108 protein-coding genes (1 of these 108 cut by a window edge) are annotated in these 109,351 nt (G+C 67.5%); 42 read left to right on the forward strand and 66 right to left on the reverse strand.

The features are described 5' to 3' along the window. Positions 1–130: 130 nt before the first annotated feature. The 3 genes from ACN6PJ_RS09095 to ACN6PJ_RS09105 form a co-directional block, all read right to left on the reverse strand. The gene (locus ACN6PJ_RS09095; protein WP_427995798.1) at positions 131–568 is read right to left on the reverse strand and encodes an ATP synthase subunit I; all 438 of its coding nucleotides are present in this window, start codon (positions 566–568) and stop codon (positions 131–133) included. Between the two features lie 354 nt (positions 569–922). Further along, entirely contained in the window at positions 923–2,482 is a 1,560-nt protein-coding gene (locus ACN6PJ_RS09100; protein ID WP_427995546.1) for a DUF1254 domain-containing protein, read from the reverse strand. Between the two features lie 529 nt (positions 2,483–3,011). Continuing rightward, positions 3,012–3,788 carry an enoyl-CoA hydratase gene (locus ACN6PJ_RS09105; RefSeq protein ID WP_427995547.1) on the reverse strand — a complete coding sequence of 259 codons (777 nt, stop codon included), beginning with the start codon at positions 3,786–3,788 and terminating at the stop codon, positions 3,012–3,014. Positions 3,789–3,827: 39 nt separating this feature from the next. Here ACN6PJ_RS09105 and ACN6PJ_RS09110 point away from each other — a divergent pair, with 39 nt between their 5' ends. Further along, positions 3,828–5,600: a M61 family metallopeptidase gene (locus ACN6PJ_RS09110; RefSeq protein WP_427995548.1), complete on the forward strand. Its 1,773-nt coding sequence runs from the start codon at positions 3,828–3,830 to the stop codon at positions 5,598–5,600. A gap of 14 nt (positions 5,601–5,614) precedes the next feature. On the opposite strand, the gene ACN6PJ_RS09115 is transcribed toward ACN6PJ_RS09110, so the two are convergent. Continuing rightward, positions 5,615–6,502, reverse strand: coding sequence for a LysR substrate-binding domain-containing protein (locus tag ACN6PJ_RS09115; RefSeq protein WP_427995549.1), 888 nt, complete (start codon positions 6,500–6,502; stop codon positions 5,615–5,617). 119 nt (positions 6,503–6,621) lie between these two features. Between ACN6PJ_RS09115 and ACN6PJ_RS09120 the strand changes: the two genes are divergently transcribed. Then, positions 6,622–7,581, forward strand: coding sequence for a Bug family tripartite tricarboxylate transporter substrate binding protein (locus tag ACN6PJ_RS09120; protein WP_427995550.1), 960 nt, complete (start codon positions 6,622–6,624; stop codon positions 7,579–7,581). 83 nt (positions 7,582–7,664) lie between these two features. Further along, positions 7,665–8,426 (forward strand): maleate cis-trans isomerase family protein, encoded by a 762-nt coding sequence (locus tag ACN6PJ_RS09125; protein ID WP_427995551.1) that lies wholly within the window; start codon positions 7,665–7,667, stop codon positions 8,424–8,426. 20 nt (positions 8,427–8,446) lie between these two features. On the opposite strand, the gene ACN6PJ_RS09130 is transcribed toward ACN6PJ_RS09125, so the two are convergent. Next, entirely contained in the window at positions 8,447–9,361 is a 915-nt protein-coding gene (locus ACN6PJ_RS09130) for a LysR family transcriptional regulator (protein WP_427995552.1), read from the reverse strand. A gap of 103 nt (positions 9,362–9,464) precedes the next feature. Between ACN6PJ_RS09130 and pcaD the strand changes: the two genes are divergently transcribed. Next, entirely contained in the window at positions 9,465–10,262 is a 798-nt protein-coding gene (gene pcaD / locus ACN6PJ_RS09135) for a 3-oxoadipate enol-lactonase (protein WP_427995553.1), read from the forward strand. A 4-nt stretch (positions 10,263–10,266) separates the two neighbouring features. Here the strand turns inward: pcaD and ACN6PJ_RS09140 are convergent, their stop codons facing one another. The 5 genes from ACN6PJ_RS09140 to ACN6PJ_RS09160 all read right to left on the reverse strand — a co-directional run bounded on the left by ACN6PJ_RS09140 (position 10,267) and on the right by ACN6PJ_RS09160 (position 14,650). Beyond that, positions 10,267–11,229, reverse strand: a complete 963-nt coding sequence (locus tag ACN6PJ_RS09140) for a Bug family tripartite tricarboxylate transporter substrate binding protein (protein ID WP_427995554.1) — start codon at positions 11,227–11,229, stop codon at positions 10,267–10,269. 44 nt (positions 11,230–11,273) lie between these two features. Then, positions 11,274–11,972, reverse strand: coding sequence for a 3-oxoacid CoA-transferase subunit B (locus tag ACN6PJ_RS09145; RefSeq protein ID WP_427995555.1), 699 nt, complete (start codon positions 11,970–11,972; stop codon positions 11,274–11,276). A 1-nt stretch (position 11,973) separates the two neighbouring features. Further along, entirely contained in the window at positions 11,974–12,639 is a 666-nt protein-coding gene (locus ACN6PJ_RS09150) for a 3-oxoacid CoA-transferase subunit A (RefSeq protein ID WP_427995556.1), read from the reverse strand. Beyond that, positions 12,640–13,608 (reverse strand): Bug family tripartite tricarboxylate transporter substrate binding protein, encoded by a 969-nt coding sequence (locus ACN6PJ_RS09155; RefSeq protein ID WP_427995557.1) that lies wholly within the window; start codon positions 13,606–13,608, stop codon positions 12,640–12,642. A 139-nt stretch (positions 13,609–13,747) separates the two neighbouring features. After that, positions 13,748–14,650, reverse strand: coding sequence for an NAD(P)/FAD-dependent oxidoreductase (locus tag ACN6PJ_RS09160; RefSeq protein ID WP_427995558.1), 903 nt, complete (start codon positions 14,648–14,650; stop codon positions 13,748–13,750). Between the two features lie 124 nt (positions 14,651–14,774). Here ACN6PJ_RS09160 and folB point away from each other — a divergent pair, with 124 nt between their 5' ends. Together folB and ttcA are read left to right on the forward strand one after the other, a co-directional pair. Continuing rightward, positions 14,775–15,134, forward strand: coding sequence for a dihydroneopterin aldolase (gene folB / locus ACN6PJ_RS09165; RefSeq protein ID WP_043542083.1), 360 nt, complete (start codon positions 14,775–14,777; stop codon positions 15,132–15,134). A 2-nt stretch (positions 15,135–15,136) separates the two neighbouring features. Further along, complete coding sequence (gene ttcA / locus ACN6PJ_RS09170) at positions 15,137–16,114, forward strand: tRNA 2-thiocytidine(32) synthetase TtcA (RefSeq protein ID WP_427995559.1); 978 nt, start codon at positions 15,137–15,139, stop codon at positions 16,112–16,114. On the opposite strand, the gene ACN6PJ_RS09175 is transcribed toward ttcA, so the two are convergent. From ACN6PJ_RS09175 to apaG, 5 genes are all read right to left on the reverse strand, one after another. Further along, complete coding sequence (locus tag ACN6PJ_RS09175; RefSeq protein ID WP_427995560.1) at positions 16,115–17,071, reverse strand: D-2-hydroxyacid dehydrogenase family protein; 957 nt, start codon at positions 17,069–17,071, stop codon at positions 16,115–16,117. Positions 17,072–17,135: 64 nt separating this feature from the next. Further along, the gene (locus ACN6PJ_RS09180; RefSeq protein WP_427995561.1) at positions 17,136–17,933 is read right to left on the reverse strand and encodes a DsbC family protein; all 798 of its coding nucleotides are present in this window, start codon (positions 17,931–17,933) and stop codon (positions 17,136–17,138) included. A 165-nt stretch (positions 17,934–18,098) separates the two neighbouring features. Continuing rightward, positions 18,099–19,268, reverse strand: a complete 1,170-nt coding sequence (locus tag ACN6PJ_RS09185) for a UbiH/UbiF family hydroxylase (protein WP_427995562.1) — start codon at positions 19,266–19,268, stop codon at positions 18,099–18,101. Beyond that, entirely contained in the window at positions 19,265–20,563 is a 1,299-nt protein-coding gene (gene mltA, locus ACN6PJ_RS09190; RefSeq protein ID WP_427995563.1) for a murein transglycosylase A, read from the reverse strand. The genes ACN6PJ_RS09185 and mltA overlap by 4 nt, the downstream gene beginning before the upstream one ends. A 36-nt stretch (positions 20,564–20,599) precedes the next feature. After that, on the reverse strand, positions 20,600–20,974 hold the full coding sequence (gene apaG, locus ACN6PJ_RS09195; RefSeq protein ID WP_039882644.1) for a Co2+/Mg2+ efflux protein ApaG: 375 nt from the start codon (positions 20,972–20,974) through the stop codon (positions 20,600–20,602). Positions 20,975–21,101: 127 nt separating this feature from the next. Between apaG and rpe the strand changes: the two genes are divergently transcribed. The 7 genes from rpe (at position 21,102) to ACN6PJ_RS09230 (ending at position 27,754) form a co-directional block, all read left to right on the forward strand. After that, positions 21,102–21,830: a ribulose-phosphate 3-epimerase gene (rpe, locus tag ACN6PJ_RS09200; RefSeq protein ID WP_427995564.1), complete on the forward strand. Its 729-nt coding sequence runs from the start codon at positions 21,102–21,104 to the stop codon at positions 21,828–21,830. Between the two features lie 12 nt (positions 21,831–21,842). Next, positions 21,843–22,550: a phosphoglycolate phosphatase gene (locus tag ACN6PJ_RS09205; protein ID WP_427995565.1), complete on the forward strand. Its 708-nt coding sequence runs from the start codon at positions 21,843–21,845 to the stop codon at positions 22,548–22,550. Between the two features lie 270 nt (positions 22,551–22,820). Next, complete coding sequence (gene trpE / locus ACN6PJ_RS09210) at positions 22,821–24,341, forward strand: anthranilate synthase component I (protein WP_427995566.1); 1,521 nt, start codon at positions 22,821–22,823, stop codon at positions 24,339–24,341. A 60-nt stretch (positions 24,342–24,401) separates the two neighbouring features. Next, the gene (locus ACN6PJ_RS09215) at positions 24,402–24,968 is read left to right on the forward strand and encodes an aminodeoxychorismate/anthranilate synthase component II (protein WP_427995567.1); all 567 of its coding nucleotides are present in this window, start codon (positions 24,402–24,404) and stop codon (positions 24,966–24,968) included. A gap of 12 nt (positions 24,969–24,980) precedes the next feature. Then, positions 24,981–26,012: an anthranilate phosphoribosyltransferase gene (trpD, locus tag ACN6PJ_RS09220; protein WP_427995568.1), complete on the forward strand. Its 1,032-nt coding sequence runs from the start codon at positions 24,981–24,983 to the stop codon at positions 26,010–26,012. Then, entirely contained in the window at positions 26,009–26,797 is a 789-nt protein-coding gene (gene trpC / locus ACN6PJ_RS09225; RefSeq protein WP_427995569.1) for an indole-3-glycerol phosphate synthase TrpC, read from the forward strand. Before trpD ends, trpC begins: the two co-directional genes overlap by 4 nt. Positions 26,798–26,890: 93 nt before the next feature. Next, on the forward strand, positions 26,891–27,754 hold the full coding sequence (locus ACN6PJ_RS09230; RefSeq protein WP_427995570.1) for a LysR family transcriptional regulator: 864 nt from the start codon (positions 26,891–26,893) through the stop codon (positions 27,752–27,754). Positions 27,755–27,758: 4 nt separating this feature from the next. On the opposite strand, the gene ACN6PJ_RS09235 is transcribed toward ACN6PJ_RS09230, so the two are convergent. From ACN6PJ_RS09235 to ACN6PJ_RS09270, 8 genes are all read right to left on the reverse strand, one after another. Further along, positions 27,759–28,931, reverse strand: a complete 1,173-nt coding sequence (locus tag ACN6PJ_RS09235; RefSeq protein WP_427995571.1) for a thiolase — start codon at positions 28,929–28,931, stop codon at positions 27,759–27,761. Next, complete coding sequence (locus ACN6PJ_RS09240) at positions 28,928–29,317, reverse strand: Zn-ribbon domain-containing OB-fold protein (protein WP_427995572.1); 390 nt, start codon at positions 29,315–29,317, stop codon at positions 28,928–28,930. Before ACN6PJ_RS09240 ends, ACN6PJ_RS09235 begins: the two co-directional genes overlap by 4 nt. Beyond that, on the reverse strand, positions 29,314–30,561 hold the full coding sequence (locus ACN6PJ_RS09245; RefSeq protein ID WP_427995573.1) for a CaiB/BaiF CoA transferase family protein: 1,248 nt from the start codon (positions 30,559–30,561) through the stop codon (positions 29,314–29,316). Before ACN6PJ_RS09245 ends, ACN6PJ_RS09240 begins: the two co-directional genes overlap by 4 nt. Before the next feature lie 29 nt (positions 30,562–30,590). Continuing rightward, complete coding sequence (locus ACN6PJ_RS09250) at positions 30,591–32,669, reverse strand: 3-hydroxyacyl-CoA dehydrogenase NAD-binding domain-containing protein (RefSeq protein ID WP_427995574.1); 2,079 nt, start codon at positions 32,667–32,669, stop codon at positions 30,591–30,593. A 39-nt stretch (positions 32,670–32,708) separates the two neighbouring features. Further along, positions 32,709–33,686, reverse strand: coding sequence for a Bug family tripartite tricarboxylate transporter substrate binding protein (locus tag ACN6PJ_RS09255; RefSeq protein ID WP_427995575.1), 978 nt, complete (start codon positions 33,684–33,686; stop codon positions 32,709–32,711). A gap of 40 nt (positions 33,687–33,726) precedes the next feature. Beyond that, complete coding sequence (locus ACN6PJ_RS09260; protein ID WP_427995576.1) at positions 33,727–34,119, reverse strand: MaoC family dehydratase; 393 nt, start codon at positions 34,117–34,119, stop codon at positions 33,727–33,729. A 10-nt stretch (positions 34,120–34,129) separates the two neighbouring features. Continuing rightward, positions 34,130–34,567, reverse strand: a complete 438-nt coding sequence (locus ACN6PJ_RS09265) for a MaoC family dehydratase (RefSeq protein ID WP_427995577.1) — start codon at positions 34,565–34,567, stop codon at positions 34,130–34,132. A 166-nt stretch (positions 34,568–34,733) separates the two neighbouring features. Next, positions 34,734–36,596, reverse strand: a complete 1,863-nt coding sequence (locus ACN6PJ_RS09270) for a sigma-54-dependent Fis family transcriptional regulator (protein WP_427995578.1) — start codon at positions 36,594–36,596, stop codon at positions 34,734–34,736. A gap of 255 nt (positions 36,597–36,851) precedes the next feature. Between ACN6PJ_RS09270 and adh the strand changes: the two genes are divergently transcribed. Next, entirely contained in the window at positions 36,852–38,381 is a 1,530-nt protein-coding gene (gene adh, locus ACN6PJ_RS09275; RefSeq protein WP_427995579.1) for an aldehyde dehydrogenase, read from the forward strand. Positions 38,382–38,446: 65 nt separating this feature from the next. Then, positions 38,447–38,824 (forward strand): DUF779 domain-containing protein, encoded by a 378-nt coding sequence (locus tag ACN6PJ_RS09280; RefSeq protein WP_427995580.1) that lies wholly within the window; start codon positions 38,447–38,449, stop codon positions 38,822–38,824. Between the two features lie 34 nt (positions 38,825–38,858). Here ACN6PJ_RS09280 and ACN6PJ_RS09285 read toward each other — a convergent pair whose 3' ends face one another. Genes ACN6PJ_RS09285 through ACN6PJ_RS09295 form a run of 3 tightly spaced genes read right to left on the reverse strand, consistent with a single transcriptional unit; the run spans position 38,859 to position 40,009 of the window. Then, complete coding sequence (locus ACN6PJ_RS09285) at positions 38,859–39,017, reverse strand: hypothetical protein (protein ID WP_427995581.1); 159 nt, start codon at positions 39,015–39,017, stop codon at positions 38,859–38,861. 44 nt (positions 39,018–39,061) lie between these two features. Further along, on the reverse strand, positions 39,062–39,715 hold the full coding sequence (locus ACN6PJ_RS09290; RefSeq protein WP_427995582.1) for a 2-hydroxychromene-2-carboxylate isomerase: 654 nt from the start codon (positions 39,713–39,715) through the stop codon (positions 39,062–39,064). A 30-nt stretch (positions 39,716–39,745) separates the two neighbouring features. Then, a complete protein-coding gene (locus ACN6PJ_RS09295; RefSeq protein ID WP_427995583.1) occupies positions 39,746–40,009 on the reverse strand; it encodes a DUF2917 domain-containing protein in 264 nt (87 codons plus the stop codon). 143 nt (positions 40,010–40,152) lie between these two features. Here ACN6PJ_RS09295 and ACN6PJ_RS09300 point away from each other — a divergent pair, with 143 nt between their 5' ends. Continuing rightward, positions 40,153–41,070, forward strand: a complete 918-nt coding sequence (locus tag ACN6PJ_RS09300) for a LysR substrate-binding domain-containing protein (RefSeq protein WP_427995584.1) — start codon at positions 40,153–40,155, stop codon at positions 41,068–41,070. Between the two features lie 19 nt (positions 41,071–41,089). Here the strand turns inward: ACN6PJ_RS09300 and selD are convergent, their stop codons facing one another. Then, positions 41,090–42,151, reverse strand: a complete 1,062-nt coding sequence (selD, locus tag ACN6PJ_RS09305) for a selenide, water dikinase SelD (protein ID WP_427995585.1) — start codon at positions 42,149–42,151, stop codon at positions 41,090–41,092. Positions 42,152–42,426: 275 nt separating this feature from the next. On the opposite strand from selD, the gene ACN6PJ_RS09310 reads away from it, so the two are divergent. Both ACN6PJ_RS09310 and ACN6PJ_RS09315 read left to right on the forward strand, forming a co-directional pair. Beyond that, on the forward strand, positions 42,427–43,878 hold the full coding sequence (locus ACN6PJ_RS09310) for a DUF1254 domain-containing protein (RefSeq protein WP_427995586.1): 1,452 nt from the start codon (positions 42,427–42,429) through the stop codon (positions 43,876–43,878). 50 nt (positions 43,879–43,928) lie between these two features. Then, positions 43,929–44,438: an acyl-CoA thioesterase gene (locus ACN6PJ_RS09315; RefSeq protein WP_043542042.1), complete on the forward strand. Its 510-nt coding sequence runs from the start codon at positions 43,929–43,931 to the stop codon at positions 44,436–44,438. A gap of 19 nt (positions 44,439–44,457) precedes the next feature. Here ACN6PJ_RS09315 and ACN6PJ_RS09320 read toward each other — a convergent pair whose 3' ends face one another. Beyond that, positions 44,458–45,423: a GlxA family transcriptional regulator gene (locus tag ACN6PJ_RS09320; RefSeq protein WP_427995587.1), complete on the reverse strand. Its 966-nt coding sequence runs from the start codon at positions 45,421–45,423 to the stop codon at positions 44,458–44,460. Between the two features lie 106 nt (positions 45,424–45,529). Between ACN6PJ_RS09320 and ACN6PJ_RS09325 the strand changes: the two genes are divergently transcribed. Further along, a complete protein-coding gene (locus ACN6PJ_RS09325) occupies positions 45,530–46,171 on the forward strand; it encodes an HD domain-containing protein (protein ID WP_427995588.1) in 642 nt (213 codons plus the stop codon). A gap of 12 nt (positions 46,172–46,183) precedes the next feature. Here ACN6PJ_RS09325 and ACN6PJ_RS09330 read toward each other — a convergent pair whose 3' ends face one another. The 6 genes from ACN6PJ_RS09330 to ACN6PJ_RS09355 all read right to left on the reverse strand — a co-directional run bounded on the left by ACN6PJ_RS09330 (position 46,184) and on the right by ACN6PJ_RS09355 (position 52,054). Then, a complete protein-coding gene (locus ACN6PJ_RS09330; RefSeq protein WP_427995589.1) occupies positions 46,184–47,191 on the reverse strand; it encodes a sterol desaturase family protein in 1,008 nt (335 codons plus the stop codon). Positions 47,192–47,193: 2 nt separating this feature from the next. After that, the gene (locus tag ACN6PJ_RS09335; RefSeq protein ID WP_427995590.1) at positions 47,194–47,985 is read right to left on the reverse strand and encodes a polysaccharide deacetylase family protein; all 792 of its coding nucleotides are present in this window, start codon (positions 47,983–47,985) and stop codon (positions 47,194–47,196) included. Positions 47,986–48,277: 292 nt separating this feature from the next. Next, a complete protein-coding gene (locus tag ACN6PJ_RS09340; RefSeq protein WP_427995591.1) occupies positions 48,278–49,258 on the reverse strand; it encodes a YncE family protein in 981 nt (326 codons plus the stop codon). Positions 49,259–49,432: 174 nt separating this feature from the next. Beyond that, positions 49,433–50,299, reverse strand: a complete 867-nt coding sequence (locus tag ACN6PJ_RS09345) for a DUF2950 family protein (RefSeq protein ID WP_427995592.1) — start codon at positions 50,297–50,299, stop codon at positions 49,433–49,435. Between the two features lie 5 nt (positions 50,300–50,304). Further along, the gene (locus ACN6PJ_RS09350) at positions 50,305–51,711 is read right to left on the reverse strand and encodes a DUF3300 domain-containing protein (RefSeq protein WP_427995593.1); all 1,407 of its coding nucleotides are present in this window, start codon (positions 51,709–51,711) and stop codon (positions 50,305–50,307) included. A gap of 127 nt (positions 51,712–51,838) precedes the next feature. Continuing rightward, on the reverse strand, positions 51,839–52,054 hold the full coding sequence (locus ACN6PJ_RS09355; protein WP_427995594.1) for a TOBE domain-containing protein: 216 nt from the start codon (positions 52,052–52,054) through the stop codon (positions 51,839–51,841). Between the two features lie 222 nt (positions 52,055–52,276). Here ACN6PJ_RS09355 and ACN6PJ_RS09360 point away from each other — a divergent pair, with 222 nt between their 5' ends. Further along, on the forward strand, positions 52,277–52,714 hold the full coding sequence (locus ACN6PJ_RS09360; RefSeq protein ID WP_427995595.1) for a universal stress protein: 438 nt from the start codon (positions 52,277–52,279) through the stop codon (positions 52,712–52,714). A 25-nt stretch (positions 52,715–52,739) separates the two neighbouring features. Here the strand turns inward: ACN6PJ_RS09360 and ACN6PJ_RS09365 are convergent, their stop codons facing one another. From ACN6PJ_RS09365 to ACN6PJ_RS09380, 4 genes are all read right to left on the reverse strand, one after another. Further along, positions 52,740–53,747: a 2Fe-2S iron-sulfur cluster-binding protein gene (locus tag ACN6PJ_RS09365; protein WP_427995596.1), complete on the reverse strand. Its 1,008-nt coding sequence runs from the start codon at positions 53,745–53,747 to the stop codon at positions 52,740–52,742. Positions 53,748–53,759: 12 nt separating this feature from the next. Beyond that, positions 53,760–54,239, reverse strand: a complete 480-nt coding sequence (locus tag ACN6PJ_RS09370; RefSeq protein WP_427995597.1) for a GlcG/HbpS family heme-binding protein — start codon at positions 54,237–54,239, stop codon at positions 53,760–53,762. Between the two features lie 43 nt (positions 54,240–54,282). Then, complete coding sequence (locus ACN6PJ_RS09375; RefSeq protein WP_427995598.1) at positions 54,283–55,743, reverse strand: aldehyde dehydrogenase family protein; 1,461 nt, start codon at positions 55,741–55,743, stop codon at positions 54,283–54,285. A 184-nt stretch (positions 55,744–55,927) separates the two neighbouring features. Beyond that, a complete protein-coding gene (locus ACN6PJ_RS09380) occupies positions 55,928–57,460 on the reverse strand; it encodes a hypothetical protein (protein ID WP_427995599.1) in 1,533 nt (510 codons plus the stop codon). A 227-nt stretch (positions 57,461–57,687) separates the two neighbouring features. On the opposite strand from ACN6PJ_RS09380, the gene ACN6PJ_RS09385 reads away from it, so the two are divergent. Beyond that, positions 57,688–58,431, forward strand: a complete 744-nt coding sequence (locus ACN6PJ_RS09385) for a TSUP family transporter (protein WP_427995600.1) — start codon at positions 57,688–57,690, stop codon at positions 58,429–58,431. Positions 58,432–58,510: 79 nt separating this feature from the next. After that, positions 58,511–59,230, forward strand: a complete 720-nt coding sequence (locus ACN6PJ_RS09390; RefSeq protein ID WP_427995601.1) for a GntR family transcriptional regulator — start codon at positions 58,511–58,513, stop codon at positions 59,228–59,230. 27 nt (positions 59,231–59,257) lie between these two features. On the opposite strand, the gene ACN6PJ_RS09395 is transcribed toward ACN6PJ_RS09390, so the two are convergent. The 4 genes from ACN6PJ_RS09395 to ACN6PJ_RS09410 all read right to left on the reverse strand — a co-directional run bounded on the left by ACN6PJ_RS09395 (position 59,258) and on the right by ACN6PJ_RS09410 (position 61,050). Beyond that, positions 59,258–59,608, reverse strand: coding sequence for a 2Fe-2S iron-sulfur cluster-binding protein (locus ACN6PJ_RS09395; RefSeq protein ID WP_427995799.1), 351 nt, complete (start codon positions 59,606–59,608; stop codon positions 59,258–59,260). Next, positions 59,605–59,931, reverse strand: a complete 327-nt coding sequence (locus tag ACN6PJ_RS09400; RefSeq protein WP_427995602.1) for a ferredoxin — start codon at positions 59,929–59,931, stop codon at positions 59,605–59,607. The genes ACN6PJ_RS09395 and ACN6PJ_RS09400 overlap by 4 nt, the downstream gene beginning before the upstream one ends. Before the next feature lie 5 nt (positions 59,932–59,936). Further along, complete coding sequence (locus ACN6PJ_RS09405) at positions 59,937–60,236, reverse strand: 2Fe-2S iron-sulfur cluster-binding protein (RefSeq protein ID WP_427995603.1); 300 nt, start codon at positions 60,234–60,236, stop codon at positions 59,937–59,939. 82 nt (positions 60,237–60,318) lie between these two features. Next, the gene (locus tag ACN6PJ_RS09410; protein ID WP_043542017.1) at positions 60,319–61,050 is read right to left on the reverse strand and encodes a TenA family transcriptional regulator; all 732 of its coding nucleotides are present in this window, start codon (positions 61,048–61,050) and stop codon (positions 60,319–60,321) included. 227 nt (positions 61,051–61,277) lie between these two features. Between ACN6PJ_RS09410 and ACN6PJ_RS09415 the strand changes: the two genes are divergently transcribed. Continuing rightward, positions 61,278–61,496, forward strand: coding sequence for a hypothetical protein (locus tag ACN6PJ_RS09415; protein ID WP_427995604.1), 219 nt, complete (start codon positions 61,278–61,280; stop codon positions 61,494–61,496). A 30-nt stretch (positions 61,497–61,526) separates the two neighbouring features. On the opposite strand, the gene ACN6PJ_RS09420 is transcribed toward ACN6PJ_RS09415, so the two are convergent. Further along, on the reverse strand, positions 61,527–61,919 hold the full coding sequence (locus ACN6PJ_RS09420; RefSeq protein WP_427995605.1) for a DUF2809 domain-containing protein: 393 nt from the start codon (positions 61,917–61,919) through the stop codon (positions 61,527–61,529). A gap of 127 nt (positions 61,920–62,046) precedes the next feature. Between ACN6PJ_RS09420 and ACN6PJ_RS09425 the strand changes: the two genes are divergently transcribed. From ACN6PJ_RS09425 to ACN6PJ_RS09435, 3 genes are all read left to right on the forward strand, one after another. Further along, complete coding sequence (locus tag ACN6PJ_RS09425; RefSeq protein WP_427995606.1) at positions 62,047–63,282, forward strand: molybdopterin-dependent oxidoreductase; 1,236 nt, start codon at positions 62,047–62,049, stop codon at positions 63,280–63,282. A gap of 10 nt (positions 63,283–63,292) precedes the next feature. Further along, complete coding sequence (locus tag ACN6PJ_RS09430; RefSeq protein ID WP_427995607.1) at positions 63,293–63,637, forward strand: sulfite:cytochrome C oxidoreductase subunit B; 345 nt, start codon at positions 63,293–63,295, stop codon at positions 63,635–63,637. Between the two features lie 145 nt (positions 63,638–63,782). Continuing rightward, a complete protein-coding gene (locus ACN6PJ_RS09435) occupies positions 63,783–65,474 on the forward strand; it encodes an MFS transporter (RefSeq protein WP_427995608.1) in 1,692 nt (563 codons plus the stop codon). Between the two features lie 12 nt (positions 65,475–65,486). Here the strand turns inward: ACN6PJ_RS09435 and ACN6PJ_RS09440 are convergent, their stop codons facing one another. The 3 genes from ACN6PJ_RS09440 to ACN6PJ_RS09450 are packed head-to-tail and all read right to left on the reverse strand — an operon-like array spanning position 65,487 to position 68,450. After that, complete coding sequence (locus ACN6PJ_RS09440) at positions 65,487–66,221, reverse strand: phosphoribosyltransferase (RefSeq protein WP_427995609.1); 735 nt, start codon at positions 66,219–66,221, stop codon at positions 65,487–65,489. A 32-nt stretch (positions 66,222–66,253) separates the two neighbouring features. After that, positions 66,254–67,447 (reverse strand): M20 aminoacylase family protein, encoded by a 1,194-nt coding sequence (locus ACN6PJ_RS09445; protein ID WP_427995610.1) that lies wholly within the window; start codon positions 67,445–67,447, stop codon positions 66,254–66,256. Positions 67,448–67,466: 19 nt separating this feature from the next. Next, positions 67,467–68,450 carry a Bug family tripartite tricarboxylate transporter substrate binding protein gene (locus ACN6PJ_RS09450; RefSeq protein WP_427995800.1) on the reverse strand — a complete coding sequence of 328 codons (984 nt, stop codon included), beginning with the start codon at positions 68,448–68,450 and terminating at the stop codon, positions 67,467–67,469. A gap of 118 nt (positions 68,451–68,568) precedes the next feature. On the opposite strand from ACN6PJ_RS09450, the gene ACN6PJ_RS09455 reads away from it, so the two are divergent. Together ACN6PJ_RS09455 and ACN6PJ_RS09460 are read left to right on the forward strand one after the other, a co-directional pair. Then, a complete protein-coding gene (locus tag ACN6PJ_RS09455) occupies positions 68,569–69,510 on the forward strand; it encodes a LysR family transcriptional regulator (RefSeq protein ID WP_427995611.1) in 942 nt (313 codons plus the stop codon). Positions 69,511–69,606: 96 nt separating this feature from the next. Beyond that, positions 69,607–71,016 carry an MFS transporter gene (locus tag ACN6PJ_RS09460; RefSeq protein ID WP_427995612.1) on the forward strand — a complete coding sequence of 470 codons (1,410 nt, stop codon included), beginning with the start codon at positions 69,607–69,609 and terminating at the stop codon, positions 71,014–71,016. Between the two features lie 27 nt (positions 71,017–71,043). Here the strand turns inward: ACN6PJ_RS09460 and ACN6PJ_RS09465 are convergent, their stop codons facing one another. From ACN6PJ_RS09465 to hutC, 7 genes are all read right to left on the reverse strand, one after another. Beyond that, positions 71,044–71,808 carry a carbon-nitrogen hydrolase family protein gene (locus tag ACN6PJ_RS09465; RefSeq protein WP_427995613.1) on the reverse strand — a complete coding sequence of 255 codons (765 nt, stop codon included), beginning with the start codon at positions 71,806–71,808 and terminating at the stop codon, positions 71,044–71,046. Between the two features lie 136 nt (positions 71,809–71,944). Beyond that, positions 71,945–73,162, reverse strand: coding sequence for an imidazolonepropionase (gene hutI / locus ACN6PJ_RS09470; protein ID WP_427995614.1), 1,218 nt, complete (start codon positions 73,160–73,162; stop codon positions 71,945–71,947). A gap of 36 nt (positions 73,163–73,198) precedes the next feature. Further along, a complete protein-coding gene (hutH, locus tag ACN6PJ_RS09475) occupies positions 73,199–74,728 on the reverse strand; it encodes a histidine ammonia-lyase (protein WP_427995615.1) in 1,530 nt (509 codons plus the stop codon). Between the two features lie 44 nt (positions 74,729–74,772). Then, the gene (locus ACN6PJ_RS09480) at positions 74,773–76,185 is read right to left on the reverse strand and encodes a purine-cytosine permease family protein (RefSeq protein ID WP_427995616.1); all 1,413 of its coding nucleotides are present in this window, start codon (positions 76,183–76,185) and stop codon (positions 74,773–74,775) included. Between the two features lie 80 nt (positions 76,186–76,265). Then, positions 76,266–77,978, reverse strand: a complete 1,713-nt coding sequence (gene hutU, locus ACN6PJ_RS09485) for a urocanate hydratase (RefSeq protein ID WP_427995617.1) — start codon at positions 77,976–77,978, stop codon at positions 76,266–76,268. Positions 77,979–78,070: 92 nt separating this feature from the next. Further along, complete coding sequence (locus ACN6PJ_RS09490) at positions 78,071–78,673, reverse strand: HutD/Ves family protein (protein WP_427995618.1); 603 nt, start codon at positions 78,671–78,673, stop codon at positions 78,071–78,073. Continuing rightward, positions 78,670–79,413, reverse strand: a complete 744-nt coding sequence (gene hutC / locus ACN6PJ_RS09495; protein ID WP_427995619.1) for a histidine utilization repressor — start codon at positions 79,411–79,413, stop codon at positions 78,670–78,672. Before hutC ends, ACN6PJ_RS09490 begins: the two co-directional genes overlap by 4 nt. A gap of 187 nt (positions 79,414–79,600) precedes the next feature. Between hutC and ACN6PJ_RS09500 the strand changes: the two genes are divergently transcribed. From ACN6PJ_RS09500 to ACN6PJ_RS09510, 3 genes are all read left to right on the forward strand, one after another. Beyond that, positions 79,601–79,891, forward strand: a complete 291-nt coding sequence (locus ACN6PJ_RS09500) for a metal/formaldehyde-sensitive transcriptional repressor (RefSeq protein WP_043541998.1) — start codon at positions 79,601–79,603, stop codon at positions 79,889–79,891. Between the two features lie 28 nt (positions 79,892–79,919). Beyond that, positions 79,920–81,029 carry an S-(hydroxymethyl)glutathione dehydrogenase/class III alcohol dehydrogenase gene (locus ACN6PJ_RS09505; protein ID WP_427995620.1) on the forward strand — a complete coding sequence of 370 codons (1,110 nt, stop codon included), beginning with the start codon at positions 79,920–79,922 and terminating at the stop codon, positions 81,027–81,029. A gap of 178 nt (positions 81,030–81,207) precedes the next feature. Further along, entirely contained in the window at positions 81,208–83,151 is a 1,944-nt protein-coding gene (locus ACN6PJ_RS09510; protein WP_427995621.1) for a bifunctional metallophosphatase/5'-nucleotidase, read from the forward strand. 35 nt (positions 83,152–83,186) lie between these two features. Here the strand turns inward: ACN6PJ_RS09510 and ACN6PJ_RS09515 are convergent, their stop codons facing one another. Next, positions 83,187–84,332, reverse strand: a complete 1,146-nt coding sequence (locus ACN6PJ_RS09515) for a glycosyltransferase family 4 protein (RefSeq protein ID WP_427995622.1) — start codon at positions 84,330–84,332, stop codon at positions 83,187–83,189. Further along, entirely contained in the window at positions 84,329–85,333 is a 1,005-nt protein-coding gene (locus ACN6PJ_RS09520) for a hypothetical protein (protein ID WP_427995623.1), read from the reverse strand. The genes ACN6PJ_RS09515 and ACN6PJ_RS09520 overlap by 4 nt, the downstream gene beginning before the upstream one ends. 428 nt (positions 85,334–85,761) lie before the next feature. Here ACN6PJ_RS09520 and panB point away from each other — a divergent pair, with 428 nt between their 5' ends. The 3 genes from panB (at position 85,762) to ACN6PJ_RS09535 (ending at position 88,116) form a co-directional block, all read left to right on the forward strand. Next, positions 85,762–86,613: a 3-methyl-2-oxobutanoate hydroxymethyltransferase gene (gene panB / locus ACN6PJ_RS09525; protein WP_427995624.1), complete on the forward strand. Its 852-nt coding sequence runs from the start codon at positions 85,762–85,764 to the stop codon at positions 86,611–86,613. Between the two features lie 48 nt (positions 86,614–86,661). Continuing rightward, complete coding sequence (locus ACN6PJ_RS09530; protein ID WP_427995625.1) at positions 86,662–87,771, forward strand: GTPase; 1,110 nt, start codon at positions 86,662–86,664, stop codon at positions 87,769–87,771. Between the two features lie 132 nt (positions 87,772–87,903). After that, positions 87,904–88,116: a DUF1059 domain-containing protein gene (locus ACN6PJ_RS09535; RefSeq protein WP_427995626.1), complete on the forward strand. Its 213-nt coding sequence runs from the start codon at positions 87,904–87,906 to the stop codon at positions 88,114–88,116. Between the two features lie 26 nt (positions 88,117–88,142). Here the strand turns inward: ACN6PJ_RS09535 and ACN6PJ_RS09540 are convergent, their stop codons facing one another. After that, a complete protein-coding gene (locus ACN6PJ_RS09540; protein ID WP_427995627.1) occupies positions 88,143–90,008 on the reverse strand; it encodes a hypothetical protein in 1,866 nt (621 codons plus the stop codon). A 69-nt stretch (positions 90,009–90,077) separates the two neighbouring features. Then, a complete protein-coding gene (locus tag ACN6PJ_RS09545) occupies positions 90,078–91,127 on the reverse strand; it encodes an ornithine cyclodeaminase (protein WP_427995628.1) in 1,050 nt (349 codons plus the stop codon). A gap of 124 nt (positions 91,128–91,251) precedes the next feature. On the opposite strand from ACN6PJ_RS09545, the gene ACN6PJ_RS09550 reads away from it, so the two are divergent. The 3 genes from ACN6PJ_RS09550 (at position 91,252) to ACN6PJ_RS09560 (ending at position 94,426) form a co-directional block, all read left to right on the forward strand. Beyond that, positions 91,252–91,677, forward strand: a complete 426-nt coding sequence (locus ACN6PJ_RS09550; protein ID WP_427995629.1) for an Lrp/AsnC family transcriptional regulator — start codon at positions 91,252–91,254, stop codon at positions 91,675–91,677. A 266-nt stretch (positions 91,678–91,943) separates the two neighbouring features. Then, complete coding sequence (hydA, locus tag ACN6PJ_RS09555; protein ID WP_427995630.1) at positions 91,944–93,413, forward strand: dihydropyrimidinase; 1,470 nt, start codon at positions 91,944–91,946, stop codon at positions 93,411–93,413. A gap of 80 nt (positions 93,414–93,493) precedes the next feature. Continuing rightward, on the forward strand, positions 93,494–94,426 hold the full coding sequence (locus ACN6PJ_RS09560; RefSeq protein WP_427995801.1) for an N-carbamoyl-D-amino-acid hydrolase: 933 nt from the start codon (positions 93,494–93,496) through the stop codon (positions 94,424–94,426). Here the strand turns inward: ACN6PJ_RS09560 and ACN6PJ_RS09565 are convergent. Beyond that, a complete protein-coding gene (locus ACN6PJ_RS09565; protein WP_427995631.1) occupies positions 94,423–95,379 on the reverse strand; it encodes a LysR family transcriptional regulator in 957 nt (318 codons plus the stop codon). The two genes, ACN6PJ_RS09560 and ACN6PJ_RS09565, sit on opposite strands and share 4 nt — an antisense overlap. 77 nt (positions 95,380–95,456) lie before the next feature. Here ACN6PJ_RS09565 and ACN6PJ_RS09570 point away from each other — a divergent pair, with 77 nt between their 5' ends. Then, entirely contained in the window at positions 95,457–96,116 is a 660-nt protein-coding gene (locus tag ACN6PJ_RS09570; RefSeq protein WP_427995632.1) for an aspartate/glutamate racemase family protein, read from the forward strand. 28 nt (positions 96,117–96,144) lie between these two features. Here ACN6PJ_RS09570 and ACN6PJ_RS09575 read toward each other — a convergent pair whose 3' ends face one another. The 5 genes from ACN6PJ_RS09575 to ACN6PJ_RS09595 all read right to left on the reverse strand — a co-directional run bounded on the left by ACN6PJ_RS09575 (position 96,145) and on the right by ACN6PJ_RS09595 (position 102,910). Further along, positions 96,145–97,905, reverse strand: coding sequence for an ABC transporter ATP-binding protein (locus tag ACN6PJ_RS09575; protein WP_427995633.1), 1,761 nt, complete (start codon positions 97,903–97,905; stop codon positions 96,145–96,147). Between the two features lie 12 nt (positions 97,906–97,917). Next, on the reverse strand, positions 97,918–99,372 hold the full coding sequence (locus tag ACN6PJ_RS09580; RefSeq protein ID WP_427995634.1) for an amidohydrolase family protein: 1,455 nt from the start codon (positions 99,370–99,372) through the stop codon (positions 97,918–97,920). A 69-nt stretch (positions 99,373–99,441) separates the two neighbouring features. Further along, entirely contained in the window at positions 99,442–101,019 is a 1,578-nt protein-coding gene (locus ACN6PJ_RS09585; protein WP_427995635.1) for an ABC transporter substrate-binding protein, read from the reverse strand. Between the two features lie 50 nt (positions 101,020–101,069). Beyond that, complete coding sequence (locus tag ACN6PJ_RS09590) at positions 101,070–101,975, reverse strand: ABC transporter permease (RefSeq protein ID WP_427995636.1); 906 nt, start codon at positions 101,973–101,975, stop codon at positions 101,070–101,072. Further along, positions 101,972–102,910, reverse strand: a complete 939-nt coding sequence (locus tag ACN6PJ_RS09595; protein ID WP_427995637.1) for an ABC transporter permease — start codon at positions 102,908–102,910, stop codon at positions 101,972–101,974. The genes ACN6PJ_RS09590 and ACN6PJ_RS09595 overlap by 4 nt, the downstream gene beginning before the upstream one ends. A gap of 439 nt (positions 102,911–103,349) precedes the next feature. Here ACN6PJ_RS09595 and ACN6PJ_RS09600 point away from each other — a divergent pair, with 439 nt between their 5' ends. Next, positions 103,350–104,297, forward strand: coding sequence for an ornithine cyclodeaminase family protein (locus ACN6PJ_RS09600; RefSeq protein WP_427995638.1), 948 nt, complete (start codon positions 103,350–103,352; stop codon positions 104,295–104,297). A gap of 98 nt (positions 104,298–104,395) precedes the next feature. On the opposite strand, the gene ACN6PJ_RS09605 is transcribed toward ACN6PJ_RS09600, so the two are convergent. Together ACN6PJ_RS09605 and ACN6PJ_RS09610 are read right to left on the reverse strand one after the other, a co-directional pair. After that, positions 104,396–105,067 carry a hypothetical protein gene (locus tag ACN6PJ_RS09605; RefSeq protein WP_427995639.1) on the reverse strand — a complete coding sequence of 224 codons (672 nt, stop codon included), beginning with the start codon at positions 105,065–105,067 and terminating at the stop codon, positions 104,396–104,398. 14 nt (positions 105,068–105,081) lie between these two features. Further along, entirely contained in the window at positions 105,082–105,981 is a 900-nt protein-coding gene (locus tag ACN6PJ_RS09610) for a LysR substrate-binding domain-containing protein (protein WP_427995640.1), read from the reverse strand. A gap of 121 nt (positions 105,982–106,102) precedes the next feature. Here ACN6PJ_RS09610 and dkgB point away from each other — a divergent pair, with 121 nt between their 5' ends. Next, positions 106,103–106,906, forward strand: coding sequence for a 2,5-didehydrogluconate reductase DkgB (dkgB, locus tag ACN6PJ_RS09615; RefSeq protein ID WP_427995641.1), 804 nt, complete (start codon positions 106,103–106,105; stop codon positions 106,904–106,906). A gap of 31 nt (positions 106,907–106,937) precedes the next feature. Here dkgB and ACN6PJ_RS09620 read toward each other — a convergent pair whose 3' ends face one another. After that, positions 106,938–107,861 carry a LysR family transcriptional regulator gene (locus ACN6PJ_RS09620; RefSeq protein ID WP_427995642.1) on the reverse strand — a complete coding sequence of 308 codons (924 nt, stop codon included), beginning with the start codon at positions 107,859–107,861 and terminating at the stop codon, positions 106,938–106,940. A 122-nt stretch (positions 107,862–107,983) separates the two neighbouring features. On the opposite strand from ACN6PJ_RS09620, the gene ACN6PJ_RS09625 reads away from it, so the two are divergent. Both ACN6PJ_RS09625 and ACN6PJ_RS09630 read left to right on the forward strand, forming a co-directional pair. Next, the gene (locus ACN6PJ_RS09625) at positions 107,984–108,976 is read left to right on the forward strand and encodes a Bug family tripartite tricarboxylate transporter substrate binding protein (protein ID WP_427995643.1); all 993 of its coding nucleotides are present in this window, start codon (positions 107,984–107,986) and stop codon (positions 108,974–108,976) included. Next, positions 108,976–109,351: the 5' end (the start) of an amidase gene (locus ACN6PJ_RS09630; protein ID WP_427995644.1), read on the forward strand. The gene runs 833 nt beyond the window's last position; the window shows 376 of its 1,209 coding nt (coding positions 1–376); it begins with the start codon at positions 108,976–108,978; its stop codon lies beyond the right edge, outside the window. The genes ACN6PJ_RS09625 and ACN6PJ_RS09630 overlap by 1 nt, the downstream gene beginning before the upstream one ends.

Raw genomic sequence — 109,351 nt, forward strand, 5'->3', positions numbered from 1 at the left:
GCTGAATATACGCGGACTGAGGCGACACGTCGCTGGCAGCAGCCATTTGAATCCTACCCTATTTGCTGTATGCCCGACCCTTGCGAATCGGACGATTCCACGATTTCGTTTGCCGCAAACCTGCTCGGCGCTAAGACAACTTGCGGAACATCAGGAGCAGGAGATAACCCTTCAACGTGAGTATCAGCCCGAGCAGCGCGGCAGGCCATACAAGGCTGTCCTGCGCCACACGCGAAAGCAGCCACAACAGCAGTGCCGTTGCGAACAACTTGATCAACTCACCAGAGAGAAAGGTAAAAGGACTGGCTTTACCGGCCCGTACGCTGACAGCCAGGCGCAATGCGAACAACGCATTGGGTATGAAATACGCCCCCGCCCCCGCCAACGCCGACCAACCTGCCGCCGACCCTCCGACAACCCCCGCAATTACCGCTGCTGCGAGCCCCATGGCGCCTTGCGCAGCCAATGCCAACAGGAGCCCGCGGCTTGCTTGAGCGTTCAGCGCCGCGCGGTCCGCGTCGCTAAGTACCAGAACTTTATCCGCCGCGCCTTGGTCGAATCCTTCCATACCTCGGCTCCCAACCGGACCCTGCTGCCGCAAATCCTGCAAATTTTGCTGCACGGAGTTCTGTTGCATCAAACTTCCTCGCTTTGCTTCTTGCCCCTGTCAGAACCGGCGCATCCTGCGCACCACGTGTTCTTATCCCGCAAGCGTCAAACTCGCAGAGTATAGCTTGATTCTTTTTACCCGAGCAAATGAACTTTCGGGCGTTTGTAAGGTGTAAACAACGCCCGCCCGGCGGAAGAAAATTAGGGACGCGAACGGCGCCGGACAAGCCTCCGCGCCCTTCTGCCTGCCCTGCGCGCCAAAGCGCCAGGCCGCCCGGAAAGAGCGGCCCGGCGCCGGGCCATCGAGTGCCGTTCAGTCCTCCTTGACCGGCGGCGGCGCCCACTGGCCGTCCAGCGCCGTGTCTTGCGGCCAGTACAGCCGCATGCTGAGCAGGAACGGCGCATCGGCGGCCGGAGTGGCGAGCCAGTTCGAGCGCTTGCGCTCACCCGGATCGCGCTGCTGGATATAGATGTCCAGTGAGCCGTCCGCGTTGTACTTCAGGGCGTCCGTGCTGCGCAGCACGTAGCGGTTGGCCGGATTGTCGGCGAAACCGTACTGGGCGTTATAGACATGCAGCGACCAGAACGCGTTGGCCGGCGGCAGCTGCCCCTTGTCGAAATGCAGCACGTAATCCTCGTCGGAATTCAGCGTGCGGCCCTTGGAATCGGACACCGTCACCGGATACAGGACGTCTTCCGGCGTCGGGGCGCCCAGCCCGGCATAGGCGATCGCGGCGCGGCGCCCGTAGTCGGTGCCATAGGTCCCGATGCCGGACAGCACGGTATTCCAGCCGTTGAGCGGCGTGCCCAGGCGCGACACGCCGTCGGCGATGCGCCGGCCGGCCAGCGGCTGGGCGTCGGTCAATGCCTGCTGCACGGCCGGGCTCAGGCTGCCATATGAGAAGGGACGCTGGCTGTCCAGGCCGATGCGGCGCATGCGGTCGAGGATAGGCGTGTCGTTGGCGTGCGGCGGATTGTTGCGCAGCACGTCGAAAAACAGCGTGAAAAAGGAAGCGGCATCCATGGCCGCGGCCTGCTCCGCCGGCGTGCCGTCGGGCAGCGCGGGCGCGGGCGCCGGCGCCTGCAGCCCGCTGCCGATGGGGGCCGCCCCCACGCCGGGACCGGTCTGCGGATACGCGGTGCCAGCGTTGCGGTTGCGCGCCGGCCGCGAGGCCGGCGTGGCCGGCACGGCCAGCGGGCTGGCGGTCATGCCGGCCTGGATCTGGTTGACCGCGGCATAGTCCTGGGGCCCGCCCGTCTGCGTCCAGCCGATGAGCCAGCCGGTGGCCGTCGGGCTGTGGATCACGTCCATGCCGGCGGGCGTGCTGCCCTGCCAGCCAGGGCCGACGATGACGAAGGATTGCGCGCCCTTGCCATTGGTGCGCGCGCCGCGCGAGGCGAAGACGTCGCTCCACATGTCCAGCGCGGACAGCACGGAGTAGCGGTCGCCCGTGGCGGGCAGGTTCACGATCAGGGGCGCCCGGGATACGTCGAACCACAAACTGGAATACAGCGCGTCGGCGCTGGGCCACGGCGTGTCCGCGGCGCGGGGATCGGGGAAAGAGGCCTTGTGGCCGAACTGGTTCATCGGCGCCTTGCCGTCCAGCGGGCTCTGCACCGCCGTGGCCTTGCGGCGGGCCAGCTCCATCAGGACCATCGGATACGCGTAGACGTAGGCGTCGATTGCCGTGTCGCGCAATTCCTGCTCGCTCATCTGCGGCGCGGGCGCCGAGGAGGCGGGATACGGCGTTTCGGATACGAGGCGCAGGGATGGACGCGGGGACTGAGCCTGGACGGCGGTAACGAAGCAGGCGCTCAACGCGCCTGCGAGTACAGCGGCGGACCACCGGCGGGTAGCGATAGACGTACGCATGCAAGGCTCCTTTTTGATGTTGTTTGCAAGCGAGCCGCGGCGCGGGACTTGCCAGTTCGGGCAAGCCTCTCTGGCGCGGCACCTCAAGATGACGCCCATCCAGGATAGGACCGAACCCTGCAACAAGGTGCTGACCAAGCGTTTCAAGGCGCAACGAGAGGGAATAGAGGCCCCCACGCTGCGCACGCGTTGCGTGCTTGCTGCCCCCCGAGGGGGCTGGCCCGCCTTGGGGCGGCCCGGCGGCGGGCCGGCCATTCTGGCGAAGACTGCCAACGCTGCGCACGCGTTGCGTGCTTGCTGCCCCCCGAGGGGGCTGGCCCGCCTTGGGGCGGCCCGGCGGCGGGCCGGCCATTCTGGCGAAGACTGCCAACGCTGCGCACGCGTTGCGTGCTTGCTGCCCCCCGAGGGGGCTGGCCCGCCTTGGGGCGGCCCGGCGGCGGGGCCGGCCATTCTGGCGAAGACTGCCAACGCTGCGCACGCGTTGCGTGCTTGCTGCCCCCGAGGGGGAGCTGCGCCGCCGTAACCAACCTTAACGGTGTTTGAATTCCGGTTTGCGCTTTTCCGTGAAAGCGGCCATCCCTTCCTTCTGGTCTTCCGTCGCGAACAGCGAATGGAACACGCGGCGCTCGAACAGCAGGCCTTCGTTCAGCGAACCTTCGAAGGCCCGGTTGACGCACTCCTTGGCCATCATGACCGACGGCAGGGACATGGAGGCGATGACCGTGGCGGCGTCCATGGCTTCTTCCATGAGCTTGTCGGCGGCGACCACGCGCGACACCAACCCGGCGCGCTCCGCTTCCTCGGCGCCCATCATGCGGGCGGTCAGCGCCAGGTCCATGGCCTTGGCCTTGCCCACCGCGCGCGGCAGGCGCTGGGTGCCGCCCGCGCCGGGGATCACGCCCAGCTTGATTTCGGGCTGGCCGAACTTGGCGGTGTCGGCAGCGATGATGATGTCGCACATCATGGCCAGTTCGCAGCCGCCGCCCAGCGCGTAGCCGGCCACCGCCGCGATCACGGGCTTGCGGATGCGCTTGAGCGTTTCCCAGTTGCGGGTGATGTATTCGCCGCCGTACACGTCCATGTACGACCAGTCTTTCATCGCGCCGATATCGGCGCCCGCGGCAAACGCCTTTTCGCTGCCGGTGATGACCACCGCGCCGATGTCGGGATCGGCTTCGAAAGCCAGCAGCGCCGCGCCGAGCTCATCCATCAGTTGATCGTTCAGCGCGTTCAACGCCTTGGGGCGGTTGAGCGTCAGCAGGCCGACGCGGCCCCGGGTTTCGACCAGCACAAACGACTCGCTCATTGCATGTCTCCGAAGTGGTATGAAAGTAAGATTATGGCTATGGAAAAAGACCAAGCCCCGCCGCTACTTTACCGCCTCGCGCCCCATGACCCCGCCGGACACCGCTACCGGATAACCCTAACCATCCCGGCCCCTTCCCCTGGCGGCCAGCGGCTGTCCCTGCCGGCCTGGATTCCGGGCAGCTACCTGATACGCGATTTCTCGCGCCAGATCGAATCGCTGGCGGCCTATTCGGGCTCGCGCCGCGTGGCGGTCGACAAAACGGACAACCACACCTGGCAGGCCGCGCCCTGCGACGGCCCGCTGCGGGTCGAATACGTGGTCTACGCCTGGGACCTGTCGGTGCGCGGCGCGCACCTTGACGAAACCCACGGCTTTTTCAACGGCACCAGCGTCTTCCTGCGCGTACACGGCCAGGACCATCTGCCGTGCCTGGTCGACCTGGCCCCGCCGCGCGGCATCGACGGCTGGAAGGTCTACACCAGCCTGCCGGAAGCCCGCGGCCGCCAGGGCGCGGCCCGCCGCCACGGCTTTGGGTTGTACCGGGCTCCGGACTACGACGCGCTGATCGACCATCCGGTCGAAATGGGCACGCCGCAAGTGTCCAGCTTCACGGCGCACGGCGCCGAGCACGAACTGGTGTTCACCGGCGTCGCGCCCAATCTGGACCTGGCCCGCATCACCGAGGACGTGCGCAGGATCTGCGAAACGCAGATCGCCTTCTTCGAACCCCGGACCCGGCGCGCGCCCTTCCTGGACAGTTCGGACCGCTACGTCTTCATGACCATGGTCACGGGCGACGGCTACGGCGGCCTGGAGCATCGCGCGAGCACGGCGCTGATGACCGCGCGCAAGGACCTGCCCGTTCTGGGGCAGCAGGGCCAGGGCGAAGGCTATCGCGGCTTCCTGGGCCTGGTCAGCCACGAGTACTTCCACACCTGGAACGTCAAGCGGATCAAGCCGGAAGCGTTCGCGCCCTACGACCTGTCGCAGCCGGACCTGACCCGCCTGCTGTGGGTCTTCGAGGGCTTCACGTCCTACTACGACGATCTGCTGCTGCTGCGCTCGGGCGCCATCAGCCGGGCCGACTATCTGCGGCTGCTCGCCAAGACCATCTCCAGCGTGGCGCGCACGCCGGGCCGAGGCAAGCAATCCGTGGCCGAGAGTTCTTTCGACGCCTGGACGCGCTATTACAAGCAGGACGAAAACTCCCCCAACGCCCTGGTCAGCTACTACACCAAGGGCGCGCTCGTGGCGCTCGGGCTGGATCTGCTGATCCGCCGCGAAAGCGCGGGCGCGCGCTCACTGGACGACGTCATGCGCCTGTTGTGGGAACGCTATGGACGGGATTTCTACCGGGGCAAGCCCCAGGGCCTGCCCGAAGACGGCCTGCCCGCGCTCATCCAGGAAGCCACGGGCGTCGACACCCGCCGCTTCATCGCGCGGCATGCCTATGGCACGGCAGACGTTCCGCTGGCGGAACTGCTGGAGCCGCAGGGCGTCACGCTGCAATGGAAATCCGCGGCCAATATCCCGTCGCTGGACGTGCGTACCCGCAAGCAGGGCGAATCGCTGACGCTGGCCACGGTGCTGGAAGGCGGCGCCGGGCACAAGGGCGGCCTGTCGGCCGGCGACGTGCTGGTGGCGATCGACGGCCTGCGCGTGGATGCGCCGGCCGGGCTGGACCTGCTCCTGGCGCAATACCGGCCGGGCGACAGGGTGACGGTGCACGTGTTCCGCCGCGACGAGCTGCGCGCGTTCCGCGTGAAGCTGGGCGCGCCGGACACCTCGGAGTGCGTGTTGACGGCCTGAGGCCGCCGGCGGCCTCAGGCCTCGCCGTCCCCCATCTGCGCGGCGGTCTGTAGAAAGGTATCGAGCGCGCGCCGCCGGCCCTGGCGGCGCGTCACCGCATACACCGTCGCGCGCGAAATGGCGGCGGGCAGGCCGCAGACCGCAACGCGGTCGCCCAGATGGCGGCAGGTCGAGCGCGGCACCAGCGCCACGCCCAGCCCCGCCGCGACCAGCGCCAGTTGCGCCGGCACTTCGGCCACCGTCTGCGCCACGGACAGCGGCATCCCGGCGCGCGCGCAGATCTCGGCCAGATGGCGCGCAAATCCCGACGTATCCTGCCGCAGCATGACGAACGGGTCGCCGGCCAGGTCGCTCAGCTCCAGGCGCCTGCGGCCTGCCAGCGGGTGCTTCCGGGGCAAGGCCGCCACCACCGGATCGGGCCAGAGCGGCATGGCCTGCAGTTCTTCGTCGTCGACCGCGGTGCGCGAAATGCTCACGTCGATACGATGCCCCCGCAGCGCTTCCAGCTGCGCCGCCGGATTCATTTCATTGAGCAGCACCGACACCTGCGGATGCTCGGCCGTGTAGCGCGCGATCAGCGCCGGCACCGGGCCCAGGAAATGCGAGCCCGACAGCCCCACCTCGATCCTTCCCGCCAGCCCCTGGTCCACCGCCCGGGCGCGCACGGTGGCGTCCTTCAGGCTCGCCAGCAGGGCGCGCACGTCGTTCAGAAAGGCCTCGCCCGCCTCGGTCAGCGCCACGCGCCGGTTGTTGCGGTCGAACAGCCTCACATCCAGCTCGCGTTCCAGCTGGGCGATCTGCAGGCTGAGCGGCGGCTGCGAGATATGCAGGCGCGCCGCGGCCCGCGTGAAGTTCAGCTCTTCAGCCAGCACGGCGAAGTAGCGAAGTTGACGGATTTCCATGGCGGGCAGTTATTTGGGAAAGATATGAAACCAGACAAAAACTATATTGGAAACTATCGTTCGCGGCGAGCAGAATAAGCCCTGCCCATAGAGCACACGACAATAACCGGAGACCTGCCATGCAAAAACTGTTCGCCGCCGCCCTGCTGACCGGAGCGGCATTCGGCGCCCACGCCGCCGACGATTTCCCCAACCGCACCCTGTCCCTCGTGGTGCCCAACCCGCCCGGCGGGCTGGTGGACACGTCCGCCCGCATCGTGGCCGAACCGCTGGCCGCCGCGCTGGGCAAGCCGGTCGTGGTCGAGAACAAGGACGGCGGCAGCGGCAACATCGCTTACCAATACGTCGCGCGCGCCAAGCCCGACGGCTACACCTTGCTGGTGTCGTACTCGGCGTATCACGTGGGCAACCCCAACCTCACGGCCAAGCTGCCCTGGGCGCCCAAGGACTTCGTACCGGTGGGGCTGGTGACCGTGTCCAGCAACGTGATCGCGGTGCATCCCTCCATCAAGGCCTCCAACATCACGGAATTCGTGGCCGAGGTCAGGAATTCTCCCGGCCGCTTCAACTACGCCTCGCAAGGCGTGGGGTCGCTGTCCCACCTCGGCACCGAAGTCTTCAAACAGCAGACCGGCGCGGCGATGTTCCACGTGCCGTACCGCGGCTCGGGCGCCGCGATCCAGGACGTGCTGGCGGGCAACGTGCAGGTCTTCATCACCACGCCGCCCTCGGTGATGGGCCACGTGCAGACCGGCAAGCTGAAGGCCCTGGCCGTGACCAGCCCCAAGCGCCACCCCATGCTGCCCGATGTGCCGACCACCGCCGAGGCCGGCCTGCCCGAGTACCAGCTGGAATCCTGGGTGGCGCTGTTCGCGCCGGCGGGCACGCCGCAGCCCGTCGTCGACAAGCTGGCCGCCAGCGTCGAGGCCGCGCTCGCCCAATCCGCCACCGTGCAACGCGCCCAGGCTGCCGGCATCGAAGCCCGCTTCGAAGGTCCCGAAGCGCTGAACCAGCGCGTCTCCACGGAACTGGCCTATTGGCAGCGCACCGTCGCCGCCGCGGGCATCACCGCCGACTGATTCCCCCATACCGCATGCTTCCCGCTCCTCGCGCCGACGGCGCGAGGACGGGGCCTCTTTCGCCTTTTTTCAGGAGCGCCGCCATGACCTCATCTCCCCGCAGCCTGCGCATCGGCCAGATCGTGCCCAGTTCCAACACCACCATGGAGACGGAAATCCCGGCCATGCTGCGCCTGCGCGAAACCATCGCCGCCGAGCGCTTCACCTTCCATTCCAGCCGCATGCGCATGAAGCAGGTGACCGCCGCCGAACTCGCGTCGATGGACCGGGAGTCGGACCGCTGCGCGCAGGAACTCTCCGACGCGCGCGTGGACGTGCTGGGCTACGCCTGCCTGGTGGCCATCATGAGCCAGGGACTGGGCTACCACCGCGTTTCCCAGGAGCGGTTGCACCGGGCCACCGCGGACAACGGCGCGCCCGCGCCCGTCATTTCCAGCGCGGGCGCGCTGGTCGAGGGCCTGCATGCCATCGGCGCGCGCAAGGTCGCCATCCTGACCCCGTACATGAAACCGCTGACCCGCCTCGTCGTGGACTACATCGAGAACGAGGGCATCGAGGTGCACGACAGCCTGTCGCTGGAGATCGCCGACAACCTGAAGGTTGGCGCGCAGGATCCGCTGGCGCCCGCCAGCCACGTCGCGCGCCTGGACACCCGAGGCGTGGACGCCGTGGTGCTGTCTGCCTGCGTGCAGATGCCGTCGTTGGCGTCGATCCAGCCCGTGCAGGACCGGCTGGGCCTGCCGGTGGTGACCGCCGCCGCCGCGACGGTCTACCGGATGCTCAAGGTGCTGGACCTGGAAGCGCGCGTGCCCGACGCGGGCGAACTGCTTACCGGCAAGTATTGAGCGCGGGGCAGGCGCTTCCCCTAGCGCTTGCGCAGCGCCCGCCGCAAGGCGGGCGCCGCATCCTGCAAGTGGCGCCACAGGCGGTTCGACACCGGCCCTTGCGGCCGGTCCGTGCGCCGCGCCGCCACCAGCTCCTCGACGCTGCCCGGCATGTGCGGATTGGAGATCGAAAGCAGTCGGCCATCCCGCAGCTCGTCCTCGACGAGATAGCGCGGCAGATGGCCCCATCCCATACCCTGCAGGATGATCTCTTTCTTCATCAGCTGGTCCGCCACCGTGCACTGGCGCGCGCCCGCTACCGTGAAGTAATCCCGCGACGGGGTATGCCTCGCCGTGTCGCGCATGATGCATTGCGTGTACTCGCGCATCTGCTCGGGCCCGACCTTGCGCGGCAGCGGCTCGCGCAGCAGACCGGGCGCCACCACGGGCACGAAAGGCACCTTGGCGAGGTCGACCCATTCGATCCGGGCATCGCTCTTGTCCACCCGGTGCAGCACGAGATCCGCCTCGCCATCGTCCAGGCGTTCCTGCGGCCCCCCGACGGCCTCGAAAAGCAGGTCCAGGCGCGTGGCCGGACAGGCCGCGAAGAACCGGCTCAACAGCCCCAGCACGTATGGCCGCGGGCAGAAATCGCCGATCACCACGCGTAGCTCGGTCTCCTCGCCCATGGCCAGCTGGCCGGCGTGCGCGCGCAAGGCGGTCAGTTCGCGCAGCAGGGACTGCGCGCGCCCATGGAAAGACCGTCCGGCGCTGGTCGGGCGCACGCGATAGCCGCTGCGGTCCAGCAGCGCGAATCCGAGCTGCCGTTCCAGTTTGGCCACGGCGGCGAACACCGCCGGATGCGATCGGTGCAGCGAGGCGGCCGCGGCCTGGAATCCGCCGGCGCGCACCACGGCGTCGAAGCATTGCAGATCATGGAGGGTGAATTCGCTCATGTCTGTTTTTCCGACAATGACTGTGCAAACTTTGTAATTTCTTATTGAACACGGCGCAACTAATCTTTGCCTCGCACACTCACCACGACGAGGCAGACACCGCATGCAGAACATTCATTTCCTCACCGCCGGCGATGGCGCCCGCATCGCCTACCGCTTCGACGGAGACGCCAGCCTTCCGACGCTGGTGCTGTCGAACTCCATCGGCACAACGCTGCACATGTGGGACGCCCAGATCCCCGCGCTTGCGCGCCGCTTCCGCGTGCTGCGCTACGACACCCGGGGCCACGGCGCATCCAGCGTGCCGCAGGGCCCCTATTCGCTGGACCGCCTGGGCCGCGACGTGGTGGAGCTGCTGGACGGGCTGGACATCCCGCGCGCGCATTTCCTGGGGCTGTCGCTGGGCGGCATCGTCGGCCAATGGCTGGGCGTGCATGTTCCCGAGCGGCTTGATCGCCTCATCCTGAGCAACACGTCGGCCTACCTGGGCCCCGCGCCGCAATGGGACGAGCGGATCGCCGCCACGCTGCGGGCAAGCGACATGGAGGAGACGGCCGCGATGTTCCTGCAGAACTGGTTCCCGGCCCCCATGCTCCAGGCCGGCGGCCCCGAAGTGGAGAGATTCCGAGGCATGCTGCTGCGCACCGACAGGCACGGACTGGCGGGCGCGTTCGCGGCCGTGCGCGATGCCGACCTGCGCCGGACCATCGCGCTGATCCCCAATCCCACGCTGGTCATCGCCGGCCTGCACGACACGGTGACCGCGGCCAGCCATGGCGAACGGATCGCCGCCGGCATCCCGGGCGCCAGGCTGCTGACCCTGCCCGCGGTGCATCTGCCGAATATCGAATTGCCCGAAGCGTTCGAAGCCGCCGTGCTGGAATTCCTGCTGGCGGCCTGAAGCGTCAGTTCAGCCTGGCGCCCGACGTTTCGACCGCCTTCTTCCAGGTGACGAGTTCGCGCTCGATGTGGCTGGCGAACTCGGCGGGCGTGGAGCCCACGGTTTCATAGCCGTACCCCTCCACCTGCTGCTTCAGGGCCGGCCGCGCCAGCGCCTCGGCGATGCCGCGGCTCAGGGTATCGACGACTTCGGGCGGCGTGCCCGCCGGCGCCAGCACGCCGTACCAGCCATTCACCACGAAACCCGGCACGGTTTCAGCCACTGTCGGCACGTCGGGCAACAAGGGCGAGCGGCGTTCCCCCGTGACGGCGATGGCCTTCAGCTTGCCGGCCCGCACCTGGGGCAGCGATGTGGAGATGCTGTCGAACATCAGCGACACCTCTCCACCCAGCAGGGCCACCACGGCCGGACCGCTGCCCTTGTAGGGCACGTGCATCATGTCCGCGCCTGTCTGGTTCTTGAACATTTCCGCGGCCAGGTGGCTGGTGTTGCCATTCCCCGCGGACGCGAAACTGAGCTTGCCGGGATGGCTCTTGCCGTAGGCGATGAGCTCGGCGACGGTATCGGCGGGGGTCTTCAGGGGCGCCGCCACCAGCATCGGCAAGGTGGCGACCAACGATACCGGCGCGAAATCGCGGCGCGTATCGTAAGGCAGGGAGGGATACAGACTGGGATTGATCGCGTGGGCCGCCAGCACCATCAGCAAGGTGTAGCCGTCGGGCCTGGCGCGCGCCAGCTGCGCGGAGGCAATGGTGCCGCCCGCGCCCGGTTTGTATTCCAGCACCACGGGCTGGCCCCATTTCTTCTGCAGTTCCGCGCCCAGCGGCCGCGCCAGCATGTCCGCGCTGCCGCCGGGCGGATAGGGGATGAGCAAGGTGATCGGCTTGTCGGGATACGCGGGCCCGGCCTGCGCGGCGCCCATGCACAACATGCCCAGCGTTGCCGCGGCCAGTATGGAACGGATCATCAGGGTCTCCTTGGCCCGGGATCGGGCTAGACGCGCAAGGCGCTTCAGGCGTAGCGCGGCGTGCCGTCGGCCTCCAGCACGATGCGCAAGGGCGCCGCCGCGAAATGCAGCGGCGCCCCGGTTACCGAACGCAGGAATGCTTCCTCGACGCCGGGCGCCATCGCGTGGACGCGCAAGCCCTCCGGCGCCACGTCGATCACGGCCAGGTCGGTATAGATGCGCGTCACCACGCCCTTGCCCGTCAGCGGGTACGTGCAACGTTCCAGCAGTTTCGGCGCGCCGTCGCGGCCGCGGTGCTCCATGGTGACCAGCACCTGCCTGGCGCCCACGGCCAGATCCATCGCGCCGCCCACGGCGGGGATGGCATCGGCCGCGTCGGTCTTCCAGTTGGCCAGGTCGCCCCGCTCCGACACCTGGAAGGCGCCGAGCACGGCGTAGTCCAGGTGGCCGCCGCGCATCATGGCGAACGAAATGGTGTGCTCGGTGATCGATGCTCCCTGGCGCAGCGTGACCGGCTGGCGGCTGGCGTTGATCAGGTCGGCGTCCACGTTCTCGCCGCTGGCGGCCGGGCCCATGCCCAGGATGCCGTTTTCGCTATGCAAGAGGATGTCCTTGTCGGGCGGAAGGTAGTCGCCCACCAGCGTGGGCATGCCGATGCCCAGGTTGACGATGGAGCCATCCGGGATGTCGCCGGCCAGGAGCCGGGCGATCTGCTGCCGGGTCAAGCCCGTGATTTCTTGCATGTCAGGCCTCCATCCGCACGACGGACTTCACGAAGATGCCCTGCGTCATGATCTGCTCGGGCGCCAAGGCGCCCAGGGGCACCACTTCATCGACCTGCGCGATGGCGTGGCCTGCCGCCATGCACATCACGGGATTGAAATTGCGCGCGGCGTGGCGGTACATCAGGTTGCCCCAGCGGTCGCCCAGGTGCGCGCGGATCAAGGCGTAGTCCCCGCGCAGCGGCTGTTCCAGCACGTAGCCCACGCCATCGATCACTTCCTGGCGCCGCCCTTCGGCCAGTTCGGTGCCATAGCCGGTAGGCGTGTAGAACGGCCCCAGCCCGGCGCCGGCGGCGCGCAGGCGCTCGGCCAATGTGCCCTGCGGCACGCATTCCAGTTCGACCTCGCCGGCCCGGTAGGCCTGCGCGAAGACCTCTGAATTGGGCGGACGCGGATGGGAGCAAATGATTTTTCGCACTTGCTTGCGCAGCAGCAGCGCGGCAATGCCGCGCTCGAAGGTGCCCGCGTTGTTCGAGATGATCGTCAGGTCGCGCCGCCCCTGCTCCGCCAGGCAGTGCAACAGCTCGTAGGGCACGCCGGCCTCGCCGAAGCCGCCCACCAGCACCGACGCTCCATCGGGGATAACCGCGACCGCCTCGGCCATGGATGCTTGAATCTTGTCGATCACTTATTGCTCCTGCGCCAATCCGGCGGCATCCACGATCTGTTTCCAGCGCGCGCGTTCCTGGTCGATGAATGCCGAGAATTCCGCCGGCGTGTTGCCGCCCGCCTGCCCGCCCATGGCCTTGAAGCGCGCGCTGATCTCGGGGCTGCGCACGATATCGCGCGTGGCGGCGTAGAGCTTGTCGACGACGTCGTCCGGCGTGCCGGCGGGCGCCACCAGGCCGAACCAGGCGGTGACCACCATGTCCTGCACGCCGGCCTCGGCCATGGTCGGCACGTCCGGCAATTCCGCCAGGCGCTTATCGCTGGTGACGGCCAGCGCGCGCAGCTTGCCGGACTGGATGTACGGCATTGAACTGGGCAGGTTGTCGATCATGAAGGTGAACTGTTTGCCCAGCAGCGCGGCCACGGCCGGCCCCGCGCCCTTGTAGGGGATGTGCGTGCCGGGAATGCCCGCGCGCTGTTTGAAGAGTTCGGCCGAGAGATGCGGCGATTGGCCCGCGCCCGAACTGCCGAAGGACACATTGGAAGGGTTCCGCAGCGCCTCGGCCTTCAGCTCCGCCACCGTGCGCACGGGCGAAGCCTCGTTCACCACCAGCACGTTGGGCACCGAGATCACCAGCGTGACCGGCGCGAAATCGGCGGGTTTGTAGGGCAGCGTCTTGTATAGCGCGTAGTTGATGGCGTTGGGGCCGATGTTGCCCATCAGCAGCGTATAGCCGTCGGGCCTGGCCCGCGCCAGGGCCTGGGCGCCGATGATGCCGGCCGCGCCCGCGCGGTTTTCCACGATGACCTGCTGGCCCAGCTTGGCGCCCAGCTTGTCCGCGATCAGCCGCGCGGAGATATCGGTGGTGCCGCCAGGCGAGGCCGGGATGATGAGCGTGATCGGCCGTTCAGGCCAGGCGGCATGGGCCGGGCCGGCCAAGGCGGCGGCCATCGCGCCGGCGGCCAGCCAGCGGTACGCGTGCAACATGTCTGTCTCCCAATGCGATCATTGTTCGATCAACTTGTGGCACAGAGTGTGTGCGCCGCGCTGGCAAATGACCATTCTCCAATCTGGAGGAGAGGCTTCGTCTGGGCTTAACGCCGCCTGCGCGGCGCGCCCGATCGGATTACGATCCGGCGCGCTCCCAGCGCCGCTGGATGGCCTTGGCCGCCACGACGCCGTCGGCCATGGAGGTCACCACGCAGGGATGCATGCGGTTGGCCACTTCGCCCACGGCGTAGATGTCCGGCACGCTGGTTTCGGCGGTGGCGAAATCCGTGCGGATGTAGCCGCGCTCGTCGCGCGCCAACCGCAGGCTGTCGGCAAAGCCGGCCTGGGGCTCCCAGCCGTAGAAGACCAGGATCAGGTCGTACCGGCGGCCATCGACGGTGCGCGCGGCCGGGTCGACCTTGTACGGGCCGATGCTCACGCCGTCGCGGCCGGCGCGCGTCACCCATTGCTGCTGCGCGCGCACGCTGCGCGCATAGAGATGGACGGCGCGCGCGCCGCGGTTGCGCACGTAGACGTAGTTTTCGAACGCGTTGTCGCCCCCGCCCAGCACCGCCACGGACAGGCCGGAATAATCCTGCGCCACGATGGGCGAACCGGGTCCGATCAGCACGCCGGGCCAGGAGGCGCCCGGGGGATGGTCCGGCAGGCCCTTGGCCCGCACGCCGGACGCGATGACCAGGGTGCGCGCCCGCGCCAGGGTCTCGGCGCCACCCGGGCCGGCGAGCGTGGCCGCGATGCCGCCCTTGCAGGGACGCACCCCGGTAACGCGGGTCTCCAGCCGCAGCGGCACCCCGGCCGCGCGCACGCTCTCGGCGATATTGGCGGCCACCTGCTGCCCGGTGACGCCGGGCAGCACGGCGATCCAGTCGTCGGCGAACGGATTGTCGTTGCCCAGCCCCCCCAGCCGGTCGCTGGCCTCGACCAATAGCGGGGACAGGCCCAGCCTGGCCAGCCAAAGGGCGCAGGAGGCGCCGGCCGGGCCGCCGCCTACAATGACCGAATCGTGCATCTGTTGCATTTCACCCCTTATTGACTGCGCCGGCGCCTCGCGGGCGCCCGGACATGGCCGGATTGTAGCCAGCGGACCGCCCCCCTCCCCCGTCCGCCTTACAATTCCCGGCTACCCCATCCAGGTTTTCATCATGCCTACACGCCGCATCATTCTTTCCGGGCTCGCGCTCGACGCCCGCATCGGCATCCTCGAGCACGAGCGCCGCGCCACCCAGCCCCTGCACGTCGACGCCGACTTCGACGTGGACATCCAGCGCGAGGTCGACGACCACGACATCCACAGCGTGCTGGACTACCGCCGCCTGCGCGAGGCCATTGTGGAAGAATGCACGCATGCCCACGTGAACCTGATCGAAACCCTGTCCGAGCAGGTCGCCGCGCGCCTGCTCGCCGATTTCCAGGAAATCCGCGCGCTGCGCCTGCGCATCAGCAAGCCCATGGCCTTTTCCGACTGTGCGGCAGTGGGCGTGGAAATCCAGATCACGCGCTGACCATGAACGACATCGCATCCCCCGGCCTCCTCACCGGAGCCGAAGAGAAGAAAGCCCGCCACGAAGGCAACAAGCTGACCAAGCGGCTTGCCCGCGAGACCACCCGCGCCCTGTCCGACTACAACATGATCCAGGACGGCGACCGCGTGATGGTGTGCCTGTCGGGCGGCAAGGATTCCTATGCCCTGCTGGACATCCTGCTGCAGCTGCAAAAGCGCGCGCCGTTCAAGTTCGAACTGATAGCGGTCAACCTGGACCAGAAGCAGCCGGGCTTCCCGGCCGACATCCTGCCGCGCTACCTGACCGAACTGGGCGTGCCCTTCCACATCGAAACGCAGGACACGTATTCGATCGTCACGCGCGTGCTCGAGGAAGGCAAGACCATGTGCTCGCTCTGTTCGCGCCTGCGCCGGGGCATCCTGTACCGCGTGGCGTCCGAGCTGGGCGCCACCAAGATCGCCCTGGGCCACCACCGCGACGATATCCTGGGCACCTTCTTCCTGAACCTCTTCTATGGCGGCAAGGCCAAGGGCATGCCGCCCAAGCTGGTGTCCGATGACGGCCGCCACACCGTGATCCGCCCCCTGGCCTATGTGCCCGAAACCGACCTGATCGCCTATGCGGAGCTCAAGCAGTTCCCCATCATTCCGTGCAATCTCTGCGGCTCGCAGGAAAACCTGAAGCGCAAGGAAGTCGGCCGGATGATCAAGGAATGGGACAGGCAACACCCAGGCCGCTCCTGGAACGTGTTCAACGCGCTGTCGCGCGTAGTGCCCTCGCACCTGATGGACCGCGACCTGTTCGACTTCGTGGGCCTGAAGCCCACCGGCGTGCCGGACGCCAACGGCGACACGGCGTTCGACGCCGTGGATCCGGAAGAGGATGGCGCCGACGCCTGCGGCGACACGCCCCAGGCCCAGGAGCCGGGCGCCATCATCGAGAAGAAGGTGGTGTTCTCGCGCGGATCGCAGGAAGGGTGATCACGCGTTCAGCACGCGTATGGGCTTGCCCGCGTGCCATGCCTTCACGGCGTCGAGCGCGTTCTGGTAGAACGCCTCGAAATTCTCCCGGCTGACGTAGCCCAGGTGGGGCGTGAGGATCACGTTGTCGAGGTCCCGCACGGAATCCGTGGGCGAGAGCGGCTCTTCGGGGTAGACGTCGAGCCCTGCGCCCGCGATGCGGAATTTCACCAACGCATCCATCAGCGCCTCCTGGTCCACCAGGCCGGCCCGCGAGGTATTGACCAGATAGGCGGTCGGCTTCATTGCGGCCAGCGCCGCGGCGTCGACCACATGGCGGCTGCGCTCGGAAAGAATCAGGTGCAGGCTGACGACGTCGGACGTGGCGAAGAGCTCGTGCTTATCGACGCGCTTCACGCCCGCGGCCTCGGCGCGCTCGTCCGTGAGGTTGGGGCTCCAGGCCACCACATCCATGCCGAAGGCCAGGCCCACCCTGGCCACCGCGGTGCCCAGCTTGCCCAGACCGAGCACGCCCAGGCGCTTGCCCGCCAGCGGCTCCGGCATGGCCGTCTGCCACATGCCGCGGCGCATGGCGGCGTCTTCGGCGGGCAGGTGCTTGAACAGGCCCAGGATATGCGCCCAGGCGAGTTCGGCGGTGGCGGTGTTGGCATCGGCGCTGCCGGGCGCGCCGCAGACGATGACGCCCTGCTCGGCGCAGGCCTGCATGTCGATGGCGTTGTTGCGCATGCCCGTGGTGATCAGCAGGCGCAGATTGGGCAGCGCGCGGATGCGTGCCGCGGGAAACGGGGTGCGCTCGCGCATGGCCACGATCACGTCGAAGGCTTCGAGCGAGGTCTCGACCTGTTCGGGCGGAATGAAATTGTTGAAGATCTGCACCTCGGCGTCGCCGCCCAGGGAGGTCCAGTCCGCGTAGCGCCGGGCTACGTCGTGGTAATCGTCGAGTATTGCGATTTTCAAGTGCTGTCTCCGGGTGGCGTGGCGCCCGTGGCGCCAGCCTCCCGGCCGGCGCTCATGGCGCCGGTCAGTTCAAGCGGGCTTTGAGTTGCTCCAGCGGCAGCGCGCCGCTGGTGCGCGAGCCGTCCGCGAAAAACAGGGTGGGCGTGCCCCGCACCATCAGTTTCTGGCCCAGGGCCAGCAGCTTGTCCTCGGGCACATCGCAGTCGGCGGTGGCGGGCTTGCGGCCGCGCAGCATCCAGTCGTCCCAGGCTGCGCCAGGGTCCTTGGCGCACCATACGTCACGCACCTTGACCTTCGAGTCGGGCGACAGGATGGGGTAGAGGAAGGTGTAGACGGTCAGGTTGTCGACATCTTCCAGCGTCTTGCGCAGCTGCTTGCAGTAGCCGCAGTTGGGATCTTCGAAAATCGCCACCTTGCGCGAGCCGTCGCCCTTGACCTGCTTGATGGCCAGGTCCAGCGGCAATTGGTCGAACGTGACGGCGCTCAGGCGCTCCTGGGATTCCCGCGTGACGTCGCGGCGCGTCATGGCGTCGATCAGCGGACCTTCCATGACCCACGTCACCTTTTCATCCGTGTAGATCATGTCCATGCCCAGCTGCACTTCGAACAGGCCGTAGGGCGTGCGGCGCACGGCGGTGACGTCCATGCCGGAGAAGCGCTGCTCGAACCGCTCTTTGACGGCGTCCGCCGCGGGATCGGCCGGCGCCGCCTGGGTCGTCGAATAGCTCTTGTCGCCCTTGGCCGGCTGACCCAGCGACTGGGTGGAGACGGACTTGCCGTCCTGCGCGATGGCGCCGGTGGACACGCCCAGCCCCGCGGCCAGGAAACCAGCCGCCAGGGCGGCGGATATGCGGAAATTCATCAGTACTCCTGTACTTGTCTATCGTGTTCTACCGGGGAAGCGTAACCGATCCCCCCAAGGGCCGGCCCGGCGGAACCGTCTTGAAGTCAGACGTCCGCCCGCGGCCAAGGTTCCTCCCCTCGTCGGTGGCCGTGCGCCCGGCTGGAAGGCGCCCACTGCCTGGCGCTAGTTGGTCGAGGCGCCGGCGATCAGGCGGCGCTTGATGAGCGGCGCCCGTTCCACCCAATGCATGCCGGCATTGCGCAGCCACACCAGCGGCGTCGCCCGCGAGGCGAACAGCTTGTGCAGGCCGTCGGTCGCCAGTCGCATGGCCAGCACCGGCTCGGCCCGCGCGCGCTGGTAGCGGTGCAGGACTCTCAGGTCGCCCGCTTCCCGGTAGGGTTCGCGTCCGGCGACCGTGCGCGCCAGGGCTTCGACGTCGCCCAGGCCCAGGTTCAGGCCCTGGCCGGCCAGCGGGTGCAGGCGGTGCGCCGCGTCGCCCGCCAGCGCGATTCCGGGCGCGACCATCTGGGCGCGTTCCAGGGTCAGGGGAAATCCGTGGAGCTTGCTGCGGACCTTCAGGGCCCCCAGGCGGCCTTCGGCGGCATCGGCCAGCAGGGCCTCCAGGCGGGCGGCCTGCTCGGCGGCCGGCAGCGCCAGCAGGGCCTGGGCCCGCTCGCTGCGCATGGACCAGACCATGGAGACCTGCGGGCCGTCCGCCGTGTCGGGCAGCGGCAGCAGGGCCAGGACGCCATCGTCGCGGAACCATTGGAAGGCCGTTCCCTGATGCGGGTGCTCCGCGTTCAGGTGCACCACCAGGCCGGTGTCGTCGTAGGACTGGGACTCATGCTTCAGGCCGGCCGCCGTGCGCAGCGGCGAGGCCGCGCCGTCGGCGCCCACGAACAGTTCCGCCTGGATGCGTGCCCCGCTTTCCGTTTCGACCGCGCCGGCGTGGTATCCCGTGCAGCGGTCTTCCAGCCACGGGATGCCGAACATGCGCACAGCCTGGATCAGGACCCGTTCGATTTCGCCGGATTCGACGATCCATGCCAGCTGCGGCAATGCCGCCTGCCAGGCGTTGAGGTTCACCTGCCCGTCGGCGTCGCCGTGGATCTCCATGGCGCTGACCGGCGTCAGCCGCGAGGCGGGCATGGCGTCCCAGACGCCCAGTCCGGCCAGGAAACGCTGGCTGGCGGGCGAAATCGCGTAGACGCGCGGATGGTAGCGGTCGGGATCGGCCGCCGGCACGGCGGCGCGCGGCGCCAGCACGGCGACGCGCTGGCCGCGGCGGGCCAGCGCCAGGGCGGTGGACAGGCCGACGATGCCGGCCCCGCAAACGACGATCTGATGGCTCATCTTGCTGTCGGCTCCCCTGCCTGCTTGGGCCACAGCACCCACATCTGGCCGCGCTGCTTCATGCGGCCCGCCTGCTGCCCGGCCTCGTCGCCGTAGCCCCAGTAGAAGTCGGCGCGCGCCGCGCCGCGGATGGCGGTGCCCGTGTCCTGGGCGAACACCAGGCGCTGCAGCGGCCGGTCGGACGCCGGGTAGGTCGTGGCCAGGTAGACCGGCGTGCCCAGGGGCACGAAGCTTGCATCGACCGCCACCGAGCGCATCGGCGCCAGCGGAATGGCGTAGGCCCCCTTCGGCCCCTGTTCCGGATCCACCACGGGCTCTTCGCGGAAGAACACGACGGCCGGGTTGGCATTGAGCATTTCCGGCACGCGCTTGGGATTGCGCTGGGCCCAGGCCCGGATGTTCTGCATCGACGCCTGGTCCGCCGACAATTCGCCGCGGTCGATCAGCCAGCGGCCGATGGACGCGTAGGGCTGGCCGTTGTGGTCGGCGTAGGCCACGCGGATGGTCTTGCCGGTATCGGGGCCGTCGGTGAGCTGCACCCGGCCCGATCCCTGCACCTGCAGGAAGAAGTTGTCCACCGGGTCGTCCACCCAGACGACCACGGGCGGACGGCGGCCGGACGATTCGATGGCGGCGCGCGTGTCGTAGGGCACCACGCGCTTGCCGTCCAGCTTGCCCCGCACCCGCTTGCCCGCCAGGTCGGGATACACCGACCCCAGGTCGATCGTCAGCAGGTCGGCCGGCACGGCGTAAAGCGGCCACTGATAGTTGCCGCCCTGGCGGCGCGAACCGCGCACCAGGGGCTCGTAGTAGCCCGTGACCGTATTGCTGGCCGGCTTGCCGTCGGCCGCGTTCAGGCGCCAGGGCTGCAGATAGGTCTGCAGGAAGCGGCGCACGGCCTCGCCGTCGCCGGCGGCGGGCGCGCGGGACGGATCCACCGCCGCCGCGCAGACCGGCTGCCAGGCCCGCGGCGTGGCCCGCGCGGGAGCGGCCAGGTTGCCGGAGGTCGGCCGCATCAGCCCGCGGCAGTTGCGCAGGAAAAGGGGCCAGAATCGCGACAGGTCATCGCTGGTCCAGCCGGGCATTTCGGCCCAGGTCCCGGGCTTGAACTTGCCCGCCAGCGCGCGCGGCGGCGTGTCGGGCAGCGCCGACAGTGGCGGAACCACCAGCGGGCCGTCGGCCGGAAGGCGGCCGCCGGCCGTGCCGGGCGCTCCGGATTCGGGAGGGATGTCGGAGGGCGTGGAACATGCCGCCAGCAGTACGGACAGCACGGACAGACTGAGAATGCGCTTCATGAGCTGAGGAAAAACGTACGACGGGGGCCGGGCCATTCAGTGCAAGGTGCGCGGCATGGCCAGGACGAATTCGGATATCGGGACTTCGAACGGGATGCCGTTCTCGCCGACGCAGTGATAGGTGCCTCGCATCGTGCCCACCGGAGTGGGCAGGGGACAGCCGCTGGTGTATTCGAAGGTCTCGCCCGGCGCCAGCAGGGGCTGCTGCCCCACGATGCCCAGCCCGCGCACTTCCTGCACGCGCTGGTTGCCGTCGGTGATGATCCAGTGGCGGCTGATCACCTGGGCGGGATGCTCGCCCGTATTGGTGATGCGGACGGTATAGGCGAATACGAACTGCTGTTCGCCGGGATCGGACTGTTCGGGCACGAAGCGCGGAGAGACAGAGACGCTCAGGTCGTAAGGTTTCACAGTCCTTCCCTGTGTGGCTGCACGCGGGCGGCGCAACGTCGGCGCCCACGCTTGAAAGACGGAATTTCAGACGCGCCGGACCGGGGCATACCCGCTGCGGCGCCTCAAACTGCAATAATGGCACATTATGCCCTCCCCGACCCCGAACATCATGTCCAAGCAAACGGCCTCCACCCGCATTACTCCCAGCATCCTGTCGGCTGACTTCGCCCGGCTGGGCGAGGAAGTCCGCAACGTCGTCGCCGCCGGCGCCGACTGGATCCACGTGGACGTGATGGACAACCACTATGTCCCCAACCTGACCATCGGCCCGATGGTGTGCGCGGCGATCCGTCCCCACGTCTCGGTGCCCATCGACGTGCACCTCATGGTTGAGCCGGTGGACGACCTGGTCCCGATGTTCGCCAAGGCCGGCGCCGACTACATCAGCTTCCATCCGGACGCCAGCCGCCACGTGGACCGCACGCTGTCGCTGATCCGCGAAAACGGCTGCAAGGCCGGCCTGGTGTTCAACCCCGCCACGCCGCTGTCCTACCTGGACTACGTGATGGACAAGATCGACCTGGTCCTGATCATGTCGGTCAACCCCGGCTTCGGCGGCCAGAGCTTCATCCCCGCCGCCCTGGCGAAACTGCGCGAGGCGCGCGCCCGCATCGACGCCTGGACCCAGGCCGGCGGCCAGGAAATCGTCTTGCAGGTGGACGGCGGCGTCAAGATCGACAACATCGCCGAGATCCGCCGCGCGGGCGCCGATACCTTCGTGGCCGGCTCCGCCATTTTCGGCAAGCCGGACTACGCCGGCATCATCAAATCGATGCGCGAGCAGATCGCCATCGGCGAAACCACCGCCATCTGACCGGGAACCGACATGACCGCTTTTCGCGCCGCCCTGCTGGATCTCGACGGCACTCTCCTCGATTCCATCCCCGACCTGGCGTTCGCCGCCAATGCCATGCGCGTGGAGCTGGGCATGTCCCCGCTGCGCGAGGACGTGGTGGCCACTTTCGTGGGCAAGGGCGTGGACAACCTGGTCCGCCGCAGCCTGGCGGGCAGCCTCGACGGCGCCGACCCTGAGCCCGCCGAGTTCGAGCGCGCCCGCGCCGCGTTCTTCCGCCATTACCACCTGGTCAACGGCGAAAAGGCGATGGTCTATCCGGGCGTCATCGACGGCCTGAAGCACATGCGCGACCATGGCCTGAAGCTCGCGGTCGTCACCAACAAGCCCACCGAATTCACGTTGCCGCTGCTGCAGCGCACGGGCCTGGCCGGCTTTTTCGAGGCGGTGGTCTGCGGCGACACCTGCGCGCGCCGCAAGCCGGACCCCGACCAGGTCCTGCATGCCTGCGAGCTGCTCGGCGTCTCCGTGCGGGAGGCCGTGACCATCGGCGATTCCCTCAACGACGCCCAGGCCGGCCGCAGCGCCGGCACGCAGGTCCTGGTGGTGCCGTATGGCTACAACGAAGGAAGGGACGTGCGCGAGCTGGATGTCGATGGTATAGTTGACACGCTAGTCGACGCCGCCCAGTGGGTCGCGGTCTGGAATCAGAACCAGAACGCGGCAAAAACCGGCTCTTGAACGCCTCTGGCGGCTAGGCAGGCTCAACGCGAATTCAATACCGAATACAGCTCAATGAACGCTTCCATCCAGAACCAAATGCTCGGCGCCTCGTGGCGCTGGTGGCGTTTGTCTTCCGGGTGGCGATGATCCCTCCCGGCCCTGGACGCGTATGCCGCCTAGTGCCGTAGCTGTGTAACCACAGAGCCAAGCCCGGAACCAGTAACCTGGACCGGGCTTTTTTGTTGTGCGCCTGGTCCGATAGCAAATCCATCGCTTACGAGACCCGACATGACCGAAATCGAATTCAAGGCCCTCGCCGCGGAAGGCTACAACCGCATCCCGCTGGTCGCCGAGACCTATGCCGACCTGGACACCCCCCTCGGCATCTACCTGAAGCTGGCGCATGCCGGCCCCCTGGCCGGCCGCATGACCTGCCTGATGGAATCGGTGGTGGGCGGCGAGCGTTTCGGCCGCTATTCCTTCATCGGCCTGCCCGCCCGCACGGTGATCCGCGCCAGCGGCACCCGCACCGAGGTTCTGCACGACGGCAAGGTCGCCGAAACCCATGACGGCGACCCGCTGGCCTTCATCGAGCAATACCAAAGCCGCTTCAAGGTCGCCCTGCGCCCCGGCATGCCGCGTTTCTGCGGCGGCCTGGCCGGCTACTTCGGCTACGACACGGTGCGCCACATCGAGCCCTGCCTGGGCCCCGCGGTCAAGCCGTTTCCCGCCGGCATGGAGGGCGGCACGCCCGACCTGATGCTGATGCACGTGGACGAGCTGGTCATCGTGGACAACCTGGCCGGCCGCATCTACCTGATGGTCTACGCGGATCCCAGCCAGCCCGAGGCCTACAGCCGCGCCCAGCAGCGCCTGCACGACCTGCGCGTCCGCCTGCGCCGCCCGGTGGAAATCCCCTACAGCCACGCCAGCATGCAGACCGAAGAGCGGCGCGACTTCAAGAAGGAAGACTATCTGGCCGCCGTGCGCCGCGCCAAGGAACACATCGCCGCGGGCGACCTGATGCAGGTACAGATCGGCCAGGTCATCGCCAAGCCCTTCCGCGACTCCCCTCTCTCCCTCTACCGCGCCCTGCGGTCCCTCAATCCCTCCCCCTACATGTACTTCTGGAACTTCGGCGACTTCCAGGTGGTCGGCGCGTCGCCCGAGATCCTGGTGCGCCAGGAGCGCGCGGTGGAGAACGGCGAGCCCAAGTCGCAGATCACGATCCGCCCGCTGGCCGGCACCAGGAAGCGCGGCGCCACGCCCGAGGAGGACGCCGCCCTGGCCGCCGAACTGAAGGCCGACCCCAAGGAAGTGGCCGAACACGTGATGCTGATCGACCTGGCCCGCAACGACGTGGGCCGCGTGGCCGAGGTCGGCTCGGTGAAAGTCAGCGACACCATGGTCATCGAACGCTACTCGCACGTCATGCACCTGGTGTCCAACGTGACGGGCAACCTGAACCCCGGCATGAGCAGCATGGACGTGCTGAGAGCCTCATTCCCGGCCGGCACGCTGACCGGCGCTCCCAAGGTGGAGGCCATGAAGATCATCGACGAGCTGGAGCCCGTGCGCCGCGGCATTTATGGCGGCGCGGCCGGTTACCTCAGCTACGGCGGCGAAATGGACGTGGCCATTGCGATCCGCACCGGCGTCATCAAGGACGGCACGCTGTACGTACAGGCCGCGGCCGGCATCGTGGCCGATTCCAGCCCCGAAGCCGAATGGGCCGAGACCGAAGCCAAGGCCCGCGCCGTGCTGCGCGCGGCGGAGCAGGTGCAGCACGGCCTGGACGAACCCATCTGAGGCCCGCGCGGCCCGCCCCGGAACACCCCGGGCCGCCGGACGGCCCGACAGGAGAAAACAATGCTGCTGATGATCGACAATTACGACTCTTTTACCTACAACCTGGTCCAATATTTCGGCGAACTGGGCGAAGATGTGCGCGTGGCGCGCAACGACCAGATCACGCTGGAAGAGATCGCCGCCATGAACCCGGACCGCATCTGCGTGTCGCCCGGCCCCTGCTCCCCCGCCGAGGCCGGCATCTCCGTGCCTGTCATCCAGGCCTTCGCGGGCAAGAAACCCATCCTGGGCGTGTGCCTGGGCCACCAGGCCATCGGCGCCGCCTATGGCGGCGACATCGTCCGGGCGCAGCAGATCATGCACGGCAAGACCGTGCGTATCTCGCACACCGGCACCGATATCTTCTCCGGCCTGCCCACTCCGTACACGGCCATCCGTTACAACTCCCTCACCATAGACCCCGACACCCTCCCCGAGTGCCTGGAGGTGACGGCGACGGCCCCCGATGGAGACATCATGGGCGTGCGCCACAAAACTCTGCCGCTATACGGAGTACAGTTCCACCCCGAGTCCGTGCTCAGCGAGCATGGCCATGCCTTGCTGCGCAATTTTCTGAACCTCGCCTAAGAAGGAAGCATCGTGACGATTTCCCCCTCCGAAGCGCTGACGCGCTGCATCGAACACCGCGAAATTTTCCACGACGAAATGCTGCATCTGATGCGCATGCTGATGCGCGGCGAAATGTCGCCGCAGATCGCAAGCGCCCTGCTGATGGGCCTGCGCGTGAAAAAGGAAACGATCGGCGAGATCACGGCGGCCGCGCAGGTCATGCGCGAATTCGCCACCCCCGTGGTCACCCCCCACCCCGAAGACCTGCTGGACATGTGCGGCACCGGCGGGGACGGCAGCCATACCTTCAACATTTCCACCACCGCCATGTTCGTGGCCGCGGCCGCCGGCGTGCCGATCGCCAAGCATGGCAACCGCAGCGCCTCGTCTTCCAGCGGCAGCGCCGACGTGCTGGAGGCCCTGGGCGCCAACCTCGTGCTGACGCCCGAGGAAGTGGCCGAGTGCATCCAGGCCACCGGCATCGGCTTCATGTTCGCGCCCGCCCACCATGGCGCCATGAAGAACGTGGCCGCCGTGCGCAAGGAGCTGGCCGTCCGGACGATCTTCAACATCCTCGGCCCCCTGACCAATCCGGCGGGGGCCGCCAACCAGCTCATGGGCGTGTTCCACCCCGACCTGGTGGGCATCCAGGTGCGCGTGCTGGAACGCCTGGGCTCGCGCCACGTGCTGGTCGTGCACGGCAAGGATGGCATGGACGAGGCCTCGCTGGGAGGCGCCACCATGGTCGGGGAACTCAAGGACGGCAAAGTCCTCGAATACGAGATCCATCCCGAGGACTACGGGCTATCCATGATGTCCAACCGGAGCATCAAGGTGTCCAATCGCGAACAATCGCGCGAGCTTGTCATTGAAGCGCTCGAGAATGTCGAGGGCACGGCCCGCGACATTGTCGCGCTCAACGCCGGGCTCGCCATCTATGCCGGCAATAAAGCCGATTCCATTCCCGCAGCCTTAGCGCTAGCATTTGAACTGATTTCCACCGGCGCGGCGCGAGCCAAGCTGGAAGAATTCTGCGCATATACCCGGAAATTCCAGAAATGAACGATATTCTCGCGAAGATCCTCGCCGTCAAGGTCGAGGAAGTCGCCGCCGCCCGCCAGATGCGCAGCGAAGCCGAAGTCCTGCGCGAAGCGCAGGCCCGGCAAGACGTCCGCGGCTTCGCCCAGGCCATCGAAGACAAGATCTCGCAGGGCAAGGCCGGCGTCATCGCCGAAATCAAGAAAGCCTCGCCCTCCAAGGGCGTGCTGCGCGACACCTTCAATCCCGTCGAAATTGCCGCCTCCTATGCGGTGCACGGCGCGGCCTGCCTGTCCGTGCTGACCGACGTGCAGTTCTTCCAGGGCTCCCACGACCACCTGCGCCAGGCCCGCGCGGCCTGCTCGCTGCCGGTCCTGCGCAAGGACTTCGTGATCGATCCCTACCAGATCATCGCCGCGCGCGCCATGGGCGCGGACTGCGTGCTGCTGATCGTGGCCGCGCTCTCCCCCGCGCAACTGCGCGACATGGAAACCCTGGCGATGGAGCTGGGCATGGACGTGCTGGTGGAAGTGCACGATGCCAAGGAGCTGGACATCGCGCTGGAAATGAAGACGCCCTTGCTGGGCATCAACAACCGCAACCTGCGCACCTTCGAGACCAGCCTCTCGAACACGCTGGACCTCCTGCCGCGCATCCCGCCAGGCAAGCGCGTCGTGACGGAAAGCGGCATCCTCAAGCCCGAAGACGTGACGCTGATGCGCGAGCACAAGGTCGACGCCTTTCTGGTGGGCGAAGCCTTCATGCGCGCCAAGGATCCGGGAGTGGAGCTCGCGCGCCTGGTCGGCTAGTCCTCCCGCCGGCGGCCGCGAACCCGCCCGCCGGCCACCGCCGCACAGGCGAGGCGCGCCGGGAGCGGCCCGCCCCGGACCCGCCAGGAGCCCATGGACACTTCCTTCCTGCTCAATTTCATCCAGGTCATCGAGCACGGCTCGATAGCCGAGGTCGCGCGGAAGAACGGCCTGACCCCGGCGGCGGTCAATCAGCGCATCAAGAAGATCGAGGACGAACTCGGCTTCAAGCTGGTCGTGCGCTCCGGACGCACGGTCAAACCCACGGTGGAAGGCGCCCAGATACTGGCGCAGGCCAAACACGTCATGGAAGAGGTCCGCAACCTCAAGGCCGCGTCGCAGGGGCCGGTGGTGTTCGGCCACCTTACCCTGGGCGCGTTCGATTCCGCCATGACGACGCTCATGCCGCCGCTGCTGGCCCGGCTCATCGCCCGGTATCCCAACCTGGAGATCAGCCTGGTCAAGGGCTATTCCGTCAATCTCTACAGCAAGATATGCGACGGCGAGATGGACGCCGCGCTGATCCTCCAGCCCCAGTTCCAGATGCCCAAGAATCTCGAATGGCGGCGCGTGCGCGACGAGCCTCTGGTGGTGCTGGCGCCGGCCTCGCTGGCGGAGACCGATCCCCACCAGTTGCTGCGCGCCAACCCGCTGATCTGCTACGACCGCAAGCTGTGGGGCGGGCAGCTTGCCACCGACTACTTCCGCCAGCACAGCATACGGCCGAAGATCCGCATCGAAACCGCATCCATCGAGGTTATCGCCCTGCTCGTCGCCCAAGGGCTGGGCGTGACCCTGATCCCGGACGGCGCGGGCGAACTGGCAGCGGATCCCAGGCTGCGCAAGGTTCCGCTGCCCGGCAACGAGCATTTCCGCAGTGTCGGCCTGCTGTGGAACCGGCAGTCGGTCCGCGCCGCGCTGATCGAAGAAATCTACGACATCGCGCGGACGGCCTGAATCCCTAGCGCGTTTCCGCGGAGCCCAGGATGACGGTGGACTGGCTCGACAGCGTGCCGCCGTTGCCGTGAGCCAGCGCGAGGCGGACGTCCCGGACCTGCCGCTGCCCTGCTTCGCCGCGCAACTGGCGCACCGCCTCGATCACCAGGAATACGCCGTACATACCTGGATGCACGCAGGACAGCCCTCCCCCATTCGTGTTCACGGGCAGCCGGCCGCCCGGGGCGATGCCGCCCCCGCGCACGAAGGCTCCGCCCTCTCCCTTGGGACAAAAGCCCAGGTCCTCCAGGAACAGAATGGTATTGATGGTGAAGGCGTCGTACAGCTCGGCCACGTCGATGTCGGCGGGACGGCAGCCTGCCATGTCGAAGGCCAGCGCGCCGGATTGCCTGGCCGCCGTCGTGGTCAGATCCTCCATTGCGGAAATCTGGCGGTTCCAGACCGCCGTGGCGCTGCCCAGGATGTAGGCCGGCGGCCGGGGCAGGTCCCGCGCGCGGTCGGCCCGCACCATGACGAAGGCGCCAGCCCCATCCGTCACCAGGCAGCAGTCGCGCACGGTCAACGGATCCGACACCATGCGGGCGCCAAGCACGTCGTCGATCGAGAGCGGATCGCGGGAGTACGCTTCCGGGTTGAGCTGGGCCCAGCGGCGCGCGGCCACCGCGACCTCGGCGAGATCCTCTCGGCGCGTGCCGAATTCGTGCATGTGGCGCCTGGCGGCCAGCGCGTAGGCGCTTGGCGGATTCAGGGGCGCATAGGGCGTCTCGTAGGGCTGGGGATCCAGCGCCTTGCGGGCGCCGGCGATCGCCGAACGGCCGACCGCGGCGGTTTTCTGCGCGCTGCCGTAGCAGACGAGCACGGCATTGCACTGCCCCGATTCCAAGGCATGCGCGGCAGCCAGGATGTACGACATGAAACTGGATCCGCCCAGGCATGTGCCGTCGATGTAGGTCGGCCGGATACCCAGCGTTTCGATGACGGACATCGGCCACATGCTGGCGGCCACGCTGGACGTTGCGATGCCGTCGATGTCCCGTAACGTCAGCCCCGCGTCGCGCACCGCCGCCTGCGCGGCCCGCGTCAACAGCTCCATGTCCGTATAGCCCGGCGCCTGGCCCAGCCCGAAGTGGCCGACGCCGGCGATGGCCGCCTTGCCCCGGAGTTGCCGGTAGTTCATCGCTTCGCCTCCTCGAAAAGCACCGCCGGCGCGCCATCGCGTTCGCCGATGACGGCCTGCACGGCCATGCCGATGCGCACGCGATCGGGCGGCGTGCCCACCACGCTGGACATCAGGCGCACGCCCTCCTCCAGATCGACCAGCGATACGTTGTAATCGCCGCCCGCCTCGGGTTTTCGCGCCACGGTCGTGAAGCTGTAGACCGTTGCCCGGCCCGCGGGCGCAACCCAGTCCAGCCCTTCTGCGCCGCAATGCGGGCAGATCTCGCGCGGATGAAAGACATGGCGGCGGCATGCGGAGCAATGCTGTATCAGGAAACGGCCCTGCTCCAGGTGGTCGACGTACTGCCGCTCGACGCCCACGGCTGCGGTCGGCGCGCTGGTCATCGCGATCCTCCGTTGGCGGCCTGCTGTTGCAGCGCCGCGATTTCAGCATCGGAGCATCCCAGCCTCGCACTGAGAACGTCCCGGGTATCGGCGCCCAGCAATGGGGCCGCGTTGCGGTAGGCCACCGGGCTTTCCGAGAAACGCATCGGGCTGCGGACCTGGGGAACGCTGCCGCATACCGGATGCGGCAGCGAGAACTTCAGTCCCCGGGCCTGCACCTGCGGATCGGCGTGGACCTGGGCGATGTCGTTGATCACCCCCACGGGCACGCCGGCGGCGTCCAGCAGGCTTACCCACTCGTCGCGGCCCCGCGTGCGGAAGAGGCGTTCCAGCTCGGGGATGAGAGACGCCTTGCCGAGCACGCGGCCGGTATTGGTGAGATAGCGCGGGTCCGCCGCCAGGTCCGGACGGCCGGCGGCCTGGCAGAACTTCTGGAACTGACCGTCGTTGCCCACGCCCAGCACTACATGGCCGTCGGCGGCCTCGAACACCTGGTAGGGAGAGAGGTTGACGTGGGCATTGCCTTCGCGGCGCGGCACCTCGCCCGACAGGAAATAGTTGAAGTTCTGCACCCCCAGCGCCGCCACCTGGCAGTCCAGCATGGAGATATCGATGTGCTGGCCGAGGCCGCTGCGGCCCCGCTCATGCAGCGCGGCCAGGATCGAGCTGGTGGCATACATGCCGGCCATCAGGTCCGCGGCCGCGTTGCCGGCCTTCTGCGGACCGCCGCCCGGCAGCGCATCCTTCTCCCCGGTGATGCTCATCAGACCGCCCAGCGCCTGGATGACGAAGTCGTAGCCGGGCTTTTGCGCGTAGGGGCCGTCCTGTCCGAATCCCGTGATCGAGCAGTAAATGAGCCGCGGGTTCACGGCGATCAGGCTGGCATAGTCCAGCCCGTACTTGCGCAGGCCGCCCACCTTGAAGTTCTCCACGAAGATGTCCGCTCCGGCCGCCAGGCGGCGCACCGCGTCGGCGCCGGCCCGCGTGGCGATATCCAGCGCCACCGACTTCTTGTTCCGGTTGGCGGCGAGGTAGTACGCCGACTCCTGCGTCCTGCGCCCTTCGGCGTCCATCAGGTTGGGCGGCCCCCAGCCCCGGGTATCGTCGCCCGACAGCGGACGCTCGATCTTCAGCACTTCGGCGCCCAGGTCCGCCAGGTTCTGGGTGCACCAGGGCCCCGCCATGATGCGGGTCATGTCCAGCACGGTAATGCCGCAAAGCGGCGGTTCTCTTTTGATCGACATAGGATGGATTCCTGGATGACAGGTGAGGTTCAGCGCGCGTAGAAACCGCCGCCGTCCCGGGCCTGGGCGAGCAGCAGCGGCGATGGAGTCCAGTACGCTTCGCCGGCCTGGCTGGCGTAGTGGCGAATCCGCTCGCAGATGCGGGCGGCGCCGATCTGGTCCGCGTGGAACATCGGGCCGCCGCGAAAGCGCGGAAATCCGTAGCCGTTGAGCCAGATGGTGTCGATGTCCTCGGGCCGGCTGGCGACGCCCTCCTCCAGGATGCGGGCGCCTTCATTGATCATGGCGTAGAGGCAGCGTTCCAGGATCTCGTCGTCGGAGATGGCGCGGCGCCGGATGCCGCGCCTCTCGGCATTGCGCACGATGAGATCCGTGATCGCCGGATCCACCGAACGGTTGCGCCTGTCGTCGTAGGTGTAGAAGCCCGCGCCCGTCTTCTGGCCCAGGCGGCCGGCCGCGACGATTTCGTCGAGGATGTCGCATGCGGCTTCGCGTTCGCTCAGGCGATGCAGCCGGCTCTGCCGGTTGCGCCAGGCGACGTCCAGGCCCGCGAGGTCATTGAGCTGGAACTGCCCCATGGGAAAGCCGAACTCGCGCAGCACGCGATCCACCTGCTCGGGCAGCGCGCCCTCTTCCAGCATGAAATAGCACTCGCGGGTGCGCCGCGCCAGCATGCGGTTGCCGACGAAGCCGTCGGACACGCCTACCATGACCGCGACCTTGCCCAGGCGCTTGCCCAGCGCCTGCGCCGAGGCCAGGGCGCGCGGCGAGCTGCGCGCCCCGCGCACGTTCTCCAGCAGTTTCATGATGTGGGCCGGGCTGAAGAAGTGCATGCCCACCAGGTTCTCCGGCCGGCGCAGCTGCGCGGCCAGCGCGTCGATGTCCAGGAAAGAGGTGTTGGACGCGATGATGGCCTCCGGCTCCAGGACCTCTTCGATTGCGGTAAGCACCTGCCGCTTCACGTCCATGTCCTCGAAGACCGCTTCCACGATCAGGTCGCAGCCCCGCAGCGCGCCGTACTCGAGCGTCGGCGCAAGCGCGTTGCAACGCGCTTGCCGCGTGTCTTCGTCGATGCGTCCTTTCGCCACGTCGTTGCGGTAGGTCTTGCGTATCGTCTCCACGCTGGCCGCCAGCACCTTTTCGTTCTGCTCCACCAGGATCACGGGAATGCCCGCGTTCAGGAAGCACATGGCGATGCCGGTGCCCATCGTGCCCGCGCCCACGACGCCGGCCTTGCGGACCGGCGCGGCCTCCTCCGCGGACAGGCCGGCGGGCTTGGTCGCGACACGTTCGGCGAAGAAGGCATGGCGCAGTGCCCGCGCCTGCGGCGACGCGACGAGCTCGCGGAAGCGCTCGCGGCAATGGGCCACGCTCTCGTCGAAATCCGCGGATACATCATGCTGCGCCACGTCCACGCATGCCTGCGGCGCGAGCTGGCCCCGATGGCTCGCCTGAAACCGCGCGCGCGCGGCATCGAAGACGCCCGGCTCGAAGGCCGGAACCGGCAACTCGCGCGTGCGCCGCGCGCTCCGGCCTTGCGCCAGCAGGCCCTGGGCGAACGCGATGGCGGCGGCACGGACGTCGTCCTGCGCCAGCTCGTCCACCAGTCCCGCCTCTCGCGCCTCGGCCGCGCCGACGGGCTTGCCGCTGGCCGCCATGTCCAGCGCCTTTTCCACGCCGACCAGCCGTAGCAGCCGGGGGATGCCGCCGGCGCCCGGAATGATGCCCAGGGTCGATTCGGGCAAGCCCAGACGGGCACGCCGGTCCGCCACCCGGTAATGGCAGCCCAGCGCCAGCTCCAGCCCGCCGCCCAAGGCACTGCCGTGGATCGCCGCGACGACCGGCTTGGCGCTGGATTCAATGGCATGGATGACCACGGAGAGATGCGGGTCCAGCGGCGGTTTGCCGAATTCCTTGATGTCCGCGCCGGCCACAAAGGAGGCGCCCGCGCAGGCGAGCACGACGGCCTGGGTCGAGGCGTCGGCGCCGGCCTGCTCGATAGCCTGCATCAGACCGGCGCGCACGGCCTGCGAGGTGGCGTTGACCGGGGGGTTGTCGATGACGATGACGCGGATGTTTCCGCTGAGCGAGGAAGATACGACTTGCATGGTTGTCCTGTAGTGATGGCGGCGAGCCGCCGCCGCGATTCAGCGCGATTTCTGCATCGGCACCTTGGCCGTCTTGATGACCTGGGCCCACTTGTCCTTTTCCTGCCCGATATAGCGGCCGAAGCCCTCGGGCGTATCGGTCTGCGGCTCCATGCCCTGTTGCTGCAGCCATTGCGTGAAGTCGGGCTTGTTCACCATGTCGCGCAGCGTGGCGTTGAGCTGGGCCACGATGGGCTTGGGCGTGCCGGCGGGCGCGAGCAGTCCGTACCAGCCCGCCGCCTGGAATCCCGGATAGCCGGATTCAGCCACGGTCGGTACCTGCGGCAGCGACTGGATCCGTTGCGCCGTCTCCACTGCCAGCGGAACCAGCTGCCCCGACTGGATCAGCGGCACCAGCGTGATCGCGTTGTCGCTGACGGCGGAGATCAGCCCGGACTGCACATCGACCAGGGACGCCGCGCTGCCCTTGTAGGGAACGTGCAGCATGTCCACGCCCGCGGTGGACTTCAACAGCTCCATGGAAAGGTGTTGCGTGGAGCCGGTGCCGGCCGATCCGAAGGTCAGCTTGCCGGGATCCTTTTTCGCCAGCGCCAGGAATTCGCCCAGCGATTTCGGCCCCAGCTTGGGGCTGACCGCGATGACCAGGGGCGACACCGCCACGATGGTGATGGGTTCGAAGTCCTTGACGGGGTCATACGGCAGCTGCTGATACAGCGAAGGATTGATCGACATCGCGCCCGAGAAGGTCATGCCCAGGGTATAGCCGTCCGCGGGCGCCTTGGCGATGGCGGACATCCCCACGATGGCTGCGGCGCCCGGCTTGTTCTCGATCACCACAGGCTGGCCGAACTTGTCCGTGAGGCCGCGGCCTATCATGCGCGCCAGCGTGTCGGCGGCGCCGCCCGCCGCGGCGGGCACGATCATGCGTATCGGTTTGTCGGGATAAGGCGCCGCCTGCGCGGCCGTCGCGCTCATCGTCGCGCAGGAAAGGGCAAGACTGATCAGGATGCGTTTCAAGATTGTCTCCGTATGCTTGTTTTGAGAGGCGGCGTAAGAATCAGCCGAGGCGGCGGGTGATGGTCCCCACCTGTACTTTCTTCCCATCGGGCAGCATGCAGGCGTAGGCCAGCTCGAGCCATCCGGGCTCGCTGCGCATCACTTCGAACTCCACGTCCACCGCGTCTCCGGGCCGGGTGAACGCCACGAACTTCGCTTCGATCTCGCAGCCGTCGTACCAGCCGGCGCCCAGCAATTCGGCCGCCATGTCCACGACGGGCGCCATCACCAGCGCGCCCTGCACGATGACGCCGCCGAACACGCTCTTCGCGGCATATTCGGGGTCTGTGTGCGTCTTGCCTGTCGTGCCGTGCAGCGCGCCGAAGCGGTTAATGTCTTCCTGCGCGGCGCCGCGCGCGGCCGAGCGGAATATGTCGCCTGTCTTGAATTCCATGCGCGTCTCCTCAGTTGGGCCAAACCAGGCTGCGCTCCGTCACCAGGGCGATGCGCGCGTTCTCCAGCTTGCGGACAGTGATCTCCAACACGACGAAACGCTTGTCGTTCTTGAGGTATTTGTCCTTCACCCGCACGCTGGCCTCCAGCTCTTCGCCCGGATACACCGGGGCCAGCAGACGGACCTTTTCACGGGCATGCAGCACGCCGACAGGCCAGGAAAACGCCGCGTGCTGAGGCTGAAAGCTGCCGACCAGGACCGGGTGCACGCTGCGCACGGCGCTCGCCGCGCCATCGCCCGCTACCGCTCGGCCGGCGGCATCGAGAACGGGGGAATGATCGAAGGTGCCGATGAATGCATCGCTATCGGCGGCGCCGATGCTGTATCGGCAGGGAGGAAAGAGACGGCCTGGTTCGAAGTCGTCGTAGAACAGCTCGTTGCTTGCCATGTCATCACCTGCGTTGAAGGGGATGCGGGCATCGTAAGCAGTTCTTCCCAGGCGCAGGGATACTTAACTTATCTTCAAAAGATAGTTTTTCTTCGCACGGCGCGCAGCCGCGCCAGTCAAGGCCATGCCGCCACGGAGGCCGGCGCGCGGCGGTGGAAAAGCGTCCTCAGGCGCAACGCGGCAGGCGGCGATAGAGGGTGCTGCGGTGCACGCCGAGCGCGCGGGCCGCGCGGCTGATGTTGCCGCCATGGGCTGCGACGGCATCGCGGATCGCGGCATCCGTCATTGCCTGCAGATCGACGGGATCGCGCGCGCTGGCCGCCGGCCGAGGAGTTGGCCCGCCGCGGATATCCGCGGGCAGCATATCGGGATCGACACGGCCCGCGGGCCCGGCCAGCACGTGCAAGGTTCGCAGCACCGCCACCATCTGCCGGTAGTTTCCAGGCCATGGGTACGCCATCAGGATGGCCTCGATATCGGGAGGAAGAACAGGCCCGGCGCCGTGCGCCGCCCACAGTCCGCGCAACAGTTCGAGGCGATCCGCGCGCGCGCGCAGCGGCTCCAGCGTGACGGTGTACTCGGCGATCCTGAAATACAGGTCGGGCCGAACCGGCGCGTCGGGGCCTTCATGCGCGAGCGGACGATGCGTTGCGCACACCAGCGCGAAATCCACCGGCACCGGCCGTGCCGCGCCCAACGGCGATACCTCGCGTGTCTGCAGCACGCGCAGCAGGCGCGATTGCAGCATCAGCGGCATGTCGCCGATCTCGTCCAGGAACAGCACGCCGCCATGCGCCTGCCGCAGCAATCCCTTGCTGCCCTGGCGGCGCGCGCCGGTGAATGCGCCGTCTTCGTAGCCGAACAGCTCCGACTCGATCAGGCTTTCCGGCAGCGCGGCGCAGTTCACCGCCACGAATGGCCCCGACGCCCGCTTGCCGCGGGCGTGCAGCTGCCTTGCGAACACTTCCTTGCCCACGCCGGTTTCGCCTTGCAGGAGAATGGAAACGCCGGCATCCGAAAGGTGCACGGCGCGCGCCAGCGCGCCCAGGGTCGCGGTGTCGAAATTCGGCGCGCCGGCACGCGCCGGGCCGGCGGCAGGCAGGACCGGCTGCGCCGGCGCCTGGCGGACGCGGGAGCGCGGCAGCCGCAGACGGGCGTGATACACGGCGCCGGAACGCGTCTGCACCCTGCCCGCCGCATCGGGGCAACGTTCGATTTCCCCATCGAAAACATCCGCGTAGCGATACACGCCCAAGGCGGTGGGCGCCAGGCCCAGGGCCTGCAGCGCGCACCGGTTCGCGCCGACCAGCCGGTCGCCCTCGAACGCCATCAGGCCCTCGCCCGGCATGCCCAGGCCGGAATGGTCCACGTGCAGTCGCAGCACCGCATACTGTTCGTAGGCTTGCTCGAATAAACGGTGCTCGATCAGGTCCACCGCCGCGCGCACCAGTTCCAGCACGTCGGGGCGCACCTCGCGCGCCTGGCTGGACAGGTCCAGCACGCCCAGCGTGCGGCCTTCGCCGTCGGCGATGGGGATCGCCGCGCAGGTCAGGATGCGGTTCGGTTCGAAATAGTGTTCCGCGCCATGGACCGCGATGGGCCGGCCCTCCACCAGCGCGGTGCCGATGGCATTGGTGCCCGCGGCGGCTTCGTCCCAGGGCGCCCCCGGCATGAGCGCGACGCGCGACGCGCGCTGGGCGAAATCCAGGTCGCCATCGCTGTCCAGGACCAGCCCTTGCGCGTCGGACAGGATGACCAGGTTGCCGCCATTGCCGACCTGGCGCCGCAACATGGACATGGCTGGCTCGGACATGCGGCGCAGCGCTTCATTGCGCTGCTGCGCCTCGCGCAGCTCTCCCTGCGTCATGAGTTCGGCCCGGCGCGCGCCGCGCATGTCGAAACCCAGGTCGGCGCAGCGCCGCCATGAACGCAGGATGGGCTCGGCGACCATGCCGCCGGGCACGGCGCCCTGCTGGTTGAACAGCAGGCGCGCTTGCGTCAGCGCGTGCTGACGGGAATGAGTGGCCATGCATGTCTCCTTGGACAGGCGTTCTGCGACACCTGTTCCGCGACACTGTCGCAAAACGCAACGGTGGGGGAAGGGCCCCCACGCCGCACCCGCTGCGCGGGCTTGCTGCCCCCCCGAGGGGGCTGGCCCGCCTTGGAAACCTACTTTCGCATGCAGAAAGCGGGCTGTCCAGCGGATAAGTCCGGACTGGCACGCTCCTTGCTTGATACAGGTCAGGCAGCCGACTGCCGCCCCCCAACAATACCGGAGACAAGCATGGATATCGCGACCCGCGTCACCCCCGACACCTATGGCACGCGCCTCGACCTCAAGACCCAGTACGACAATTTCATCGACGGCAAGTGGCAGAAGCCGGCAGACGGCGAATACTTCGACAATGTCACGCCTGTCACGGGCCAGGTCCTGACCCGCAACGCCCGCTCCAAGGAGCGCGACATCGAGCTGGCGCTGGACGCCGCGCACCGCGCCGCTCCCAAATGGGGCGCCACCTCCGCCGCCGAACGCGCCCGCATGCTGATGCGGATCGCCGACGTCATGGAGGCGAACCTGGAACGCCTGGCCACGGCCGAGACCTGGGACAACGGCAAGCCCATCCGCGAGGCCCGCGCCGCCGACATCCCGCTGGCGATCGACCACTTCCGCTATTTCGCCTCGTGCATCCGCAGCCAGGAGGGCGGGCTGTCCGAGATCGACCACGACACGGTGGCCTATCACTTCAACGAACCGCTGGGCGTCGTGGGCCAGATCATCCCGTGGAACTTTCCCATCCTGATGGCGGCGTGGAAGCTGGCGCCCGCGCTGGCCGCCGGCAACTGCGTGGTGCTCAAGCCCGCCGAACAGACGCCGCTGGGCATCCTGCTGCTGATGGAACTGATCGGCGACATCCTGCCCCCTGGCGTGGTGAACGTGGTCACCGGCTTCGGCCTGGAAGCCGGCAAGCCGCTGGCCTCCAGCAAGCGCATCGCCAAGATCGCCTTCACCGGCGAGACCACCACGGGCCGCCTGATCATGCAGTACGCGTCGCAGAACATCATCCCCGTGACGCTGGAGCTGGGCGGGAAATCGCCCAACATCTTTTTCGCCGACGTCGCCGCGCAGGACGACGACTTCCTGGACAAGGCCGTCGAGGGCTTCGTCATGTTCGCGCTGAACCAGGGCGAGGTCTGCACTTGCCCCAGCCGCGCCCTGATCCAGGAATCCCTGTACGACAAGTTCATGGAGCGCGCCTTGAAGCGCGTCGCGGAGATCAAACAAGGCAATCCGCTCGATGCGGACACCATGCTGGGCGCGCAGGCGTCCACCGAGCAACTGGAGAAGATCCTGTCGTACCTGGACATCGGCAAGCAGGAGGGCGCCGACGTGCTGGCCGGCGGCTCGCGCGCGCAGATGCAGGGCGCGCTGGAAGGCGGTTACTACGTGCAGCCCACGGTTTTCAAGGGACACAACAAGATGCGCGTCTTCCAGGAGGAAATCTTCGGCCCGGTGGTGGCGGTGACGACCTTCAAGGACGCCGACGACGCGCTGGCCCTGGCCAACGACACGCTCTACGGCCTGGGCGCCGGCGTGTGGTCGCGCGATGCGAACACGTGCTATCGCATGGGGCGCGCGATCAAGGCCGGCCGCGTGTGGACCAACTGCTACCACGCCTATCCGGCGCACGCGGCGTTCGGCGGCTACAAGCAATCCGGCATCGGACGCGAGAATCACAAGATGATGCTCAACCACTACCAGCAGACGAAGAACCTGCTGGTGAGCTACTCGCCGAAGAAACTGGGCTTTTTCTGATCCCCAACCCGCGACGGACGGGCGCGCCGGGCCTCGCGGACCGGCGCGCCCGAGAGGACGACATCATGGCAGAGCACACGCCGCGCGTGGTCGCGACCGACGAAGCGCGCAAGCTGATCGATACCCTGCGCGCCAAGCACGGCCCGCTGATGTTCCATCAATCGGGCGGATGCTGCGACGGCAGTTCGCCCATGTGCTATGCGCTGGGGGAATTCATGGTGGGCGGTTCGGACGTGCTGCTGGGCGAACTGGAAGGCTGCCCCTTCTACATGGGCGAGGACCAGTTCGCATATTGGGAGCACACCCAGCTCATCATCGACGCCGTCCCCGGCCGGGGCGGCGCCTTTTCGCTGGACAGCGCCGAGGGCAAGCGCTTCCTGCTGCGTTCCCGGCTGTACTCGGACGACGAGTGGGCGCGCGTGGCGCCGGTGACTCGCGGTTAGCCGGCCCGGGGCCCGGGCGCGTCCCAGCGCTGCCCTAGGTCCCGTCCTTCGGCCCGCGCTTGCCTTCGGAGGCAGCGCGTTCGGCCAGTTTCCACTGGAACGACACCCGCCGGATGCGGGCGGCGCGGAATTGCGTGAACGAACGGCCGCCCGGCATGGGCGCGCCGCGATAGGCACTGCTGGCGTTCTTCATTGCTTGATGGTGGGTTGACGAAAAACTTTGTGAGGCGTCCGCGTTCAGGCGCGGGCCGCGGGCGGCGTCCAGGCGCTGGCGGGCGCCGGCCGGCGCGTCCAGTCCAGCGCGTCCTCCAGCCGATCGTTGCCCCAGAACATCTCGCCGTCCACGAAGAACGTGGGCGCGCCGAACAGGCCCAGGTTGCGGGCGCGGTCCACCTGGCGCCGCAGCGCCTCCTTGGCGGCTTCGGACTTGCCGCGGGCGATCAAGGCGTCCGCGTCCAGCGAAAGATCCGTCAGCAGCTCATGCACGACGTCTTCGGCCTGGATATCCAGGTCATGCTGGAAATTGGCGCGGAACACCGCCAGGCAGAATTCCCGGCCCCATGGTTCATCCTGGCCCAGCAGGGCGATGCGCGCAGGCAGCACGCTCATGCGGGGGAACAGGCGCGGCCGCTTGTAGACCACCCCGTACTTCTCGGCGAGGCGGGCGATGTCGCGCATCATGTAGGCGCCCTTGCCGGGAAAGAGCCGGAACGGCGTGTCGTTCCAGCCTTGGGCCTGGAAGATGGGGCCCAGCAGGAAGGGACGCAACTCGACCCGGACGCCGGCATCGCGCGCCAGGGCGTCGATGCGCTCGATGGCCAGATAGCTATAGGGGCTGGCGAAATCGAACCACATCTCGATGCGGGGCGAATCGGGCAGGGACGCAGTCATCACGAACTCCGGAAGGCCCCCAGGGCCTGTTCATCCAAAAGAAGCCTTGCACAGCTCCTGGGAAATTAGCGCGACCTGCGCATCCGGCAGGCCGCTTAGAACGACGTCGCGATCGCTGCCGACGGTAACGGAATCACCGGCTTGAAGCACGCTGTCATCGAAGCGGCGGTATTCGGATATCCACAAGGTGCCGGCGTGACACACGATGCGAAGGCCCGATGCCCGCTTGAGCAGCATAGTCGACCCGCCGGCTAAACGGAATGACATTCCCGCAGTGCAACATACCTGGATCATGGCGTTCCTCCCGGGCCGCGGCGGCGGCGATCGAGGCGGATCGCCGGGGAGCGCCCGTTGATCCGTCGTCTGGGTCCTATTGAACGCCCGCGGAGTACTATTGCTCAAGCGACATTTCTGTCCGGTACGCATGAGTTTTACGAATGCCATATCCGCTGGCCAAACTTCCGCCCCTCGATCTCGTCCGCGGCTTCGTGGCCGTGGGCCGCCGCATGAGCATCACCCTGGCGGCGCAGGACCTGCACGTGACCCAGTCCGCCGTCAGCCGCCAGATCCGGGCGCTCGAAGCCCATTTGGGCGTGCCCCTGCTGGTGCGCGGCTTCCGCAGCGTGTCGTTCACCTCCGAAGGCGCCCAGCTGTTCCGCATGGCCGACGTCTGGCTGAGCCAGCTGGGCGACCTGACCGAACAGCTGCGCGCGCCCGAAAGGCGCACGCCCGTGACCATCACCACCACCATCGGCGTGGCCTCGCTGTGGCTGCTGCCCCGCCTGGGCGACTTCCAGGACGCCCACCCGCATATCGACGTGCGCGTGGCGGCGGATAACCGGCTCATCGACATCGACCGCGAGAACGTGGACATCGCCATCCGCTACAGCCTGCGCGACGGGGTGCCGGACACGGCAACCTGGCTGTTCGGAGAATCGGTGGTGCCGGTGGCGCACCCATCCCTCGGGGCGCGCGAACTCGATGCGCGCGAACTGCAGCGCCACGTATTGCTGGAATTCGACGACCCCACGCGGCCATGGCTGCAGTGGTCCGAATGGCTCAATGCCCGCGGCCTGGGCCGGGTGGCCGCCAAGGGCATGCTGCGCTTCAACCAATACGACCAGATCGTGCATGCCGCGCTGGCGGGCCACGGCATCGCGCTGGGCCGGCTGGCGCTGATCGCCCCGATGCTTGCGGACAAGCGCCTGGAGGCCGTCGGCGGGCAGGCCGCCCGCGCTACCGATCTCGCCTACTGGCTGGTCCGCAATGCGCGCCGCAGCACGCCGGACGCGGAGGTCGTCATGCGATGGCTGATGGAACAGGCCGCCGCGACCGCGCGCGACCTGACCTCGTAGGGCCCGCGGCCCCGCGCGCTTACTCGACGCGCACGAGGGGCTCGCCGGCGCTCATCTCGCCGATGACGGCGGCCTGGGCGAAGCCCTGCCCGTGGAACAGGTCCAGCACCGCCTCGGCGGCCTCGGGCGCGCAGGACACCAGCAGGCCGCCAGAGGTCTGGGGATCGGTCAGCAGCGCGCGCTGCGTGTCGGTGACCGCGTCGCCCAGGCGGATGGATTCGCCATAGGAAGCCCAGTTGCGGCCGGATGCGCCCGTGATGACGCCATTGGCCGCGTGGGCCTGCACGCCCGGCAGCCAGGGCAGGGATTCGAGCCGCAGGCGCGCGGTCAGTTTCGCCCCGCGCGCCATTTCCAGCGCGTGGCCGAGCAGGCCGAAGCCGGTCACGTCGGTCACGGCATGCACGCCGTCCAGCGCGGCCAGCGCCGCGCCCGGCCGGTTCAGGCGGGTCGTCGTGTCGATCATCACGCGGTAGCCGGCGTCGTCCAGAAGATTCTTCTTCAGCGCCGCCGACAGGATGCCCACGCCCAGGCCCTTGCCCAGGATCAGCACGTCGCCCGCGCGGGCGTCGGCGTTGCGTTTCACGCGGGCCGGATGCACCAGCCCCATCGCCGCGAGGCCGTATATGGGCTCGACGGAATCGATGCTGTGCCCCCCCGCCACCGGGATGCCGGCATCCGCGCACACCGATTCGCCGCCGCGCAGGATGTCCGCGATGACGCTGTGCGGCAGGACGTTGATCGGCATGCCCACGATCGCCAGCGCCATGATCGGCGTGCCGCCCATCGCATACACGTCGGACAGCGCGTTCGTCGCCGCGATGCGGCCGAAATCGAATGGATCGTCCACAATCGGCATGAAGAAGTCCGTGGTGGCGATCAGCGCCTGCTCATCATTGAGGCGGTACACCGCCGCATCGTCGGCGGTCTCGGTGCCGACCATCAGGTTCGGGTAGCTGGCCGCCGGCCCAAAGCGCGCCAGCAGCGCCGACAGCACGCCCGGCGCAATTTTGCAGCCGCAGCCGCCGCCGTGCGAAAGCGAGGTCAACCGCGGCATCGCGGCGCTAGCAACATCCTGGGACATTTCGATCTCCATACGCCAATCGAAAAGCATAGCACCGCCGTGGCGCCCCCTTGCCCGGCCGCGGCCTCGCGCGGCCCGCGGGCACGCCGCCAGCCGCGCCTATGGCTGGAATAGGCCGCGGAAACGCGTTTTTTCACGGGTTCCCGATGCGCTGGCCGCTGCTACCATGGCCGCCACCCTCGGAGAACCGGCAGGTCCGGCCTTCCGGCGACGCCGCGCCGGTGGATTGCCTTCACGCGGGCCCTATTTTTTCCAGTCAGTCCGCAGGAACGCCGATGCGCCGCCTTATTGTCCTGGCCCTGTTCTTCGCCGCCGCGCGGGCGCCCGCCATTGCCGGCGCGGCGCCGGCCGCGCCGACTCCGGCCGCGGCCGCCACCGAAGCGGCCCGCCAGGCCGCCATGGAGGGTTACCTCTATTTCTATCCCCTGGTAACGATGGACCTCACTCGCCGCCAGTCGGTCCACCCGTCCCGGGGCGGGCAAGGCGCGCCAGCCAACACCTTCCTGCACGGACGGACCTTGCCGGAACCCGGGGCCGCCACGCCGTGGGCCAACCCCGACATGCTGCGCAGCACCGCCTGGCTGGACCTGACCGGCGGCCCCGTGGTGCTCTCGACCCCGGACACCCAGGGGCGTCTCTACACGCTGACGCTGCTGGACATGTGGACGGACGCCTTCGCCGTCATCGGCAAGCGCGGCACCGGCACGGCCAAGAGCAATACCGCCATCGTGCCGCCCGGCTGGACCGGGACCCTGCCTTCGGGCATGGCCCGCATCGACGCGCCCACGGCCCATGTCTGGGCCAAAAGCCTGATCCAGGCCGACGGCCCCGCCGATGATGCGGCGGTCCATGCCTTGCAGGACGGTTTCGTCCTGACGCCGCTTGCGCAATGGAACCTGCCCGCGCAGGCGCGGCGGCTGCGCTCCGACCCGTCCCTGGACCTGAAAACCCCGGTGCGCGAACAGGTGGAATCGATGCCCACCGACGTCTTCTTCGCCTACGCGGCCGAGCTGCTGCGCAAGAATCCGCCGCACCCCACGGACCAGCCCGTGCTGGCCCAATTGCGCCGCGTCGGCCTGATTCCCGGCAGGCCGTTCGATTTCGACAAGCTGGACCATCCGGCCAAGCAGGGCATGCGGCGGGGGCTGCGGGCCGCGCGCGAACGCATGGCGGCCGCTGCGGGGCGCACGGTACGGGACGTGAACGGCTGGCAACGGGAAACCGCCAGCATCGGCGTGTACGGCAATGCCTATCTGCGGCGCGCGCTGGCCGCGCAGGCGCAGCCGGGTTCGGGCCTGCCCGAGGACCTGGCCGTGCTGCTGCTGGCGGCCGACAGCGAAGGTATGCCGCTGGACGGCACCCATGGCTATGCGCTGCGCTTCGAAAGCGGCCAGCTCCCGCCCGCGGGCGCGCTGTGGTCGCTGGCGGCCTACGACGGCAATGGCATGCCGGCCGCGCCCCCCCTGGAGCGCCGCGCGCTCGGCAGCCGCGATCCGCTGCGCTACAACGCCGACGGTTCGCTGGACGTGCGCATGAGCCATGCGGCCCCGCCGCCCGAGGAACAATCCAACTGGCTGCCCCTGCCGCCCTCGGGCCCGGCAAGCGTGCTGCTGCGCGTCTACCAGCCCGGGCCGGCTCTACTGGACGGCTTGTGGGCGCCCCCGGCCGCGCTGCGGGACGCGCCGCGGGAAGAAACCCCGGAAGGCGGCGAAAAGACGGAGCCATGACGGGCGCCTGCCGCTACCATAGGCGTTTTATCCGAGAATCAACGCCCGCCATGGACGACGCCTTTAGCCACCAATTGTCGATGACCATCCTGATGACGCCCGACATGGCGAATTTTTCAGGGAATGTGCACGGCGGAACCATCCTCAAGTACCTGGACCAGGTGGCCTACGCCTGTGCCAGCCGGTACGCCGGCCAGTACGTCGTGACCTTGTCCGTCGACCAGGTCGTGTTCCGCGAACCGATCCACGTCGGGGAGCTGGTGACCTTCCTGGCCGCCGTGAACTACACGGGCCGCACCTCCATGGAAATCGGGATCAAGGTCGTCACCGAAGACATCCGCAAGAAGCTGGTGCGCCACACCAACAGCTGCTACTTCACGATGGTGGCGGTGGACGACCAGGGCGCCCCCACCGCGGTGCCGCCGCTAGCCCCGCGCACGCTCGAGGAAAAGCAGCGCATGGAAGCGGCCAGGCTGCGCCGCGAACTGCGCCAGGAAATGGAGCGCCGGCACGGCGAGATCAAGCGCGAGACCACGCACGACGCCCAGCCCGGCGCCTGATCCTCCGGCCGGCCAGCCTTCAATCCCGGCCACTGCCATGATGCCGCCGGTACGCCGCCGGCGACACCCCGACGTGCCTGACGAAGGCCCGCCGCAGGGTGTCCACGTTGGCGAAGCCGCACTGGGCGGCCACCTGCTTGGGCGTGGCGGCCCCGCTTTCCAGCAGGGCGCGGGCCGCCGACACGCGCGTCATTTCCACCCAGGCCGCCGGCGTGATGCCGACCTCCGCACGGAACAGACGCGCGAAGTGCCGCGGGCTGAGGCCCGCATGCCCGGCCAGCGCCTCCACCGACAATGACAGCTGCGGGTGCGCCGCCACCCAGCGCTGCACCTCCTGCAGCACCGACCTGCCGACCGGCCCGGTCTGCCCCTTGCGGCTGAACTGAAGCTGCCCGCCGGGGCGTTTGAAGAACATCACCAGCTGCGACGCCACTTTCGCCGCCACCTCGCGTCCCAGGTCCTCTTCCACGAGCGATAGCGCCAGGTCCAGCCCGGCGGTCACGCCCGCCGAGGTCCGCAGCTTTCCATCGCGCACGTGCAGCGCATCTTCCTCGACCTGGATACGCGGATAGGCCTGCCGCAATTCCCGGGCCGCATTCCAGTGCGTCGTCACCCGGCGCCCATCCAGCAGGCCCGCGGCCGCCAGCACGAACGCGCCGGTGCAGACCGACCCATAGCGCCGGGCATCCCGCGCCGTCGCACGGATCCATTGCAGCGCGGGCGTGCTGAGCACCGCCCGCGACGCATGCGGCGTGCCGGCAACCAGCAGCGTGTTCACGCGCGGCAACGGATCGCCCACCACGGCGTCGGGCAGGAGGCAGACGCCCGACGAGCTGCGCACTGGCCCGGGTTCGTAGGCCACCACCCGCAACACGTAGTAAGCGCGCTCCAGTTCCGTGTTGGCCTGGGCGAAGACGTCGAGCGGGCCCGACACGTCGAGCATCTGGACGCCCGGCAAGGCCAGCACGGCAATGGTTTTAGTCATGGCAGCAGATCGCGGCATTTGGCAGAAATCGACGTATTACGCCTATTGAGGCCATTCTAGTGCGGCAGCAGAATGAATCACCCCCCCAAACCGAAAGGCCTTTGCCATGACTTTCTCCATCGACGACATCCAGATCCCCGACAGCCAGCTGGCCCGCGAAATCACCGAACTGGTGCGCGACACCGAGTCGCCGCTGCTGTTCCATCATTCCAGCCGCGTCTATTATTTCGGCGCGCTGGCCGGCCGGCGGCGCGGGCTGAAATTCGACCCGGAACTGCTGTATTGCGGCTGCATGTTCCACGACATGGGGCTGACCCGGCGGCACAGCAGCAACTGCTGCCGTTTCGAGGTGGACGGCGCCAACGCGGCGCGCGATTTCCTGCAAAGCCGCGGCATCGCCCCGCGGGACATCGAGCTCGTCTGGACGGCGATCGCGCTGCACACCACGCCCGGCATTCCCGAGTTCATGGATCCCATCGTCGCGCTGGTGACCGCGGGCGTGGAAATGGACGTGCTGGGCCTGACCTACGGCGAATACAGCGACGCGCAGCGCGAAGCGGTGGTGGCGGCCCATCCGCGCGGGCCGGGGTTCAAGGAGGAGATCATCCAGGCCTTCTACGACGGCATCAGGCACAAACCGCAAACCACGTTCGGCAACGTCAAGGGCGACGTGATCGCCGACAAGGAACCGGCCTTCCGGCCCGGCAATTTCTGCGACGTCATCCGCAATTCGCGCTGGGCGGGCTGACGCCGGGACGCGTCAGGCGCGCTCGGCGGCAGGCGGCGGTTCCGACGGCGCGCCGGCCGGTTCGCGGTCGCGGCCCGCCAGGCGCTTGAGCCCGAGCCATTGCTGGGACCAGAAGCCGCGGCCGTAGTCCCTGCCGCCCGCCTCGGGCTGCTGGTCATGGATGCCCGTGGGGCCGTAGCCCACGCCGAAGCGGGCGGTGCGGAACAGCACGTCCCAGATGGGGAACAGCGCGCCGAAGTTGTAGCCGCCCGCCGGCCCCGGGGACGAAGCGTCGTAGGCGATGGAGTGGTGGTGGCGGTGGAAGCGCGGACTGACCAGCAGGCGTTCGCCCACGGCGCCGAAATGCATGCGCAGGTTGGCGTGCGAAAAGCTCTGTGCCAGCTGGGTAATGGCCACCACCATCACGAACTGCGCCGGGGGCACACCCACCAGCTGCGACACGAACACCACCAGCACGTCGCGCAGCATGTCGTCCAGCAGGTGGTTGCGGTCATCGCTCCAGATCGTCATCTGGCGCTGGCTGTGGTGCACGGCATGCAGCGCCCAGAGCCAGCCGAACCGGTGCTGGGCCCGATGGTAGAAGTAGTCCACCGCGTCGAACAGCAGCAGGTAGATGATGAGGCTGACCCAGGCCTTGTCGGTCACGCCAGGCCAGTACTGGTCCAGCTGGAACGCCGCGAAGCCCCATACGTGGAGCTGGCCGAACACGCTGTCCCATAGCGGATCGATGGTGAAGAACAGCACCAGGCGGAACGCGCCCAGCCGGTGGATCAGCGTGTACAGCACGTCGATGCCGATCTGGCGGCGGTCGGTGACGGGTTCCACGGGCCGCAGCCGCTGCAGGGGGCCGAACACCAGGACCAGCACCGCGATCTGCAACAGGCCGACCAGCAGCCACATCGTGGCGTCATAGCCGTCCTCGATGAAGTTGCTCATGCCCAGATGAAACAGCGCGGGCTGAATCGCCGTTTCGAAGATCCATTGCTGGCACTCTCCGAAAAGTTGACTAAGCGTATCCATGATCAGTGATGAGTGGCGATCCAGTCGCGGTAGGACGGATGCTTGTCCAGAGTAGCGAAACAATAGCCCTTGCGTTGCAAACCTTCAATCAGGGGCTCCAGCACGGCCGGCGCCCAGGGGTCCTGGCGCGACCAGATGCCTAAGTGGGCAAGCAGGATGTCGCCGGGCTTGATCGTGCGCAGCGCCTGATCCAGCAGCCGGGCGTTGGGGTACTTGTCGCTGGGCAGCTCATCGCCCAGGAAGCCCGCGGGCGCCCAGCCTACCTGCTCGAATCCGCAGGCCTTGGCTGCCTGCAGCAGCGCGGGCGAGGTCTTGCCGCCGGGCGCGCGATACAGGGGAAGCATGTTCCGGCCCGTCATCTGGTGGAAACGGGTCACGGAGCGCTTGATCTCGGCGCAATACTGTTCGGCGCTCCATTCGGCGCGCTTGCCCGCGTCGGGGCCGGCGCTGGGCTTGACGCGGAACCTGCCGCCCGGCAGGTCTCCCTGCCAATAGACGTGGTCGTAGGTATGCGAGCCGAAGGCATGCCCTTCCGCCGCGCGCGCCTTCCACCAGGGCGCCCACACGTCGTCCATACTGGAGCCGCCCGTCAGCGTGCGTTCGTTGGCCAGGAAGAACGTGACCTTCACGCGGTGGCGCGCCAGCACCTCGGCCACCAGCGGCGCCACGCCCATGTGGCCGGTGTCGAAGGTCAGGTAGACGGGCTTGTCGCAGGTAGCCGGTTCCGCGGCGCCCGCGGCGGGAACAAGCAGCGCCAGAACCACCGCCGCCACGAACTTGCGCGGCAAGCCCATGACAGCACGCGCAGCGTGTGCCGCGCGGGGGCCCTCTTTCGCCGCCGGGCCGCCCCAAGGCGAAAAACGCCCCCTCGGGGTGCAGCAAGCACGCGCAGCGTGTGCAGCGCGGGGGCCCTCTTTCGCCGCCGGGCCGCCCCAAGGCGAAAGACACCCCCTCGGGGGGCAGCAAGCACGCGCAGCGTGTGCAGCGTGGGGGCCCTCTTTCGCCGCCGGGCCGCCCCGAGGCGAAAGACGCCCCCTCGGGGGGCAGCAAGCGCACGAAGTGCGCGCAGCGTGGGGGCTCCTTCCTCTATCTTGTAGGCGCATGGTTCAGCGTCCACACGCCGTGGGGGGACTTGCCCACCGGCACCTGGCTGGAGACCTTCTTCTGCTCCAGGTCCACCACGGTGAGCTTGCGCGCCCAGCGCGAGGTGACGAGCAGCGTCTTGCCATCGGCCAGCACGTCCATGCAGTCGGGGCCGCCGGGCACCGGAAAGGTGTCGACGACGGCCAGCGTCTGCATGTCGATGCGGCTGATGGAGTTGGCGGTGCGGTTGCTCACGAACAGATGGCGATGGTCGCCCTGCGCGCGGAAGGCATGCGCGCCCGCGGCGGTCTTGATGCGCGTCACCAGCCTGGCCGGGCCATTGCTGACGTCGTAGGCCTCGACGTAGGAATCGCCCGTCAAGGCCATCAAAAGGGTTTTCTGGTCAGGCGTGAGGAACACGTCGGCGGGCGTCTTGCCCACGGGCACTGTCCATTTCGGAGTCTGGGTGGCCAGGTCGATCGCGATCAGCTGGTCGCTGTCCTGCAACGTGACGTAGGCTGTCGTGCTGTTCCTGTCGATCATGATGTGGCTGGGCGTCTTGCCCGCCGGGATGCGCTTGACCAGGGCCAGATCGAAGCCCTTTTCCAGCGGCTTCCACTCATAGATGTCGATATGGTCCAGGCGGTTGGCCGCCGTCACGAACCATTTCATGTCAGGCGAGAACTGCAGCTGGTAGGGATCGACGATGCCCGTCAGGGTTCGCTGCACCTCGCCCGTCTTGGGATCCATCAGCGTGATCGTGTCGCCGGTGGCGTTGGCCACCATGAGCGATTTCTCATCGGGAGTGAGATACAGGTGGTGAGGCTCCTTGCCCGTGGGCACGCGCCGCAATTCCTTGTAGGTGGCCGGATCGATGATGCTGACGTTGGCGTCCAGGGAATTCAGGACGAAAATCGGCGCGGATGCCGCCGCGGCGCTAAGCGCCATCCCTACGCCGAACAGGGCGTAGCGGACAAAATGCATGGGGTTCAATTTCTAGGTCCGGCAAAGGGAAATCGGGCAGGGTCCCGGTGCTCGCCATTGTAGGCACGGCGACCTGACAAAAGCGCGTCAAACCCTGCTTTCGCGACAAACGCATACGCCTGTTGCGACCCCGCAACAGGCGTGCCCCGATCCGCCCCCCCAAAACCAGAAAACTCATTTGGCGCCAATGGGTTGCGCGTCGGCGGCGACCCAGTTTCCGGCGGCGATATCGCGTTCGCGCAATGCCGCCGCGCGGGCCGCGGACGCAGGGCCCAGATCGGTCTCCAGCACGCCGCCCTCGGGCCCCACGACGAAGGATCCGATGCCGGTCTGCCCGTAGCGGGCGGGCCAGGCGACGATGCGGTACGTATCGCCCTGCCCGCCGGGAATCACCTTGTAGCGGTATCCGTAGTAGGCATCGTCCAAGGGCACCTCCGGCCCCATGGTCAAGGCGTCCGGTCCGAAGGCCTGCCGGGGGGAACCCGGCACCTCCGGCCAGTACAGGCCGTCGCGTTCGCCCGGACGGCTGACCAGGCGGCTGGCGTAGCGCCCCTGGCCCACGCCGTCCTTGTAGCGCGCCTGGGCAGCCTGCAACTGCTGCAGGGTTTCGATGGCGGTCAGTTCATTGCGGCCTATCGCCCGGCGGCGGATTTCCGCCGTGCCCGCCGCAGGATCGAAGCGCCAGCCGTGCCCGGCGCGCACGATGGGCACCGGCAGCGTCCAGCCCGAGTCGCCAACCCCCAGCCAGGAACGCCCCCCGTCGGCGACGATCTCGTGCTTGCGCGACCATGCCGCCAGGAAGCGGTAGATATCCTCCTGCGCCACGCCGCCCGGCACGATCCGCTGATGATTCGGGCCCAGCACCTTCGCCAGCCCATCGAGATCGCCGGTCGCCATGGCGTCGACGAAGGCATCCGCCGCCGCCTGCGGACTGGGATAGAGGCTTTGCGCGGCGGCGGGAACCGCCAGGCCCAGCGCCAGCGCCGATGCGGCGCACAGCGCGCGCAAGCGCGTGGAAGTCATGAAAGCTACGTTTTCCATGATGCTTATCTCCGGCCGCCGAAATGTCCGCCACCACCGCCGCGTCCTCCCCCTCCGTGCCCGCCGCCGCGCTGGATACCGCCTCCCCCGCCGCGGCCCATTTCGCTGCGATGGCTCTGCTGCCGCATGCGTTCGCCGTTGCCGGCGTCGCTCAGCGCATTGGCGCTGTTGGAGGCGCGCCCGCGGTTGCGCGCGGCCGATTCGTCGGCGCGCTGGCGCTGGGCGGCCGCCTGCCGGTCCTGCGCCGACAGGCCCGACGCCCGGTCATGCTGCGGTTGCGCGCCGCCCTGGGGCCGTTCGCGCGCACCCTGGCCGGCCTGCTGCCGCTGCCCCTGCCCGCGCCCCGCGGCGCCCTCGCCGCGGCCCGTTCCCGCCTGCCCGCGGCCGGCGCCCGGCTGGCCGTGCCCCGCGATGGCCTGACCGGTGCGGCCTTCAAACGATTGCGCGGCGCGCTCGCGGGCGGCATCGCGCGAACTGGCGCCTGGTGCCGCGCCGGATGCGCGGCCCGCCTGGCCCTGCCGCTGCGCGCGGTCCTGCAGGCCGGCCTGGCGCTGGCTGTCGAAGCGCTGGCGGCTGGCCGGGTCGGCGTACGCCGCGTTGCCGCGGTTGGCCGCGTTGTGCTGCCAGGCGACCTTGTTGTTGTTGACGTTGGTCCGGTCGATGCGCTGATTGACGTTGATGTTGTTGTACCGGTTGACGTCGATGTCCACATCGTTGTGCCCCCAGTCGAAGCCGCCCCACATCGAGTTGATGGCGGCCACCCCCAGCCCGAAGCCGACGCCGGCCACGAGCGAGGTGGCGAACACCGATCCCGGCGGCGGCGGATAGTAGTACGGCGGATAGGAGGGATAGGCCCAGGTGCCGTAGACCACGCTGGGGTTGTAGCTGGGCACGTACACCACCTGCGGATCGGCCGGCTCGATCACGACGACGGTCTTGTCGTTGGAGGTGCTCGAGGTCACCTTCTGCTGCGGCGTGCTCTTCAGGTTGCCGGCTTTCTGGGCCTGGACCCGCAGGCGCTGGACCGAATCCATGACCGCGTCCGGTTGCGCCAGGAAGGCGTCGCCCACGGATTTCACCCAGTCCGGCTGCCGGCCCATCATGTCCATCACGGAAGGAAAGGCCACCAGGGACTTGACGCTGGGATCCCACGCCTCGCCCTCGACCGCCTTGACGGCCTTGTCGCCGGATTCGGAAGCGTGGTCGGCCGACCACTTGGCCGCCGCCGCGACGTCGTCGGGGTAGGTGGCGCCCATGAGTATCTGGGACAGCAGCGAATCCGGGTACAGCGCCACGGGCGCCATGAGCTGATCCAGTTGCGCGTTGTCGAGCTTGGTCTGCGCCGTTGCGGGGAGGCAGGCCGCCAGCCCCAGGCATAACCAGCCGATGAACCATCGATGCAGTCGACGCATTTTCCGTTCTCCGTGAATCGCAAAGCATGACGCCACAAGCCAGGAGGGAACAACCGGATATCGCGCTGACAATATATGCCCAACGGCGGCGCAGGGGAAGCGCCGTCGTATTGTGCCGTTTCCGGCGTTACAGCTTGGCGACGGACACCTCGGTGGCCTTGACGAACGCCAGCACCTCGGTGCCCACCTGCAGGTCCAGTTCTTTCACGGAACGCGTGGTGATCACGGACGTGACGATGCCCGCGGGCGTGTCCACGTCCACCTCGGAGACCACCGGCCCCAGGATGATTTCCTTGATCCTGCCGCGGAATTGGTTGCGCGCGTTGATGGATTGAATGCTCATGATCCGGCTCCTGTAGGCATGTCGAACAGGACACAAGCCTACGGGCGGGGCGCGCCGCGAAGAAGGACCGATTCCGAATGGCGATATGCGGAATCGGCATATGGCGCAGCGGCGCCGGCCCGCCCGCGCCTCGTCCGTAAGCGGGGCTGGCCTGCCGCCGGGCGCGAGCCTATACTGAATCCGCGGTTGCTCGCCATTCCTTTTTCCTAAAGGAGAAGCAACATGTACAAGCACTTGCTCATCGCCGTGGACGGCTCGCTCCTGTCCGAATCGGCCTTCAAGCGTGCTCTTGTTTTCGCCAAGGAAATGGGAGCCACGGTGACCCTTATCCGCGCCATTCCGGAAGATCACCTGCTGATCTACCAGGCCGAGATGCTGGGCACCACGCAAACGCAGCACACGGACCAGGCGCGCAAGAACGCGCAGACCTACCTGGACGGTCTCGAAACGGAAGCGCGCCACGCGCTGGTGCCGTGCAACGCCATCGTCACGGTCAACGACCACCCCCATGAAGCGATCGTCGAGGCGGCGCAAAGCCTGGGCTGCGACCTGATCATCATGGGTTCGCACGGGCGCCATGGCATGACCGGTTTCCTGCTGGGCAGCGAAACCCAGCGCGTGCTGGCGCACACCCGCCTGCCGGTGCTGGTGTTCCGCTAGAGTGCTGTCCCGCAGAGACGCCCGGTCAGGCGGCGGCCAGGGCGTGCTGGAAGGTGAAGCTGTCGGCGTACATGTGATCCAGGCTGGCGCCGCGCGAGGCCAGCAGGCGCTTGGCCTGCTGGATCATCTCCGGCGCTCCGCACAGGTAGATGGCGTGCTCGGACAGATCCCCGTGGTCTTCCATGACGGCCTGCTGCACGTGGCCGCGCCGCCCTTGCCAATCCGCCCCCGCGCGCGACAGCACCGGCACGAAGTTGAATTCGTACAGGCGCCCGGCCCAGCCTTCGATCACGTCGCGCAGGTACAGGTCGGCCTCGGTGCGCATGCCCCAGTAAAGGGTGACGGGCGGGCAGTCCTCGTTGTCCAGCAATGATTCCAGGATGGCCTTGATCGGGGCGATGCCGGTGCCGGTGGCCATCATGATGAGCGGCCGCCAGTCTTCCTCGTGATAGCTGAACACGCCCAGCGGGGCCTCGATTTCCACGCGGGCGCCGGCTTGGGCCTGCCCGAGCCAGAGGTCGGTATAGCGTCCGCCCGGGATGCGGCGGACATGGAAATCCACCAGGTTGCCCGCGGGCGCGGACGCCATGGAAAAGCTGCGCGTCTCGCCGTCGGGCAGCACCACGTTCATGTATTGGCCCGGCACGTATTCCAGGCCGGGCTCGGGAAGCGCCAGCGTCAGGTGGATGACGTCGTCGCAATACCTTTCGATGCCGTGGATCGTGGCGGACAGGCGGCGCGGCTCCGGGAACGACTGCCGGCTGCTGGCCACGCTGATGCACAAATCGCCCAGGGGACGCGCCTGGCAGGCCAGCGCGTAGCCGTCTGCGGCCTCCTCCGGCGTAAGCGCCATCGGAAACTCGTCGTACGCGACAGCGCCGGATTCCAGCTTGATGCGGCACGTGCCGCAGCCGCCGAAGGTGCACTCGTGCGGCAGCTTCACCGCCGAGCGTTCGGCGGCCTGCAGCACGGACTCGCCGTCTTCGACGTGGAACGCCTCGTCCGTTTCCAGGATATGCACGCGGTATGCCATGGCCGGCCTCGCCTATTTCTTGATGTCCGCCTCGACCAGCACTTTCATGCCGCGCGGCTCCAGTAGCGCCGCCAGCGCCGCCAATGCGGCCAGGCCAGCTTTGGTGTCCTGTTCGCCATTGCCGCCGCTCAGGCCCACGCCGCCGATCACCTCGCCGTTCACCACGATGGGAAAGCCGCCGACGAACACCGCGAACTTGCCGTCGAAGCTCCACTGGATGCCGAATGCCTCGTTGCCGGGCAGCGCGGGCCCGTTGGGCGGGGTATTGAACAGATGCGTGGAACGCTTGTGCCCGGCCGCCGTGAATGCCTTGTTCCATGCGATCTGCGGGCCGGTGATGCGCGCCCCGTCCATGCGCTCCAGCGCGATGGGATAACCGCCGTCGTCGACGATGCAGATGGATTCCAGCACGCCTATCTCTTCCGATTTGGCGATGGCCGCGCGGACCATGACGCGCGCTTCTTCAAGTTCCAGGCGATAGACCTGTTTCATATCGATATCCTTTTCCGATTGCGATGGACGGGACCGCGCGGCCTCAGCCCGCGCGGTAGACGGTCTTGATCTGGGTGTAGAACTCCAGGCCGGCGCGTCCCGACTCGCGGAACGTGGACGTGCTGGAATGCTTGAGCCCGCCGAAGGGGGCGTTGATCAGGTTGCCTGTGGTGGTCCGGTTGATCTTCACCGTGCCGGCCTGGATGTCGCGGGCGAAGCGGTGCGCGTAGCGCGCGTCGGTGGTGGCGATCGCGGCCGCCAGGCCGTATTCGGTGTCATTGGCCTTGGCGATGGCGTCTTCATAGCCATCGACCTCGATCAGCGCGATCACGGGGCCGAAAATCTCCTCCCGCGCGATGCGCATCTGCTGCGTCACCCCGGTGAACAACGCCGGCGAGACGAAGTAGCCACGGTCGAATCCTTCGCCCGTGAGGCGGTCGCCGCCGTACAGATGAGTGGCTTCCTGCTTGCCGAGGGCCACATAGCCCAGCACATTGTCCAGCTGCTTGGCCGTGGCCAGCGGGCCCAGGTCGAAATTGCCGTCCAGGCCGTTGCCGATGGTCAAGGCCTTCATCCGGGCCAGCAGCCTGTCGGTAAAGTCCTGCCGCACCCGTTTGTCCACCAGCACCCGGCTGGTGCCGGTGCAGGCCTGGCCGCTGAGCGAAAAACCGCCCTTCACGGCAAGATCCACGGCCCGGTCCAGGTCGGCGTCCGCCAGGACGATCAGCGGATTCTTTCCGCCCAGCTCCATCTGCGTGCGCGTGGTCAGTCCGGCCGTCCGGTGGATCTGCTCGCCCGCGGCGGTCGATCCGGTAAAGGAAATCGCGCGTACGGCGCGCGCGCCCGTAATCGCCTCGCCCACCGCGCCGGCCGGCCCCGTCAGGAAGTTGAGCACGCCAGCGGGCAGGCCGGCCTCGATGAAGGCCTCGGCCAGGCGGTAGCCCGAGAGAGGCGCGTCGGACGAGGGCTTGAACACCACCGTATTGCCGGCGATCAGAGCCGGGGCGATCTTGCGGGCGGGGATGGAAATGGGAAAGTTCCAGGGCGAAATCACCGTCACCACCCCGAGCGGCTCGCGTTGGCTGTAGACGACCATGTCCGGGTCGTCATTGGGATAGGTTTCGCCGGTAAAGGACTGCCCTTCCACGGCGTAGAACCGGATCGTCTGCGCGGAGCGCAGCACTTCGTCCTTGGCCAGGCCCAGGCTCTTGCCTTCCTCCCGCGTCAGTTCGCGCGCGATGTCGCCCGCGCGGTCTTCCAGGCGCTGGGCCGCCCGGAACAGAATGGCGGCGCGCTTGGAGATCGGCATGTCGCGCCAGGCGGGAAATGCCGCCTCCGCCGCCTCCACGGCCTGCTGCGCGTCGGCCGCGTCCGATACCTGGAAACGGCCCACGATATCCGAGATGTCCGCGGGATTGACGTTGGGCGCCGTTTTGCCGGTGCCGCTGGGAACCCAGCTGCCGCCGATGCGATTCAGGAAAGTTTGCTGCGAGAGATCGTCCACGGGAGCGCTTCCTTTGGCTGTGCCAGGGGTGCCGCCAAGAGGACGGCTGATTGGCTTATGAACATTGTATACTTTAATCAATATGGGGCGATACGTGAAAACCCCTGGTTCCAGGGCCGGTTCGCCGGGAGCCTCAAGCGCGAAGGGTCCCCGCAGGGACCCTCCAGCCCGCCTGGCGGCCCGTTCAACGCCAGATCAGCACCGCGCAGACCGTCGAGACGAACAGCGCCAGCACCACCGGCAGCAGCAGGGCGCGCACCAGAGACAGCACGTTCACCCGCGCGAAGCCCGCCACCGCGATCAGCGAAGACCAGGCGATCAGCGTGCCGCCGCCGGTCCAGACCGCGCCCATCTGCCCGACCGCCGCCAGCGTCGCGGGGTCCACACCCACCACGGGCCCCAGGGCGCCCGAGAGTGTGCCGGTCAGCGGCAGGCCCGCGAAGCCGGAACCGTCGATGCCGGTGATCATGCCGACCAGCAGCACGCCGAAGGCCACGAGGAAATGGTTCTCGGGAATCAGGTGCTGCCCGGCCGAGATCACCTCGAACAGCAGCCCGGGCGCCTGCGCCTGGGGCACGCCCAGGATCTGCGCGGCGGTTTCATTGGCGCCGACGAAGAAAAAGCCCGCGATCGGCAGCACGGAACCCATGGCCTTGAAGGCGAACACGAAACCGTCGGTGACGTGCTCCGGACAGACGTCCAGCATCTTGCGCGGCCCTTCCGCCGCCAGCGTGACCAGCATCATCACGACGAAGGCCACGCCGCCCACCAGCGCCGCCGCGTCGCCGCCACGCAGCGCGGGCAGGGACGGGAACATGCGCGGCAGCACCATCACGGCGATTACGCCCAGGAAAGCCAGCGGCGTCACGACCGCAAACGTCTTGGACCAGCGCACGCGGCGGCGTTCCTCGCCGCTGAGTTCCGGCTCGCTGGGCAGGGTCGGATCGGCGCCCATGGTGCCGCGCGCAAGCTCCGCCTTGTCGAACGAGCCCGAATGCTCGATGCTCGCCAGGCTGCCATCCTGCGCGCGCGCCTGCCAGGCCGACAGCAGCGCCGGGTCGGCGGACACAATGTGCTTGCGGATCAGCAGGTAGGCGGCCACCAGCGCCACGCCGCCGGTGATCAGCGACAGCACCAGCGCGCGATCGGCCACCATGGCGGCGCTGACCGCGGCCCCCGCCGCCTTGGCGCTGATGCTCGGCGCCACCCCGATCACATAGTCCGAGGACAGGGCCATGCCCTGGCCGGCGATGGCGATGGCCATGGCGCCCGCCAGCGGCGGCAGGCCGGCCGCTATGGCGGCGGGCAGCAGGATGGCGGAAACCAGCGGCACCGCCGGGGTGGGCCAGAAGAAAAGGGAAATGACATAGGTACAGAGGGCGATGATCAGGAACGAGGAGTGCCCGCCCCGCATGACGCGGCGAAACGGCTGCACCATGCGCACGTCCGCCTGCAGGGTTTTCAGCGCGTTGAGCAGCGCCGTCATGAAGGTGATCACCAGGAAGATATTGAACAGCTCCTTGGCGGCCACGAAGCTGGCCGAGAAAATGCCTATCAGCGCGCTGATGGGACTGCCGGTGATGGCGAACACGACCAGAAAGGTGCCGATGACCGACGGCACCACCACGTTGGCCCGCAGGATCATCGTCAGGATGATGGCGGCCACGCTGAATAGATACATCCAATGAGCAGCGTTGAGCACTACGTCCGATTGCATGCGCGATTCCCCTTGTAGGCGTGGCTGTTGGATCGCCACAATCGGTATACTATATTTCGTTTTGAGCTATACCAATCAAAATATGCAGTGCCTAGGGAAAGCGATAATTCTTAAAAATCCTTGAATAAAATCAATAAATCAGGGAATTACCCTAAATTTCCATCTGGGACGAGCATTTCGTCCAAATCATGGATAGACTATCGTATACATAAATTAACACCCCAGGCATGACACCCTCCCTGCCGTACCCCGACCTGCTGCAATACGCCACCATGGCCATCGTCGTGTTCGGCGCCGCGATCGCGCAGGGTGTGGGCGGCGTCGGCTTCGCCATGTTCGCGGCGCCCGTGGCCGCCATGTTCTTCCCTCAGCTGGCGCCCGGCCCGCTCCTGACGCTGGGCGGCTGCATCTCTCTTTTGACCGCGCTGCGCGAACGCGCGGCCATCGACTGGCCTTCCGTTTCCTACGCCCTGGCGGGCCGCGCCGTCGGCACGCTGATCGCCATCTACGCCATGACGCGCTTCGCGCCGCAGGCGCTGGGCGTGCTGTTCGCCGGCCTGATCCTGGTGGCCGTCGCGATCAGCGCGGCCGGCCTGCGCTTTTCCGCGACGCCGGGGCGAGTCTCCGGCGCGGGCATCGCGTCGGGCATCATGGGCACGATGACCTCCGTGGGCGCGCCCCCGATCGCCATCGTGATGCAGCACTCCGCGCCGCCGCGCCTGCGAGCCACGCTGGGCATGGTGCTGTTCCTGGGATCGGTTTTTTCGCTTGCCATGCTGGCGCTGGCCAAGCGGTATACGGGTTACCACGCCGGGCTGGCTCTCAGCCTGGCGCCCTTCCTGCTGGCCGGTTTTGCGGTCTCCAACCGGCTTCGAAACCGGCTGCCCCCGCGCGCGGTGCGCGGCGTGCTGCTGGCCGTGTGCGCCCTGGGCGCGCTGGGGGTGCTGGTCAAGGCGTTCTGGGGAAACTGATGCCATCCCCCCCGGTCCGCGCTCGGCCATGCCCGGTAATACAATGGAGACTGTATCCATTAAGCCAAATCCGCTCGCCATGACCACTCTTCCCGTCAGCCCGCAAGCTGTAGCCACGCAGCAGTCCGCCCCGCTGAAGATCGGGGAGCAGCATCCGCAGTTGTTCGCGGTCATCCGCGACAAGCTGCGCGAACGCATCCTCAGCGGCGAATTCACGCCCGGCGACCGCCTGGTCGAAGGCCGCCTCTCCGAGGAAATGGGCGTGTCGCGCATCCCCGTGCGGGAGGCGCTGCGCGCGCTCGCCGCGGAAGGGCTGGTCACCATCGAACCGCGGCGCGGCGCGTCCGTATCGGTGCTGTCCGACGCGGTCGCCTACGATATGGTGGAAGTGCGCGCCACGCTCGAAGGCCTGAATGCCAAGCTCGCCGCGCAACGCCGCGATGAAAAAACGGTGGAGCGCCTGCAGGCCTTCCTGCGCGAAGGCACCGAGGCCGCCCGCAGCGAGCAGCTGGACAAGTTCCTGGCCCTGAATTCTCAGTTCCACGAAATGCTCGCCACCATCGGCGGCAACGTGGTGCTGACCGACCTGATGCGTTCGCTGCGCGACCGCACGGCGCTGCTGTTCGCGCCCAGCAACATGCACCGGGCCAAACAGAATTGGGACGAGCATTCCCAGATCCTGAACGCCGTCATCGCCGGCAACGGCGACTTGGCCGCCCTGCTGGCCAGCCAGCACGTGCACAACGCCGCCAAGGCCTATACCGAAACGCAGCAGTCGCAGCACGCCTCCGTGGCGTAAGCGGCCAGGCCGGGCCGCCGTGGGCACTCAGGTCCCGGCCTGCACCGGATCGGCCGGCGCGCCCACCACGATGCCCTTGCCGTTCTGGACCACCCACGACACCTTGATGTCGCCGTTCACGAAGGTCTGGCATGCCATGCGGTAGCCCGCCTCGAAATCCTCCGGGCGCAGGTGCTTGCGTTCCTTGGGCTTGATGGCGTCGGTATTCTCGAGTCCTTCTTCGATCCGGCATTTGCAGGTGCCGCACAGGCCGCCCCCGCATTTGAACGGGATCCCGCCCTTTTCCTTTAGCGATACCCGCAACAGGTTGCTGTTCTCGGGCGCCGTCGCGACCTTGCCGCCATTGGAGATGAATGTGATCTGGACCATGGTGTTCAGTGCTCCGCGGGGACGGCGCCGCGGCGCAGCGTCAGGGTCGATTCCATGCTGCCGAAACGCGTGAGGTGCGCAAGTTCCTTGCGCGCGGCCTCCACCGATTCGAACTTCTCGAGAAACTTGGACGGCACGCGGTTCACCACGTACGGCGGCGTCTCCTCCGTGACGACCAGCTTCGTCTCCCCATGCAGCCGGGCGATGCGGTATTCCGCCAGCGCCCGGCCGTAGAACACGTAATCGTAGGTTTCGATGATATCGACCTCCTCGCCGGCTTCCGTGCGGAACACGCCAGGCTTGGAGGTCAGGATGACATATACCGGGTCCATCGCCGCTACGCCTCCACATCCTGGGTCAGCTCGATATCGCTGTTGAGCCACAACTGGCAGGCCAGCCGGTAGCCCTGATCGACACGGTCGCCCAGCTGTTTCTTTTCCTTCCAGTTGACCGGAGGCAGATGCTCGGACCCGGCCAGCACGCGGCACGCGCACTTGGCGCACTTTCCCATGCCGCACTCGTAGCGCAGATGCGGATACGGAAACTGCTTGATGCCGGCCCGCACCACCAGGTTGGTGTTTTCCTTCACCACGTCGGTGTAGGTCTGGCCGCCTTTATGAAACACAACGGTAGGCATGGTTCGCTAGGGCCTCTCGACACGAAAAAGAGTCTCGCGCAGGCCGTCCGGCGGGGACCGCCGGACGATCCGCGCGACGGATTCAGGCAGCGAGGCCCAGTTCGGGCAGGGCGATGTCGTCCTGCACGTAGTCGGTGTAGAGCGCCGTGGTGTACAGCAGCCGCATCTGCGCGCCGATCTCGCAGATCTTCAGGCAGCGCTGCTGCAGGTCCACCGTATTGGCGTGTTCCAGCACGATCTGGTAGCCGCGTTCGCCGTGGATTTCGTCGGACACGATGTGCAGGTCGAAGAATTCCACCTCCTCGTCGGTAAAGCCGTACTTTTCGCGCAGCGTGGGCGTCTGCTTGCGGTAGATGGAGGGCACTTGCGATTCCAGGCCCACAACCAGCCCGGCCACGGCCACGATCGGGTCTTCGCGCATGGCGACCGCGTAGCACCAGCTTTGCAGCGCGCGCGTGGTCGGCGACATGTTGTCGGGGTCTACGACCCGCTCCCGGGTCGTGCCGCAGGCTTCGGCAAAGCGGATCAGCAGGTCCGTGTGGCGGTCGCCCCCGATCTCCTCTTCATACATATTGGCCAGGAGGAAATCCTTGGCTTCGGTGTAGGTGTCCGGCGTGCGGGCGTACAGGTATCCCAGGTAATCGGCGAACGGCCCCACGTAGTGATAGTGGTTCTCCGCCCAGCGCTGCAGGTGCTGGCGGCTGAGCTTGCCTTCTGCCCAGGCAATCGAAAAAGGCGAAGCGTTGGCGCTCTTGCCCTTGATCGCGTTTTCCAACGCGGTACGGAATTCATCTCGGTTCATCAGTTCAGCCATGACGCGCTCCAGGTCCAAGTAGGGAGGAATCCAGGCCTGTCTCAGCCCGGGCATGTTGAACATTGTATACCGTCTACTATTTTGGGCTGCTAGGGCAATCCCGGAGATTGCCTTCAACAAACGGGGACGGTCCCTTACATATCAAGCACTTGAGCCTACAGATGGGCTGGCGCGGGAAGGTCAACGCTGGTACACTGAATACAATCTCAATGCAATACGGAAATACCATGAATACCCGCCATCCCCTGGGAGACGCCCCGATCGGCCAGCTGCTGCTGGCGCACTACGCCCGCCGCGATGCCCTGCGGCATGCCACTCCCCTGTTCCCCTCGTCGTGGTCCGAGTGCTTTGCGCCGTTCCGCAATGCCCGGCTGCAACCGCTGCGCGCGGCGGCTCCCGCCCCGCGCGGGCACGATGACGACGCGGCGGTCTGCCAGGCGGGCTGAACGCCGGGCAAGGCCCCGGCCCTTGCGCGCCTAGGCGGCGCGCGACTCGGGGCGCCGCCGCCTCCAGGCGGCCAGCGCCAGCACCAGCCCGAATCCCAACGTGTAGGCCAGCATGTCCCACCAATCGGGCACGCTGCCCAGCACGATGCGCAAGAGCGGCTGCTCCAGCCGCCAGCCGAAATGCCGGGCCAGGTATTGGCCCAGTTCCACCGCATAGCCCGTCAGCAGCGCCGCGAACGCCAGCGGCAGCACGCCCGCGCGAATGACGCTGCGGTACGCCAGGTACGCCCATCCCACCGCCATCCCATCTCCCACGAAGCCCCGCAACAGGGGATAGGGAGCGCCCAGGGTGGCGATCAGCGCTTCCAGCGCGGTCACGGCCAGCAGCGCGGCAAACGCGCGCCCGTTAAATGTCAGGATCATCGTTGCGGAAAACGCGGATATTGGAACGGTCAGCGCGGACATTAACGCATTTGTCAGGAGGAGGCGCGTAGGCTCGTGTGCATGCGCCGCGGGGTAGGGCGTTCGAAAAAAACGAGGAGACACGGAGATGAGCACATTCGATGCGAATGGGCGTCGGCGCTTCCTGCGCCAGGCCTGTACCCTTGGCGCGACCAGCACGCTGGCCGGCCACACGCTCACGAGCCTGGCGGCGCCCGCCACCGTCACGCTGCCCTTCGCCAATGGCGAGCGCGACCTGATCGCCTATCCGCAAAAGCGCCCGCTGATCCGGCAGACCTCCCGCCCGCCCCAGCTCGAAACACCGTTTTCGGTGTTCAACGACAACGTCATCACCCCCAACGACGCGTTCTTCGTCCGCTATCACCTGGGCAACATCCCCACCGCCATCGACTTGAACGCCTACCGCATCCGGGTCAGCGGGTTGGTCGACACCCCCTTGGAGCTGTCGCTGTCCGAGCTGAAGCAGCAGTTCGGCAAGCCGGTGGAACTGGTGGCCGTCACCCAATGCTCGGGCAACAGCCGCGGCTTCTTCTCCCCGCGGGTGGGAGGCGGCCAATCGGGCAACGGCGCCATGGGCAATGCCCGCTGGCTCGGCATCCCGCTCAAGCGGATTCTTGAAAAAGCCGGCATCCGCGCCGGCGCGCGGCAGGTCACGTTCGAAGGCATGGACCGTCCGGTGCTTCCCGGCACGCCGGAATTCGTCAAGGCGCTGGACACGGCCCACGCCATGGACGGCGAGGTCATGCTGGCCTACGCCATGAACGGCGCCGACCTGCCCATGCTCAATGGCTATCCCGTCCGCCTGGTCGTGCCCGGGTATTACGGCACTTATTGGGTCAAGCATCTGGCCGATATCAAGGTGCTGGACAAGGAGTTCGATGGGTTCTGGATGCAGAAGGCCTATCGCATCCCGGACAACGATTGCGCCTGCACGCCGCCGGGCAAGGCGCCCGAGAAAACCCGTCCGATCGGCCGCTACAACGTGCGCAGCTTCATCACCAGCCTGACCGAAGGCGCGCGGCTCGCCCGGGGCAAGCGCGTGCAGGTGCGGGGCATTGCGTTCGATGGCGGCAAGGGAATCCGGGACGTCCAGTTCTCGTCCGACGGCGGCAAGACCTGGCATGCCGCCACGCTGGGCAAGGACCTGGGCCGCTACTCCTTCCGCGAATGGCATGCCGATTTCACGCCCGCCACCGCCGGCGACTACGAGCTGAAGGTCCGCGCCACCAATATGGCCGGCGACACGCAGCCGCTCGACCCGCTCTGGAATCCGGCCGGCTACATGCGCAACGTGGTCGAAACCATCCGCGTCACCGCCGCCTGAGGAGCCCGCCATGACTCGCCACTACCGTCGCTGCGCGTGGGCGCTTGCCCTCGCCGCCGCCTGCCTGGCCCCCGCGGCCCAGGCCCTGGAGATCAAGCTGCCCCAGGAAACCGCCAAGCTGCGTCCCGGCGCCACCGCCGGCGCCCAGGGCGCGTCCCTGTGCCTGATGTGCCATTCGGTGGATTATGTGTCGTCGCAACCGCCGATGCCGCTGGGCTTCTGGGATGCCGAGGTCAAGAAAATGATCGGCACCTACGGCGCTCCCATTCCCGCCGAGCAGGTTCCCCTTATCGTCGAATACCTGAACCAGGCCTATCCGCCCGCGGCCAGCGCCGCCGCCACGCCCAAACCCTGACGCCGGCTGGCTGATCCCTCCCCGGCCCCCGCCCGACGGGGGCCGGGACGGGGCCGCGCGTCCCCACCTCCCATCGGCTTAGGCGTACCATTACCCGACCCAGACAGCCTGCCGGGGCGGCTCCGCGCGCCTCGAACCCATCCCCATGCTGCAACCCGTTTCGGCCACGAACGACCTGCCCCCGGAAACGCCGGCCGCCCCCGCCCCCGTCCTGCAGGTAAGCACGCTTTCCCCCTTCGCCTTCCCCGCGTTCCGGATCATCTGGATCGCCAATCTGTTCGCCAACCTGGGCACCTGGGCGCAATCCGTCGCCGCCGCATGGATCATCACCACCGAACAGAGCAGCCCGCTGATGGTCGCCATGATCCAGGTGGCCGCCGCGTTCCCGCTGGTGGCGCTGTCCATCCTGACCGGCGTGCTGGCCGACAATTACGACAGGCGCAAGGTCATGCTGACGGGCATGCTGCTGGAACTGGCCGGGGGCCTGTTCATCACCGTGCTCGCCTTCGCGGGACTGCTGCACCCCGTCACGCTGATCGCGTCCGTCTTCTGCATCGCGATCGGCAGCGCCATCGTCACGCCCGCCTGGCAGGCCGCGGTGGGCGAACAGGTGCCGCGCGCCCACGTGGGTAGCGCAGTGCTGCTGAACAGCGTCAATTTCAACGTGGCCCGCGCCGTGGGTCCGGCCATCGGCGGCCTGCTGCTGGGCGCCATGGGCGCGCCCTGGGTGTTCCTGCTGAACTGCTTCTGCTACGGCAGCCTGATCTGGGCGATCTGGCGCTGGAAGCGGGACCTGCCCGCGCGCCGGCTGCCGCCCGAGGGGATTTTCGAAGGGGTCGTGGCGGCGGTGCGCTACACCCAGCACTCCACCGTGACCAGGCTCGTCATGCTGCGGTCCTTCGCCTTCGGGCTGTCCGCCAGCGCGCTCTGGGCGCTGCTGCCCCTGCTGGCGCACGAACACGAGGGCGGCAGCGCCCTGCTGTACGGCTACATGCTGGGCGCGCTGGGGCTGGGCGCCATCCTCGGCAGCGCCGTGGTGCGCCGCGTGCAGGCGGCATGGGGCGCCAGCGGGCTGGTCAGCGTGGCAGCCGGGCTGCTGGCCGCCTGCCTGCTGGCGCTCGGCCTGGCCGGCTCGCTGTGGATTGCGTTCCCCGCGCTGCTCCTGTCCGGCAGCTGCTGGATCGGCGTGCTGGCCACCTACAACACCACCGTCCAGATGCTGGTGCCGGACTGGGTCAAGGCGCGCGCCCTGGCGCTCTACCAGACCGCCATCTTCGGCGGCCTGGCGGCGGGTTCCTTCATGTGGGGCCACTTCGCCGAAACCATGGGCGTTTCCGGCGCGCTGGCGGCCGCCGGCATCATGCTGGGCATCACCGTGGCGCTGCTGTACCGATCGCGCCTGCCCGAACAGGTGGACACGCAATCGCTGGCGCGCGCCGACAACACCGAGCCCGCGCTGGCCGCGGCGGGCTTCAATACCCAGCACGGCTCCGTGCTGGTCGCGGTGGAATACCAGATCGAGCGGGACAAGCTGTCCGCGCTGATCCAGGCCGCGCGCCCGCTGCGCCTTTTGCGGCTGCGCAACGGCGCGCAACAGTGGCAGCTGTTCCGCGACCTGGAGCGCGAAGGCGTCTGGCGCGAGGTGTTCCTGGTGGAAAGCTGGATGCAGTACCTGCGCATGATCGACCGCATGACCCTGGCCGACAAGATGGTGCTGGACAAGGTGCGCGCGCTGCACGCCGGCGACAAGCCCCCGGTCGTGTCGCGCAATGTCAGCTATCTGGCGATGAACGAGGCGCAGGGCTTTTCGCTGCGCCGGGATCCCGAATCCCTGTAGCCGCGTATCCGGCTACGCCGCCTCCGGCGCCCAGCCTCCCGGCACGCGGCGCATGCGGGGAGACTCGAACGCGCAGGCCACCGGTATCGGCGCTCCCTGCGCGTCCACGAGGCGCGCGCGCCAGCGCACGCCCTGGCACATGGCCACCACGATGCCCGCCACCTCGGCGCCGCAGCGGGCCAGCAATTCCAGCGCGGACGCCATCGTCTGCCCCGTGCTGACGGCATCGTCCACCACGAGCACCCGGCGGCCGGCCAGGCTGCCCGCAAGGTTCGGGTCCACGTACAGCAACTTGCCGGCGTCCGGCGTCGTCAGCGAATGCACCGGCACGGCCAGGCGCTCGTCGTACCAATACTTGCGCGAATAGCCGAATGGCACATAGCGCGTGAATCCCAGCCCGCGCGCCACCATGGGCGCGAAAGCCAGGCCCAGCGTGGGCAAGCCCACCACGATTTCGGCACCGAAGGCGCGCGCCCGCTCGGCCATGAAACCCGCCAGCGCATCGACCACGTCCAGGCTGGCGTGATTGGCGATCAGCGAGGCCACGCAGCGTTCCGGGTCGCCAGGCACGCCGCGCAGCGGCAGCACCAGGTAGCGGCCGTCCGGCAGCCGCGCGGGATAGCCCCGGCAATAGGGCGGGTCCGGCGGCAGGGACAGCGCGTCGGCGCTGACGATCTCCTGCCAGTAGCCGGTGGTGGCGTCGAACGCCGGCGCGCCGGCGGAGGTCGGGTCGAGAGGAGCAGTCATGCGTCGTGGATAAAGCGGCGGCCGGCGGCGGATCAGCGCGCGTCGGCGGCCAGGTAGGCTTCCGCCAGCGTCACCCAGTAGCTGGCCGTGACCGGCAGGATGCCATCGTTGAAATCGTAGTCGGGGTTGTGCACCATGCAGCCGCCTTCGCCCTCGCCGTTGCCGACGATGAAGTAGCTGCCCGGCACCGCCTCCAGCATGAAGGCGAAATCGTCGCTGGCCTGCAGGGGCTCGAGGTCGGGAATTAGCAGTCCTTCGCCGAGCCAGCCGCGCGCCACGTCCGCCGCGAACTGCGTGGCGCCGCGATCGTTGACCACGGGCGGATAGCGCCAGCGGTAGTCCACTTCGACGGTGGCGCGGTGCACCGCCGCCTGGGCGGTGGCGATCGCGGTGATGCGCTCGCGCAGCAGCGCCCGCGTTTCCGGCCGGCGCGCGCGCACCGTCAGCCGCAGCTCCACCGATTTCGGAATCACGTTGGGCGCGTCGCCCCCATGGATGGCCCCAATGGTCACCACCGCCATGTCGTTGGGGTCGATCTCGCGCGAGACGATGGTCTGCAGGGCCAGCACGATGCTGGCCGCGGCCACGATGGGATCCACCGCCACGTGCGGCATCGCGCCATGGCCGCCGACGCCGCTGACCGTCAGCACGACCGTATCGGACGAGCTGTACATCACGCCGGAACGGAAGCCGAAATGGCCGGCCGGGTAGCCAGGCTCGTTGTGGAAGCTGTAGACCGCATCGCAGGGAAACCGTTCGAACAGGCCGTCGGCGATCATCTTCTGCGCGCCGCCATGGCCTTCCTCGGCCGGCTGGAATATCAGATGCAGCGTGCCGTCGAAGCGGCCGCGCTCGGCCAGGGCGCGGGCGGCGGCAAGCAGGGTCGCGGTATGGCCGTCATGGCCGCAGGCATGCATTTTCCCCGGATGCCGGCTGGCGTACGGCAGGCCGGTGGTCTCGTGGATGGGCAGGGCGTCCATGTCGGCCCGCAGGCCCAGGCGGCGCGAGCCGCCGCCCAGCCGCAAGGTGCCTACCACGCCGGTCACGCCCAGGCCCCGATGCACCTCGTAGCCCCACGCTGCCAACTGCTGCGCCACCAGGTCGCCGGTATCGACCTCTTCGTAGGCCAGTTCGGGATTGGCGTGGATGCGGCGGCGCAGAGCCACCATCTCGTCCTGGATGGCCTGGATTTCGGGCAGCACGGGGCCGCTTGCGGTAATGGTCATGGCGTTGGCGTCCTCGGGCTTATTCCTGCTGGATGTTGGCGCTCTTCACGATGTGGCCGTACAAGGCCTTTTCCTTTTTCAGGAACTCGGCGAATTCCTGGGCCGTGCCCTGGCCCGCGATGGCGCCGCCTTCGGCCAGGCGCTTCTGCACATCGTCCAGCTTCAGCACGGCGTTCAATTCCTGGTTGAGCCGCCGCACCACGGCGGGATCCGTGCCCGCCGGCGCGAAGACGCCTGTCCAGGTATTCAATTCAAAGCCCTTGAGCGCCGGCGTTTCGCCGAACGCCTGCACGTCCGGCAGCGTGTCGACGCGTCGGGCCGAGGTCACCCCCAATGCATGCAGCTTCTTCTGTTGCACCAGCGGCGTGGCGCTGGTGGTCACCAGCAGGCCGAGGTCCACCTGGCCGCCCATGACGTCGTTGGTGATTTGCGCGCCCCCTCGATAGGGCACGTGCACCAGCTTGACCTTGGCCTGGTCCTGCATCACCTCCATCGCCAGGTGCAGCACCGTGCCCACGCCCGACGAGGCATAGGTCAGCGTGTCGGGCTTTTCCCGCGCCAGCGCGATGAGCTCGCCCATGTCCCGCGCCGGCAAGCCCGGGCGGGCCAGCAGCACGACGGGCGCGGTGGTTACCAGGGCCACCGGCTCCAGATCCGTTTCGGCGTCGTATTTCACCGCGGAGTTGATCAACCGGGCCACGCTGATGGGGCCATCGAAGCCCATCACCAGCGTGTAGCCGTCAGGCTTGGCATGAGCGGCCTTCGCCACGCCCAGCACCCCGCCGGCGCCGGCCACGTTGTCCACGATGACGGACTGCTTGAGCCGGTCCGCCAGTTTCTGCGCCACCAGCCGGGCAGTCGTATCGACATTGCCTCCGGGGCTGAACGGCACGATCAGGGTCAGGGGCCGGGCTTCGGGCCAGGCGGCTTCGGCGGCCATGGCCGGGGCGGCGCACAGCGTGACCGCCAGCGCGGAGACGGACAGGAACAGACGTTTGAACATGGCGGGAACGGTCGAATGCGCGCGCAAGATGGGCGCGTAGGAGGGCGACGGCGCCATGCTACTCAGATCCTGGTAATAACTGAAATGTTATATTTTTATAGATTCATCAGGTAAATCTATGACCAAGCCTCTCCTGCCGGACAGCGCGCCCGTCCCGGCGCGCCAACCCACGCTGCGGCAGTTGCGCGGTTTCAAGGAAGTGGCCCGCCATGCCAGCTTCAGCCGCGCCGCCCAGGCGCTGGCGCTGAGCCAGCCCGCCCTCTCCGCCGCCATCCGCGAACTGGAGACGCTGATGGGCGTGACGCTGTTCGAGCGCAGCACCCACCACGTTCGGCTGACTCCCGCGGGCCTGGCGGCTCGCGCCCAGATCGAATGGCTGCTCAATACCTATACCCAGGGCGCCGAAGACCTGCGGCGCGTGCTGGACACGCAGGCGGCCACCGTGCGGATCGGCTGCATCCCGTCCACCATGCACCTGCTCGCCCCGGTGGTCGCCCAATGGCGCCAGCGCCATCCGGATATCGCGCTGATCCTCAGCGACCATCTCAACGACGAATTGATGGCCGCGCTGGGCAATGGCGAGCTGGACATCGGGCTGGGCCTGGACTTCGGCCTGACGCCCGGGCTGGCCGCCGCCTTCGTGGCGCAAGACGATCTGGTGGCCGTGCTGGCCCGCAGCCACCGCCTTGCGCGCCGCCAGGCGCTTACCTGGCAGGATCTGAAGGCGGAGCCGCTGGCCGTGCTATCGCGCGGCAGCACCTACGAAATGATCGTTTCCACGCTGCGGCAGCAAGGCTCGGACCTGGCCGCGACCGACACCCTGAACTACACCGACACGCTGTACAGCCTGGTGCGGGCCGGCCTGCGCGTGGGGCTGATCTCGCGGCTGTACACACAGGGCCAGCGCCTGGACGGCCTGTCCATCGTGCCCTTGCAGCGCCCGCGGCTCACGCGGCGCATCTGCCTGATGGCGCGCGCGCCGGAAAAACAGGCGCGCGCGGCGGTGCGGCGCTGCTACGCTGAATTGGCGGAACAGCTGCGCGTCCACAACGTGGAATAGGCGGGCGGCGCCCGCGAGGCCCGCCGCCCGTGCCGTAGAATCGACGGTCACGATTCCCGGTCCGCAACGCGGACGCCTCGCGAAGTCGCCTGTCACATGCTCACCTTCTCCCGCAATACCGTTTATCCGGCCGGCGTCGGCCTGCCGGCGTCGGAACGCCTGGGCGCGCTCCTGGCCGTCATGCTGGCGCTGTGCATGGCCAGCCTGGACACCGCCATCGCCAACACGGCGCTGCCCACCATCGCGCGGGACCTCGGGGCCAACGACGCGGAATCCATCTGGGTCATCAGCGGCTACCAGCTGGCCATGGTGGCGGGCCTGCTGCCCGCCGCGGCGCTGGGCGAGATCCTGGGCCATCGCCGCGTCTATATCGTGGGCCTGGCCCTGTACACCGCGTCGTCGCTGACCAGCGGCCTGGCGCCGTCGCTGCCCATGCTGGTGGCGTCGCGGATCCTTCAGGGCCTGGGAGCGGCCGGCGTCATGAGCGTCAACGGCGCGCTGCTGCGCTTCATCTATCCCTCCCACCTGCTGGGCCGCGGACTGGGCCTGAACGCCATGGTGGTGGGCCTGTCCTTCGCGGCGGGCCCCACCGTGGCGTCGGCCATCCTTCTGCTTGGAAACTGGCACTGGCTGTTTCTCATGAATGTTCCGGTCGGCATCGTGTGCGCGGTCCTGGCCCTGCGCGGCCTGCCCAAAACGACCCGCGCGCCGCATGGCTTCGACGGCCTGGCCGCGGCGCTATGCGCCCTGACGCTGGGCCTGTTCGTGCTGGGCACCAATGAGCTGGCGCACGGCGCCCCCCTGCCGCGCGTGACGCTGGAATGGGGCATCGCCGCGGCCAGCCTGTTCCTGCTGATGCGAAGGCAGGCCGGGCATCCCGCGCCCATCCTCGCCGTCGATCTGCTGCGCCGGCCCTTGTTCGCCCTGTCCGCCGCCACCGCCATCTGCGCCTTCGCGGCCCAGGCGCTGGCGTTCGTATCCTTGCCCTTCCTGCTGCAGACCACGCTGGGCTACACCCAGGTGGAGACGGGCTTTCTGATCACCCCCTGGCCTGTGGTGGTGGCTTTCATGGCGCCGATCGCCGGGCGCCTCTCCGACCACTACCCCGCGGGCATGCTGGGCGGCGTGGGGCTGGCGCTGATGGCCCTAGGCATGGCGCTGCTGGCGCTGATGCCGGCCGACCCGCCCGTCTGGGACATCTGCTGGCGCATGGCCGTCTGCGGCGCCGGCTTCGGTTTTTTCCAGTCGCCCAATCTGCGCGCCATCATGATGTCGGCGCCGGCCTCGCGGGCGGGCGGCGCCAGCGGCATGATCGGCACCGTGCGCCTGCTCGGTCAGGCGTCTGGCGCGGCCCTGGTGGCCGCCTGTTTCAATGTGTCCAGCACGCAGGGCGCGGTCGCCGCGCTATGGCTGGGCGGCCTGTGCGCCGCGCTGGCCTGCGCCGCCAGCTATTCGCGGCTGCGCTTCGACGCCTCCGAGCCCGCGCAGGCGCGGTGCCCGCGCTAGGGCCCGTTCGCCCGGGCGGCCTGCCGGCTACTCGCGCACGTAGCAGGGGTACTGCAACTGTTGCGCGCGTGATTTCCTGGGGTCCACGTCGACCGCCACGATAGCCTCGCCATCGGTGGACGTCGCCAGCGGTTCGCCATCCGGCTGGAAGGCAAACGCACAGCCGCCGAATACCTGCCCGTCCAAAGCACGCCCGGCGCGGTTCGAACTGATCACGTAACACCCCGACACCAGCGCCGCCATGGCGCCGGCCGTCAGCCAGCGCCGGGTCGACGCGCTGCTGGCGCGCGGCGCCACGATCAACTCCGCTCCGTCCCGCCCGTAGCGCCGCGATCGTTCGTTGAACATGAGCTCGGTGCATAGCTGCACGCCCACGCGGATTCCGCCCACCTCGAAGACCTCGAAGCCCTCCATGGCGGGCTCGAACCAGGTCGCCTCGAAATAACCGGGTTCCTGCGGAAAGTACTGCTTGTGGTGCAGCCTGGTGTAGCGCCCGCCCTCAAGGGCATAGGCCTCGTTGGCCAGGCGCTTGCCCGCCGGCACCGGGCGGGACGACACGATGGCCGGCACGTTCAGCGCCGCCAGGGCCTCCAGCCCCGCCTCGTGGATCCGCAACGACTCCGCGGCCCGCGCCGCGTCATAGGTGGACGTAGCGGCCAGCCAAGGGCCGAACGGCATCTCGCTGGTGATCAGCAGGTCGGGCGCCAGTTCGCCGATGCGATCGGCGATGCCTTCCCACGTGGCGCCTTGCGGCGCCAGGTCTACGGGGCTTTCCATCATGCAGACACGCATGCGCTCTCCTTGGACGATGTGCTCGCCCGGCAGCGGGCGCGTTGGAGCCACATCGTAGAACGCCGCGCCAGGCCTGCGCGCGCCCGACCCGCCACCTGGTCCTTTTTGGACGCACATTGGTCCGAATCCGCCGCAATCAATCCCGCTGCGGCGCGCCCGCTTCTTCCGCGTGCCGGATGACGCGCTTGGGCAGGTCCCCGCCTATCCAATAGGCCAGTTCGGACGGGTGGCCGATGTCCCACGCCACGAAGTCCGCGACCCGCCCGGCCGCCAATTCCCCATGCGTGCCTTGCAGCCCCAGCGCCCGCGCCGCGTGCACGGTCACGCCGGCCAGCGCCTCCTCGGGCGTCATCCGGAACAGGGTGCAGGCCATGCTCAGCATCAGCCGCAGGGACAGCACGGGCGAGGTTCCCGGATTCAGGTCGCTGGAAATGGCGATGGGCACGCCATGCCGGCGCAGGCGTTCGACCGGAGGCAGCTGCGTCTCGCGCAGGGCGTAGAACGCGCCCGGCAGCAGCACCGCGACGGTCCCGGCCCGGGCCATCGCCAGCACGTCGCTTTCGGTCAGGTATTCCAGGTGGTCCGCCGACAGCGCGCCATAGCGCGCCGCCAGCGTGGCCCCATGCAGCGAAGACAACTGTTCGGCATGCAGCTTGACCGGCAGGCCCAGCTGGCGGGCGGCCTGGAACACGCGTTCGACCTGGCCGGGAGAGAACGCCAGGTGCTCGCAGAACGCGTCGACGGCATCGATGAGGCCTTCGGCCGCCAGCACCGGCAACATGCGCTGCGTCACCTCATGGACATAGTCGTCCGCACGTCCGGCGAACTCAGGCGGCAGCGCGTGCGCGGCCAGGCAGGTGGCCCGGACCGTCACGGGCAGGGTCTGCCCCAGCCGCCTGGCCACCCGCAGCATCTTGCGTTCGTTGGGCAGGTCCAGCCCGTAGCCCGACTTCACTTCCAGCGTGGTGACGCCATCGCGAAGCAGATGCAGGGCCCGCCCGCGCGCGCCGGCATAGAGTTCGTCTTCCGAGGCGGCGCGCGTGGCGCGCACCGTGCTGGCGATGCCGCCGCCCTGCGCCGCGATCGTGGCGTAATCCACGCCCTGCAGCCGCTGCTCGAATTCCAGGCTGCGATTTCCGCCAAACACCAGGTGCGTGTGGCAGTCGATCAGCCCGGGCGTGACCCATGCCCCGCCCAGATCGTGCTCCCGCTCCGCCTCCATGGGCGGCAGCGCCGCTTCGGGGCCGATCCATTCGATGCGATCGGCGCGGGTCACGATGGCGGCGCGCTCGATCATCGAATAGGCGCCCCGCGTCATCGTCGCGGCGTGGAAATTGCGCCATAGCTGTCTCATGTCCTCTCCTTGAAGGCGCGTCTCGCGTCGGTCCGGTCAAAGGCTGGGCAGCAGGCCGGCAGGCATCAGGCCGTTCAAGGCCTGTCCGGCGATCAGGGCGCTGGCCGCCGCGATGTCCGGGGCGAAGAAGCGGTCTTCCTCGTAGTGCGGCACTTGCTCGCGCAGGATGCGGCGCGCCTGTTCCAGCCGAGGCGAAGTCTTGAGGCCCTCGCGGAAATCCAGGCCCTGGCAGGCTCCCAGCCATTCGATCGCCAGGATGCCGCGCACATTCTCGGCCATGGCCCACAGCCGCTTGCCGGCGTTGGGCGCCATCGACACATGGTCCTCCTGGTTGGCCGAAGTCGGCATGCTGTCCACGCTGGCCGGATGGGCCAGCGCCTTGTTGTCGCTTGCCAGGGCCGCCGCCGTGACCTGCGCGATCATGAAACCCGAATTGACGCCGCCCCGGCTGACCAGGAACGGCGGCAATTGCGACATGTGCTTGTCCATCATCAACGCGATGCGCCGTTCGGACAGCGCGCCGATCTCGGCCAGCGCCAGCGCAAGATTGTCGGCGGCCAGCGCCACGGGTTCGGCATGGAAGTTGCCCCCGGAAATCACGTCGCCCTGAGCGACGAACACCAGCGGGTTGTCCGACACCGCGTTCGACTCGATCCGCAGCACCTCGGCCACGTGGAGAATCTGCGTCAGGCAGGCTCCCATCACCTGGGGCTGGCAGCGCAGGGAGTAGGGGTCCTGCACCTTGCCGCAATCCACGTGCGAATGGCCGACTTCGCTGTCCTCGCCCAGCAGATCGCGGAACACCGCCGCAACGGCGATCTGGCCCGGCTGCCCGCGCGCCTCGTGAATGCGGGCATCGAAGGGCACGCGCGACCCCAGCATGGCCTCGACGCTGAGGCTGCCGCAGACCAGGCCCGCCGCCATCATGTCTTCGGCCTCGAACAGGCCTCGCAAGGCATAGGCCGTGGAAACCTGCGTGCCATTGAGCAGCGCCAGGCCTTCCTTGGCCGCCAGCGTCAACGGCGCCAGCCCGGCGCGGGCCAGGGCTTCTTCGGCGGGCAGCCATTCGCCCTGGAAACGGGCGCGGCTTTCGCCCAGCAGCACCAGCGACATGTGCGCCAGGGGCGCCAGGTCCCCCGAGGCGCCCACCGAACCCTTCAAGGGAATATGCGGATACACGCCAGCGTTCACCAGCGCGACCAGGTGATCGATCACGCGGCGGCGGATGCCGGAGCAGCCGCGCGCCAGGCTGTTGATCTTCAACACCATGATCAGCCGGACCATGGCGTCGTCCAGCGCCTCCCCCACGCCGGCGGCATGCGAGCGCACCAGCGAGGTCTGCAGGGCTTCCAGGTCTTCGCGCGCGATCTTCGTCGACGCGAGCAGGCCGAAGCCGGTATTGATGCCGTAAACCGTGCGGCCTTCGGCGATGATGCGTTCGACCGTCGCCACGCTGGCGTCGATGGCGCTGGCCGCGCCGGCGTCCAGGGTCAGGCGCACCGGCTGCCGATACACGCGCCGCAGATCGGACAAGGTCAGGTGGCCGGGCTTCAAATGCAGATCCATTCTGTGTCTCCCGTGCCGGATCTCCGGCACCGTGCTGTTTATTTTCAAGCGGCCTTGTGCGCGGGCTTGCGAAGCGCGGACCTCGCGCCGCGGCGGGCAAACAGGTAGTAGAGGATGCTCGGAACGATCAACCCTATGATCCACGAGATGTCCACGCCGCCCAGGCGCTCAACCATCGGCCCCGTATAGAGTTTGGTCGAAATGAAGGGCATCTGCACCAGCACGCCGAAGGTATAGACCAGGATGCCGGGCAGGTTCCAGCGCCCATAACGCCCATTCGGATCCGACAGCGCGGGCACGTCGTAGCGTTCGCGGCTGACGAAGTAGTAGTCCACCAGGTTGACCGCGCTCCAGGGCGTGAAGAACGCGAGCAGGAACAGGATGAAGGACTTGAAGGCGTTCAGGAAGGAATGCTGCCCCGCCAAGGCCACGGCCGTCGCCACTCCCACGATCAGCACCACCGCCGCCGCGCGCTGCCAGCGCGTGATCTCGACCGAGCCGCGAAAGCCGCTGATGACGGTGGCGATGCACATGAAACTGCCATAGGAGTTCAGCGTGGAGATCGTGACCTTGCCGAACGCGATGCTGAAGTACAGCAGCGCCGCCATCGTCCCGGTGCCTCCCAGGCCGACGATGTACGCCACCTCGCGCCCCGCGAACTGGCCGGCGGACATCGCGGCGGCCAGCACGCCGAGCACCATCGCGATCTGCGCGCCGATGACCGACCCCAGCCCGACCGCCAGGAACGTCTTCACCGGCGACGTGGAACTGGGCAGGTACCGCGAGTAGTCGGCCACATAGGGGCCATAGGCGATCTGCCACGACGCCGCCAACGACACCGCCAGCAGGAACGAGCTCCAGCTGAAATGGCGGATCTGCAGGAGCTGGCCGACGTCGCCCACCGCGATCACGCGGCTGAACAGATAGACGAACGCGATGATGCCCAGCACCGTCGCCGCCCGGCCGATGATGTGGATCACGCGGTAGCCGAACAGCGTGGCCAGGATGATGACGGCGGCGAAAATCAGGATGCCGGCGGTGTCGCTGACGCCGAACAGCTGGCCCAGCGCCTGCCCCGACAGCACGGTGCCCGTGGCGGTGAAGCCCAGGTACATCAGGCACACGAGCACGATGGGGATCGCCGCGCCGTACACGCCGAACTGCACGCGGCTGGAGATCATCTGCGGCAGCCCCAGCCTGGGGCCCTGCGCCGCGTGCAGCGCCATCACGGCGCCGCCCAGGACCTGGCCGATGAACAGGCCGATCAGCGACCAGAACACGTCGCCGCCCAGCACCACGGCGAGCGCGCCGGTAACGATGGCGGTGATCTGCAGATTGGCGCCCATCCACAGCGTGAACTGGCTGTAGAGCTTGCCGTGCCGCTCGGACTCAGGAATATGGTCAATGGAACGCCGCTCCAGTAGCGGCGCGGACCCTGCCTCGTTGCCCAAAGCCATTGCATTGCCCCGAAATTGGGGCGGGGATTTCGGCACGCTGCCGCCCCGCCCCGGTTAGCGAAATGATGCTGCGCACGGGCTCAGCGCGAGCCCGTGATCATGGGCAGGTTCAGGCCCTGCTCCCTGGCGCATTCGATCGCGATGTCGTAGCCGGCGTCCGCGTGGCGCATGACGCCCGTGCCCGGGTCATTGGTCAGCACGCGGGCGATGCGCTCGGCCGCCTCGTCCGTGCCATCGCACACGATCACCATCCCCGCGTGTTGCGAGAAGCCCATGCCCACCCCGCCGCCGTGGTGCAGCGACACCCATGTCGCGCCGCTGGCCGTATTCAGCAGCGCGTTGAGCAGAGGCCAGTCGGAGACGGCATCCGAACCGTCGCGCATGGATTCGGTTTCGCGGTTGGGACTGGCGACGGAACCGGAATCCAGGTGGTCGCGGCCGATGACGATCGGGGCCGACAGCTCGCCCGCTCGCACCATTTCGTTGAATGCCAGCCCGAGCCTGGCGCGCTCGCCCAGGCCCACCCAGCAGATGCGCGCCGGCAGGCCCTGGAAGCTGATGCGCTCGCGCGCCATGCTCAGCCAGTGGTGCAGATGCGTATCGTCGGGGATCAGCTCCTTGACCTTGGCGTCCGTCTTGTAGATGTCTTGCGGGTCGCCGGACAGCGCGGCCCAGCGGAACGGCCCCACGCCGCGGCAGAACAGCGGCCGGATGTAGGCGGGCACGAAGCCCGGGAAATCGAAGGCGTCGCTCACGCCTTCCTCCTTGGCCATCTGGCGGATGTTGTTGCCGTAGTCGAACGTGGGGATGCCCTGGCGCTTGAACGCCAGCATGGCTCGCACATGGACGGCCATCGATTGCTTGGCTGCCTTGACGACGGCGGCGGGCTCGCGCTGCGCGCGGGCGCGGTAGTCCTCCCAGGTCCAGCCGGAAGGCAGGTATCCGTTCAGGGGGTCGTGCGCGCTGGTCTGGTCCGTGACCATGTCGGGCCTGACGCCGCGGCGCACCAGCTCGGGCAGGACGTCGGCGGCATTGGCGCATAGCGCGATAGAAATGGCGCGGCCCTCCTTCGTGTACCTGGCGATGCGCGCCAGCGCGTCGTCCAGATCCTCGGCCTGCTCATCCACATAGCGGGTGCGCAGCCGGAAATCGATGCGGCTCTGCTGGCATTCGATGTTCAGGGAGCAGGCGCCGGCCATCGTGGCGGCCAGGGGCTGCGCGCCGCCCATGCCGCCCAGGCCGGCCGTCAGCACCCAACGGCCCTTGAGATCGCCGCCGAAATGCTGCCTGCCCGCCTCGACGAAGGTTTCGTACGTGCCTTGCACGATGCCCTGGCTGCCGATGTAGATCCAGCTGCCCGCGGTCATCTGCCCGTACATCGCGAGGCCCTTGGCGTCCAGCTCGTTGAAGTGTTCCCAGCTGGCCCAGTTGGGCACCAGGTTGGAATTCGCGATCAGCACGCGCGGCGCGTTGGCGTGCGTCTTGAACACCCCCACCGGCTTGCCCGATTGCACCAGCAGCGTCTCGTCGCCGTTCAGTTCCTTGAGGGTCTCGACGATCTTGTCGTAGCACTCCCAATTGCGCGCCGCCCGGCCGATGCCGCCGTAAACGACGAGTTCCTTCGGATTTTCAGCGACGTCCGGATCCAGGTTGTTCATCAGCATGCGCAAGGGGGCTTCGGTAAGCCAGCTCTTGGCGGTCAGTTGATTGCCGCGCGGCGCGCGGATGACGACATCGCGGTATCGGGTGGATTGGTCCAAGACGGTCTCCTTGATCGGTTCATCCGCGGACATTTGGAATGCGCGGCGCTTGTCCAGATCATAGGACCCCTATGCTTGTATATACAAGATAGTAAGACTGATATTTTTCTAAGGGATTTCCCGGATCAATCGGCGGACGGAGTGAGCTCGATCACGCAGGCGTCCAAGGCGCCTGCGCCCTCCAGGCGGTACTCCGCCAGGCCTTCCTGCCCTTCGATGTGCAGACAGTCGTAGCGTCCGGGCACGGCATGCGCGACGCCATTCACGCCCACCGAAAGATCCTGCCCCGCGTTCAGGATCAGCACCGTGCGCGCCGCGCTGTGGAAGGTCCAGGGACGGGTTCCGCCCGTCCATTGAAACCGCGCCCGGTGGCGGACCGGCGCATAGATCAGGTTGAAATCGCGGATCGGGCCGTCCACCAGGCGGCAGTGCACGGACGAGTCGCCCGAGAAGGCGTACGCCTGGCGCTGGCCCAGCGGCGCCTGCGCGCATCCGTCAACGGTGAGCTGCATACCTTGCCCTTCGAGCACGGTGATGATGCGCCGATACCCGGAGAAGGTGGAGAATCCGCCCTCCTGGGCCACGTCCGCGATGGAAAGCCGCCAGTCGAACGCGGCCGTGCAGCCGCCCGGGTTGCACGCGACTTCCTGCGTGGTGCCTCCGCCATTGCGCCAGGGCATGCGGGGATAGTCGACGGCGCGGTAGAGCCGAACGTCGGGATAGATCATGTGGTGAACTTTCCTTCCAGGCGATGACGCGAGCCCGGGTGGATCAAACGGGCCAGCGTGACGACGCGTTCGCCCGACCAGGTGCGGCGGCTGATCAGCAGGCAGGGCTCTTCACGGTCGATCTGCAGCAACTGGCATTCGCGCGGCTTGGCCAGAATCGCCTCGACCACATGCTCGCCCTCGCTCAGCGGCGCCACGCGGGTCAGGTACTCGTACGGCGTGCTCCGCGTGAAATCCTGCTTGAGATAATCCGGCGCGAGCTTCACGTTGACGTAGCGGTCTTCCAGCTGGATCGGCACGTCGTCCTCGAAGTGGACGATGACCGAATGGAACACCGGCTGCCCCGCGCGGATCTCCAGCGCCTGGGCCTGTTCGGCGCCGGCCGGCTCTTCCGCCAGCCGCACGACGCGGCTATGGTGGCGATGATTGCGCGCCGCGATCTCGTCCGCGATGTTGTTGACCGCGAACAGCGCCGACCGCGCCTTGGGCTGCGCGACGAACGTGCCCACGCCCTGCATGCGCACCAGCAATCCTTCGGAAGTCAGTTCGCGCAGCGCGCGATTGATCGTCATGCGGCTGAAACCCAGCTCATCGACCAGCTCGCTTTCCGAGGGCACGCGATAGTGCGCCGGCCAGGCGCCGGAGCGGATCTGCTGCGCAATCATCTGCTTGACCTGCGCGTAGAGCGGAGCGGGCGGGGCATCGGCCTGAACGGGCAGTCTGGGAGGAGAAGAGGCCACGGGAAATCCTGTGAGGAGCCGCGATTCGGCGGGAACGAAGGTTCCAAGTATAGACAGGTATAGATGGGCTGTGAACGTATCCGGGCCGCTGACCGGCGCGACCCGGCATGGCGAAACCCATGTAGGGCGGTGGACGGCGAGCTCGGCATTCCTTATACTCCCCCCCTGTATTGCTTCGGAGCCTGCCGTGCCGCATTCGCCGGAAGAGAAAAAACGTGTCGTCACCCGCTTGCGCCGCATCCAGGGGCAGGCGTTAGCATTGGAACGCGCGGTCAACGAAGGCACGGAGTGCGGCGCGCTGTTGCAGCAATTGGCCGCCCTGCGCGGCGCCGCCACGGGCCTGATGGCCGAGGTGCTTGAAAGCCATCTCCGGGAGACTTTCCTGCAATCCTCCCAAGGCGGGCCGCAAGCGGCCAGCGTCAACCCCGAAGCCGAGGTCGAGCAGCTGATGCGCATCGTCCGTTCCTATTTGAAGTAACGCTACCTGACACTCGTGGAGCAAAACTATGAAATCACGCGCAGCAGTCGCATTCGGACCCGGCAAGCCGCTGGAAATCGTTGAAATCGACGTCGCGCCCCCGCAGCGCGGCGAGGTGCTGGTGAAGATCACCCATACGGGCGTCTGCCACACGGACGCCTTCACCCTGAGCGGCGACGATCCGGAAGGCCTGTTCCCGGCCGTGCTGGGCCACGAAGGCGCCGGCGTCGTGGTCGAGGTCGGCGAAGGCGTGACGTCGCTGAAACCGGGCGACCACGTCATTCCGCTCTACACGGCCGAATGCCGCGAATGCAAGTTCTGCCTGTCCGGCAAGACCAACCTGTGCCAGAAAGTGCGCGCCACGCAGGGCAAGGGCGTCATGCCCGACGGCACGTCGCGCTTCAGCTACGAAGGCAAGCCGCTGTACCACTACATGGGTTGCTCGACCTTCAGCGAGTACACCGTGGTCAACGAGATCTCGCTGGCCAAGATCAATCCGGCCGCTCCGCACGAGAAGGTGTGCCTGCTGGGCTGTGGCGTTACCACGGGCCTGGGCGCCGTGCACAACACCGCCAAGGTCAAGGAAGGCGATACCGTCGCCGTGTTCGGCCTGGGCGGCATCGGCCTGGCCGTGATCCAGGGCGCGGTGCAGGCCAAGGCGGGCCGCATCATCGCCGTGGACACCAATCCCAACAAGTTCGTGCTGGCCAGCGCCATGGGAGCCACCGACTGCGTCAACCCCAAGGACCACGACAAGCCGATCCAGGACGTCATCGTCGAGATGACCGACGGCGGCGTGGACTTCTCGTTCGAATGCATCGGCAACGTGCACGTCATGCGCGCGGCCCTGGAGTGCTGCCACAAGGGCTGGGGCGAGAGCATCATCATCGGCGTGGCCGGCGCCGGCCAGGAGATCAGCACCCGTCCGTTCCAGCTGGTCACCGGCCGCGTCTGGCGCGGCTCCGCCTTCGGCGGCGTCAAGGGCCGCACGCAGCTGCCCGGCATGGTGGAAGACGCCATGAGCGGCAAGATCGATCTCGATCCGTTCGTGACGCACACCCTGCCGCTGGAGCGCATCAACGAAGCCTTCGACCTGATGCATGAAGGCAAGTCGATCCGCACGGTGATCCACTTCTGAGCCGAAGCCGCCCGCTGAACGCGGGCATACGCGCGGGCCCGGCGCGCTGCGCCGGGCCCGCGCCGTTTCATGACGATCGCGCGATCCGTCTTCCGCGCGCATGACAATGCTGTCATTCATTTCCGCGTCATCTTGACCCGCGACCATTCGTCCTCCAATAACGGAGGGATGCACGCGAATGACCACGTGGAAGAGAAACGCCGCCGCGGCAATGCTGAGCGCCCTGGCGCTATTGGCCGGCTGCGGCGGCAGCGACGACGACGACAACGACACCCCCGCCAGCCCCGCGCCCGAACAGCCTGCGCCGGAACAGCCGGCTCCAGCCCGTCCGATGGAACTGACGATCCTGCACATCAACGATCATCACTCCAACCTGGACGCCAAGAAGAAAACCCTCACGCTCAAGGCGGCCAGCGGCGCGCCCCTGGCCGTGAGCGTGGACGCCGGCGGGTTTCCCCGCGTGACCGGCGCAATCGGCGCCCTGGCCGCGCAATCGGCCAATGTGCTCACGCTGCACGCGGGCGACGCCACCACCGGCACGCTGTATTTCAACCGCGCGGGCGAACCCGGCGAAGCCGACGCCGCGCTGATGAACACGGTCTGCTTCGACGCGATGACGCTGGGCAACCACGAGTTCGACAAGGGCGACGGCGGCCTGAAGCGGTTCATCGAACTGCTGCATTCCGGCGCCTGCCAGACGCCGGTGCTGAGCGCCAACGTCACCTTCGGCGCCGACTCGCCGCTGCATCCCTCGCGCGCGCCCGGCATGGTCCAGCCTTCCGTCGTGCTCCAGCGGGATGGCCAGCCGATCGGTCTCGTCGGCCTGACCATCGCCAACAAGACCCAGCAATCCTCCAGCCCGGATCCGGGCACGCTGTTCTCGGACGAAACCGCCGCCGCGCAACAGCAGATCGACGCCTTGCGCGCCCGGGGCGTGAACAAAATCATCGTGATGAGCCATATCGGCTATGACTACGACAGGCAGGTCATCCCGCGCCTGAGCGGGGTGGACGTGGTCGTGGGCGGCGATTCGCACACGCTGCTGGGGCCCGATGCCATGATGGACTACGGCGTGGGTTCGCCGGCCGGCGCCTATCCCACCGTGCTGCAGGACAAGGACGGCAAGCGCGTATGCCTGGTGCAGGCCTGGGAGTATTCGCAGGTGGTCGGCGAATTGAAAGTGAGCTTCGACGCCAAGGGCGACGTCACCGCCTGCGCCGGCACGCCGCACGTTCTGATGGGCAGCGCGCTCAGCGTGGCGGGCGCTCCGCCCGCCGCCGCCGACGAGGCCGCGATCCGGGCGGACGTGCAGGCGAGCGGGTTCCTGCGAATCCAGGAACCGGACGCCCGGGCCGCCACGGTGCTGCAACCCTTCAAGGCCAAGGTCGACACCTTCAGCGCCAGCGTGGTCGCCGCCGTTCCGCAGGAACTATGCTCCCGCCGCGTGCCCGGCGGCCCCGGATCGCGCGACTACAGCCGCTCGAGCGCCGCGTGCAATACCCTGGGCAACGTCAGCCTGCGCGGCGGCGATATCCAGCAATTGGTGGCCCAGGCCTACCTGGACGTGGCCAACGCCAACTACGGCGGCGCGGACATTTCCCTGCAAAGCGGCGGCGGCGTGCGCGTGCCGCTGCTGGGCAACGTGACCGCGGCCAACGTGATCGAAGTCGTGCCGTTCGGCAACATGCTCTGGCGCCTGGAAGTGACCGGCGCCGAGGTCAAGAACATGTTGGAGGACGGCATGCAGGCCGTCTACGGCCCAGGCGGCTCGACCGGCCCGTATCCGTACGCGGGCGGCCTGCGCTGGGACGTGAATGCCGCCCAGCCCCAGGGCAACCGGGTATCCGGCATCGAGGTGCTGGACCAGGCCAGCGGAAACTGGCTGCCGCTGGACGCCAACCGCAGCTACAGGCTTTTCGTGCTGAGCTTCAACGCCACCGGCGGCGACGGCTACAAGACCCTGGCCGATGTGCCCGCCGCCCGCAGGCAGGACATCGGCGTGCTGGACGCCGACGTGCTTCAGGCCTACATCGACAAGCAGGCCAAGGACCCGGCCAGCGGGCTGCCGGTGCTGAACCTGCTTCCAGCCGGCCTGTACAGCACCAAGACGTACAGCGAGTAGCGGTCCGCCGCGGCGCCGGGGATCCGGCGCCGCGGTCATGAGGTGAGCCGCAGGCGGTAGGGCTGCCGCGCGCGCCCCTCGTGATAGACGCTTTCGGTCTTCCCGACGAACGTGGCCAGCGAGAACTCCTTCAGCGCCGTGCTGCGCGCCTCTTCGCCCATCCTGCCCAAAGCGTCCCGGTTCGCCAGGATCCGGGACAGGGCCTGGACCACGCTGTCCACCGACGCGGGAGGCACCACCCAGCCATCGCGGCCGTCCGTGACATTCTCGGTCAGCCCGCCCACTTCGCTCACGATCACCGGCTTGCCCGCGGCCATCATCTCGCGGCAGGCGAATGAAATCGTCTCCAGCTTCGACGACAGCACGAAGCCCACGTCCAGCGCGGACAGGAACGGGCGCACATCGTCCAGCAGGCCCGTGAACACCACCTGATCGGACATGCCCAGCTCGGCCACGCGCCGCATCTGTTCGGCGTCCGGCAGCTTGCCGGCAATCAGGATCACCACCTGCCGGCGCTGCTGAACGGGCAGCTTCGCGACGGCGGCGACCATGTCCAGCCAGTTCTTGTAGACCGCGGTCCCCGCGTTGCTGCCGATCACGAGCCGGCCCTGCATATTGCCGGGCAACAGGCTGTCCCGCGCCCGGGCCGCCTGGCTCCGCGTGGCGGGACGGCATCTCTCCGTATCGACGCCGTTGTGCACCACGCGCAGGTCCTCGTTGCGGAACACGGATTGCTTCATCCGGCGAAAGGTATGGCTGCAAACGCAGATGACGCGATTGGTGCCCCATTTGGCGCGCACGCGCGCGCCCAGGCTCGTCGCGCTGCGGTCCGTGTGCTGGGTATAGACGATGAAAGGGCGGCGAGCGCCCATGCCCATGGTCGCCAGCATGCACAGCCTGTGATCGGCGGAGCCGTTGACGTGCACCACGTCGAACTGTTCATCGCGCAGCAACGCGCGCAGGCGGCGCAGCGCGCGGACCTGCGCAAGCGGCCGGCCCTTGAATTCCAGCGGAATCGTCCGCACGCCGGGCAGGGCGCCCGCCTCGGCCAGCAACCGGCTGCCCGCGGGCGCGGCCACGGTCACCTGCGACTTATGGCAGAGAATGCGCGCCAGCGACATCACATAGGTCGTGTGGCCGCCGCCATCGCCTTGATGGAAATTGGTGTAGAGAATCTTCATGCGCTCACATCCCCAAGCGTTTGCGGATCCGCCTCCCGCGACAGCAGGCAGCTCCAGTGGCGTTTTTCGAATACGTCGCCGCCCAGCCGGCTGGCGGGAGACAGGTTGTAGACCTTGATCCCGCGCGCGCGCAGCAGCCGCCCGGCCTGCCGGAACGCGGGTTCGATGTGCCCCGAGAACTGCCTGTCCAGCGCGGTGGGCAATTGCGACGCGGCGCTTTCATAGAATCGGGGGCCTGCGGCGGCCGTCAGGTCCAGGCCGTGCAGGTAGACGGTTTTTGCGCCCAGCCACGCCAGCAGCTGCAAGGACGTGTAGGCCACCGTCCCGCCGCCGAAGAGGCCGCGCGGAGGATCCAGGCTGAAGCCGTGCGCGTGCACGGGATGCCGCGCATCGAACAGCACCAGGCCAGAATCCTCGGCCAGCTCGGCTTCCAGCGCTTCGGGACGCGCCCGCGGCCGCAAGGCGCGCTGATGCACTTCCTCGAACAGGGCGACGCGGCAGCGCACGGCGCGGCCGTCGAACAGGAATGCGATCCAGCGATAGACTTCCGGCGTGACAAACAGGGTCAGGTCCTGCGCCAGCACCTCCGCCACCAGATCGCGGCGGCGCTTGACGAAGCCCGCGTCCAGCATCGCGTAGTAGTCGAAACACAGGGAGGGCCGTTGCCGCCGCAGCGCGATGGAGCCATTGACGCCCATCACCGCGCCCAGCCGGCAGCGCGCATAATCGATCTGCGCCACGGAAGGGCCGCTGAGAATCAGGTGCGCGTCGCCGGCGATGGCGCGAGCCAGCTGTTCCAGCGGCGTGGTGGCCGGGCCGCGCACGCCGCGCAGCTCGCATCCGGCCAGCCGCCCGTCCGCGTCGCGCCGCACTTTCACGAAAGGCCACAACGTTTCATTGTGCCGATACGCCTGGGGCCGCGTGTAGCGATAGAAATAGCGCAAGCCCTTGGTCAACGGGCGCGAGCGCAGCAAGCGGGGAATGAGCCCGAAACTAGGCATGGACAATGTTGCGTGTATGCCGCAAAAAACTTGACGAGCGACAAATTCTACGCAGCCGGCCCAGCGCAAACGCGAGTGAAACCGTTGAGATGTAACGCTTTCACGCCCCCGGCAAGGCGTCCCTAAATTGCACGGAAAACCAGTCTCCCCGCCGCGGGTGCGCCGCGCGGACGGCCCGGCTCATAGAGCGCCCCCTGCGCATTCATAGTGCGTATATACCAGGCAATCCGAATCAGGATGCGACGGTGTCGATACGGACGCGGCAACACCTTCGATTACGTTTTGCCGCAAAGATTAGCCTTTCGAGGCCCTGCGCGCCGCTAGCGCGCCTCGGCGCGCGGACACCGGCATTCCGCTACGATGCGGATACCGGCATGGCGGGCCCCGGCCGCCGACGCACGCACTGCCCCCCATAGGAAAGGAATCCGATGTCTACGACCGCCACCCTGGCCGCCGCCGCGGCAACCGCCAGCACGCCCCGGATGAGTGTCCCCGCGTTCCGGGCCCGCAAGCGCCAGCAGCCGCTGGTCATGCTGACGGCCTACACGGCCCGCATGGCTGAACTGCTGGATGCGCACTGCGATGCCCTGCTCGTGGGAGACAGCCTGGCTCAGACCATCTACGGCTTGCCATCCACCGTGCCCGTCACGCTGGACATGATGATCGCGCACGGCGCCGCCGTGGTGCGCGGCTCGCGGCGCGCGCTGATCGTCGTAGACATGCCCTTCGGCAGCTATGAAGAAAGCCCCGAACAGGCCTTCCGCTCGGCCGCCCGCGTCATGAAGGAAACCGGCGCGGGCGCGGTGAAACTGGAGGGCGGACAAAGCATGGCGCCGACCGTCGCCTATCTTTCGGCCCGCGGCATCCCGGTCATGGGCCACGTGGGCCTGACGCCCCAGGCCGTGAACATCCTGGGCGGATACGGCGCGCGCGGCAAGGGCGAAGCGGAGTACGCCCGCATCGCCGCCGACGCCGCCGCAGTGGCCGAGGCGGGCGCGTTCTCGCTGGTGATCGAGGGCGTCGTCGAGCCCCTGGCCGCATCGATCACCGAGGCTGTCGCCTGCCCAACCATCGGCATCGGAGCCTCCCCCCGCTGCGACGGCCAGGTGCTGGTGGTGGACGACATGCTGGGCATGTTCGACCGCACGGCGCGCTTCGTGAAACGCTACGATGACCTGGCCGCCCGCATCCAGCAGGCGGCGCAGGGTTATGCCGCAGAGGTGAAAGACCGGACATTTCCCGATCCCGCCCACCTTTACGGCGTGCCCGCAGCGGCCTGAGCCGCGCGCGGCTAGAATCGTCCCCATGTCTTCCTACGCGCACACCCCATGAGCACGCCCCGCAGCGACCCTCCCCAACTGCAGGACGCGATCGCGGACGCCATCAGCACCGCGACGCGCGGGGCGGGTCGCGTGAACATCCTGGTCGCGGGCAAGACCGGCGTGGGCAAGAGCACGCTGATCAACGCCGTGTTCCGTGGCGATCTGGCCAAGACCGGCGCGGGCAAACCCGTCACCCAATCCACCCAGGAATTCACCAAGCCGGGGCATCCGCTCACCATTATCGACACCCGCGGCCTCGAAGTCGGCGACTACGAGCGCTCGCGCCGGCAACTGGCCGACCTGATCCAGGAGCGCTCCGCGTCCGACGACCAGGACAAGCACCTGCACGTGGCCTGGCTCTGCATCCAGGACAGCAGTCATCGCGTGGAAGACGCCGAGATCGAACTCTGCGACATGCTGTCCGACGCCGGCATACCGGTGGTGGCGGTGCTGACCAAGGCGCGCAAGAACAGCGCCTTCGTGGACGAGGCGCGCAAGCTGCTGCCGCGCGCCAAGCAGGTCGTGGCGGTGCGCGCGCTGCCGGAATGGATCGAGGAACTGGACGCCGAGCTGCCGCCCATGGGCCTGGACAAGCTCATCGAGGTCACGGCGCTGCACATCCCCGAATCGCAGCAGCGGGCGTATGCCAACGCCCTGTCCACGCGCAACAAGAAGGCTCTGGAAGTAAAAAAAAAGCGGGCTGAGATAGAGGTCAACGTGGCGGCCGGGCTGGCCGCGTCGGCCGCCGCCGCGCCCATCCCGTTCTCCGACGCCTTCGCGCTGGTGCCCATCCAGGTCGGCATGATCGCCAAGATCGGCATCACCTTCGGCATGGAACTGGACACCACCGCCATCACCACGCTGGTGACGTCCACGCTGGGCGCGTCCGCCGCCACGCTGGTCGGGCGCTCGGTCGTCTCCGGCCTGCTGAAATTCATCCCGGGAGCGGGCAGCGCGGTAGGCGGAACCATCGCCGCCACCACGGCAGGCACCATCACCAAGCTGCTGGGTAATGCCTACGTGGCGGTGCTGTACGACTTCTGCCTGAAGAATCCGGGCAGGGATATCGACATCGCCATGATCGCTGCCGCCTTGAAGCAGCGCGTCAGCTTCTGAGCGGCGCCCGCCGGATCTATACTTTTTCCACGCCCCGGCCGTTGCGACGCGCCATCGGCCAGGGCGTCCCGCGCCGCGCGTCGGATCCTCTATGGCGCAGGCCCAAGCGGGCCTGCGCCCAGGGAGACTTTCATGACACGCAAATACATCGATTGCCGCGAATATCCCAGCGAAATGCATTGCTCGGTGGCGCTGGCCGCGGACTCCGAAGCCGAGTTGCTTGAAGCCGCCGTCCAGCATGCCACCGCCGTGCACAAGCATGCGGATACGCCGGAACTGCGGACGCAGTTGAAGTCCTTGTTCCATGACGGCACGCCGCCGGTTGAAACACCGCCCCGCGCCTGAATGCCCGCTGCAGGCGCGGACGCGGCTTACCAGGCCAGCGCCCGCGCCACCTGCTCGATGCGCGCGTCGCCGTCCGCGGTCAGCGGCGCGCGCAGAATGGCGCGGCTATCGCCGCGGTCCACGATCCAGAACGCCATGCGCGCGGGCGCGGCGCCATCGCGCGCTCCGTCCAGGCGCAGCGCGCGTCCGTCGTCCTGCCCGGACGACACCTCGAATACCCATTTCCTTCCCTGCACCCGCCCCGTCCCGCCTTCACGCTCACGGGGAGCAAAGGCGAAAGCCTGCATGGCCTCCGCCGCCAGGCCCAGCTTGTCGCGCATGAAGGAACGCATGGACGCTTCCAGCGCGTGGTCATCGATGCCCGCCTTTTGCTCCACCGACAGCCCGAGCAGCGCCCCCGTTTGCAGGTCCTGGTATTGAAAGCGCTTTGCGCCGATCGGCTTCAGGCGGAAATCCGCGATACGCAGCGGCAGGACCAGCCCCGTCCGCCCGTTCCGGAGCTCGGCCCGGCCTTCGGGCAGGCTCCACGCCTGGTCCCGGTCGCCGACCCATTCGATGAAGCGCCGATTCAGCGCGATCGCCTCGCCTGCGCGGCCCTGGCGGTACGCGATGTCCGCGGCCCGATCCAGAGCCGTCTCGTACAGGACTTCGTCGTGATAGGCCTTGCCCGCGTAGGCCCAGGCCGCCAGCCCGGCGTCGTACTGGCGCCGGGCCTCGTCCAGCGCGCCGCGCTCGTAGGCAGCGGTGGCCATCACCGTGTGCAGGCGCGCGATCTCCAGCGGAAACGCGGCGTCGGGCAGCGCCGCCTGCGCGAGCTTCGCGGCCGCGGCCCAATCCCGCGCCATGGCCCATTCCGCGTTGATGGCTTCGTATTGCGCAGCCATCGTCCGCTCGCGGAACAGACGCTGCTCCGGGTCCCAGGACACGGCGCCAAGCAGCGCCTGCAGTTGCTTGCCCGCCTCTTCCTCCAACTCCTCGGGGTACGACGCCTGCACGTCGAGACGCCAGTCTCCGCGAGCCGCCACCCACTCGGCCTCGACCACGCCTTCTCCCTTTTTCCCGGAACGCGCCGCGCCCTTGGCCTGCGTCAGATCCTGGAAGGGGAGATCCGGCATCGCCGCCGCCACGTCCGGCGCCGCGGCCTGCTCGCCATACGGCCCGGTCAGGGCGCGCTCCAACTGAGCCAGCCGCCCTGCGCCATCCAGGCCGCGCAGCGCTTCCGAGTAGCCGATACGCAGTTGCACGACGATGCGGCCCCGCGTGTCCAGTCCCCGCGCATAGTCCAGCCGCGCCGCTTTGCCGCGTGCATCGGCCGGCTCGAAGCGCAGCAATGCCCAGCCGTCCCGCACCAGCGGCAGGGACAGGCCAGCCGGCGCGTAGCGGAGACGCTGGCCGGATTCGGTCTTCCACAGCGCGGGATAGGGCCGGGCCAGTTCGACGAGCCGCGCCTGGAGGCGGGCGGCCTCCGCCGTTTCCCCCGCCGCCACGCCGGCCTCTATGGCTCGCGATAGGAGGATGGCCATGCCGTCATCGTCGCCGAGGCGTTCGAAATCCTCGACCTGCGCTTCCGCCACGCGGCGCGCTTCGGCATGAAGGCCCTGTTTCTGCAACAGGTTGAGCAGAAGCACCGCGGCGTCGAAAATCTCGTACCGATTGCGATTGAGGCGCGCCGCATCCAGCGCGGCCCGCGCCGAATCGGTGGCGGCGGCCCACGAAGCCTCGCGGATCTGGCCGCGGGCCGCTTCCATATGGCGCATGAAGGGCGACAGCGGGGCCTGCGCCTCGGCCGCCGAGACCGTGTCCCGCGCGATCGCCGGCGCGGCGCAGGTCGACAGGAGCGCGGCGGCCGCCAAGGCGCGCCCGGCGCGCAGCGGGCGAAAAGCGAACGTCATCTGGCCCCCACCTGTGCAAAGATAAAGGGGGCCAGTATACGTTTCGGCCACGGCCCGACGCGGGGCCGGCTAGCCGCGGGCGAGGGCGGGAGAGGCCGTACGGCCCGCGGGCACGATGCCGAACAGATTTTTCGGATCGGCCATCCGCGGCGCCACCTCGATGCGCGTGCCTATGCCGTGCCGCATGGCGGTGTCGCGCAGCCAGCGCAGCGCCGAAAAATCCTCCAGCGCGAAGCCCACGGAGTCGAAAATGGTCACCTCTTCGGCGCTCCGGCGGCCGGCGTGCTGGCCGGTCAACACCCGCCACAGTTCCGTCACCGCGAAATCGGCAGGCATCTGCTGCAGATCGCCCTCGATGCGTGTCTGAGGCTCGTATTCCACGAACACCGGTCCCGCGCGCAGCACGTCGGCGTGCAGCTCGGTCTTTCCGGGGCAGTCTCCGCCCACGGCGTTGATGTGCATGCCGGGTTCGACCATGTCCGGGGTAAGAATGGTGGCGTAGGCCTTGTCCGCCGTCACCGTGGTGACGATGTCCGCGCCCTTGACGGCATCGGCCGTGCTGCCGAAGCGCACCACGCGCAAGCCGGGCACCGAAGCCAGATTGCTTTCAAGCTTGCGTGTGGCGCCTGCGTCTACGTCATAGACGTGCAGCGTATCGATACCGAGGATGTAGTGGAAGGCAAGCGCCTGGAACTCGCTCTGCGCGCCATTGCCGATCAGGGCCATCCTGCGCGAGCCCGGCCTGGCCAGCGCGCGCGCCGCCAGCGCCGAAGTCACGGCGGTGCGCAGCGCGGTGGTGAGCGTCAGCTCGCTGATCAGCAGCGGCTCTCCCGTCGCAACCCGCGCCAGCGCGCCGAACGCCATTACCGTGGACAGCCCGGCCTGCGGATTGCCGGGATGGCCGTTCACGTACTTGAAGCTGTAGAAATCGCTGTCGGCCGTGGGCATCAATTCGATCACGCCGGTCGCGGAATGGCTGGCCACTCGCGCGCTCTTGTCGAATTCCTGCCATCGAAGAAAATCCGACAGCACGTAGTCCAGCAAGCTGGAAAAGACCCGCTCCGGGCCTTGCAGGGCCACGATCTTCGCAACATCGGAAGTGGAAAGCAGCGTCGTCATTTGGTTCTCCCCGAGTTATGGAACAGAAATTCTGGGGGATGGCCAAACCAATTCCTAGTGACAACAATCCACACAAAACGCTAAGATCCTGCCATTCTGATAGCGAAAATTAGCGCTTTTCACAATGGACACGCTCGATCAGAACCTGCTCGGCCTATTGCGCGCCGATGCCCGCACCTCCGTCGCCACGCTGGCGAAAAAACTGGACGTCTCGCGCGGCACCATCGACAACCGCATCCAGAAGCTGGAAGAGCGGGGCATCATCCTGGGCTATACCGTGCGGCTGCGCCCCGAAGTGGAGACCGAGGACATCGTCGCGTGGATGAGCATCGCCGTTGAAGGCCACGAAACCCGCAAGATCGTAAACCTGCTGATGGGCGAGCCCAGCGTGGCCGGCCTTCACGACACCAACGGCCGCTGGGACCTGCTGGCCGAACTGCGCGTTCCGACCATCGACCAGCTATCCGAAGTGCTCGATCGCCTGCGCACGCTCAAGGGCATCGCGGCCACCGAGACCAGCATCCATCTCAAGACCTTCAAAGCGCTCTGAGGCGTCGTGGCGCGGGGAAACCCGATATAAAACTTTGCATAGCCCCCATGCTCCAGCGTTATGCGTGGAGCATGGCAAGCCCGCCACGCCTTTTCAAATAGTCCATCGAATCAGTGCCTTAGCGGAAAGTCCTGCGGCGCGTGCGCGCTGCGGCGTGGAGCCGCGTCCCGGTTTCGGATTTCGCCGTACGCATGCATGCTTGCGTCTTCTGCCGGGCGCGCCGCGACGCGCGTCGCGGCGCGTTTCCTCATGCGCTCGAACCTTCCATGACAGACTTCGATCTGACCCTGCACAATGGCCGCATCGTAACGGCCGAAGCCGACTTCATCGGCGACATCGGCATCGCGGACGGCGTCATCACCGCGATATCCGGCAAGCTTCCGCCGGGCAGGCGCGCCATCGACGCCAGCGGCCGGCTGGTGATGCCGGGCGGCATCGACAGCCATTGCCATGTGGAACAGCTGTCCAGCATGGGCGTGCTGTGCGCCGACGATTGGCACAGCGCCTCGATCTCCGCGGCCTACGGCGGCAATACCACCATCGTGCCCTTCGCCGCGCAGCACCGCGGCCAGTCCCTGCGCGAGGTGGCGGAAGCCTATGCAGCCTCCGCCGCCGAAAAATCGGTAATCGATTACAGCTATCACCTGATCATCTCCGACCCCACGGCCGAGACCCTGAACCGTGATCTTCCGGAATTGATCCGCGCCGGCATTACGTCGTTCAAGGTCTTCATGACGTACGACAAGCTGAAGCTGGACGACAAGCAGTTGCTGGACGTGTTCGCCATCGCGGCGCGCGAGGGCGCGTTGCCGATGGTGCATGCGGAGAACAATGACGTCATCAGCTGGATCGCGCGCCACTTGCTGGCGGCCGGCCACACCGCTCCCAAGTACCACGCCGTGAGCCACGACCCCATCGCGGAACACGAAGCCACGCAACGCGCCATCAGCCTGGCCGCCGTGCTCGAAGTGCCGGTGCTGATCGTGCACGTTTCGACGCAGGCGGGCGCGCAGGCGATCCATGCCGCGCAAACCCTGGGCGCGCCCGTGTACGGCGAAACCTGCCCGCATTATCTGCTGCTGACCGCCGAAGACATCGACATTCCCGGCGTCGAAGGCGCCAAGTTCTGCTGCAGCCCGCCGCCTCGCGACCCGGCGTCGCAACAGGCCTTGTGGCAAAGCCTGGACAGCGGCACGCTGGCGCTGCTGTCGTCCGACCACGCGCCGTACCGCTATGACGAATCCGGCAAGCTTCCGGCCGGCGACGCAACGACGTTCAAGCAGATCGCCAACGGCCTGCCGGGCCTGGAGGCGCGCATGCCCCTGTTGTTCTCCGAAGGTGTGCGCACCGGCCGCCTGAGCCTGCAGCAATTCGTCGCGCTGACCTCGACGAACCACGCCCGCATGTACGGCCTGCATCCGAAGAAGGGCACGCTGTCCGTCGGCGCCGATGCCGACATCGCAATCTGGGATCCGGAAAAAACCGTGACCCTGTGCGCCGCGGACCTGCACGACGCTGTCGGCTATACGCCGTACGAAGGCCGCCAGGTCACCGGATGGCCCACGACGGTGATCAGCCGCGGCGAGGTCATCATCGACGACGGCGCATTGCGGGCCGAACGCGGCCGCGGCCGCTTCATCGCCCGGGGCCTGCCGGCCCCGCTGCAGAAGACTCGCGAAATCAGCCCTCGCGCCGCCTTGCTGCGCAAGATTTTCCCGGCCGTGATCGAGTCGTAGACCGGCGCATGGCACTCAATCCACAGCGATAAGAACACCTGGAGATTTACATCGTGAGCAACGCAACTCCCTCCCGCAAAATGGGCCTGGCAGTCGCCCAGATGGGCGCCGTCAATCTTGCCGACACCCGCGCGGCGGTCGTCCGCCGCCTCGTGGAGATGATGCGGGAGGCTGCCGCCCGGCAGGCGGAGTTCGTCGTCTTCCCCGAACTGGCGTTGACGACTTTCTTCCCCCGCTACTGGATGGAAGACGCCGAAGCGGTGGAACGCTATTTCGAAAAAAGCATGCCGAACGCCGACGTGCAGCCGCTGTTCGACACGGCGCGCGAACTCGGCATCGGCTTCTACCTGGGCTATGCCGAGCTGACGCCCGAAGGCCGCCAGTTCAACACGGCCATCCTGGTGGACCGCAGCGCGAAGATCATCGGCAAGTACCGCAAGATCCACCTGCCCGGCCATTCCGACCACAAGGTCGACGCGCCCTTCCAGCATCTCGAAAAGAAGTTCTTTGAAGTGGGCGATCTGGGTTTCGGCGTCTGGGAAACCAATGACGTCAAGATCGGCATGTGCCTGTGCAACGACCGGCGCTGGCCGGAGACGTACCGTGTGATGTCGCTGCAAAGCGCCGAACTGATCGTGCTGGGCTACAACACGCCTTCGCTGAACATCCACTGGAACGAACCCGCCCACCTGCGCACCACGACGCACGAAATCGTGCTGCAGGCCAGCGCCTACCAGAACGCGGTATGGGTCGGCGCCGCCGCCAAGTGCGGCCACGAAGACGGCCACCACATGATCGGCAGCTCGATGATCGTCGCGCCGTCGGGCGAGATCGTGGCGCGCTCCAGCGGCGAGGAGGACGAAGTGATCACCGCAAGCATCGACCTGAGCATGGGTCAGACGTTCCGCGACCATGTCTTCAACTTCGCCAAGCACCGCAGCCCGCATCACTACCGGCTGATTGTCGAGCGGACGGGCGCCGGCGAGCCCCTCCCCGTGCCCGAAATCGGCTAGGTCCGCTTGACGATTGCCTGCGTCATCGCAGGCAGTTCTTTCTTGACGATCTGGGAAAACTGGGCCAGAAACGCCTTGGCGATGGAAGGCGGAGGCTCGATCCGGGAATGAGATACGTGCACCGAAAGCGCAATCGCCGGCTCGATGCGGCGCACCACAAGACCGTGCATCAGGGCGTCCGTCAGTCCATAGGAGTCCACCAGGGCCACGCCGACGCCTTGCCGCACGAACGAGCACGCCGTCTGGGACGAACGCACCTCGATCGCCGGAGCGAACTCCTGCCCCAGCGGATCCAGGTAATCGAACAGCGTCTCGCCCAGCGGCGTATCGCGGCCATAGCCCACCAACATCTCGCCCGCCAGCATTGCAGGCTCGATCACGCTTTCCCGCGCCAGCCGATGGCCCACGGGCAGCACGCAGACGATCTCGCCTTGCGTCAATTCGCTGGTGATCAGATTGGGATGCTCGGGCTTGAAGGTGGAGATCGCGATATCCGCGTGGCCCAGCAGCAACTGCGGCAGCAGCGCATCCATGCCCAAAGGCCGGTAGCGGATGCGCACGCCGGGATTGCGGGCGCAGAATTTCGCGGTCGCCGCCGGAATCAGCCACTCCCCGAAACTTGGGCTGGACACCACGCTCACCAGGCCGCCGCCGTGTCCCGCCAGGCCGGCGGCCATGTCGTTCAGACGATGGACCCCGGCCTGGATGGACTCCACTTCCTGGAAAAGCTTGCGCGCCTCCTTGGTGGGATGCAGGCGACCCTTGAACCGCTCGAACAGCGCGTAACCCAGGCGCAGCTCTATCGACGCCAGCACCCGGCTGATAGCGGGCTGCGTCACATGCAGCAGCCGGCCAGCCGCGCTGAGCGAGCCCGTGATCATGATGGCGTGGAATACCTCGATCTGCCGCAGGTTCAGCGGTCCAGACCGGACCTTTCCGGGTAATTCCGACATGCTGCTTTCTTCCCTATTGATCTGGGCAGGGCGCCCACGGCGCCGGCCCGCCTCTTTTGCAGGAATTCTACTCAATCATGTCCGCCTCCCGCATAACCCTTGTCAACCCGAACTCCCTGGCCAAGGTCACCGAGGCCATCAGTCGCGCGGTAGAACCTTTCCGCCGTTTGCCGCTTGAATTCCGCTGCCTGACCTCGACCGGCGGGCCCGCCGGCATCCAGACCCAGGCTGAAGCCGACGCCAGCATCGCGCCCATGGTGCCATTGTTCCGGCAGGAAGCCCCGGCAACCGATGCCTTCATCGTGGCGTGCTTCAGCGACCCGGGACTGCACGGATTGCGCGACCTGGTGAGCGTGCCCGTGCTGGGCATCGGCGAATGCTCGGTACTCACTGCAATGAGCATGGCCACGCGGATTGGCGTGATCGCCATCGCCAGCGCCTCGATCCCGCGCCATCTTCGCTACTTCCGGGCAATGGGCGTGGCCGAACGCATTTGCGGCGAACTGGCGCTGGACATGAAAGTGAGCGAGCTGGCCGATGCCGAACTGGCGTTCCAGCGCATGGCGGCGGTGGCGGCGACTTTACGCGACGCGCACGGCGCCGACGTGCTGATCATGGGATGCGCCGGCATGGCGGATCTGCGCGACCGGCTGCAGGAGGCTTGCGGGTTGCCGGTGGTGGAGCCCACGCAGGCCGCCGTGGCGATGGCGGCGGGAAGGATCTTCGGCCGCGTTTGAACACGGCGGCCTTTCCCTCGCCGAGGCGTCAGGCCGCCTGCTGCACGTAGTGGCCGGCGGCAACCTGCACCAACCGCGCCACCTGCGGATTGTCGCCCACCTTGCGGATGGGGCTGGGGATCTCGCGCGCGGCTCTTGCGGCCCGCTGGTGACGGCGCGCCGGATCGGGAACGGGAACCGCCGACAGCAGCCGTTGCGTATACGCGTGGCGCGGCCGATGCAGCACCTCCTGCGTAGGCCCGATCTCGACGATCTGGCCCATGTACATGACGGCCACGCGATGGCTGACCTTCTCCACGACCGCCATGTCGTGCGAAATGAAGAGGTACGACAGCCCCATTTCGGCCTGCAACTCCTTCATCAATTCGATCACGCGCGCCTGGACCGACACATCCAGCGCCGACACCGGCTCGTCGGCGACGATGACCTTGGGATTCACGCTCAACGCGCGCGCGATGCACAAGCGCTGGCGCTGTCCGCCGGAAAACTGGTGCGCGTAGCGGTCCAGGAATTCCCGCGGCAGGTTGACGCGCTCCAACAATTGCGCGGCCCGTTCCCGGCGCTGTTCGCGGGTGTAGCCGCCATGCACCTTCAGCGGCTCGCTGACGAGGTCCCAGGCGTGCAAGCGCGGGTTGAGCGAAGCATAGGGATCCTGGAAAATCATCTGGATGTGGCGCCGCATCTCGCGCATCTGATCGGGCGGCATATGCGTGACATCCTGTCCGGCAAGGCGGATCGATCCTTCCGTAGGAGCCACCAGCTTCATCAGCAGGCGCCCCGTGGTCGACTTTCCCGACCCGGACTCGCCCACCAGAGCCAGCGTCTCGCCGGCCCGCAGGTCGAACGATACTCCCTCGACCGCATGCACGTTGGCCACCACCTTGCCGAACACGCCCGCCTTCACGGGGAATCGCTTGGCCAGGCCCGAGACCTGCAACACGGTCGGACGGTCTTGCACGGCGGCTTCATCCGGCGAGCCGTCGCCCAATTTGGGCACCGCGGCGAGCAGGTCGCGCGTGTAGGACTGCCCCGGCGCGCCAAACAATGCGACGGTCGAGTTCTCTTCCACTTTGTCACCGTGCCGCATGACCACCACGCGGTCCGCTATCTCAGCCACGACGCCCATGTCGTGCGTTATGAACAGGACAGCCATGCCGACTTCGCGCTGCAGATCGCGGATCAGATCGATGATCTCGGCCTGTACCGTGACGTCCAGCGCCGTCGTCGGTTCATCGGCGATAAGCAACTGCGGCCGGCAGGCCAGGGCCATCGCAATCATCACGCGCTGGCGCATGCCGCCGGACAAATCCCCGGGGTATTGGGTCATGCGGCGCTCGGGCTCCGACATTTTCACCGCCGCCAGCATGGCCTGGGCGCGGGCCCAGGCCTGCTCGCGCGAGATGTCCTGGTGCAGCAGATAGACCTCGGCGAGCTGGTCGCCCACGGTCATCACCGGATTCAGCGACGTCATGGGTTCCTGGAAGATCATGGAGATCTCATTGCCGCGGATACGGCGCAGGTCGGATTCCTTCATTCGGAACAGGTCCACCTCCCGGCCGTCGCGCGGGACGAAACGGGCCGCGCCAGCGGCGATGCGTCCTCCGGCGCGCTCGATCAAACGCAGAATGGACAGTGCCGTGACCGATTTTCCCGAGCCGGATTCGCCCACCAGCGCCACGGTTTCGCCTCGTCCGATGGTGAAATCCAGGGATTTCACGGCGCGGTACGGCCGCGCTCGCGAACCGAACTCCACACTCAGGCCTTCGACCGCCAACAAGGTCTCGCTCATGGAGGTTCTCCGTCAGGCGCGGCTGGGGAAGACGCGCGGCGACATGGCGTCGATGTTGCGGCCGGCATAGTCGCGCTGCGACACGGTCGCGATCGTCTGCGCCTGGGCGCGCTCCACTTGCTGCATGGCGGCTTCCAGGTCGATGGTCAGCAGCCGGCCGTCCTTCACGACCTGTTCGCCGTCCACGTAGACGTCGCGAACGGCGCGGTCGCCCGCCGAGTAGATCAGGCTACGCAGCGGCTCGCGTCCGGGCCGCATGTACGGATGCGATAGGTCGACAAGCGAGAAGTCGGCCTTGCCGCCCACGGCGATACGGCCGATATCGTCGCGGCCCAGCATCCGGGCGCCGTTTACCGTGGCGGCGTTGAACACCTCCTCGGTGGATGCCGCGCGGAAATGGCCCGCTTGCAGGCGGGCGACATAGCAGGCCAGCCGCATTTCGTCGAGCATATTGTGCGGGAAAGTGTCCGTGCCGATACCGACGTTGATGCCCGCGCGCAAATAGCGCCCCAGGAAGCTGAGCGCAATCCCGCGGCGAGCGAACACGGTGGGGCAATGCGCCACATGCGCGCCCGAGCGCTGCAGCAGACCGAAATCGTCCGCATGCGGCCAATACAGCGCGCGATGATCGTTCAGGAAAATGCCGTGCCCGATGATCAGGTCGCCATCCAGCAGCCCCTGGTCGTCCAGCCATTCGATCGGCGTGCGCCCATGGCGGCGCGTCATCTCCGAGAACTCGACCACGCTCTGCGCCGCATGGATCTGCATCGGGATGCCCAGCCGGCGGGCGGCTGCCCGCGCCTGCTTGAGCAGCGCCGGCGAGCAGGTGTCGATCTGCGACGGACACAGCATCGCGCTCAGGCGGCCGCTGGGATGCCTGATGGCGCTATCGACGACGTCCAGCGCGGCCTCGAAGGACTTGACTGCCGCCGCCTCATCCCAGGCGTACTCCACCGAATGGCCGTCGGGCGTGCGCCAGGCGGCGGACCGGAACATGGGGCCGAGCACTCCGCGAATGCCTGTGGCCGCGACCACGTCCGCCCAGCCCGGGCGCGGCAACGACATGTCCACGTACGTGGTCACGCCGCTCAGCAGCATCTCCGCCACCGCGACCTGATTGGCGTACTGCGCGGTCTCGATGCCCATGCGGAACACGGGCATGTATTCGTACAGCGAGCTCTGTCCCAGCTTGTCGCTGCCCAACTCTTCCAGCAGGCCGCGGTTGCCCGGCTCGGAGGACGGATGGGTATGGATGTTCACCAGGCCCGGCATCGCCATCAGGCCGTTGCCCGCCACGACGGCATCGGCCGGCCCCGAGTAGCCGGCGCCGGCATGGATGACCGTGTTGCCGCGCATCACCAGGTCGGCGTTTTCGATATAGACGTGCGATCCCAGTTCCGCGTCCCACGCCACCAGGGTGGCGAGGTTCTTGATATGGGTGATGCGGGCTTGATTGCTATCGCTCACGGGAGACTCTCTGTGCAGCTGAAATTGGAAAAGCGGCGGCCCGGCCTGTGCCCGACCGCCGGGCTCGGTTTACTTGAACTCGATGTCCAGGCCCTTGTAGGCAGCGGCGCCGAAGATGCCGTGCGCGCGCATCGGCTTCATGCGCGGACCGCCCACCAGGTACAGGGAATCGTGGTACAGCGGGATCCACGCGGCGCCGTCGGATATCTTGGTCAGCGCCTTCGACAGGATGGCATCGCCTTCCTTGGCATCCAGCGCCTCGCTGCCTTCGGCCAGCCAGCGGTCAGTCTCCGCATCCTTCCAGTTCATTCGGTTCGGCGTGGGAATGCTGTTGGAAAGGAAGTAGCTGTTGAGCGCCTCTCCCGTGCTCATGTAGCCGAAGCTCATGCTGAATTCGTCGAATTCCTGGGTGGCCAGCTTGCCCCATGCCGAGGTCGAGTCGAATAGTTGCACCCGCAGGTCGACCCCCACTTTCTTCATGTCGCCCTGCACGGCCTCCATGATGTCCTTCCAGTAACCCGTGATGCCATAGTGCAACAGGGACAGCTTCTGGCCGTCCTTGTAGCGATAGCCGTCGGACTGCTTCTTCCAGCCGGCCTCGTCCAGCAGTTTGTTGGCCGCGGCGGGATCGTAACGGTAGGCTTCGTTCTTGCCTGAAGGAGTGCTGGTGGCCAGCATGCCCGTCGCCGGCACGGCCTCGCCAAAAGTAATGGCCTCGGTCAGCGCCTTGCGGTTGATGGCCAGGTTGATGGCGCGGCGCACGTTCACGTCCGTCAACATGGGCTTATCGATCTTGAACCCCAGGAAGAAGGTCCAGTAGAACGGATCCGCCTTGCTGACGAACAGCCGCTTGTCGGCCCTCAGGTCCTTGATGGCCCATTGCGGCAGGTAGCGTGAAAGATCGGCCTGACCGCTCTGCAGCGCGGTCAGGCGGGTGCTCTCTTCCGGCACGATCTTCCAGACGATTCTGTCGACCTTGGGGGTCGGATCCTTGTAAATTGCCGGGCCCCAGTTGTATCCGGCATGCTTGGTCAGCACGACCTCGTTACGCGGAGACCAGCTTTGGAAGCAGTACGGCCCCGTGCCGTCGAAAGCCTTGACGCCGTAGTCCTGGCCCAGTTCCTTGACCTGGTCGATATTGATGACCGAATGCATGTAGTGGGCCATCTGCTGAAGCAGCTCGTTGTAGGGCTTTTTCAACCGGTAGACCACGGTGGCATCGTCGGGCGCCGTGATGCTGTCCACCGGCCCCGCGCGCCAGCGTTCCAGCCCCTTGGTTTCAGGGTTCAACCAGCGCTCGTAGCTGGCAACCACATCCTTGGCCGTCATCTTCCTGCCGCTGCAGAACGTAACGTTGTCGCGCAGGCTGAACGTGTAGGTGAGGCCGTCCGGCGAAACGGTCCAGCTCTTGGCCAGCGCGGGGACGGGCGTCTTCATGTCGTAGTCGAGACCCACCATGGTGTCGGCCGCCATGAACAGCACTTCGGCCGCGCCACGCGCAGTGGTGCGGTGGGGGTCGTACTTGTCGGTGTCCAGCTCCCGCAGGATCAGGACGGTCTTGTCGGACTGCGCGAGCGCGGGCGCCGGCGCGGCCAGCAGGCAGGTCAACGCGAACGGCGCGAGGGCCAGGCCCTTTGTGATCTTCATGATATCGGTTCCCCGGAGTTGGTCTGTTGTGTGGTCAGGCTCGCCGCGGCTCAGAACCGCAGTTTTGGATCCAGCGCGTCGCGCAGGCTGTCGCCCAGCAGGTTGAACGCCAGCACGATGAAGAAGATCGTCATCGTGGGAATCGTCGAGATGTGCGGAAATATCTGCAGGAATTTGCGGCCGTCGGCAGCCATGCTGCCCAGCTCCGCGAACGGCGGCTGCGGGCCGAGCCCCAGGAACGACAGTACGGAGCCCAGAAGAATCGTGTGGCCAAGCTGCAACGTGGCGTAGATCATCAACATCGACGAACAGTTGGGCAGCAGGTAGCGCGTGATGAGATAGAAATTGCCGAAACCCATGGCGTGGCCCGCTTCCATGTATTCCTGCTTCATGACGACCATGGCCGAGCCGCGCGCGATACGCGCCATGCCGGGGATGGCGGACACGCCCAGCGCCAGCACCATGCTCAGGGTGCCGGGCCCCAGCAATGCCGACAGGCTGAGGCCGAAGAGGATGGCGGGAAACGATAGCAGCACGTCCACGACGCGCATGATCACGCCTTCCAGCGGACGATAGTACGCGGCCAGGATGCCCAGAATCGCGCCGATGCCCGATCCGCCGATCACCGCCAGCACGCTCAGCATTAGCGTGGCGCGGATGCCGTAGATGATGCGCGACAGGATGTCCCGGCCTTGCACGTCGGTGCCGAGCAGATAACTTACGCCGTCCGATGAGGTCCAGCCCGGCAGTTTGCGGGCGATGGACATGTTGGTCGAATAGGGATCGTGGGGCGCGAGCCAGGGCGCGAACATCGCGATCAGCACGATGGCGACCACTGCGAACAGCGACAGCAGCAGGATGGGATCCCGGCGCAGGCGCGACGCGACGCGCGACAGCGGCGTGGCCGTGGCCTGGGGCGCCAGGCCGCCGAGGGAAGAAGTGGTTCCTGCGCTCACGATTTGGCCCCCCGCGGATCCAGATAGCCGTAAAGCAGGTCCACGATCAGATTGATGACGATGAAGCCCAGCGCGGTCACCAGGATCGCTCCCTGGGCCAGCGGGAAGTCGCCGGCAAAGATCGCGCCTACGGCCATGCGGCCCACGCCGGGCCAGGAATAGATCTGCTCGGTGACGACGGCGCCTCCCAGCAGATTTCCCACCTGCAGGCCTACGAGCGTCACGATGGGCAAGAGCGCGTTGCGCAGGGCATGGCGCATCACCACGCGGCGCTCGCCGGCCCCCTTGGCGCGCGCCGTGCGCACGTAGTCCCCGCTGAGCGTTTCGATCACGGCGGTCCGTGTAATGCGCGCCACGGGGCCGATCAGTACCGAACCCAGGGTCAACGCGGGCAGCGCAATGGATTCCAGTCCGGCGATCGTCCATATCGGGCCGTTGCGTCCGATATAGGGCAGGATTCCGGCGCCACCGACGTGCTGCACCAGCAGCAGTCCGACCCAGAACACCGGCAGCGATACGCCCACGACGGACAGCGTCATCACGAAACGGTCCATCAGTTTGCCGCGGCGATAGGCGGCCAGCGTGCCCAGCAGGATCGCGAGCGGAATCGACCACACCACGCTTGCCAGCATCAGCTCCGCCGTTGCGCCGATCGTGCTGCCGATTTCGTCGATCACCGGCACGTTGGAGATCATCGACCGGCCCAGGTCCAGGTGCAGCAGGCGCCACATATACAGCGACAGCTGGTAGGCCATCGGCTTATCCAGCCCCAACTCCTGCCGCACCTGCGCCAGCTCCTCGGTCGTTGCCGTGGGACCGGCGATCACCGCCGCGGGATCCGCGGGCGCGACCTGCAATAGCACGAAGCACACGACCACCACACCCAGCAAGACGGGCAGCGAGATCGTGAGGCGGTTGAGAAGTTGCCGGATCATGCGAAGCCCGCCCCGGTCGCGCGGCGCTGTCCGCGGGCAGGCCAGGCCGGCGAGGGCCATCCTGTGGAGGGGAGAACTGAACTCGGCATGAAACAACCTCTTGTCTGTGCGTCCAGGCGCTACGGTGGTCGAAGAATGCCAGCGGGACTGGGCGCCGTGGACCCAGGGAAATCCACTATGAAGCGATTTGGCGGCCGCGCATCGAGATCGACGCAAGCGGTTGAAACAAAAGGATTATTCGGAATTCGAGCGGCACTCGATATGCGCACCCGATAACGGGGCGTTATGACGCCTGCGCAAAGATTGATAGACCGTGCCCGCCCCCTCCGGCCCCCTCCGGAGCGGCGCGCCGGCCGCGCTGCTAGACTGCCCCTGAGGCTTGCTCGCACTATGTGGAGCTGCGCAGGCCCCAGTCCTCAGACCGACCGAACCGGATCCCATGCGCTTCATCGACACAGAACAGACCCGCGACGCGCTGTCTTTCGACGCCGTCATCCCCGCCTTGCGCGACGCCTTCCGCGACGGAGCCACGGTGCCGCCGCGCCATGTCCACGCCATCCAGTCGGGCAATGCCCATGGCACGTCGCTGATCATGCCGGCCTGGAGCGACCGCGGCTATTTCGGCGTGAAGATCATCAACATCTTTCCCGAAAACACGCATCGGGGCCTGCCTGGCCTGCATGCCACGTACAACCTGTACAGCGCCACCACCGGCGTGCCGATCGCCCAGGTGGATGGCGACGTCGTCACGGTCTACCGAACGGCAGGCGCGGCCGCGCTGGGCGCGGACTACCTGGCCCGCGCCGACGCCAGCACCCTGCTGATCGTGGGATCCGGCCGCATCGCCGGCCTGGTCGCCCCGGCCATGCGCGCGGTGCGGCCCATCCGGCGCGTGCTGGTCTGGAACGTCCGGCACGCCGGCGCGCAGAGGCTGGCGGAGCAGTTGCGCGCGCTGGGCTTCGATGCCCAGGCCAGCGAAGACCTGGAAGGCGCAGCGCGCCAGGCCGACATCATCAGCTGCGCCACGCTGTCCACCGTCGCGTTGATCCGGGGAGCCTGGCTGCGTCCGGGAGTGCACCTGGATCTGATCGGCAGCTTCAAGCCCGACATGCGCGAAACCGACGCTGCATGCTTCGACGGCACCAGCGTCTACGTGGACACCGACGAGGCGCCCACCAAGTCCGGTGACCTGCTGGCCGCTTTCGATGCCGGCGTGCTCACGCGGGAAGGCATCAAGGGCAACCTGCACCAGCTTGCCGCGGGCCAACTGCAAGGCCGCCGCAACGACGAGGAAATCACCGTGTTCAAGGCCGTGGGCAGCGCGCTTGAAGACCTGACGCTGGCGACGCTGGTATACGAATCCTCGCAGTCGGCGAACGCGCAGTAGGAAGGGCGCGGCGCGGGAGTTCCAGCGCAAGAACGCAATTGTCGGGCGCGCGTTGGCGGGCGGCGCCCTCGCTTACGCAATCTCGCGCTTCATCCGCTCTACGGATGGCGGTCGTGGTCCAAGGTCACGCCCATCAGCATGCCACCCCCGGCCCCCGCGCCGCCGCCACCGCCACCGCCACCGCCACCGCCGCCGGGTTTCGCTCCGCCGTCGCCCTTGCCGCGCGCCGATGAAGCGGGACGGGCGGGGCCCTGGCGGGGAATGCTCAGCTGCGCGGGCACCGGCTCCAGGTCCAGCACCCGGCGGATGAATTCACGCAGCGACACCACCAACTCGGCGGTATGCACCGGACGGCCCGCCACCAGGTCGGAGGCCGCCTGGGCCGCGAGCCTGACCTGTTCTTCGGTTCCCAGCAGGATGATGTCGGACAGCGCGGCTTCCGTCGCGTCGCGCATGCGGCGCGCGCGGTCCCCGCCGGGCCGCAGCGGCACGGGCTGGCCTTCTTCCGCCGCGCCGGCCTCTTCGCGCCGCAGGTCTCGCAGATGCCGCGGATCCACCGCCAGATTGCCCGTGAACGATCCGCCCAGCGTTTTGTACGCCGCGATCAACGTGCGCAGGCGTTCATTGATCTGCCGGTTCTCGCGGGCGCGGCGCTGCTGGATCGTCTGCATGACCAGCAAGCGGACGCCGACGCCGATCAAGGTGATCAATGCCAGCCCCAGCAACGTCGAGAGCAGGCCTTGCCAGGAACTGAAATCCAGATTTCGCATGCGGCGGCGCTCCGTTACTCGAATCCGCGGGGCCCCAGCGCGCCCGCCATGTAGTCGATGAAGGACTTGATGCGGGACGAGATCGCGGTATTGCGGTAATACACCGCGTTGATCGGCTGCCTGACTTCCAGCGTCTGCTTGGCGAAAAGCTGCCGCAAGGCGCCCGTCTCCCGATCGCCGCGCGTCATGAAATCGGACAGGCACACGATGCCCGCGCCATGCAGCGCCAACTGCCTCAGGGTTTCCCCGCTGAACGATTTCAGGGCAGGCACGATGCGCAGCGGCTGGCCGGAAGCATCCAGCAACGGCCACTCGTTCAGCGCTTCCAGCTGGCTGAACCCGAGCAGTGTGTGGGAAGCCAGGTCCGCCACATTCTTGGGCGTGCCGTGCTTCTCGAGATAGGCGGGGCTGGCCAGCACGCGCACTCTGCTGCTGCCCAGCGGCACTGCGTGCAGCGACGAGTCCTTCAGGCGTCCGATGCGGATCGCCAGGTCCGTGCGCCGTTCGAGAAGGTCGATGTTGCCTTCATTGCTATTGAGTTCCAGCTCCACCTGCGGATACCGCCGGCAATAGCCCGGCACCAGCGGAACCACGACGTGCAGCATGAATGGCGACGCCGCGTCCACCCGCAGCAGTCCGGCCGGCTGATTGCGGCGCAGGCTCATCAGTTCCTCGGCCTCTTCCACCGCGGCCACGATCTTGCGGGCCTGCTCCAGGTAGGCGCGGCCTTCCTCGGTCAGCGCGAGGCGGCGCGTGGTGCGGCGCATCAGTGTGGTCTGCAGCTTTTCCTCCAGCCGGCTCATGGCGCGGCTGGCGGCCGATACGGTCTGCCCCAGCACGTCCGCGGCAGCGGTAATGGAACCGCTGTCCACAACGGCGATAAAGACCTGCATTTCGTCGAGTGTCGTCTTCATAGTTGCATTTATATCAAAAGTCTTTCGCTGATATGGGACTTTTTTTGCAAGGATTGCACGGGCACACTGATCGCATTCCCAGGCATCCCCGCCCGACGGAACGAACCACCAGGAGTTTTACATGAGCATTCCCGCTTTCGGTGTCGGCACCTTCCGCCTGCAAGGCCAGGTTGTCGTCGACTCGGTGCGCAACGCGCTGGACGTGGGCTACCGCGCCATCGACACCGCGCAGATCTATGAAAATGAAGCCGAGGTCGGCCAGGCGATCGCTGAATCCGGCGTATCGCGCGACGACCTGTTTCTCACCACCAAAATCTGGGTTCCCAATTATGGCCGCGGCAAACTCGCGCCCAGCCTGAGGGACAGCCTGGCCAAGCTGCGCACCGACTACGTGGACCTGACCTTGATCCATTGGCCGGCGCCGGGCAACGGCGTGTCGATCGACGAATTCATGACGGCGCTGGCCGACGCCAAGGCGCAGGGCCTGACCCGCCAGATCGGTATTTCCAACTTCCCCATTGCCGAAACCCGCGCGGCCATCGCGGCCGTGGGCAAGGACCAGATCGCGACCAACCAGATCGAACTCAGTCCCTATCTGCAGAACGCCGCGCTTACCGCTTTCCTGAAGGAGCAGGGCATTCCGGTCACGTCGTACATGACGCTGGCCTATGGCAAGGTGCTGAAGGATCCGGTTATCGGCCGGATCGCCCAGAGCCACAACGCCACGCCAGCGCAAGTCGCGCTGGCCTGGGCGCTGCAACTGGGCTACGCCGTGATCCCCTCGTCGACCAAGCGCGAGAACCTGGCCAGCAATCTGCTGGCCAGGCAACTGCGCCTGACGGCCGAGGACATGGCTGAAATCGCCGCGCTGGAACGCAATGGCCGCGAGGTGAACCCGGAAGGCCTGGCCGCCGCCTGGGACTGACCCCGTCTGCAGCCAGGACATGACGGCCGCGCTAGGCGCCGGGGCGGCCGCCGCGCGCGCCGGCTTGCTTGCCGGACATTTCCCGCATGATCGCCACGAACGCGTCGATAGACGGATTGGGATTGTCGGGATGGCGGGCGGCGGCCAGTTCCGCGCGGAACGCGCCCGGCCCGCGAATGCCCACATAGGCCAGGATGTCCATGCGCATCCGCGCCAGCGAGGCGGGCACCACCGCCGCGCCGAAGCCCGCCTCGACCAGGGTCAGGATCGTCGGGATCATGCTTTCCTGCACGATGTTGGCCGGCTTTCCCGCCGCTTCGATCATCTGCCGCAGCACCTGGCTGAAATAGCGCGAGCGGTCCCTGGCATAGCCCACCAGCGGCAGATCCAGCACCTGCGCCATCGTTACCCAGCGCTTGGCCGCCAGCGGATGGTCGCCCCGCAGCGCCAGCACCATCGGCTCGGCATATAGCGGCACCGGCGCCAGGTCCGCATCCGCGAATGGCGGACGCAGCAGCGCCAGGTCCAGCCGCCGCTTGTGCAGGGCTTCAGGCATCTCGCTCGAGTTCATTTCCTGCAGGTCCAGCATGACCCCGGGATGGCGCTGACGGAATGCGAACAGGGCCTGCGGCACGTTCGAGTACGCCGCGCTGGGCGTGAGGCCGATGGTCAGCTGGCCGGCATCGCCGCTCGCTGCCTGCCGCACGTGGCGCACGGTTGCCTCGTGCTCGGCCGCCATCCGGCCGATGCGGCGCTGCAATTCGGCCCCCGCCGAGGTCAGGCGGACGGAGCGGGTGGTTCTTTCCAGCAGTTGCACGCCCAGTTCCTCTTCCAGCTTGCGCACGCTCTGGCTCAAGGGCGGCTGGCTCAAATGCAGGCGCTGCGCGGCCCGGCCGAAATGCAGTTCCTCGGCCACCACCGCAAACACCTGTAGCAATCGGCTATCGATCAGCATTTATTTTTTCCGTGAATCAATAGTCAGAGAATAAGGTATTAGACAACCTAATAGGCTCTTTCCTACTATGCGCTGACAATCAACGCCCAGGGGAGGACTCCCCTGCCTATCAGGGGGATGCAATGCGCACGACTACCGCAACTATCAGACTGCTCGCCAGCGTCTTCGCCGCCGGCCTTTCCCTGGCCTCGGCCAGCGCCGGCGCGCAGACCGCCTATCCAACGCAAGCGATCAAGTTCATCGTGCCCTACGCGGCGGGCGGCAGCTCCGACACGCGCTCGCGCCAGCTGGCGCAGAAGCTGAGCGACTCGCTGGGCGTTCCGGTCGTGGTGGACAACAAGCCGGGCGCCAGCGGCAACATCGGCACCGGCCAGATCGCTACCGCCAAGCCCGACGGCTACACCATCGGCCTGGGCAACTTCGCGCCGCTCGCCGTCAACAAGGCGCTGTACACCATGCCTTTCGACCCGGCGCGCGACCTGGCGCCCGTCGCGCTCATCGAACGGGGCCCCATGGCGCTGGGCGTGAACGACAAATCGCCGTACGCCAGTCCCGCCGCGCTGATCGAAGACGCCAAGCGCAATCCTGAAAAGCTGAACTACGCCTCCACCGGGGCCGGCAGCGCCTCGCACCTGGGCACCGAACTGTTCAAGGAGCAGGCAGGCATGAACGCCACCCACGTGCCGTACCGGGGCGGAGCGCCCGCGGTCAATGACCTGATCGCGGGCAATGTGGACTTCTATATCGAACTGCCCAGCCTCTTCCTGCCGCACGCCACGGGGGCCGCGCCCCGCATCAAGATGCTGGCGGTCGCCTCCGATAAGCGCGTGCCGGGGCTGCCCGGCGTTCCGACGTTCAAGGAGCTGGGCCTGCCGGACATGGTGGTCTCGAACTGGTTCGGGGTCGTCGCGCCCGCCGGCACGCCGCCCGACGTGATCAAGACCTTGAACGAACACATCAACCGCGCGCTGCAGGACAAGCCGTACCGCGACATCGTCGAGTCGCAGGGCGGCGAGGTCGCGGGCGGCACGCCGGAGGAGTTCCGGTCCTTCATCGCCAGCGAAAGCGAGCGCTGGACGCAGCTGATCCGCCAGAAACAGATCAAGGTCCAATAATGCTCGATGCGCGTGAAGCATGGGCCCGCAGCAAGGCCCGGGACGCTGACATCAAGGCCTGGGCCTGGCTGCCCGAAGAACTGGCATGCCCGCCCGCATCCGACTTGCAAGGACCGCTGGCGGGGGCCGGGTTGGGAGTCAAGGACGTCATCGACGTGGCGGGCATGCCCACGCGCTCGGGCTCGCCCGCCACATCGGCCGAGCCGGCCCGCTGGGACGCCGCCTGCGTGACGCAGCTGCGCGCGGCGGGCGCCGTTCCCATAGGCAAGACCGTCACCGCGGAATTCGCCTATGCCTCGCCCGGCCCCACCCGCAATCCCCGCCTTGCCACGCACACGCCGGGCGGTTCCTCCAGCGGCTCGGCGGCGGCGGTCG

Origin of the sequence: Achromobacter sp., assembly GCF_050285585.1 — a bacterium.
GTDB lineage: Bacteria > Pseudomonadota > Gammaproteobacteria > Burkholderiales > Burkholderiaceae_B > Achromobacter.

Excerpts from the sequence above, each read along its gene's own strand:
- ACN6PJ_RS09095 (WP_427995798.1), bottom strand. The coding sequence starts at position 568 with ATGGAAGGATTCGACCAAGGCGCGGCGGATAAAGTTCTGGTACTTAGC.
- ACN6PJ_RS09100 (WP_427995546.1), bottom strand. The coding sequence starts at position 2,482 with ATGCGTACGTCTATCGCTACCCGCCGGTGGTCCGCCGCTGTACTCGCA.
- ACN6PJ_RS09105 (WP_427995547.1), bottom strand. The coding sequence starts at position 3,788 with ATGAGCGAGTCGTTTGTGCTGGTCGAAACCCGGGGCCGCGTCGGCCTG.
- ACN6PJ_RS09110 (WP_427995548.1), top strand. The coding sequence starts at position 3,828 with ATGGAAAAAGACCAAGCCCCGCCGCTACTTTACCGCCTCGCGCCCCAT.
- ACN6PJ_RS09115 (WP_427995549.1), bottom strand. The coding sequence starts at position 6,502 with ATGGAAATCCGTCAACTTCGCTACTTCGCCGTGCTGGCTGAAGAGCTG.
- ACN6PJ_RS09120 (WP_427995550.1), top strand. The coding sequence starts at position 6,622 with ATGCAAAAACTGTTCGCCGCCGCCCTGCTGACCGGAGCGGCATTCGGC.
- ACN6PJ_RS09125 (WP_427995551.1), top strand. The coding sequence starts at position 7,665 with ATGACCTCATCTCCCCGCAGCCTGCGCATCGGCCAGATCGTGCCCAGT.
- ACN6PJ_RS09130 (WP_427995552.1), bottom strand. The coding sequence starts at position 9,361 with ATGAGCGAATTCACCCTCCATGATCTGCAATGCTTCGACGCCGTGGTG.
- pcaD (WP_427995553.1), top strand. The coding sequence starts at position 9,465 with ATGCAGAACATTCATTTCCTCACCGCCGGCGATGGCGCCCGCATCGCC.
- ACN6PJ_RS09140 (WP_427995554.1), bottom strand. The coding sequence starts at position 11,229 with ATGATCCGTTCCATACTGGCCGCGGCAACGCTGGGCATGTTGTGCATG.
- ACN6PJ_RS09145 (WP_427995555.1), bottom strand. The coding sequence starts at position 11,972 with ATGCAAGAAATCACGGGCTTGACCCGGCAGCAGATCGCCCGGCTCCTG.
- ACN6PJ_RS09155 (WP_427995557.1), bottom strand. The coding sequence starts at position 13,608 with ATGTTGCACGCGTACCGCTGGCTGGCCGCCGGCGCGATGGCCGCCGCC.
- ACN6PJ_RS09160 (WP_427995558.1), bottom strand. The coding sequence starts at position 14,650 with ATGCAACAGATGCACGATTCGGTCATTGTAGGCGGCGGCCCGGCCGGC.
- folB (WP_043542083.1), top strand. The coding sequence starts at position 14,775 with ATGCCTACACGCCGCATCATTCTTTCCGGGCTCGCGCTCGACGCCCGC.
- ttcA (WP_427995559.1), top strand. The coding sequence starts at position 15,137 with ATGAACGACATCGCATCCCCCGGCCTCCTCACCGGAGCCGAAGAGAAG.
- ACN6PJ_RS09180 (WP_427995561.1), bottom strand. The coding sequence starts at position 17,933 with ATGAATTTCCGCATATCCGCCGCCCTGGCGGCTGGTTTCCTGGCCGCG.
- ACN6PJ_RS09185 (WP_427995562.1), bottom strand. The coding sequence starts at position 19,268 with ATGAGCCATCAGATCGTCGTTTGCGGGGCCGGCATCGTCGGCCTGTCC.
- mltA (WP_427995563.1), bottom strand. The coding sequence starts at position 20,563 with ATGAAGCGCATTCTCAGTCTGTCCGTGCTGTCCGTACTGCTGGCGGCA.
- rpe (WP_427995564.1), top strand. The coding sequence starts at position 21,102 with ATGCCCTCCCCGACCCCGAACATCATGTCCAAGCAAACGGCCTCCACC.
- ACN6PJ_RS09205 (WP_427995565.1), top strand. The coding sequence starts at position 21,843 with ATGACCGCTTTTCGCGCCGCCCTGCTGGATCTCGACGGCACTCTCCTC.
- trpE (WP_427995566.1), top strand. The coding sequence starts at position 22,821 with ATGACCGAAATCGAATTCAAGGCCCTCGCCGCGGAAGGCTACAACCGC.
- ACN6PJ_RS09215 (WP_427995567.1), top strand. The coding sequence starts at position 24,402 with ATGCTGCTGATGATCGACAATTACGACTCTTTTACCTACAACCTGGTC.
- trpC (WP_427995569.1), top strand. The coding sequence starts at position 26,009 with ATGAACGATATTCTCGCGAAGATCCTCGCCGTCAAGGTCGAGGAAGTC.
- ACN6PJ_RS09230 (WP_427995570.1), top strand. The coding sequence starts at position 26,891 with ATGGACACTTCCTTCCTGCTCAATTTCATCCAGGTCATCGAGCACGGC.
- ACN6PJ_RS09235 (WP_427995571.1), bottom strand. The coding sequence starts at position 28,931 with ATGAACTACCGGCAACTCCGGGGCAAGGCGGCCATCGCCGGCGTCGGC.
- ACN6PJ_RS09240 (WP_427995572.1), bottom strand. The coding sequence starts at position 29,317 with ATGACCAGCGCGCCGACCGCAGCCGTGGGCGTCGAGCGGCAGTACGTC.
- ACN6PJ_RS09245 (WP_427995573.1), bottom strand. The coding sequence starts at position 30,561 with ATGTCGATCAAAAGAGAACCGCCGCTTTGCGGCATTACCGTGCTGGAC.
- ACN6PJ_RS09250 (WP_427995574.1), bottom strand. The coding sequence starts at position 32,669 with ATGCAAGTCGTATCTTCCTCGCTCAGCGGAAACATCCGCGTCATCGTC.
- ACN6PJ_RS09260 (WP_427995576.1), bottom strand. The coding sequence starts at position 34,119 with ATGGAATTCAAGACAGGCGACATATTCCGCTCGGCCGCGCGCGGCGCC.
- ACN6PJ_RS09265 (WP_427995577.1), bottom strand. The coding sequence starts at position 34,567 with ATGGCAAGCAACGAGCTGTTCTACGACGACTTCGAACCAGGCCGTCTC.
- ACN6PJ_RS09270 (WP_427995578.1), bottom strand. The coding sequence starts at position 36,596 with ATGGCCACTCATTCCCGTCAGCACGCGCTGACGCAAGCGCGCCTGCTG.
- adh (WP_427995579.1), top strand. The coding sequence starts at position 36,852 with ATGGATATCGCGACCCGCGTCACCCCCGACACCTATGGCACGCGCCTC.
- ACN6PJ_RS09280 (WP_427995580.1), top strand. The coding sequence starts at position 38,447 with ATGGCAGAGCACACGCCGCGCGTGGTCGCGACCGACGAAGCGCGCAAG.
- ACN6PJ_RS09285 (WP_427995581.1), bottom strand. The coding sequence starts at position 39,017 with ATGAAGAACGCCAGCAGTGCCTATCGCGGCGCGCCCATGCCGGGCGGC.
- ACN6PJ_RS09290 (WP_427995582.1), bottom strand. The coding sequence starts at position 39,715 with ATGACTGCGTCCCTGCCCGATTCGCCCCGCATCGAGATGTGGTTCGAT.
- ACN6PJ_RS09295 (WP_427995583.1), bottom strand. The coding sequence starts at position 40,009 with ATGATCCAGGTATGTTGCACTGCGGGAATGTCATTCCGTTTAGCCGGC.
- ACN6PJ_RS09300 (WP_427995584.1), top strand. The coding sequence starts at position 40,153 with ATGCCATATCCGCTGGCCAAACTTCCGCCCCTCGATCTCGTCCGCGGC.
- selD (WP_427995585.1), bottom strand. The coding sequence starts at position 42,151 with ATGTCCCAGGATGTTGCTAGCGCCGCGATGCCGCGGTTGACCTCGCTT.
- ACN6PJ_RS09310 (WP_427995586.1), top strand. The coding sequence starts at position 42,427 with ATGCGCCGCCTTATTGTCCTGGCCCTGTTCTTCGCCGCCGCGCGGGCG.
- ACN6PJ_RS09315 (WP_043542042.1), top strand. The coding sequence starts at position 43,929 with ATGGACGACGCCTTTAGCCACCAATTGTCGATGACCATCCTGATGACG.
- ACN6PJ_RS09320 (WP_427995587.1), bottom strand. The coding sequence starts at position 45,423 with ATGACTAAAACCATTGCCGTGCTGGCCTTGCCGGGCGTCCAGATGCTC.
- ACN6PJ_RS09325 (WP_427995588.1), top strand. The coding sequence starts at position 45,530 with ATGACTTTCTCCATCGACGACATCCAGATCCCCGACAGCCAGCTGGCC.
- ACN6PJ_RS09330 (WP_427995589.1), bottom strand. The coding sequence starts at position 47,191 with ATGGATACGCTTAGTCAACTTTTCGGAGAGTGCCAGCAATGGATCTTC.
- ACN6PJ_RS09335 (WP_427995590.1), bottom strand. The coding sequence starts at position 47,985 with ATGGGCTTGCCGCGCAAGTTCGTGGCGGCGGTGGTTCTGGCGCTGCTT.
- ACN6PJ_RS09340 (WP_427995591.1), bottom strand. The coding sequence starts at position 49,258 with ATGCATTTTGTCCGCTACGCCCTGTTCGGCGTAGGGATGGCGCTTAGC.
- ACN6PJ_RS09345 (WP_427995592.1), bottom strand. The coding sequence starts at position 50,299 with ATGGAAAACGTAGCTTTCATGACTTCCACGCGCTTGCGCGCGCTGTGC.
- ACN6PJ_RS09350 (WP_427995593.1), bottom strand. The coding sequence starts at position 51,711 with ATGCGTCGACTGCATCGATGGTTCATCGGCTGGTTATGCCTGGGGCTG.
- ACN6PJ_RS09355 (WP_427995594.1), bottom strand. The coding sequence starts at position 52,054 with ATGAGCATTCAATCCATCAACGCGCGCAACCAATTCCGCGGCAGGATC.
- ACN6PJ_RS09360 (WP_427995595.1), top strand. The coding sequence starts at position 52,277 with ATGTACAAGCACTTGCTCATCGCCGTGGACGGCTCGCTCCTGTCCGAA.
- ACN6PJ_RS09365 (WP_427995596.1), bottom strand. The coding sequence starts at position 53,747 with ATGGCATACCGCGTGCATATCCTGGAAACGGACGAGGCGTTCCACGTC.
- ACN6PJ_RS09370 (WP_427995597.1), bottom strand. The coding sequence starts at position 54,239 with ATGAAACAGGTCTATCGCCTGGAACTTGAAGAAGCGCGCGTCATGGTC.
- ACN6PJ_RS09380 (WP_427995599.1), bottom strand. The coding sequence starts at position 57,460 with ATGCAATCGGACGTAGTGCTCAACGCTGCTCATTGGATGTATCTATTC.
- ACN6PJ_RS09385 (WP_427995600.1), top strand. The coding sequence starts at position 57,688 with ATGACACCCTCCCTGCCGTACCCCGACCTGCTGCAATACGCCACCATG.
- ACN6PJ_RS09390 (WP_427995601.1), top strand. The coding sequence starts at position 58,511 with ATGACCACTCTTCCCGTCAGCCCGCAAGCTGTAGCCACGCAGCAGTCC.
- ACN6PJ_RS09400 (WP_427995602.1), bottom strand. The coding sequence starts at position 59,931 with ATGGACCCGGTATATGTCATCCTGACCTCCAAGCCTGGCGTGTTCCGC.
- ACN6PJ_RS09405 (WP_427995603.1), bottom strand. The coding sequence starts at position 60,236 with ATGCCTACCGTTGTGTTTCATAAAGGCGGCCAGACCTACACCGACGTG.
- ACN6PJ_RS09410 (WP_043542017.1), bottom strand. The coding sequence starts at position 61,050 with ATGGCTGAACTGATGAACCGAGATGAATTCCGTACCGCGTTGGAAAAC.
- ACN6PJ_RS09415 (WP_427995604.1), top strand. The coding sequence starts at position 61,278 with ATGAATACCCGCCATCCCCTGGGAGACGCCCCGATCGGCCAGCTGCTG.
- ACN6PJ_RS09420 (WP_427995605.1), bottom strand. The coding sequence starts at position 61,919 with ATGATCCTGACATTTAACGGGCGCGCGTTTGCCGCGCTGCTGGCCGTG.
- ACN6PJ_RS09425 (WP_427995606.1), top strand. The coding sequence starts at position 62,047 with ATGAGCACATTCGATGCGAATGGGCGTCGGCGCTTCCTGCGCCAGGCC.
- ACN6PJ_RS09430 (WP_427995607.1), top strand. The coding sequence starts at position 63,293 with ATGACTCGCCACTACCGTCGCTGCGCGTGGGCGCTTGCCCTCGCCGCC.
- ACN6PJ_RS09435 (WP_427995608.1), top strand. The coding sequence starts at position 63,783 with ATGCTGCAACCCGTTTCGGCCACGAACGACCTGCCCCCGGAAACGCCG.
- ACN6PJ_RS09440 (WP_427995609.1), bottom strand. The coding sequence starts at position 66,221 with ATGACTGCTCCTCTCGACCCGACCTCCGCCGGCGCGCCGGCGTTCGAC.
- ACN6PJ_RS09445 (WP_427995610.1), bottom strand. The coding sequence starts at position 67,447 with ATGACCATTACCGCAAGCGGCCCCGTGCTGCCCGAAATCCAGGCCATC.
- ACN6PJ_RS09450 (WP_427995800.1), bottom strand. The coding sequence starts at position 68,450 with ATGTTCAAACGTCTGTTCCTGTCCGTCTCCGCGCTGGCGGTCACGCTG.
- ACN6PJ_RS09455 (WP_427995611.1), top strand. The coding sequence starts at position 68,569 with ATGACCAAGCCTCTCCTGCCGGACAGCGCGCCCGTCCCGGCGCGCCAA.
- ACN6PJ_RS09460 (WP_427995612.1), top strand. The coding sequence starts at position 69,607 with ATGCTCACCTTCTCCCGCAATACCGTTTATCCGGCCGGCGTCGGCCTG.
- ACN6PJ_RS09465 (WP_427995613.1), bottom strand. The coding sequence starts at position 71,808 with ATGCGTGTCTGCATGATGGAAAGCCCCGTAGACCTGGCGCCGCAAGGC.
- hutI (WP_427995614.1), bottom strand. The coding sequence starts at position 73,162 with ATGAGACAGCTATGGCGCAATTTCCACGCCGCGACGATGACGCGGGGC.
- hutH (WP_427995615.1), bottom strand. The coding sequence starts at position 74,728 with ATGGATCTGCATTTGAAGCCCGGCCACCTGACCTTGTCCGATCTGCGG.
- ACN6PJ_RS09480 (WP_427995616.1), bottom strand. The coding sequence starts at position 76,185 with ATGGCTTTGGGCAACGAGGCAGGGTCCGCGCCGCTACTGGAGCGGCGT.
- hutU (WP_427995617.1), bottom strand. The coding sequence starts at position 77,978 with ATGTCCGCGGATGAACCGATCAAGGAGACCGTCTTGGACCAATCCACC.
- ACN6PJ_RS09490 (WP_427995618.1), bottom strand. The coding sequence starts at position 78,673 with ATGATCTATCCCGACGTTCGGCTCTACCGCGCCGTCGACTATCCCCGC.
- ACN6PJ_RS09505 (WP_427995620.1), top strand. The coding sequence starts at position 79,920 with ATGAAATCACGCGCAGCAGTCGCATTCGGACCCGGCAAGCCGCTGGAA.
- ACN6PJ_RS09510 (WP_427995621.1), top strand. The coding sequence starts at position 81,208 with ATGACCACGTGGAAGAGAAACGCCGCCGCGGCAATGCTGAGCGCCCTG.
- ACN6PJ_RS09515 (WP_427995622.1), bottom strand. The coding sequence starts at position 84,332 with ATGAAGATTCTCTACACCAATTTCCATCAAGGCGATGGCGGCGGCCAC.
- ACN6PJ_RS09520 (WP_427995623.1), bottom strand. The coding sequence starts at position 85,333 with ATGCCTAGTTTCGGGCTCATTCCCCGCTTGCTGCGCTCGCGCCCGTTG.
- panB (WP_427995624.1), top strand. The coding sequence starts at position 85,762 with ATGTCTACGACCGCCACCCTGGCCGCCGCCGCGGCAACCGCCAGCACG.
- ACN6PJ_RS09530 (WP_427995625.1), top strand. The coding sequence starts at position 86,662 with ATGAGCACGCCCCGCAGCGACCCTCCCCAACTGCAGGACGCGATCGCG.
- ACN6PJ_RS09535 (WP_427995626.1), top strand. The coding sequence starts at position 87,904 with ATGACACGCAAATACATCGATTGCCGCGAATATCCCAGCGAAATGCAT.
- ACN6PJ_RS09540 (WP_427995627.1), bottom strand. The coding sequence starts at position 90,008 with ATGACGTTCGCTTTTCGCCCGCTGCGCGCCGGGCGCGCCTTGGCGGCC.
- ACN6PJ_RS09545 (WP_427995628.1), bottom strand. The coding sequence starts at position 91,127 with ATGACGACGCTGCTTTCCACTTCCGATGTTGCGAAGATCGTGGCCCTG.
- ACN6PJ_RS09550 (WP_427995629.1), top strand. The coding sequence starts at position 91,252 with ATGGACACGCTCGATCAGAACCTGCTCGGCCTATTGCGCGCCGATGCC.
- hydA (WP_427995630.1), top strand. The coding sequence starts at position 91,944 with ATGACAGACTTCGATCTGACCCTGCACAATGGCCGCATCGTAACGGCC.
- ACN6PJ_RS09560 (WP_427995801.1), top strand. The coding sequence starts at position 93,494 with ATGGGCCTGGCAGTCGCCCAGATGGGCGCCGTCAATCTTGCCGACACC.
- ACN6PJ_RS09565 (WP_427995631.1), bottom strand. The coding sequence starts at position 95,379 with ATGTCGGAATTACCCGGAAAGGTCCGGTCTGGACCGCTGAACCTGCGG.
- ACN6PJ_RS09570 (WP_427995632.1), top strand. The coding sequence starts at position 95,457 with ATGTCCGCCTCCCGCATAACCCTTGTCAACCCGAACTCCCTGGCCAAG.
- ACN6PJ_RS09575 (WP_427995633.1), bottom strand. The coding sequence starts at position 97,905 with ATGAGCGAGACCTTGTTGGCGGTCGAAGGCCTGAGTGTGGAGTTCGGT.
- ACN6PJ_RS09585 (WP_427995635.1), bottom strand. The coding sequence starts at position 101,019 with ATGAAGATCACAAAGGGCCTGGCCCTCGCGCCGTTCGCGTTGACCTGC.
- ACN6PJ_RS09595 (WP_427995637.1), bottom strand. The coding sequence starts at position 102,910 with ATGATCCGGCAACTTCTCAACCGCCTCACGATCTCGCTGCCCGTCTTG.
- ACN6PJ_RS09600 (WP_427995638.1), top strand. The coding sequence starts at position 103,350 with ATGCGCTTCATCGACACAGAACAGACCCGCGACGCGCTGTCTTTCGAC.
- ACN6PJ_RS09605 (WP_427995639.1), bottom strand. The coding sequence starts at position 105,067 with ATGCGAAATCTGGATTTCAGTTCCTGGCAAGGCCTGCTCTCGACGTTG.
- ACN6PJ_RS09610 (WP_427995640.1), bottom strand. The coding sequence starts at position 105,981 with ATGAAGACGACACTCGACGAAATGCAGGTCTTTATCGCCGTTGTGGAC.
- dkgB (WP_427995641.1), top strand. The coding sequence starts at position 106,103 with ATGAGCATTCCCGCTTTCGGTGTCGGCACCTTCCGCCTGCAAGGCCAG.
- ACN6PJ_RS09620 (WP_427995642.1), bottom strand. The coding sequence starts at position 107,861 with ATGCTGATCGATAGCCGATTGCTACAGGTGTTTGCGGTGGTGGCCGAG.
- ACN6PJ_RS09625 (WP_427995643.1), top strand. The coding sequence starts at position 107,984 with ATGCGCACGACTACCGCAACTATCAGACTGCTCGCCAGCGTCTTCGCC.